Source organism: Oscillospiraceae bacterium (assembly GCA_035380125.1).
Classification (GTDB): Bacteria; Bacillota; Clostridia; order Oscillospirales; family JAKOTC01; genus DAOPZJ01.
In genome coordinates this window covers 1-82,369 of record DAOSWV010000014.1, presented here as the reverse complement: position 1 = coordinate 82,369, position 82,369 = coordinate 1, and the positions used below count along the sequence as shown (strand labels likewise).

General features: G+C 47.7%; 65 protein-coding genes and 1 other annotated feature. Of the genes, 37 read left to right on the top strand and 28 right to left on the bottom strand.

Going from position 1 to position 82,369, the window contains the following annotated elements:
• Nucleotides 1-73: 73 nt before the first annotated feature.
• Nucleotides 74-640, bottom strand: a complete 567-nt coding sequence (locus PK629_07315) for a TetR/AcrR family transcriptional regulator (protein ID HOP11283.1) — start codon at nt 638-640, stop codon at nt 74-76.
• Between the two features lie 169 nt (nt 641-809).
• On the opposite strand from PK629_07315, the gene PK629_07310 reads away from it, so the two are divergent.
• Together PK629_07310 and PK629_07305 are read left to right on the top strand one after the other, a co-directional pair.
• Nucleotides 810-1,958 carry a glycosyltransferase gene (locus PK629_07310; GenBank protein ID HOP11282.1) on the top strand — a complete coding sequence of 383 codons (1,149 nt, stop codon included), beginning with the start codon at nt 810-812 and terminating at the stop codon, nt 1,956-1,958.
• A gap of 130 nt (nt 1,959-2,088) precedes the next feature.
• Entirely contained in the window at nt 2,089-4,320 is a 2,232-nt protein-coding gene (locus PK629_07305; GenBank protein ID HOP11281.1) for a hypothetical protein, read from the top strand.
• A gap of 86 nt (nt 4,321-4,406) precedes the next feature.
• Here the strand turns inward: PK629_07305 and PK629_07300 are convergent, their stop codons facing one another.
• Entirely contained in the window at nt 4,407-5,204 is a 798-nt protein-coding gene (locus tag PK629_07300; protein HOP11280.1) for a helix-turn-helix transcriptional regulator, read from the bottom strand.
• Between the two features lie 208 nt (nt 5,205-5,412).
• Here PK629_07300 and PK629_07295 point away from each other — a divergent pair, with 208 nt between their 5' ends.
• From PK629_07295 to PK629_07280, 4 genes are all read left to right on the top strand, one after another.
• Nucleotides 5,413-7,767: a glycoside hydrolase family 95 protein gene (locus PK629_07295; protein HOP11279.1), complete on the top strand. Its 2,355-nt coding sequence runs from the start codon at nt 5,413-5,415 to the stop codon at nt 7,765-7,767.
• A 91-nt stretch (nt 7,768-7,858) separates the two neighbouring features.
• Complete coding sequence (locus tag PK629_07290; GenBank protein HOP11278.1) at nt 7,859-8,902, top strand: NAD-dependent epimerase/dehydratase family protein; 1,044 nt, start codon at nt 7,859-7,861, stop codon at nt 8,900-8,902.
• A 15-nt stretch (nt 8,903-8,917) separates the two neighbouring features.
• A complete protein-coding gene (locus PK629_07285; GenBank protein HOP11277.1) occupies nt 8,918-10,216 on the top strand; it encodes an alpha-L-fucosidase in 1,299 nt (432 codons plus the stop codon).
• Between the two features lie 25 nt (nt 10,217-10,241).
• Nucleotides 10,242-11,672, top strand: coding sequence for a sulfatase (locus PK629_07280; protein HOP11276.1), 1,431 nt, complete (start codon nt 10,242-10,244; stop codon nt 11,670-11,672).
• Nucleotides 11,673-11,678: 6 nt separating this feature from the next.
• Here PK629_07280 and PK629_07275 read toward each other — a convergent pair whose 3' ends face one another.
• The 6 genes from PK629_07275 to PK629_07250 are packed head-to-tail and all read right to left on the bottom strand — an operon-like array spanning nt 11,679 to nt 16,226.
• Nucleotides 11,679-12,326, bottom strand: a complete 648-nt coding sequence (locus PK629_07275; GenBank protein HOP11275.1) for a DUF2461 family protein — start codon at nt 12,324-12,326, stop codon at nt 11,679-11,681.
• Nucleotides 12,326-12,847 (bottom strand): NUDIX domain-containing protein, encoded by a 522-nt coding sequence (locus tag PK629_07270; GenBank protein ID HOP11274.1) that lies wholly within the window; start codon nt 12,845-12,847, stop codon nt 12,326-12,328. The genes PK629_07275 and PK629_07270 overlap by 1 nt, the downstream gene beginning before the upstream one ends.
• A 2-nt stretch (nt 12,848-12,849) precedes the next feature.
• Nucleotides 12,850-13,542 carry a hypothetical protein gene (locus tag PK629_07265; GenBank protein HOP11273.1) on the bottom strand — a complete coding sequence of 231 codons (693 nt, stop codon included), beginning with the start codon at nt 13,540-13,542 and terminating at the stop codon, nt 12,850-12,852.
• Between the two features lie 17 nt (nt 13,543-13,559).
• Entirely contained in the window at nt 13,560-14,402 is an 843-nt protein-coding gene (locus tag PK629_07260) for a 5'-3' exonuclease H3TH domain-containing protein (protein ID HOP11272.1), read from the bottom strand.
• A 17-nt stretch (nt 14,403-14,419) separates the two neighbouring features.
• Nucleotides 14,420-15,385, bottom strand: a complete 966-nt coding sequence (locus tag PK629_07255; protein ID HOP11271.1) for a class I SAM-dependent methyltransferase — start codon at nt 15,383-15,385, stop codon at nt 14,420-14,422.
• A gap of 10 nt (nt 15,386-15,395) precedes the next feature.
• Nucleotides 15,396-16,226, bottom strand: a complete 831-nt coding sequence (locus tag PK629_07250) for a sugar phosphate isomerase/epimerase (protein HOP11270.1) — start codon at nt 16,224-16,226, stop codon at nt 15,396-15,398.
• Nucleotides 16,227-16,375: 149 nt separating this feature from the next.
• On the opposite strand from PK629_07250, the gene PK629_07245 reads away from it, so the two are divergent.
• Nucleotides 16,376-18,856, top strand: coding sequence for a glycoside hydrolase family 38 C-terminal domain-containing protein (locus PK629_07245; GenBank protein HOP11269.1), 2,481 nt, complete (start codon nt 16,376-16,378; stop codon nt 18,854-18,856).
• Between the two features lie 227 nt (nt 18,857-19,083).
• Here PK629_07245 and nrdR read toward each other — a convergent pair whose 3' ends face one another.
• Nucleotides 19,084-19,542, bottom strand: a complete 459-nt coding sequence (nrdR, locus tag PK629_07240; protein ID HOP11268.1) for a transcriptional regulator NrdR — start codon at nt 19,540-19,542, stop codon at nt 19,084-19,086.
• 126 nt (nt 19,543-19,668) lie between these two features.
• Between nrdR and PK629_07235 the strand changes: the two genes are divergently transcribed.
• The 16 genes from PK629_07235 (at nt 19,669) to PK629_07160 (ending at nt 36,332) form a co-directional block, all read left to right on the top strand.
• Nucleotides 19,669-20,049 carry a hypothetical protein gene (locus PK629_07235; GenBank protein ID HOP11267.1) on the top strand — a complete coding sequence of 127 codons (381 nt, stop codon included), beginning with the start codon at nt 19,669-19,671 and terminating at the stop codon, nt 20,047-20,049.
• Nucleotides 20,050-20,104: 55 nt separating this feature from the next.
• A complete protein-coding gene (locus tag PK629_07230) occupies nt 20,105-20,305 on the top strand; it encodes a DUF1858 domain-containing protein (GenBank protein ID HOP11266.1) in 201 nt (66 codons plus the stop codon).
• Nucleotides 20,306-20,312: 7 nt separating this feature from the next.
• A complete protein-coding gene (locus tag PK629_07225; GenBank protein ID HOP11265.1) occupies nt 20,313-21,038 on the top strand; it encodes a class I SAM-dependent methyltransferase in 726 nt (241 codons plus the stop codon).
• Nucleotides 21,039-21,062: 24 nt separating this feature from the next.
• Nucleotides 21,063-21,836 (top strand): Nif3-like dinuclear metal center hexameric protein, encoded by a 774-nt coding sequence (locus PK629_07220; GenBank protein ID HOP11264.1) that lies wholly within the window; start codon nt 21,063-21,065, stop codon nt 21,834-21,836.
• A 17-nt stretch (nt 21,837-21,853) separates the two neighbouring features.
• Nucleotides 21,854-23,608 carry an NFACT RNA binding domain-containing protein gene (locus PK629_07215; GenBank protein ID HOP11263.1) on the top strand — a complete coding sequence of 585 codons (1,755 nt, stop codon included), beginning with the start codon at nt 21,854-21,856 and terminating at the stop codon, nt 23,606-23,608.
• Nucleotides 23,609-23,670: 62 nt separating this feature from the next.
• A complete protein-coding gene (recJ, locus tag PK629_07210) occupies nt 23,671-25,707 on the top strand; it encodes a single-stranded-DNA-specific exonuclease RecJ (GenBank protein HOP11262.1) in 2,037 nt (678 codons plus the stop codon).
• Nucleotides 25,708-25,721: 14 nt separating this feature from the next.
• On the top strand, nt 25,722-27,914 hold the full coding sequence (locus PK629_07205) for a bifunctional (p)ppGpp synthetase/guanosine-3',5'-bis(diphosphate) 3'-pyrophosphohydrolase (protein HOP11261.1): 2,193 nt from the start codon (nt 25,722-25,724) through the stop codon (nt 27,912-27,914).
• A 119-nt stretch (nt 27,915-28,033) separates the two neighbouring features.
• Nucleotides 28,034-29,029, top strand: coding sequence for an ABC transporter substrate-binding protein (locus PK629_07200; GenBank protein ID HOP11260.1), 996 nt, complete (start codon nt 28,034-28,036; stop codon nt 29,027-29,029).
• Between the two features lie 34 nt (nt 29,030-29,063).
• Nucleotides 29,064-29,765 carry an ABC transporter permease subunit gene (locus PK629_07195; protein HOP11259.1) on the top strand — a complete coding sequence of 234 codons (702 nt, stop codon included), beginning with the start codon at nt 29,064-29,066 and terminating at the stop codon, nt 29,763-29,765.
• 17 nt (nt 29,766-29,782) lie between these two features.
• Nucleotides 29,783-30,502, top strand: a complete 720-nt coding sequence (locus tag PK629_07190) for an ABC transporter ATP-binding protein (protein HOP11258.1) — start codon at nt 29,783-29,785, stop codon at nt 30,500-30,502.
• A gap of 56 nt (nt 30,503-30,558) precedes the next feature.
• The gene (locus tag PK629_07185) at nt 30,559-31,854 is read left to right on the top strand and encodes a M18 family aminopeptidase (protein ID HOP11257.1); all 1,296 of its coding nucleotides are present in this window, start codon (nt 30,559-30,561) and stop codon (nt 31,852-31,854) included.
• 17 nt (nt 31,855-31,871) lie between these two features.
• On the top strand, nt 31,872-32,861 hold the full coding sequence (locus PK629_07180; protein HOP11256.1) for a M20/M25/M40 family metallo-hydrolase: 990 nt from the start codon (nt 31,872-31,874) through the stop codon (nt 32,859-32,861).
• Entirely contained in the window at nt 32,858-33,484 is a 627-nt protein-coding gene (locus tag PK629_07175; GenBank protein HOP11255.1) for an MBL fold metallo-hydrolase, read from the top strand. The genes PK629_07180 and PK629_07175 overlap by 4 nt, the downstream gene beginning before the upstream one ends.
• Nucleotides 33,478-34,923, top strand: a complete 1,446-nt coding sequence (gene hemZ / locus PK629_07170; GenBank protein ID HOP11254.1) for a coproporphyrinogen dehydrogenase HemZ — start codon at nt 33,478-33,480, stop codon at nt 34,921-34,923. The genes PK629_07175 and hemZ overlap by 7 nt, the downstream gene beginning before the upstream one ends.
• Nucleotides 34,920-35,813 (top strand): hypothetical protein, encoded by an 894-nt coding sequence (locus PK629_07165; protein HOP11253.1) that lies wholly within the window; start codon nt 34,920-34,922, stop codon nt 35,811-35,813. The genes hemZ and PK629_07165 overlap by 4 nt, the downstream gene beginning before the upstream one ends.
• Nucleotides 35,814-35,825: 12 nt before the next feature.
• Entirely contained in the window at nt 35,826-36,332 is a 507-nt protein-coding gene (locus PK629_07160; GenBank protein ID HOP11252.1) for a hypothetical protein, read from the top strand.
• A gap of 65 nt (nt 36,333-36,397) precedes the next feature.
• Here the strand turns inward: PK629_07160 and PK629_07155 are convergent, their stop codons facing one another.
• The 9 genes from PK629_07155 to PK629_07115 form a co-directional block, all read right to left on the bottom strand.
• On the bottom strand, nt 36,398-43,630 hold the full coding sequence (locus tag PK629_07155) for a glucoamylase family protein (protein HOP11251.1): 7,233 nt from the start codon (nt 43,628-43,630) through the stop codon (nt 36,398-36,400).
• Between the two features lie 124 nt (nt 43,631-43,754).
• Nucleotides 43,755-45,140: an NADPH-dependent glutamate synthase gene (gene gltA / locus PK629_07150; protein HOP11250.1), complete on the bottom strand. Its 1,386-nt coding sequence runs from the start codon at nt 45,138-45,140 to the stop codon at nt 43,755-43,757.
• A 7-nt stretch (nt 45,141-45,147) separates the two neighbouring features.
• A complete protein-coding gene (locus tag PK629_07145) occupies nt 45,148-45,978 on the bottom strand; it encodes a sulfide/dihydroorotate dehydrogenase-like FAD/NAD-binding protein (protein HOP11249.1) in 831 nt (276 codons plus the stop codon).
• A 24-nt stretch (nt 45,979-46,002) separates the two neighbouring features.
• Nucleotides 46,003-47,238 (bottom strand): AraC family transcriptional regulator, encoded by a 1,236-nt coding sequence (locus PK629_07140; protein ID HOP11248.1) that lies wholly within the window; start codon nt 47,236-47,238, stop codon nt 46,003-46,005.
• 109 nt (nt 47,239-47,347) lie between these two features.
• Nucleotides 47,348-48,235: a class B sortase gene (locus tag PK629_07135; GenBank protein HOP11247.1), complete on the bottom strand. Its 888-nt coding sequence runs from the start codon at nt 48,233-48,235 to the stop codon at nt 47,348-47,350.
• Between the two features lie 12 nt (nt 48,236-48,247).
• A complete protein-coding gene (locus PK629_07130; GenBank protein HOP11246.1) occupies nt 48,248-49,303 on the bottom strand; it encodes an ATP-binding cassette domain-containing protein in 1,056 nt (351 codons plus the stop codon).
• Complete coding sequence (locus tag PK629_07125; GenBank protein HOP11245.1) at nt 49,284-49,979, bottom strand: ABC transporter ATP-binding protein; 696 nt, start codon at nt 49,977-49,979, stop codon at nt 49,284-49,286. The genes PK629_07130 and PK629_07125 overlap by 20 nt, the downstream gene beginning before the upstream one ends.
• A gap of 13 nt (nt 49,980-49,992) precedes the next feature.
• Nucleotides 49,993-52,872 carry an FtsX-like permease family protein gene (locus tag PK629_07120; GenBank protein ID HOP11244.1) on the bottom strand — a complete coding sequence of 960 codons (2,880 nt, stop codon included), beginning with the start codon at nt 52,870-52,872 and terminating at the stop codon, nt 49,993-49,995.
• A gap of 17 nt (nt 52,873-52,889) precedes the next feature.
• Nucleotides 52,890-54,065 (bottom strand): hypothetical protein, encoded by a 1,176-nt coding sequence (locus PK629_07115; GenBank protein HOP11243.1) that lies wholly within the window; start codon nt 54,063-54,065, stop codon nt 52,890-52,892.
• Between the two features lie 347 nt (nt 54,066-54,412).
• Between PK629_07115 and PK629_07110 the strand changes: the two genes are divergently transcribed.
• From PK629_07110 to plsY, 6 genes are all read left to right on the top strand, one after another.
• Nucleotides 54,413-56,578: a M28 family peptidase gene (locus PK629_07110; GenBank protein ID HOP11242.1), complete on the top strand. Its 2,166-nt coding sequence runs from the start codon at nt 54,413-54,415 to the stop codon at nt 56,576-56,578.
• Between the two features lie 79 nt (nt 56,579-56,657).
• Nucleotides 56,658-57,146 (top strand): DUF177 domain-containing protein, encoded by a 489-nt coding sequence (locus PK629_07105; GenBank protein ID HOP11241.1) that lies wholly within the window; start codon nt 56,658-56,660, stop codon nt 57,144-57,146.
• A gap of 30 nt (nt 57,147-57,176) precedes the next feature.
• The gene (gene rpmF / locus PK629_07100) at nt 57,177-57,368 is read left to right on the top strand and encodes a 50S ribosomal protein L32 (protein HOP11240.1); all 192 of its coding nucleotides are present in this window, start codon (nt 57,177-57,179) and stop codon (nt 57,366-57,368) included.
• A 285-nt stretch (nt 57,369-57,653) separates the two neighbouring features.
• Entirely contained in the window at nt 57,654-58,949 is a 1,296-nt protein-coding gene (locus tag PK629_07095; protein HOP11239.1) for a DUF512 domain-containing protein, read from the top strand.
• A 9-nt stretch (nt 58,950-58,958) separates the two neighbouring features.
• Entirely contained in the window at nt 58,959-60,284 is a 1,326-nt protein-coding gene (gene der / locus PK629_07090; protein ID HOP11238.1) for a ribosome biogenesis GTPase Der, read from the top strand.
• Between the two features lie 78 nt (nt 60,285-60,362).
• Nucleotides 60,363-61,025, top strand: a complete 663-nt coding sequence (plsY, locus tag PK629_07085; GenBank protein HOP11237.1) for a glycerol-3-phosphate 1-O-acyltransferase PlsY — start codon at nt 60,363-60,365, stop codon at nt 61,023-61,025.
• Nucleotides 61,026-61,229: 204 nt separating this feature from the next.
• Here the strand turns inward: plsY and PK629_07080 are convergent, their stop codons facing one another.
• On the bottom strand, nt 61,230-62,180 hold the full coding sequence (locus PK629_07080) for an RluA family pseudouridine synthase (GenBank protein ID HOP11236.1): 951 nt from the start codon (nt 62,178-62,180) through the stop codon (nt 61,230-61,232).
• Between the two features lie 176 nt (nt 62,181-62,356).
• Here PK629_07080 and PK629_07075 point away from each other — a divergent pair, with 176 nt between their 5' ends.
• The 5 genes from PK629_07075 to PK629_07055 all read left to right on the top strand — a co-directional run bounded on the left by PK629_07075 (nt 62,357) and on the right by PK629_07055 (nt 68,581).
• Nucleotides 62,357-63,505: a glycosyl hydrolase family 28-related protein gene (locus PK629_07075; GenBank protein HOP11235.1), complete on the top strand. Its 1,149-nt coding sequence runs from the start codon at nt 62,357-62,359 to the stop codon at nt 63,503-63,505.
• 108 nt (nt 63,506-63,613) lie between these two features.
• Nucleotides 63,614-65,026 carry a trigger factor gene (tig, locus tag PK629_07070; GenBank protein HOP11234.1) on the top strand — a complete coding sequence of 471 codons (1,413 nt, stop codon included), beginning with the start codon at nt 63,614-63,616 and terminating at the stop codon, nt 65,024-65,026.
• 53 nt (nt 65,027-65,079) lie between these two features.
• Nucleotides 65,080-65,661: an ATP-dependent Clp endopeptidase proteolytic subunit ClpP gene (gene clpP, locus PK629_07065; GenBank protein ID HOP11233.1), complete on the top strand. Its 582-nt coding sequence runs from the start codon at nt 65,080-65,082 to the stop codon at nt 65,659-65,661.
• An 18-nt stretch (nt 65,662-65,679) separates the two neighbouring features.
• Entirely contained in the window at nt 65,680-67,002 is a 1,323-nt protein-coding gene (gene clpX, locus PK629_07060; GenBank protein HOP11232.1) for an ATP-dependent Clp protease ATP-binding subunit ClpX, read from the top strand.
• 73 nt (nt 67,003-67,075) lie between these two features.
• Nucleotides 67,076-68,581, top strand: coding sequence for an alpha-amylase family glycosyl hydrolase (locus tag PK629_07055; GenBank protein HOP11231.1), 1,506 nt, complete (start codon nt 67,076-67,078; stop codon nt 68,579-68,581).
• Nucleotides 68,582-68,587: 6 nt separating this feature from the next.
• On the opposite strand, the gene PK629_07050 is transcribed toward PK629_07055, so the two are convergent.
• The 8 genes from PK629_07050 to PK629_07015 all read right to left on the bottom strand — a co-directional run bounded on the left by PK629_07050 (nt 68,588) and on the right by PK629_07015 (nt 78,325).
• The gene (locus PK629_07050; protein ID HOP11230.1) at nt 68,588-69,226 is read right to left on the bottom strand and encodes a VanW family protein; all 639 of its coding nucleotides are present in this window, start codon (nt 69,224-69,226) and stop codon (nt 68,588-68,590) included.
• Nucleotides 69,227-69,478: 252 nt separating this feature from the next.
• Entirely contained in the window at nt 69,479-69,769 is a 291-nt protein-coding gene (locus tag PK629_07045; GenBank protein HOP11229.1) for a hypothetical protein, read from the bottom strand.
• Between the two features lie 34 nt (nt 69,770-69,803).
• Nucleotides 69,804-71,192 (bottom strand): glucuronate isomerase, encoded by a 1,389-nt coding sequence (uxaC, locus tag PK629_07040; GenBank protein ID HOP11228.1) that lies wholly within the window; start codon nt 71,190-71,192, stop codon nt 69,804-69,806.
• Nucleotides 71,193-71,362: 170 nt separating this feature from the next.
• Complete coding sequence (gene dtd, locus PK629_07035) at nt 71,363-71,803, bottom strand: D-aminoacyl-tRNA deacylase (GenBank protein HOP11227.1); 441 nt, start codon at nt 71,801-71,803, stop codon at nt 71,363-71,365.
• A gap of 2 nt (nt 71,804-71,805) precedes the next feature.
• Nucleotides 71,806-72,957, bottom strand: coding sequence for a methionine adenosyltransferase (gene metK / locus PK629_07030; protein HOP11226.1), 1,152 nt, complete (start codon nt 72,955-72,957; stop codon nt 71,806-71,808).
• A gap of 63 nt (nt 72,958-73,020) precedes the next feature.
• Entirely contained in the window at nt 73,021-73,797 is a 777-nt protein-coding gene (locus PK629_07025) for an HAD-IIA family hydrolase (protein HOP11225.1), read from the bottom strand.
• Between the two features lies 1 nt (nt 73,798).
• A complete protein-coding gene (uvrC, locus tag PK629_07020) occupies nt 73,799-75,664 on the bottom strand; it encodes an excinuclease ABC subunit UvrC (GenBank protein HOP11224.1) in 1,866 nt (621 codons plus the stop codon).
• A gap of 3 nt (nt 75,665-75,667) precedes the next feature.
• Nucleotides 75,668-78,325: a family 78 glycoside hydrolase catalytic domain gene (locus PK629_07015; GenBank protein HOP11223.1), complete on the bottom strand. Its 2,658-nt coding sequence runs from the start codon at nt 78,323-78,325 to the stop codon at nt 75,668-75,670.
• A gap of 273 nt (nt 78,326-78,598) precedes the next feature.
• Between PK629_07015 and PK629_07010 the strand changes: the two genes are divergently transcribed.
• A complete protein-coding gene (locus PK629_07010; GenBank protein ID HOP11222.1) occupies nt 78,599-79,030 on the top strand; it encodes a hypothetical protein in 432 nt (143 codons plus the stop codon).
• 59 nt (nt 79,031-79,089) lie between these two features.
• The gene (locus tag PK629_07005) at nt 79,090-79,959 is read left to right on the top strand and encodes an aldose 1-epimerase family protein (GenBank protein HOP11221.1); all 870 of its coding nucleotides are present in this window, start codon (nt 79,090-79,092) and stop codon (nt 79,957-79,959) included.
• 122 nt (nt 79,960-80,081) lie between these two features.
• Here the strand turns inward: PK629_07005 and PK629_07000 are convergent, their stop codons facing one another.
• Nucleotides 80,082-81,467, bottom strand: a complete 1,386-nt coding sequence (locus PK629_07000; protein HOP11220.1) for a TrpB-like pyridoxal phosphate-dependent enzyme — start codon at nt 81,465-81,467, stop codon at nt 80,082-80,084.
• A 100-nt stretch (nt 81,468-81,567) separates the two neighbouring features.
• Nucleotides 81,568-81,807: a binding site (T-box leader), on the bottom strand.
• Between the two features lie 135 nt (nt 81,808-81,942).
• On the opposite strand from PK629_07000, the gene PK629_06995 reads away from it, so the two are divergent.
• Nucleotides 81,943-82,369 (top strand): Gfo/Idh/MocA family oxidoreductase (locus PK629_06995; protein ID HOP11219.1); only part of this gene is annotated, 427 nt, incomplete at its 3' end.

Below are 82,369 nucleotides of genomic sequence, written 5' to 3'. Positions count from 1 at the left end.
GTAATCCTTTTTTCTTTATCCTTTTTGTAACACATCATTGACAAACCTACAAAAAACGTTTAACAGGGCAGATCTAACGACGTTTTTCAAGTTCGTCGAATCGTGCCAGAAACTCGTTTTGAATCGCCTCACCGACGGTTCTGACCACTTCAACGGTGATCTCGTCATAATCGCATTGCTCAAGGATGCCAAATAACCCGGACACCAAGAATGCGATACCGCACCGATACAGCGGGTCTTTTTGCTGCTGAGGGCTTCCCAGTGCGCATGCCGCCAGTACGACCTGCCGTCTGATCCCATATACCACCGATGCATGTGAAGCCGATTTTAAAAACGGTTCATAAGTCGTTTTGTTTTCCGTGTAGATATCCATAGCACTTTTCAGGATCTCCGGCAGTTTATAACGCTGTTCCTCAGTGTTATATTGTTCCAGAAGCCCGGTCATTTTACTGATGATGCTGTTATACATGCGGGAAGCGCAGTCATAGATGTCATGATAGTGGAGATAAAAGGTGCTCTTGTTGATATCCGCTTTTGCGCACAGTTCCTTAACCGTAATGGAAGAAAGCGGTTTTTTCTGTAAAAGTGTTGCCATGGCAAGCTGTAAGCTTTCTTGGGTTTTTCTGATTCTCCTGTCCATAGTTATACTCCTTTCTGGACATTGACCGACGATTGTGTCCGTTAATGGACGAACCGCAAAAAATCGCCTGTTGACGGATATATAAATATCATTTATTATACAATAGACGTGTGTCTATTTAAAGACAATTGTAGATAAATGTTGCAATTTGTCAAGAGGGTGTTTGTTTGTGAAGATTTTATTCGCAATGGACGAATATTTTGCGGCAAATAATGGGGGAGGCATCTCGGCCCAGCGTTTTGCGGATGAACTTAAAAAACGCGGTCACGAAGTCAGGATATTGGCAAGCGACGTCAACGGACAGCCGGAATTTCCGCTCGGGGAATTCAAGTTGCCGCTTTTTGACCCGCTTGTAAAAAAGCAGGGCGTGACTTTTGCCAAAGCGGATCAAGCGGTAATTCGGGAAGCGGTGGAATGGGCAGATTTAGTTCATCTTGAGAATTGTTTTGTCGTGGCCTCAAAAACGGCAAAAACCGCCGCCGAAATGGGAAAACCCTGCACAGGCGTTTTTCACACATATCCGGAAAACATCACTTCATCCATTCATCTGGCCTGGATGAAACCGGTGAATAAAGCGCTGGCACGCGCATTTGAACGCAATGTTTTTCAATATTGCAGTGATATTCACTGTCCTTCCGAAAAGGTCATGCAAAATCTGATAAACTGGGGATATACAGCAGATCTTCATGTGATTTCCAACGGGGTAACGCCGGAATTTGAATATCACCGTATACCGAAACCCGAAGCGTTTCAAGATAAATTCGTGATTTTAATGACCGGGCGTTATTCACGGGAAAAGCGGCAGGATGTGTTGATAAAAGCCGTTAAAAAATCCAAATATGAAGATCGAATCCAATTGATTTTTGCGGGGCAGGGGCCTTTGGAAAAGCAGTATCAGCGGCTTTCGAAAAACCTCTCAAATAAACCCGTATTCGGCTTTTTACAGAAAACGGAATTAAAACAGGTGATGGCTTATTCGGATCTTTATATTCATACCGCGCAGGTTGAAATCGAAGGGATGTCCTGCCTTGAGGCAATTGCATCGGGCCTCGTTCCGATCATCGCCGACGGAAAAATGACGTCCACAGGAAAATTCGCTTTGGATTCGCGCAGTTTATTCAAGTCGGGCGATGCAAAGGAACTCTCGCAAAAAATTGACTATTGGCTGGAAAATGCGGAGGAACGAAGGCATATGGAACGGGTTTATCATGAACACGCAGAGGAATATGCGATACATAAATCCGCACAGGAACTAGAGAAGATGTTTCTCGGAGCATATAAAAAGATTTACGGAGCAAATTCGGCATTAACTGCCTGATTTCGGAAATATTTTAATTATTTATAAAATTTTTCGTTTTTCCCCTTTAGAAATTCTGATTTTTGTGGTATAAAGATAGTTAGGGAACAAAGTTACAACTATAAATATAGGAGTATAGGAGAGAAGACAAATGAAAAAGATATTGTCAATTTTTGTTTCCGCTTTAATACTGTTTGCCCTAAATGCTTGTAGTGTAAACGGCAAAGAAGCGAGCAGTGCTTCCGATGTTGCAAATCCGGAGGATAAAGAGTATATCGAAAACACACTGAATCTTGCAAACAACGCGGATCAGGAGTGGACTTATTATGCGGATTCCGACGCGTGGGTACTCTCCGTCGTATCGGCGGTCGCCTATCCGGAATTGCCCGATCAGCAGGGCGTATCCGTTTGTGTTCCCGGGGCTTATGTCACCGGAATTGATACAGACGGCGACGAAACCGCGGACATCACATCTGAAACCTATGCAAGTACTGTAAAAGGTGCGCTTGTAATCGATTATGACGCACAGATCACAAGCACCAACGGACAGGTGTATACGGCTGCGACGGCGCCGGTGATTCTGAATACAGGTGCTGCCGGTTATGCTTCCTCAACTAATTCTGCGGCGTCGGCAAGTTATGCCTTGGAAGGATATATCAATGTCGCATGCGGAAACCGCGGCAAACAGGATACCGCTACAGATGAAAGCGGTAATACTTATTATACGGGCGACGCTCCCTGCTGTCTGGTTGATCAAAAAGATGCGGCGCGGTATGTAAAGTATAATATTCTGCTTGGAAATCTGCCAGGCAGCGTGGACTATCTTGTCTCCACAGGAGGATCCGGCGGCGCTGCACACGCTGCGATGTTTGCAGCGACATCCAATAATTCGGATTTTTACAACTATGAGATTGAAAGCGGTGCTGTCGGCGTATATAAAAACACGGACGGAACCTATTCGACGACGGTAACCATTGACGGAACCGATTATGAAATTTCCGACGGAGCATGGGGCTGCGTCGCTTACAGCGCGATTACATCTCTTTATGAAGGCGATATAACGATGGCTTTTGAATATTATATGGATACGACCTATAGCTTCGGAAGCTCGTTCCAGATGCAGCTGGCGCAATACCTCTCCGCTTCCTATATGGATTATATCAACAGTCAGAACCTGTCGGTGAAAGAGACTTCGGTCGGTTTTGATCTGAACGATGACGGGGATACGGATGATATGATCGCATTAACGATTGAATATGATCCGGATTCATATCCGGAGACAAACGGATACCACGGTACTTATCTTGATCTTTATTTAGCCGAATTCACGCAAAATCTCCAATGGTATCTGGATAACCTGGACTATGCGGATGGCTGGACCTGGTTCGATGACGACGGTAATGCACTCAGTGATGAGGAAGTCGCCGCTATGACTTCTGCGGACAAGGCCGAGGCCTTTATCGAAGGTCGCTATGCAAAAGGAAGTTCCACGAATGAAATGGGCGGTCCCGGCGGCGATATGGAAGGCACCATCGGCGATTTTCCGAACGGAACTTTAGGTGTTTCGGGTGGTGATATGGGCGGCACAAACGGCGCTCCGGGTGGTTTTCCGGGCGGTGCCCCGAGTGATGTTACCGGTACAGGCGATAACAACGGCAACGCAACAGCAGTCGGAACTCCCGATGCAGGCACCACGCAGTCGGCAACCGGACAAAACGATTCCGCCAATTATGAGACATACAATGATATGGTAGAAGCATATAAAGCAGACATCGAAGAAATTGAAGCCGGAGATCAGTACGACAACAACATTGTATCTCTTTATAATCCGCTTAATTATATTAATGCGGACGATACTGAAAATCCGACATGGACAAGAATCGTCATGGGCGCAGCCGAGGGCGATATGTCGATGTTCGCTTCGCTCAATCTGCAGATCGCTTGGCTCAGCGGCGGTGTTGATGCGGTAATTGAATGGCAGTGGGACGGCGGTCATGTTCCCTCCGAAATATTCGGAAATTCTCTTTCCCTCTATGTCGACGAGATGTACGGAAAGCATGTCGAGGGCGCGGTGACGATTACAAAGGATGCTGCGACGCCGCAGACTCAGAATGGAACGGCGGAGACAGCAACCGGAACCGATATCAGCGGCTGGGTTAATTATGACGACGTTACGAATGTTTCATTCAGCCTCGCGGATGCCGCAGCATACAGAACCGCCGGTGCAAGCAAGGCAATCCCCGGCTTTGATGTCATTGATTACGGGCAGGAGGATTATGTGTTCGGTAATACAGAGAAAGACGCACGCCATTGGGACACTTATGTCCTTGATGCGTTGGAAAAATACGCAGATGTCCTCGAGCCTTTGTTTAACGCAGGTTAAATTTCCCCGCGATACAATAAAGTAAAACGTAAATCCCGCCGACCGAGAAATTGGTCAGCGGGATTGATTTTGTAATATATCTACGATTACGATAAAAACGATTTTTCTGATTTCTCAATGTGGATATCACCCTCACAGTGCGCATCGCCTTTGATTTCGCCGCAATAGATGTCGCCGTCACATTCGACATTGCCGTTGACATCGCCGCAATTCACCGAATCTCCGGCGCTGACATTACCACCCACAGGACCGCATCGAACGCTGTCTCCGGCCTCGACGCGGGTACCGACAGGGCCGCAGTTAACACAGTCTCCCGCTTGGACTCGAGCGCCGACAGAGCCGCAGTTAACACTATCTCCCGCTTCCACATAACCACCGACATTGCCGCAGTTGACGCCGTCTCCCGCTTTCACATAACCACCGATGTTGCCGCAGTTGACACTGTCTCTTGCTTCGACGTATCCGCCAATGTCCCCGTCGATTTTCGCGCTGCCCCAGATCTCGATCGAAACGGGCTCGTTTTTATAAATTTTATCAATGGCGAGCGGAATAAAGGATTCACGCAGATCCCGATTCTTTTCAAACACGTTTTTGGTTATCATCTTTCTTCCGATAAATTGCACCACACGCAGTATACCGTCATCCGTAAACGGCACATCGATTTCCGCAACGGATTCCCGAGGTCCAAAAAATAAGTAATCCACCGTCACGCCGAAAAACTCGGCGATACCCGGCAGCAGCGCCACGTCGGGCAGGGAATTGCCGGTCTCCCATTTGCTGACCGCCTGCACACTGACGCCGAGCGCTTCAGCCAGCGCGTCCTGACCGAGCCCCGTCTCCTTGCGCAGATTTTTTATGCTCTCGCAAATTTTGATCTCCATCATTCCTTACCTCCCGATTAAATTCATGATGCGCGCACATCAATGATCTGTAAAAACCTTAGCCCATAAATCCCCAAAAATCAATCGATTGTCAGTCGAATCCGATCAACTGTCAGTTGAATTTTATCATTGAACCGGTTGAAAAACAATGCTTGAATGTAAAGTATAGATCATGTATAATGAATCCATCAGATGAACGGAGGTTTTACCGGTGCCCGACAGCAATAACACGCTTTTTTATCATAAACCCGCGAGCGCTTTTACAAGCGCTCTTCCGCTCGGTAACGGACGGATCGGTGCGATGGTTTATGGAGAGACGATGCATGAAGTCGTTAATTTAAATGAAGATACACTTTGGACCGGATATCCCAATTGCGACAGCGCGCCCGACAGTTCGGAACATTATGCCGACATAAAAAAGGCGGCTCTTGAGGGTCGGTTTAAGGATGCCGAAGCAATCTTTGAGGAATACATCTCACGCGGCAACAGCCAAACCTATCTTCCGATGGGCGATTTGTTGCTTGATTTCGATCACTCTGACAATATCACTGAATATTGCCGCGCTTTGGAACTGGAACGTGCAGTTGCTACGGTTGATTATAAGGCGGATGGTATCGGTTATCATCGTGAATACATTGTCTCCTATCCGCACGATGCATTAGTCATAAAAATCAGCGCGGATAAAGCAAAATCGGTGAGCTTTAAAGTTCGTTTAAGAAGTCGTCTGCGCAGCAATATTTACACGGTAGATAAAAACAAACTGTTTATAGACGGCGAGGCACCGTCCAACTGTTATGCCCGCGATGCTGACGGTAAAGTAATTAACTACATGACCTACAGCAGTGTACCCGAAAAACGCGGCGTTCAATTTCGTGGCGGTGTCAGCGTGACACTCGAAGGCGGGGAATTAACCGCAGCAGAGGACAGCGACTTTCTTGAGGTGAAGAACGCCAATTCAGCGGTGATTTGGTTCAAGATCGCGACCAGTTTTAACGGCTATGACCGCTCGCCGTTCTTGGACGGAAAAGATTACTACGGCGTTGTAAAAAATGATCTTGACCATGTCGGCGAATACAATTATGACGCAGTTGTGAAGGAACATATTTATGATTTTTCCGAATATTATCTGCGTGTACGGCTTGACCTCGGCTCATCTGCCGAAAGCGATTTACCCACGGATGAGCGTTTAAAAAGCTTTTTTGGAACGCAGAATGATCCCTCGTTGTTTACGCTGGCTTTTAACTTCGGGCGTTATCTGATGATTTCCGGCTCCCGGCAGGGCAGCCAACCGTTGAATCTGCAGGGCATCTGGAACGATAAACTCTTTGCTCCGTGGCGTTCCAACTATACCACGAACATCAACACCGAAATGAACTACTGGCCCGCCGAGATGACAAATTTAGCTGAGATGCACCTGCCGCTGATTGAGATGGTAAAGGACATTGCACAAGCCGGTATCGCCACAGCAAGGGATCTATACGGCGGAAAAGGTTTTTGTTCCCATCACAACTGCGACCTTTGGCGCAAGACGACCCCTCCGGGCATGAAGGGCAAAAACATCTCGCTCTGGGCTTTCTGGCCGTTTTCCTCGGGTTGGCTGTGCCGCCATGTTTGGGAGCATTACGAATACGAACCCGATTTCTCCTATTTACGTGACACTGCTTATCCGATTTTAAAAGAATGCTCGAATTTTTACCTCTCCATGCTGACTGAGACCCAAGAAGGTCTGTGTTTCGCCGGCGGCACCTCACCCGAAAATCAATTTTATAATAAAGACGGCGTCCGCTGCATGGTCGGTAAATACGCCACGATGTCCAACGCCATCATGCGTGATGTGTTCACCAACACCGCCAAATGCTGTGATGTAATCGGGGATAATGATTTTGGCGATTTGCTGCGTAAAACGATTCAAAAAATTGTACCGTATAAACTCGGCTCAAAGGGCCAGATTCTTGAATATGATGACGATTATGAGGAGAACGAACCGGGTCATCGCCATATCTCCCATCTTTACGGTATGCACCCGGGTGAGGAGATCAACCTCGAACAGACGCCGGATTTGGCAATGGCGGTCAGAAAATCGCTTGAATTGCGCGGAGACGAAGGTACCGGCTGGAGTTTGGGTTGGAAGATCAACCAGTGGGCCCGTCAGCATGACGGTGACCACGCTTATCAGTTGATGTGTATGCAGCTGCGCTTGGTCGATCCCGATTCGCCGATGGATTACAGCAAGGGCGGCGGTACCTACCCCAATTTGTTCGATGCGCACCCGCCGTTCCAGATCGACGGCAATTTCGGTTTTGTCTCGGGGCTTTCCGAATTGTTGTTACAATCCCGCGGTAATTTGGTGACCTTGCTTCCGGCGCTGCCTTCGGAATTCAAAGAAGGCAGCATCAGCGGCCTGTGCGCCAAAGGAGGTCTCGAAGTCTCGCTGACCTGGGAAAACGGTAAATTGAAAAACGCTATTTTCATGCCGAAACAGAATTTTGACGCTGTCGTCCGTTATGACGGAAAACAGGTGAAAGTTCGCTTTATCGCCGGCCAGGAGGTCACTTTCGAGGGTTAAATATCCATAATTCCTTCACATTTCAGCCATCTGTCTTGGGTATCATATAAACGAATCCTGTAATAGGATCTTCCTAAAAGGAGGCAATATGATGCAAAAGTCAAAAATATATATTGTCACAGGTGCTTTCGGGCATCTTGGCAGTACCATTGTCAGCATTTTAAACGAACGCGGCTATGAGGTCAGAGGCCTTGCGCTTCCGGGTGATTCCTCACCGCTGACCAAAGCCACCGGAACAGCCAAAATCTATTACGGCGACGTTTGCGATATCGACTCGTTAAAAGAGATTTTCGATGTACCCCAAGACAGAGAGTTAATCGTAATCCACGCCGCCGGCATTGTCTCGATTGCGACAAAGTATAATCCCCTCGTCCAACGTGTAAACGTCATGGGCACCCGAAACATCATCAAAAAATGCTTTGAGACCAAGGCAAAACGACTGGTCTATGTCAGCTCCGTGCATGCGATCCCGGAACTCGGCAAGGGTAATCAGATTCGCGAAATCAAGAAATTTGATCCCGAAGAGGTCAGGGGACTTTACGCTAAAACCAAAGCAGAGGCCACCCAATGTGTGCTTGATGCGGCGGCAAACGGGCTGGATGCCGTGGTAGTTCATCCGTCGGGCATCATCGGTCCGAACGATTACGGCAGTTCACACACCGCACAGATGATCATTGATTATTTCAACGGAAAGCTCCAGACTTGTGTGCGCGGCGGATATGATTTCGTCGACGTACGCGATGTCGCGGAGGGTACGATCGCGGCTGCCGAAAAAGGAAAATCCGGCGAATGTTATATTCTGTCCAACCGTTATTGCTCGGTCGAGGAACTCTTCGACGAGATGCAAAAGATGAGCGGACGCAGAAAGGCTTCGGTATTACCCCTGTGGGTGGCCAAAATGTTTGCGCCGATAGCGGAACTCTATTACAAAGCCCGCAAACGCCCCCCGCTGTATACACCGTATTCGCTGTATACCCTCGAAGCCAACGCGGATTTCAGCCACAAAAAGGCCGACAGCGAACTCGGTTATAAAACCCGTACGCTCAAACAGACCTTAGCTGATACGGTCGCGTTTTTAAAGCAGACAGGACGTATCAAACCATTCAAGCGCCGTAGAGCGGGACAAACCAGATGAACAGGAGTGTTAAAAGTGAATCAAGAGGACAACATTGACGTCACTATCGAAAAACAGGCCGATCTTTGCAGCGGGAGAAATGATCCGGCGCTCACCGAGGAATTCCGCGATTTCGGCTTCGGGATGTTCATTCATTTCGGGCCCGACTGCACGCTCGGAACAGTCATCAGCCATTGGATGATCGGCGCTGACGACCGCTTGGTCAATGATTTCATCGACAACGGACCGAAGATGCTTTCGATTGACGATTTTAATCCGAAAAAGTGGGCTTATCTGGCGCGGCAGGCCGGTGCGAAATATGCGGTATTCACCGCAAAGCACCACAGCGGCTTCTGCATGTGGGACACCGAAACAACGCCTTTTAATATTATGAACACGCCGTTTTGCGGCGATTTGATGACCGAATATTTATCGGCTTTCAGAGAGATGGGGGTCAAACCGGGCCTGTACTTTTCACCGTTTGACTTTTACTATAACTACCGCATGAAAAAGCGGGTTTTGCAGTTTGCCACACCGGATATGCTCCAAGAAAACGACCCAGAGATGCTCGACTACAACAACAAGCAGGTCGAGGAACTGATGCAAAATTACGGCGATATCTACTGCATGTTTTTCGACGGACCGCCGGATACGCTTAAAGCGACCGTATGGGATAATCAGCCGAAGTGCCTGATTACCCGCGGCGAGATGGAAACGCCCGAAAACGTTCTCCCGAGCGAAGCCATCGATATGGCTTGGGAGGGTTGTTATACGATGGGCGAGAGCTGGGGTTATAAACCCATCGACATCGCCGATCACGGTGCCGAACGGCATATCAAATCGCTGATCAAAATCCGCGCAAGAGGCGGTAATATGCTGCTGAACGTCAGCCCCGATTCGCATGGAACAATCCCGCGCTGGCAGGAAGAAGTGCTGCAGACCATGGGTCTGTTCAATTTCTTTTACGGCGAGGCGATTTACGGTGTGCGTCCGTGCAAACACGTCAGCGAAGAGGATGAAAAGGTCTTTTACACACAAAGCAAAGACGGCAAGACCGTTTATGCATTCCTGATGGATGGCATTCCGCATTTCGGCTATTACGGCAGATACGAAATCGCACTGAAAAAAGTTCGGGCGACTGCGGACACTAAAGTGCGCATGGTCGGCTCGAACAATCAGATCATGGAACACCGTCCCGAAACGGACTGTGCGTCCCGCTATCGTCAAGAAGGAGATAACTTTATCATCGACACGATTCTCTCAATGCGCCCGAGCGAAAACCGCGCATGGAAGCTGCCGGTGGTCATGGCGCTCGAAAACATCGAATTTATTTAAATAAAATTATCGTTTGGAGATCACGATGGATAAAACCGAAAAAAAGACACAACCTAATTTGATCTATGTTTTTGCGGATCAGCTGCGCTATTTTTCGTGCGGGTATGCAGGCGATCAAAAAGCGCATACGCCAAACATCGATAAACTTTCCAAAGAAAGCGTCAGTTTCTGCAATGCGATATCGGGCCATCCGGTTTGTGCGCCTTACAGAGCGTCCTTGTTTACGGGCAAGTATACAACAAGCACCGGCATGGTGATCAACGAGATCAGGATGAACCCGAACCACGCGTGCATCGGGCATGTACTCACAGACGCGGGCTATGACACGGCCTATATCGGGAAGTGGCATTTGTGGGCCAATGAACTCGGGCATCATATGGATCCGAAGAATTCTTTTACGCCGGCGGGACCGGATCGGCTCGGGTTCGACGGTTTCTGGGCCGCATATAACTTTCATCACGAATATTACAACACCTATTACCATACGGACAGTCCGGAAAAGATCACTATGGAGGGTTACGAACCCGACGGACAGACCGATATGGCGATTAAAATTTTAAAGCAGCATTCCGAAACGGGCAACCCGTTCGCACTTTTCCTTTCAATCGGCACGCCGCATGATCCTTGGGTTAAAAGCAATGTGCCGGAGCAGTATTATGACATGTTCAAGGACGCAGAGTTTGAACTCCCGCCTAATTACAAGGATCAAAATGATCCTTATGCGGATAACTGGGCAAAACTGAATCCGGACGAAAGAACCGAATTGACTGAGTGGATGCGCGTTTATTATGCCATGACCGCAAATTTGGATTGGAACATCGGACGGCTTGTCAAAGCCATTGATGAGCTGGGCCTGCGTGACAACAGCATCCTTGTGTTCACTTCCGACCACGGCGAAATGTTCGGGGCGCAGGGCAGAAGAGCCAAAAATATTTTTTATGAAGAAGCCGTGCGTGTGCCGTTCTTGATGCGCAAACCCGGTTGGATCAACGATAACAGCACCACGGATGTCTGCCTGAATACACCCGACATCATGCCCACATTGCTTTCCATGATGGGACTGCCGGTTCCGAGCGAGGTCGAGGGCATGGATCTCAGTCATTGCGCATTGGGCAAACCCGGGCCGGAACCGGAAGCCGCGTTTTTGCAGGGAACCGGTGCGACGGCAGCTTGGGACGACGGACACGAGTGGAGAGCGATGAGAAGCAAGCAATATACCTATGCCGTTTATCACGCAGACGGCAAAGAACTTCTTTTTGACAACAAATCCGACCCTTATCAAATGAAAAATCTTGCAGATCTCCCGGAATATAAAACAGTCCTTGAACAGTTCAGAACTTTGATAAAAAATAAGATGGAGAATCTGAACGATACCTTTGAATCCTGTTCGTGGTACCGAGACCATTGGACGCAGGATCGGATCATTATGCGAACAGCCACGCTCCAATCAAAATAGCGAAATTCAACGGATCAACTCAAACAGCGGTTTTAATTTCATAAACCCATCAGACAGCTCGTCGGCCAGCGCATGTGAAAACACCGTCTCGCCGACGGGTACCGTTTTTTCCAAATAAAACGATTTCCGATTCAGAACCGATTTGACAGCGCCATCCGGCAGAGCGGGGAAGTGATCTTTTTTATACAATTTGTCAACTGCATGGAATCTGTGCTTTTCTGCATTGGAAAGCGATTTTTCGGCTTCTGAAAAACGAACGATCAATTTCTCCCGCAGCACCTGCATACCATCCGCAGTCGAATTGTAAACCCTCAGTCCGTAACCGTAATGGGACAAACCCATATCAAAATAAAAACCGACCGCATCGCTCTCCCGATTCATCAGCCGAAACCGCAGATAGACGTATTCTTTCAGCGGCATATCATGAGAAAACCGGCGGTCGGTGTAGGGCGAACTGATGCAGCGCGAGGGCTTGACCTCAAGTTCGGGTGAAATTTCGGAGATCACCGGCACCAGTGTTTCAAACAATTCCCGCAGCGGTTTTCCGACAATCTCATCATATCGCCGTTTGTTATCCGGCAGTGCCGCAATGGTGTTATTGAGCGGCAGTTCCAGCCAAAAAGGGATCAGTTCTTTCGAAAATCCGTGAAACATCACGAAACCCCGCAATATTCGAAAAGAGCATCCAGATAGGGATATATCTCTTTGGGAATAAATCTATTTTCATCTATCAACCGCATGATTTTCTTTTTACTTGCCCACATGGCATCGCAGGTTTCTCCGGGTTGTAAAACAACGGACGAAATATCCGCTTCTTGGCGGAAAAGCCAGACGTCTTTGATATAACCACCCGGGTCATTGGAACGAAGCGCGCTGTATCGTTTAAATAATAAGCCGTTTTTCGGATCAAGTTCAATGCCGATTTCTTCCCGGGTTTCTTTTAAAGCGGTTTTCAAACTGTCATCGCCGGCGACCGCACAGCCGCCCGTGGTCTGCCAAAGACCGTGCCAAGTACCGCCGGCCGATCTTTGAGAGATCAGAAATTCCCCTTTGGAATTCAAAATCCAGATTTCAACGACTAAGTGATATTCGCCTTTTTTCAGCGGCTTTCCGCGTTCGGCATATCGGCCTGTAAAGTTGCCGTTTTCATCTAAAATGTCCCAAAGTTCAGCCATTTTTATCTCCCTCTGATAAATTTCAAAGCATTATTCTTTTCGGCATCGGGATTGATATGGTAAATCTGTTCCAAAATCTTTTCCTCTGAAATCACCGGATCCATGTCCGCAAGCGTCATACCTCTTGCCGCCCAAAAATCCTCCGGCGTGCAAAAGACGGTAACAGGCCAGCCGTAGGGCTTGTTATTTTTGGTCTGCCGCTGCTTTTGTCCGCAGGCGGTGATAGCCATTTGCATCTGCAGCTCGATCAGAGCGCGTTCGAACGTTGATTTTTCATCCCGCCCGAAACCGCCGAACCGTTTGATCTCATGTACGGCCAGCAGCCCATAAGCGTTGATTGTGTCATAAATCCGTTTCGCGGCGTTGGTGACCGTGCCGCGCCGGTATTCCTCTCCGAACGAAAGACTACGCCGCATCGCGTAAAAATACGGATACCATTCCTTTGTGATAAATCCGCCGACGCCGAAGAACATTTTGGCATAGGCGACGTCATTCCGCTCGGCGAGTACCCGCATGCGCCATTCCCACGGGTCGGTATCGGGCTTTCCGGTGTGCCAGCGAATCGGGGAATCGGAAAACTGCTGGTTTTCCCAACCGACCGGGATCGCGGTAAAAATCCCGTGCGCATTTCCGCCGCTCATCGAAAATCCGCTCTCTGTCAACACTTCGCAGAAATCGCCGAAATTACAAACCATTTTTTTAAACCCATCCATTATCTTAGACCAATCCCGATCAGTACATCATTCGTAACAACGCCGTTGTATTGATATTCGAGTTCTGCTAATTCAAACGGAATATTCGCCCGACCATCCAGTTTGATCAGCTTGCGGTTTGTCAGTAAACGTTCGTTGTTCTGTATAATAGACGCTTGTATGGATGGTTTATTGATTTGATCAGCATTTTCAAGAATGCGGTCTAGCGTACCAAACCGATTGAGCAGGAATGCGGCGGTTTTCGGACCGATCTTATCCGCGCCTTTAATATTATCTGAGGCATCGCCAACTAATGACTTGAAGTCCGAATACTGATCCGGCGCAATGTCAAGCCGATCCCGTATATATTCGCAACCGCAGACAACGGATTTATCGCCGCGATAACGCAGTAAGAAAACATTATCGTTAATCAGTTGAAAAAAATCGCTGTCAAATGAAGAAATTACGATTTGCATATCTGTTCCATATGTAATGGCATAAGAGGCGATAACGTCGTCCGTTTCAAATTCGGCAATTTCCGTATGCTGAATGTTCATGTAATCGAGCGCATTATAGATATCCGAAAGCTGTGAAAAAGGGTTGTCCATTTCGTCGACAATGGAATAATCCTGCCGGTTAGCTTTATATTCCGCGTCCAACTCTGAGCGGAAATTCTCATGCTCACCATCGAATAACACGACCAAATGTGTCGGCTGAACCATTCGGATTATTTTAAGCAACGCGCCGACAAATCCGAGCGTTCCCTGAATGGTTTTTCCGTCTTTGTTGACAATTCTCGACGGCATACCGAAAAACATTTGAAACAGCAAGTTGTGTCCGTCAACGATGAGCAGTTTGTCCATTGTATCACCTACCAATATTATTTTTGATAAACAGTAATTAGTAAATTATTTTCAATGCCTTTAAAAACAATATCTAAAAAATCATCTCCGAATTTATTTTTTAAATCTATCATCAATTCCTGAATGATGTGGTTGTGTATTTCATCTGGTACACCTGCTTGATCCGAAAATCCGCGTCCTGCGAACCTCGGTAGAAAACCGTGTTTCAACGGAATTTCATAGGCGTTTCCTCTCTCAATCATCATTTCGTTTTTATCTTTGAATAGTTTATCACATACTTTGGCACGGTCAAACTTCCAACTGTATTTTATGGGCATGATATTCCGTTCTTTTAATTTCGCCCAATAAGCGGAGTACATAGCATTGACAATTTCATGACATTTTGAATTGTCGTAGCAACTGTCATTTTTCCTGCCGGGTTGGTCATCCTTACAGATAAACGCGCCACCTTTTTTCAATACGCGATGAATTTCCGAAAGAACTTTTTGGGGATTGGAGATTAAATGCAATACGCTGTTGCAGACGACGGTATCAACGCTTTCATCTTCAAGCGGGATATCTAACGCGTTCATACGGCAAAGAGTGACATTATTGAGAGAAACGTGGTTGCGTTTGGCTTTTTCTTGCAAAATAGAAAGCATGGCTTTTGATATATCTCCGGCGATAATCTTAGTACCGTATGATGCACATGGTACTGTAAAGCAGCCGTCGCCGCATCCCAAATCAAGAAAAACACCGTCTCCCGTTAGTTTCGCCACTTCTTTGGCAAACAAAGCGTCCCTTTCCTCAATCAGATATTTTCGGTTGCCGGAATAACTGTCACCGATATTTTCATATCCAATATATTTGTCTCCTTCGCCGTCGGTAATAATATCCGGCATATCTGATAATTGCCAGATGTTATTTATCTTTTTGATTTCATTTCCGCAAAACTCACAAGAGGGGAATTGCATTAATCGTTTGCATTTAGGGCATAAAAACATATAATTTGTTTCACCTCATCACCAATTGATCAAACGCCAGCACCCGATCTCGGATTTCAGCGCAGTTGTCGGGGTTGACGTATTCTAAAATGAACGGAACGCCCTCGCAGTGTTCGTGATAGAACTTTAAAAACAGCGGCCAGTCGATTTCTCCGTCGCCGACGACACGACCGGAAGCGTCGTTGACCTTGCGATCCTTGCCGTGGAAATAGGAGATATACGGCGTAAGGTATTTGAACATATCTTCCTCATCGGAGTTGGCGATCAGATTGGCGGGGTCGAGCAGTACTTTGAGTCGTTCGGAACCGCTCTGTAAAATCAAATCGCGGGCGCGTTTGGCACTCGGTGTAAGATCAAGCACACAGTTTTCGAGCGCAAGGTCGACGCCGTATTTTTCAGCCATTTCCAGTACTTTCATCAAGTTGCTTTTAAAGTAATCGAAATCCTTTTCGTAACTGTCAAACACGATGCCGCGCCTTCCGGGGATAAAACCGGCTTCGGTGGCGACTGCCGGAATCCCGTTTGCGGCGGCAATTTGAAAATAACGTTCGTAAGTGCGCAGATTTTGCGCTTGTTTTTCCTCATCCGGTTCAAACATGCTCGAAAATGCCCCTAAAGAAGCGATATAGATACCGTTATCCCGAAAGGTGTTGACGATTTCAGCGGCGAGTTTGTCGGTCAGCGGATTCATATCCGTACTGCCGTTGTAAGCCCAAACGTTGCACTCTTTGAAAGTAAAACACAATTCCGTTGAGACGAAACCGAGTTCCCGCATTTTTTTCGCAACGTCCGCAAATGCCCATTCACGAAAAGAACGGCTGACAACGCCTACCTGAATCATAAAAATTTACCCCCACAGCGTTTTTTTCAGTGTAACATTCCGGTCGGAAATTGTCAATTCCGAGCGATTGTAAATTCGGTATGGATATGATAAAATGACGCTGTGATTTTAACGCCGTAAATCGGCATAATCGGAACGGAGATTATTTTATGAAACATCTGCATTTGGTCTGCAACGCGCATCTCGACCCGGTTTGGCTCTGGCAGCTCGAAGAAGGCGTCGCCGAGACTCTTTCGACCTATCGCGTGGCGGCTGATTTCTGCGAAGATTACGAGGGCTTTATTTTCTGCCACAACGAAGCAATGCTGTATGAGTGGGTCGAGCGTTACGAACCGGCTCTGTTTGCGCGCATTCAAAAACTGGTCGCCGAGAAAAAGTGGCACATCATGGGTGGATGGTATCTCCAGCCCGACTGCAATATGCCCTCCGGCGAGAGCTTTGTGCGTCAGATTTTAGCGGGTAAAAACTATTTTATGGACAAATTCGGCGTCGAACCGACTTGCGCTATCAACTTAGACGCGTTCGGTCACAGCCGCGGACTGGTCGAGATTTTGAAAAAGGCCGGATATGATTCCTATCTGCTGTGCCGTCCCGAACCCGATATGCTCCCGCTGCCGGGAGAGGATTTTAATTGGGTCGGTTTCTCTGGCAGCAAAATTGCCTGCCATCGCGCCTATAATTCCTACGAATCCCATCGAGGCGAAGCCGACGAAAAGATCAAAGGTTGGATTAAGGAAAACGGAAATGCCGACGTCGGCATCGTGCTCTGGGGCATCGGCGACCACGGAGGCGGCCCGTCGCGGGTCGATTATGAAAAGATCAAAAAGCTGAATCAAGAAGAAAAGAATTTCGAGATCATCCACTCGATCCCCGAGGCCTATTTCGCCGAGTTGAACAAAGACAAGCTGCCCGACTATAACGGCATTCTCAATCCGCGTTACACCGGATGTTACACCACCCAAATCCGAATCAAACAGCTGCATCGGCAGCTTGAAAACATGCTCTATATGACCGAAAAGATGGTCGCGCACGCAGCCATGTCCGGCCTGATGGTATATCCCGAAAAGAACATCGCCGAAGCGACCAAAGACCTGCTGCTGATGGAGTTTCACGACATCCTGCCGGGTTCTTCCATTGAGCCGGTGGAGCAGTATGCCATCTCACTTGCCGGACACGGACTGGTCGAACTCGACCGCGTCCGCACACAGGCATTCCTTTCGCTTTCGAGCGGTCAGCGCAAAGCCGAGGACGGCGAAGTGCCGATTCTGGTCTATAATCCGCATCCGTTCGAAGTGGAACAAATCGTCGAATGCGAATTCCAGCTGCCCGATCAAAACAAAAACCGCGATCTGTTTGCCAATCCCATCGTATACAAAGACGACATAAAAGTAGATTGCCAAGCCGAACATGAACTGTCGAATTTCAATGTCGACTGGCGCAAACGCTGTGTGTTCAAAGCCAAACTCGCACCGGGTCAGATGAGCCGCTATGATGTGAAAATCGAATTAATCCCGACGCCGAAAAAACGCGAGTTCACTGTTAAAAACAATAAATTCATTTTCGAGACCAAAGACATCAAGGCTGTGATCAATACCCAAACCGGCACACTCGATCAATATGAGGTGTGCGGCGTCGATTACATCGCCGGCAGCGCATTTTTGCCGCTTGTCATCAAGGATGACGAGAACTCTTGGGCGCATAAAGAAAAATCGTTCCCGGATGTGATCGGTGAATTCACCCCGATGGACAGGGCGCGTGGCGCGGAATTTTCCGGCATTATCGACGGCTCTTTGCCCGAATCGGTACGGGTTATCGAGGACGGTGAGGTGCGCACAGTCGTCGAAGCGGTCATGGAATATGCTCACTCCCAGATTTGTATACGCTATTTCCTGCCGAAAAAGGGCACCGAGATCAAGGTGACCGCCAAGGTCTATTGGAACGAGAAGATGACCATGCTCAAACTGGCTGTACCGACCGTCTGCAAAGAGGGCTTTGTCGGTCAAACCGCATACGGAAGCGAGAAATTGCTCACGAACGGCGACGAAATGGTCAGCCATAAGTGGAATGTCGTAGCCGGAGCAGGGAAGGCCGTCAGCGTCATCAACACCGGCACCTACGGCAGCAGCTGTGAAAACGGCGAACTGCGCATCACCTGTTTGCGTTCGCCTGGTTATTCGGCGGGAAAATCGGACTTTTCGGTACGCAAGCCCTATATCATGGAGCAGGATCGTTTTTCGCCGTTCATTGATCAGGGAGAACGTGAGTTTGAATTTTATCTGAACGCCTCTTCTGATGCAGAGCGCCTTGAAAAGATTGAGCGCGAAGCCGCTGCGAAAAACGAAAAACCGATGGCATTGTCCTTCTTCCCGACAGGCTTCGGAAAAGAGGTCAAGCCGTTCGCACTACTCGACGACGAGGTGCTTTCACTTGCGGTTTTCAAACGCGCCGAAAAGAGCGAACAGTTCGTTCTGCGTTTATTTAACCCGACCGCAGAAAAGCGCACGACAACACTTGCCATTCCGTCGGTCAATGTGAAAAAGACGGTCTCTTTGGCAAAATATGAGTTCAAATCTTTTGCCTTTGACCCCGTTGCCAAAACCTTCTCCGAAGTTGACTTGATGGAGAGATAAATTTTATAAAGACCAATCATCATTACGAGGGGCTTTAGCCCCGCGGCAATCCAGATGCATGGGTTTCTGGATTGCTTCGTCATTTCACTCCTCGCAAAGACGGCATAAAGACATCTGTGATTCAATAACAGTTTAACAAAATAATCAGGTGAATCGCATTCACCTGCCGAAAACGCGCGGACAGCCACCCTGTCCGCGCGTTTGAATATCTATGAAATGCGATATCCCTATTTGTTTTGTTTTTTCATCATTTTAATCTCGCGGGAGAACGATTCGATGTCGGAAAAATCGCGATAGACAGAGGCAAAACGAATATAAGCGACCTCATCGAGATCGCGCAGTTTTTCAAGAATGTATTCACCGATTTCCACTGAGGCGATCTCGTGTTTCGGCGAGGAATAAATCATGGTTTCAAGTCCGCGGACAACATTTTCAAGCTCTTCAAGCGGAATGGTCTGCTTTTTACAGGCGCGCACCATGCTGGACAAAACTTTTTGGGGATCAAACGCTTCACGAGCGCCGCTTTTTTTGACGACCCAAACGGTGGAGCGTTCGGTTGTCTCAATCGTGGTAAAGCGCATACCGCATTTTTCGCAAAGCCGGCGGCGGCGAATTTTTTCACCGTCGTCCTGAGGGCGTGTATCGATGACTCTTGAATCCGGTGTTCCGCAAAACGGGCATTTCATTTCAACCACTCCTTCACAATTAATGATATCTTGTTTTCAAAGTTTTGTCAAGTAAAATCGCATTTATAAGCACTGTATATCCGCTCCTGTTTCGGGCGAAAATAACCGAAACGGAGGTGATCGCATTTGTCCGAAGAAAAGAAAAAACTGTTCACATTCGGCGCGCTTGCATATCCCGCGATTGAGCTTTTATGGCGAAAGAAAACGCATCCCTCGATGGCGTTGGCGGGCGGACTGGGGATGCTGATACTCGATGCGGTTGATTTAAAGCTGTGGCGAAAAGCCGTTAAATACACGGTTGGATGTGTCGGTATCACTGCGCTGGAGCTTGCGTTGGGTCTGATTTTTAATAAAAAGCATAAGATCTGGGATTACAGTAAGAAAAAAGGAAATTTGGCGGGGCAGATCTGTCCGGCGTTCTGTGCGGCGTGGCTTCTGCTGTGCTTGCCCGGATATGCGGTCTGCAGGCGGCTGCGTACGGAAAAGTCACTGCATGGTCCGCATTGACAGAAAGGGGTTTATTTTGGTATAATATCGACAAGTTCATATGGAGGTTTTAACCATGAAAGTGACAAAAGATTCTTTAATCGGTGATATTCTCGATTTCGACCGCACAACCGCTGCCTTTTTTCTTGAGATGGGCATGCATTGTCTCGGTTGTCCGTCCGCACGGGGTGAGTCCATCGAACAGGCTTGCCAGGTCCACGGCGTCGATGTTGATGAATTAGTGGCAAAGATCAACGAACATCTCGGCGAAAAATAAAAGGAATATGTTGAAACTGAGTCCCCGACTGGCGCTTGCTGCGCAGCAGGCCGGGGAATGCGGTCGCATTGCGGATATCGGGACGGACCATGCGCTTCTTTCGGCGTTCTTACTTTTGAACGCAAGCGCGCGGTCTGCACTTTTATGTGATGTTGTCGAAGGTCCGTTAACAAGAGCCGCCGAGACCGTTAAAAAGTATCATCTTGAAGATAAAACCGAACTACGGCTTTCGGACGGTTTTGAAAATGTCGCTTCCGATGCGTTTGATACCGCATTGATTTGCGGGATGGGCGGGCTGAACATCATTGAAATTCTTGCAAAATCCGATTGGTTCGGACGTGAGAAGAAGCGGTTGATTCTACAGCCACAAACCGATGCCTGCCATCTGCGGGCATTTCTTTTGGACAGTGGCTGTGATTTGATTTCGGAACGCGCCGTCATCGACGCAAAACGTGCTTATTCGGTCTTGTCCGTTGTGACCGAAGAGAGCGGGAGAAGTCTCCCGGATTGGAGACAATATATCGAATTTAATCCGGAGTGGGCTAAAAGGCATGAGATCATTTTGGGCAAACTCGGATCTGCCGAAGAAGCCGAACAGGTCTATTTTTCATCACTTTATAAACTGTTTAAAAATCGTGTCGAGGGTGCAAAACTGGAAAAAAACAAGCCGATGGTTCGGGCTTACTTACATATTTGCGAATTGATAACCGAAGCGACGGGGGCGGAAATTTAAATCCACGAAGGGGAGGTCATAAAGATGAGCACCGTAAAAGAGATTTATAATTTTCTGGACAGCATCTGGAAATTCAATAACATGCCGGAATACGACAATTCCGGATTTTTAATCGGTGATAAAAACACAGAAGTCACAAAGATCATGTGCTGCCTCGATGCAACCGCTGATGTAATCGGTCAGGCAAAAGCGTTCGGCGCGCAGTTGATCGTCAGCCACCACCCGATCATTTTTGATCCGCTCAAAAGGCTGGATTCAAACAATCCCGCCTATGCCGCCGCGTCTGCCGGAATCGCCGTGATCTCGGTGCATATACCGATTGATGAGCATATTGAAGGTGCAAACAAAGTGCTGTGTGAAAGGCTGGGGCTGATTTTAAAAGAGCCATTCGGGGAAAAGAAAAGTCCTTGCGGCGACCGTCTCTGCGAGGGATGGGTAGGAGAATTGCTGATGCCGCAAAGCCCCCGTGAATTTGCTGTCAAAGTTGGGCAGATTCTCTCCTCGCCGGTCATGTTCTGCGACGGCGGAAAGCCAATCAAAAACGCAGTCGTCTGCGGCGGAAGCGGCAGCTTTTTAATCGAGTTGGTCATCGAGGCGGGTTATGACTGCTTTATCACTTCTCAGTTAAAACATCAGGACGTTCTCATTGCCCGGGCGGCGGATATCACTCTGATCGATGCCACCCATTTCGGCACCGAAATTCATATCGCGGAAATTTTGAGGGAAAAGCTTGCGCAGGAATTTACCGGGATTGAGGTTGCCCTTGCCAAAGAGAGCAATCCGCTGCAGAGCGTTTAAATTTAAAGGAGAAAACAATGGCAGTTGACGGTGCGTTTTTGCATTTATTAATACGCGAGTTGGAGAGTGCGATCGGGGGTTTTGTAGATAAAATCTATCAGCCCTACCGCGACCAGCTTGTGTTTGCAATGCGTACCAGAGAAGGGCAAAAACGTCTTCTGTTGACCTCTAAATCCGACGCCGCGCGGGTGCATTTCACCCAACAGAATTATGAAAACCCTCCGCAGCCCCCGATGCTGTGCATGTTGCTGCGAAAACTCCTGATCGGCTCCAAATTGACGGCAATCCGCCAGGACGGCATGGAGCGTGTTTTGTATCTCGATTTTACGGGACGTAACGAACTCGGGGAGCTGCAGGTGATCACCGCTGTTGCCGAGATCATGGGCCGCCATTCTAACCTCATCTTTCTTAATTCCGACGGTGTTATTATAGATGCTGTTAAGCGCATTGATGAAAACGTCAGCGCGGTACGTCAAATCTTTCCGGGATTGAGGTATGAACTCCCGCCGAAGCAGGACAAGATACCGGTTGACGTCTTAAACCTCTCTGAATTTGTAGAAAAGATCATGCGAGACAACGCGGGTGTCCTTTTGGAAAAAGCACTTTTAGGCGGCATTCAAGGGCTTTCTCCGTTCAACTGCGCACAACTGTGTTATGAGGCTATTGGCGATCAAAGTATTGTCTGCGGAGAATTGAATGCAAAGCAAAAAGAAACACTCGTTTCATCCATTGAGCGATGTCAGCAAAGAATTAAAAATTACAACATCTGTCCTACGGCGGTTTTTGATCAGACCGGTGCGACCGTTGATTTCTCATTTATGCCGCTCAGCCGTTATGATGCAGAAAATCAAAAACAATTCGAGACGCTTTCACAACTGCTCGATACATTTTACTACGCCAAAGAACACCGCGACCGCCAGCGACAGAGCAGCCGTGACCTGTATAAGCTTGTCGAAAACGCCGCTGACAGGACACGCAGAAAAATGCTTAGCCGTACGCAGGAGCTCGAGGATACCAAAAACGCAGATAAATATCGGTTGTGCGGCGATCTGGTTATGGCCAGCCTCTATATGATTCATAAAGGCGATACCACATTGAACACGGTCGATTACACCGATCCGGAACAAAAGACCGTTACGATTGCGCTTCAGAATGATTTGACGCCGAATCAAAACGCGCAGCGATATTATAAACTCTACCGAAAAGCCGACAATGCGGCCAAGCAGTTAGTCGGTTTGATTGAGAAAGACCGTGAAGAATTAAGCTATCTCGATTCCGTGCTTTATGCACTCGAAAACACCGAAGACTCTGCGGATATTGCACAGATTCGTGAAGAACTTGCGGCGCAGGGATACCTCAAACGCCGTGCCGTATTCAAGAATAAACAAAGAGGTGAATCGCAGCCGCGTAAATTTATCAGCAGCGGCTTTGAAATCTTGATCGGCAGAAACAACCGTCAAAACGATCTGCTGACATTCAAAAAGTCGCAGGGCAATGATATCTGGATGCACGCGCGCGGCATTCCCGGCAGCCATGTGATCGTAGTAACCGGGGGAAAACAACCCGATGAACAAACCTTGACTGAGGCAGCTACACTTGCTGCTCTGTATTCCAAAAACGGCAAAGGGGTTCACATACCGGTTGATTACACCACAGTGAAACGAGTAAAAAAGCCCACAGGTTCACCGCCCGGCTTTGTAAATTATTTTGACTATCAGACAGTCTTTGTTAATCCGGATGCGGCGTTGGCGGATAAACTGAAAGCTGATTGACAAAAAAAGTCGTTTTGCTGTATACTTAGGACAAATTTCGACTTTTATCGGGGAGCGAGCTTGTGGTAGACAGAAAATGGACTTTTTGCGCCACCGACCGCAATGCGGTTGCGGAAATGGCGCAGGACAATTCAATAACCCGGCTGCAGGCGGCGCTTCTTTATAACCGAGGCATCACGGCACCCGAGGATATCGATGAGTTTTTCTCTTGCGATATCGAGACCGGTATCGAGGAACCTTTTTCGCTTGCCGATATGGATCGTGCCGTTGACCGCATTCGCACCGCGCTTGATAAGCATGAACGCATTTGCATCTTCGGCGACTATGACGCCGACGGTGTGACCTCGACCGTAATGATTTATGACTATCTGATTGAACACGGCGCAAATGTAATCTGGTGTCTGCCTTCCCGTGAAGAGGGCGGATATGGTATGCACGACGCCATCATCGAGGATCTTGCCAAGGACAATATCAATTTGATTATTACCGTCGATAACGGCGTAACCGCGTTTGACGAAATCAAGCGAGCCAAAGAACTGGGAATTGACGTGGTTGTCACGGACCATCATACCGTACCGCCGGAATTGCCCGACTGCATCGTCGTCGACCCGCATCGGCCCGATTGCCCCAGTCGGTTCAAGGGGCTTTGTGGCGCGGGTGTGGTGTTCAAACTCATTTGCGCGCTCGAAGAGGACATCGAATCGGTGCTTGACCGGTATGGCGATTTGCTTACTGTTGCCACAATTGCCGATATCGTACCGCTGACCGGTGAAAACCGCATCTTTGTCAAAAACGGCATTGATATTCTGAAAGACACCGAAAATTTGGGTCTCAGGGCTTTGATGAATACTTCCGGTATGAATACGCGTTTCAGTGTTCAATCGGTAGCTTATATGCTTGCACCGCGTATTAATTCCGCCGGCAGGATGGGAGACGCAGCTGATTCCGCCCGGCTGTTGTTGGCAAAAACGCAGCAAGAGGCCGAGCAATACGCTCAAATGCTCGAGGACTATAATGCGAGACGCCAACAGACCGAGCAGCGGATTTTTACTGAGGCAAACGAAAAATACGCCTCCGTGGATGAACTGCGCCATTCGCCGGTGGGCGTGGTCTGGGGTGAGGGCTGGGAGAGCGGCGTCGTCGGCATCGTGGCGGCAAAACTCGTTGAGAAATACGGGAAGCCGTTTATCGTGTTCGGCATCAAAGACGATGTTGCAACCGGATCGGGCCGTAGCGTCGAAAGCTTTTCAATATACGATGCGGTGAACAGTTGCAGCCAAGACCTCATAAAATACGGCGGGCATGCGCAGGCAGTCGGAATGACTCTTTCGGCGGAAAAACTGCAGGATTTTTCAAAGGCCATCAACGAATACGCCGAACCGCTCGGCCAGATTCCGCCCAACTTTTTTAAGATTGACGGTTATCTGCGTCCGCAGCAGCTCATTATGGACGTCATTTCACAGATTGATGAAATGGAACCGTTCGGCCGTGAAAACCCTATGCCGTTATTTTGTCTCGCGGGAGTAATGATTAAAAACATTCGGGCTATGCGAAACGGGAATCATTGTCTGGTAGAGGTTGAAAAAGACGCCGCTTCGGCCATGTTGCTGTTATTCGGGACATCACAGAATGAGATGTGTTTCCAAGTGGGTGATAAGGTCGATGTTTTAGTGACGTTAAGTTGCCGAGAATATAACGGCAACGTTGAACTCTCAATTGTGGCCAAAGATATTCGTTACACAAATTTCAATCAGGATAATTATTTCAACAGTAAATTTGAATTTGACCGTTGTATCCGAAGAGGTGAAAAACCGACCTGCACCATCACAAGAGAGGATACGGCAACGGTATTCCGGGCGATTAAAAGCAGCCATAAGGCATTGACAAACGGCGCGTGTCTTGCTCACATTTTGAGCGATCAGATGGATTTCTATAAAATCTCAATGTGTCTGGAAGTCCTGCGCGAAGTGGGATTGGTTAACATCGACAACGGAATCATCACATTGGTTGAAACGTCAAAGGAAAAGAAAAAAGATCTTTCGGATTCCCAATTGTTCCGGATTGCAAACGGACTGCCGAATCCGGACGAAAAATCGTAAAGAAGGAGATTTGTGTGAGCGACGAGAGCAGGACAGTTGAATATGAGACTTATTTTGCCCCGATAAAAGCGGAACTCGAGGCTGTATTCACGCCTGCCGAATGCAAGAAAGTCGAACAGGCTTTTGAGCTTGCCTCCGCGAGCCATGCAGGACAAAAACGTTCTTCGGGTGAGCCGTATATCTCCCATCCGGTTGCTGTTGCACGTATTCTGCTCGAGGATTTGGGCATGGACTGCGAAACCATCTGCGCAGCGCTTTTACACGATGTGATGGAAGACTGCGGCGTCAGCCGCAAGACGATCACCGAAAAATTCGGGAAAGTCGTAGCTGATCTGGTCGACGGCGTATCAAAACTGGGTAATATTAAATATACCTCAAAAGATGAATTGCAGTCGGAAAATATCCGAAAAATGCTGCTTGCGATGAGCCACGACATCCGTGTCATGCTCATCAAATTGGCCGACCGACTGCACAATATGCGTACGCTCAAATACCGTCCCGAGGAAAAGCAGCGCGACACCGCTCTCGAGACGATGGAAATCTATGCGCCGATTGCGCATCGCCTCGGCATGCATGCGTTGAAAAACGAATTGGAAGACCATGCAATCCGTTGTCTCGATCCGATCGGATGCGGTGAAATTGAGGCAAAAATCGCCATGGATACCCGTGAGCAGTCGGACTTTCTCGATTCCATCAAGCAGCAGATTAGCGAGAGCTTTAAAGACTGCGGATTCGATTACCGGGTTGACGGACGTGTCAAGAGCATGTGCGGAATTTATCGGAAAATATTCATCGAAAACCGCGATATCTACGATACCTTTGCGGTGCGCATCATCGTCAATGCCATCAACGAGTGCTATATGGCATTGGGTATCATTCACGATACATTTAAACCGATTCCCGATCGGTTCAAGGATTTTATCTCTTTGCCGAAAAATAACGGTTACCGCTCAATTCACACCACCGTTATCAGCAACCGAGGCATTCCGTTTGAAGTGCAGATTCGTACTTTCGAGATGCATCAGGAGGCCGAATACGGCATCGCCGCGCACTGGAAATATAAAGTCGGCATCGAAGATAAAGACGCCAAAAATGCCCGATTTGAGCAACGTGTCAAGTGGCTGCGCGAGATGCTTGAGGCTAAGGACGAGGCCGACGGCGAAGAAGATCTGCGCAATTCCATCAAGGCTGAGTTAACTGACGACGATGTGTTTGTTTTTACGCCGAAAGGTGAGGTCCGGGTACTGCCGTGGGGTGCAACGATTATTGATTTTGCTTATGCCATCCATTCCGCGGTCGGCAACCGTATGGTAGGTGCAAAGGTCAACGGTAAAATCACACCGATTGATTCACAACTCACTTCCGGCACGGTTATCGAAATCCTGACAACTTCGGCGCAGGGACACGGTCCCAGCCGTGACTGGCTCAAGGCTGCCAAGACCAGCGAAGCCCGCAACAAAATCCGCCAGTGGTTCAAGCGGGAGCGCCGCGACGAAAACATCACCGCAGGCCGTGATGATTTCGAACGCGAGGTACGCCGAATTAATCCGAGGCTGACTTCCGAACAATATCAGTCTATATTAGCCGATACCGCACGACGAAATCATTTTTTGCACGAAGAGGACTTTTTTGCCTCGATCGGTTACGGCGGTATTTTAATCTCAAAGCTGCTGCCGAAACTGCGTGAAGATTGTGCCAGGTACAACGCACCCGACGTCGACACAATCAAACCGGCAGCGCCTCCGGCAAAAGTCACTCATAGCAACGGTGGCGTCATTGTCGAGGGATTTGACAACTGTTTGGTCAAGTTCGCCAAGTGCTGCAATCCGGTTCCGGGCGACGACATCATCGGATTCGTCACAAGGGGCGGAGGCGTTGCCGTACATCGCCGCAACTGCAACAACGTAATTAAAAACATCGACAAGGAACCCGGCCGATGGCTCCATTCATCATGGGCGACCAAAGAAGGTGAAGTTTACAAGGCCGTACTCTCGCTGATGACAATGCCCAACGCCAACCTGTTTAACACGATTTCCCAATTGCTTGCTTCGGAAAATCTATTCACAGAGGGCATTTTATTGACGGGTAAAAGCGATAAGGGTGACGAGTACGAAGTTGTCGTACGAGTCGGTAGCAATCAACAGCTGAGAGGGCTTGTTTCAAAGCTTTCAACTATTCCGGGTGTGTTGTGGGCGAAGAGAATTTAAATCATACCATTTAAGTATATTATATTGACATTGGAACTTTCGCGGTGTAGAATAGAAACCGGCTAACCGAAGAGCAGGGAAGCCGAAGCATTTTATAAATAGGGAGTAAAAAAAGTAAAATGACAAGAAAAATTTTCTCATTGGTTTTTGCATTGGTTTTGTTGGTGACTGTGGGTTGTTCCGCTCAAGCCGCATCTTCTGTACCTTCGTCTGTGGCGTCGGATGTGACAGAAACAGTTAAAATCGCCGCACTGCAGGGCCCGACCGCATTGTCTTTTTTGAAAATGTGGGATGACGGCACAAAATTAGACAGCATGGAAGCCGAATATGAATTGCTCTCTGCGCCGGACGCAATGGTCGCGGAACTGGCAAAAGGAACATATGATATCGCTTGTCTGCCGTTGAACACCGCAGCGAACCTTTTTAATCAAGGCACGGATTACCGTTTGGTCGGTATTTGCACGTGGGGTAATATGTACATCATTAGCACCGATGATTCGATTCAGAGCATCGACGACCTGTCGGGCAAGACGATTGCTGTCTCTGCGCAGGGCGCAACTCCCGATGTAATTTTAAGATATGCGCTTGAGGAAGCCGGACTGACTAAAAAAGTTACGATTGACTATACACTGACATCGCATGCCGATCTTGCGGCTTCGGTTATCTCTGGTCAGACAACGCTTGCACTGATGCCCGAGCCGTTTGTTTCAAATATTCTGGATAAAAACAGTGCTGTAAAAGTGGTTGTCGACATGCAGCAGGTTTGGGCTGAAGTCACTGAAGGTGAACCCTACATCCCGATGAGCGCCATTGTTGTTAAGGGCTCTTTTGCTGACGCGAATCCTGAGGTCATGTCCGAATTTATCACAGCGCAACAGGCTTCGGCCCAATATACGACCAATGTCAACGAACTGGCCGTGTTGGCTGAAAAACATGGTGTGACCCTGCCTGCGGTAGCAATCATCAACGGCACACCGCGCTGCAATATCTTCTTCGAAACCACGACGGAAGCCAGAGCCGATATCGACAATTATTTCAATATCATCCTCGGTTTCTCGCCGGATGATATCGGAGGTGTGATGCCGTCTGAAGCGTTCTTTGCCACATTCGAATAAAAAAAGACTTGTACTTTGGCAAATTCTCGGCGGCGTGACTTTCATTGCCGTCTGGCAAATCGCTGCAACTTTATTGGACAACACCTATATACTGCCCCGTCCGGCCGCCGTGCTCTCGGCGCTGGCGGGGCTTTTTGCCGAAAATGACGCGGGGGTTTTGTCGGCAACACTGGGAAGATGGCTGCTCGGTTTGATTCCGGCGATCGTTTTAGGCATGCTGTTGGGGTCGCTCTCAGCGGCTTATGTCCGGTTTGGCGCATTCATGGCGCCGTTGTTTACGGTGATCAAGTCCATCCCAATTGTGGCGGTGATTCTGCTTGCATTGGTTTGGTTAAACGCGCCGTTGGTACCCTCATTTGCGGTATTTTTAGCAGCGTTTCCCTCGGTGTGTGAAAACAGTGCGGCAGGCGTGAAAGGAATAGACCGCCGTTTGATTGAGATGGGCAGGGTCTATAAATTTTCACTTTCAAAGCGTCTGTTCGGCATTTATCTGCCCTCAATTGCGCCTTATGTGGTCGCAGCTGTTAAAACCGCAGCGGGGATCGGATTAAAAGCCGTGGTAGTGACGGAATTGGTCGTTCAACCCGTGCTTTCGGTCGGTGCGCAGATGCAGACGGCGCGAGTTACGCTGTCAACCGATAAACTGCTGGCTTGGACGGTACTGGTGATCGCGATGGGGTATTTGATTGACCGGTTGTTAGGAATGGTTGAAAAAGCGCTTCGCAACAGATATTAAAGAAAGGGGGCAGCTTTTTGCACATCGAAAGATATACGAAAAAATTCGGAGACCTTGCGGTGTTTGACGATTTTTCAGTCGAGTTTTATGATGGGAAGATCAACTGTATCATGGGTCCGTCGGGCTGCGGCAAGACAACATTATTAAATGCGGTTGCAGGTCTTGACGGTGGAAAAATTCAATCGACAGCAAACATCAGTTATATTTTTCAAGAACCCCGGCTGCTGCCATGGAAACGGATTCGTCAGAATATTATGATTGCATTGCCCGATACGCTTTCGAAATCCGAAAAACGCGAACGGGCGGAAAAATATCTGACCGCCGTCGGGCTTGAGAAGTTTATGAATTATTTCCCTATACAGCTTTCCGGCGGGATGCGTCAGCGTGCGGCAATTGCGCGGGCGTTTGCCGTACCCTGCGATCTGTTGCTGATGGACGAGCCGTTTAACGGACAGGATATGAAGACTAAAGATGAATTGATCAGGTTATTTTTAAAACTCTGGAAAGACGAGCCCAAAACCGTCATTGCGGTCACGCACAGCTTTTCGGAGGCTTGGCTGCTCGGTGACAGAACAATTGTGCTCACAAAAGCACCCGCCCGGATTGCCGCCGATATCAACTGTTTCACCCCGCGTGAAATCCGCGCCGCAAACGTCGATTGCGGTGAAGCAAAGATTCTGCGGCAAAAAATTGAAGAAGCGTTTGACACTTCCCCCCCAAACCCTCGGATAGGTTGACAGAATATTGTGTAAATGGTATCATAAAACAAGTTTTTGAAAGGAAAGCAAACGAAATGGACAAGAAAAAATATGCCAAAAAACTGCTCGATTATCTCGATCATGCGCCGACGCCGTTTCAATCGGTTGACCTGTTGAAATCGATGCTCGATAAAGCCGGCGCGCAGCAGATCAAAGACGGTGAAGCATGGAATTTAGAACGCGGAAAAGCGTATTATATCATCAAGGACGGCACGCAGATCGCGGCCTTTAAAATCGGAACAAAACCGATTGAAGAGACGGGACTGCGAATTATCGCTGCTCATCACGATTCACCGGGTTTCCGGGTCAAACCGGGCGGCTCGACGCTTGACGGCGGATATGAACGCCTTTCTGTCGAGGGATACGGCGGCCTGATTGTTCACGGCTGGATGGACAGACCTCTGGGACTCGCCGGACGTGTCTGTATCAGGGACGGCGGCAGCGTTCGCTGCGTCAACGTCAATATTGACAAACCGATTCTGGTCATTCCAAGCGCGGCGATCCATGTCGTGCGCGAGGTCAACGACGGGGCAAAATTCAACCTCCAGACCGAGACCTGCCCGTTCTTGTGCAAGGCCGGGGAAAAGAAACGTTTTATTGGTTACATCGCAGAGCAGGCCGGCGTGAAAGAAGAGGACATCCTCAGTTTCGAGCTTGCACCGTATGATTGTACGCCCGGCTGCTTCACCGGCATCGACGGGGATTTTGTCTCGGCTTGCCGCACCGACGATGCTGAGATGGCTTTTACGGCGTTTACCGCATTCTGTGAAGCCATTGAAAGTGAAAACACCTGTCTCGCGTTTGCCTATGACCATGAGGAGATTGGCTCCGGTTCGACCCGCGGCGCAAGAAGCAACACCATGCAGATGATCATCGACCGCATCTGCGAGAAATTCGCAGTCAGTCAGGAAAATAAATATCGCGCAATGGCGCATACATTGGTGTTTTCCGCCGATATGGCGCATGCCACGCACCCGGCTTATGCGGGAAAATACGACCCGTCCTATCCGGTGGTTTTAAATAAAGGCCCGGTACTCAAATTGACCGAACGCCAGAGCTATGCGACTTCTCCGTCGGGTTCGGCGGTTTTCAAAATGCTGTGTGAGCGCAATAAAATCCCCTATCAGATTCAAGTCAATCGCAGTGACGCACGAGGCGGCGGCACCATCGGCCCGGGCATTGCGGCGGAATACGGCGTGGTCACAGTCGATATCGGAAATCCCTGTCTGTCAATGCACGCGGTGCGCGAATATGTCGGCGCGGAAGATGTCGGCCATATGGTCGACCTGATGAAAGCGCTCTATAACAGCGACTTGAACGGAATATTATAAAAACGGAGGATATTATCATGCTTTTAAAGGAACTCACTCAGCGGTTCGGTGTCAGCGGCAGCGAAACCGAAATTGCCGAATTTATCAAAAAGACCGCCGCACCCTATGTCGATGAATTTATCGAAGGCGGTCTGGGCAGCGTCATCGCGCTCAAAAAAGGCAGTTCAAAGACCCCGAAAAAGATCATGCCGAGTGCCCATATGGACGAGATCGGCTTCTGTGTGATGTCATTCACCGCCGGCGGTATGGTAAAACTGCGTGCGGTCGGCGGAATTCCGATCCCGCTGACTATCGGACAGCGAATCCGGTTTGCCAATGGCGTAGTCGGCGCGGTTTCAGCCGATTGCGCGTATGATGACGTTAAGGGCAACTTTACCAAGCTCTATGCCGATATCGGTGCAAACAACAAAGAGGACGCGGAAAAGCTACTCTCGGTCGGCGATTTTGCCTGCTATGACGCGCCGTATACCGAGATGGCAAACAATCGTATCTGCACCAAAGCGCTGGATAATCGTATCGGCTGTTATATCCTGCTTGAGTGCATGAAAAAATATCAAAACCCCGTCCACGATGTCTACTACGTCTTCAGCAGCCAGGAAGAAGTGGGCTTACGCGGTGCAAGAACGGCGGCGCAGCTGCTCGATCCCGACGAGGGCATCGCGGTCGACATCGGCGGCTGCTTCGACACGCCCGAATCTGCCGGAAAAGGCAATCCGGTACTCGGCGGCGGCGCGGCAATCAAGGTGATGGATATGTCGGTCATTTGCGATAAGGGCATCGTTAAAAAGATGAAAGATATCGCAGCCGAAAAGAACATCAAAGTCCAGATGGAAGTGCTGGCCGGCGGCGGCACCGACGCGGGTGCGATCAATCAGGTCGGTGAAGGTAAAAAGACCGGCGGCATCTCGATTCCGACGCGCTACGGTCACGGACCGATCTCAATGGTTGATCTCAATGATGTGCAGAACTGCATCGACCTTCTCGGAGAATACATCAGCGTAAAATGACGCCGAAGATTATTACGCTCGAACTCGGCGGGTTCGGAACCAACGCCTATATTTTTAATAACGGTACGCATACCGCTGTTGTCGATCCCGCGATTGCCTCCCGTAATATACGGGAGGCGGTCGCGCTTTACAAATGCGGATTAGATTATATCTTGCTGACCCACGCGCATTTTGACCACATCGGCGGAATTTCCGATCTCAAATCCGAATTTCCGAATGCAAAACTCGTCATCAATGTCGGCGATGAAGAGGCGCTTCGAACCCAGACGGGCAGAGATTACCCGTTCGGGTTTTTCGCCCATCCCGAACAGCACATTCCCGATCTGATTGTTTGCGACGGAGACGAACTGCCGTTCGGGGACGACAAAATCAAGGTTCTGCACACGCCCGGGCATTCGCCCGGCAGTTGCTGCTATCAACATGGGAAAACGGTTTTTTGCGGTGATACGATTTTTCAGGGTGGCGCAGGCAGAACCGACCTGCGCGGCGGCAGCTTGGACGAACTGATGCAGTCACTGTCGCGGCTCATGTTGCTGCCGGACGACACCGTTTTGCTGCCCGGACACGGTCCTTCGACGACGGTCGGAGATGAACGGAAGAATAATCCGTATTTGCCATGGTAAAAGTAATCGCTCCCGAGGAGCTTCTGTATGAGTCAATTAATCTGACAAAGGTATTTTTTATCGGGGAAAAAGTTGTCTTTGAAGACGAAGCGGATATTACTGTGACCGTTCAAAAATCAGATGAGATCATCACGGTTGAACTCAAAGACGGAATCCATATCGAGGCCGACAGCGAATCGGTCCGACAGTCGGAATACTTGTGCGCACCCGATCTTGATCTTGCACTCGGTAGGGCTTTTTACCGGGCGGGAATGCGCTTTACCGGACGCAAACCGCTATGGGGCATTCTGACCGGCGTCAGGCCGGCGAAACTGTTCATGGGTCTGACTTCTGAGAGTTCCCGGGAAAAAGCAGAACAAGTCTTTATTGACGACTATTACGTCAGTGAAAAAAAGACCCGGTTATGCGCTTTGGTCGGAGACAACAGGACTAAATCCGGTGCCGTTTCCAAAAATGATGAGTGCAGTTTATATATCTCAATCCCATATTGCCCAAGCCGCTGTGCCTATTGCTCGTTTGTCTCACAGGACAATGACCACTACGATCAAAAACAGATTGAGCAATATCTCAAACTGTTGCATCTTGAGATCAAACAAACTTGCGCATATATTAAAAACGCGGGGCAGAGAATAATCACAATCTATGTCGGCGGCGGCACCCCTGCGATTTTATCACCCGTGCAGCTCTCCGAACTCACCGAAACCCTTGTGCAAAACGCGCCCGGATATCATGAATTAACCGTGGAACTCGGCCGTCCGGATGCGATCACTGCGGAAAAGCTTAGCGCTCTGCACAACATCTGCAATGCCCGTATCTCAATCAATCCCCAGACGATGCACGATCCGGTACTTGAACGTATCGGAAGAAAACACACGGTTAAGCAGTTTTACCGCGCTTACGAAAACGCCGTAAAAGCGGGATTTACCGATATCAACGTCGACCTGATCGCCGGACTGCCGGGTGATACCGAAGACGGTTTTATCGAGAGCGTCATGGGGATTCAAGCGCTGTCCCCGGCCAATATTACTATCCACAGCTACGCCAAAAAACGCGGTTCAAAATTGGCACAAGAGGGCGGCGCTGACGAACTGATTCAAAGCGGGACTGTCGAACACGGGCTTGACCATTGTGCGCATATTCTTTTGAATAGGGATTATTCCCCGTATTATCTTTACCGTCAGCGTGACATCAGCGGGGGCGGCGAAAACGTCGGTTGGTGCAAAGAGGATTCTTTCGGACTTTACAACATATACATGATGGATGAACTGCACAGCATCTACGGCTGCGGAGCAGGCAGCGTGACAAAAGCTGTGCGTGCGCAAAACGATTTGATTCGGTTTTTTAATCAGCGGCTGCCGCTGGAATATATCAAGCACTTTGACGAAATGTGCGTTAAGAAAAAAGAATTCATCGAGAGGGAGGCTGTTCGAAAACAATGAGGTACTTTGTTGAGGATTTAAAAGAAATCTCCGCAAATAACATCGCTCCCGTTGAGGAGAAAATCAAAAAGCGGCTTACTGCGGCGGCTGATCTGATTGTCGACGGCGGATACAAAGTCATTTTGATCGCGGGTGGTTCCGCTTCCTGCAAAACCAGTTCGACACTGGCGATTGATGCGATATTGGAGAGCCGCGGTCTTTGCAGCACTGAACTCTCGATGGACGATTTTTACAAGAACCGCGATGAGTGCCCGATTTTACCCGACGGTACTTATGATATCGAGTCGCTTGCTGCGATCGACGTGAATTTAATGAATGAAGTAATCTATGATCTCTCAATCGGAAAGGCAGTAAATATCCCGATTTTCGATTTTATCACCGCAAGACGGACAAATTCCGTAAAAAGCGTGACACCGCGCGCAGATGGTGTTATAATATTGGAAGGAATCAACGCACTGAATCCTGCGGTGGCGGCTTCGGTGGAGTCGGGAAGGGTATTACGCGTTTTTGTTGAACCGTTGGCTGAGATTTATGACGACAATGAACGGTTAATGGGAATTCGGGACATCCGATTTTTGCGGCGAACGGTAAGAGACTACAATTATCGGGGAGCGAGTGTCGAGAAGACCATTAGTATGTGGGACAGTGTTCTGCACGGAGAAGATCAAAATGTCACCCCTTATATCAGCGGTGCGGATATTTGCATTGATACCTTTTTTGACTATGAATTATCGGTTTTCAAAGAGTGCGCAGAAAAAATTATACCCCGGGACTATCATATTCATAGTGATATGTTAAAAACCATCCGCGGTCTATTGAACCAAATTCCGAAATTGGATAAACAAATCATTCCCAAGGATTCACTTTTACAGGAATTTATTAAGATTTAAGGAGGCATAGTAATGGACATCGTGGTAAAAAAAGTGCTTGACGCCGCTGTTGAAGTGGGAGATAAAGCGGTCGGTAAATTGAAGAAAATTGCCGACGAAAGTCGTGTGACCAGCGATATCGTCAGAAAAGTGGTCGACTATTCCAAAAAACAATGTAAAAAAGCGACCTGCTGCGCGTCCAATGCCAAACAGGAATTTCAAAAACACACGCAGAACATGTCACAAAAAGCCGGAGGCACCATAAAGAAAGCAAAATCAGCCTCAGACGAATTCGGCGGGAAAATAAACGATGTCTCGCAGAAGGTGAGCAGAGAAATCCAGCATAGTTACGGTGAGTTGGAAAAGCAGAAGATGTATTATGACCTCGGCAAAATGGTCTATCGCCAGTCTATTGAACACGACACCGATAAATATTCCTATTTTATCGTCGATAAAATCAGTAAGATTGCAAAACAAAACAAAGAGGAAGACAAATTACGTCAGGACGGCGAACAAGCGTCGGACGACGATATTCTTTAAACCATTATTCCGATTGAAAATCAGCGGCAGATTTAATCTGCCGTTGATTTTTTATTAAAGCGAAATCAATACCAAACTTCGATTTGGGTATCGATATCACGAAACTGTACGGCTGTCGTCTCTGAACCGTCCTGTAAAACTTTTGATTCTCCTTTTCGAAGATAGGTTATAAACATTTTTCTGCCATTGTTGGTCAATGTGAGTTTACAGTCATTAATCGTAGTAGGAATGCAAGGTGAAAAAGTGATGTTTTTACCGCTGATTTTCACGCCAAGCATCTTTTCCAGGATTGTGCGATAATACCACCCTGCAGCACCGGTGTAGAGCGACCAGCCGCCGCGTCCGTAAGCGTTCGGATTCGTAGAGATGTCAGCCGGAATTGCATACGGCTCCAAATAAAAGTTGCTGTTGCAGACAAATTGATCCAGCGCAGGCACTAAACCTCGTAAAATTCGCCAGCCGTCATCCGCTCTGCCTGCGGAAAACAATGCATAGGCAAAAAAGCATGCACCATGAGTATATTGTCCGCCGTTTTCGCGTACGCCTTCCGGATAATCGGCGGTATATCCGATTGAATGGTCTTTTTCGCCGAGTGGCGGTGCAAACAATTTCAAGATACCGCAGGCGGGGTCATATAACAACTGCAAAGCAGTGTCAAGAGCGGTGTTTTGCTGCTTAGCGGTTCCGATTCCGGCCAATACGGCAAAAGCCTGCGGCAGCAGATCAATTTTCACACTGTCACTCTTTTCGTATCCGAAAGCTTTATTCTCAAGAAAACCGCGTATAAACCGATCATCGTTCCAACAGGTGTTTTCAATGGATTTTTTCATGCGCGAAGCAATTTCCGCAGCTTTTTGCGCTGTGTCAGCATGTCCGAGTTTGATACAAAGTGCGGTAAATTCATCCGCGACGAGTTTCAAAAACATACCCAGCCAAACACTCTCTGATTTGCCGTCGTTTCCGATCCTGTTAAAACCGTCATTCCAGTCGCCGCCCCCAAAGAGCGGGAGATCGTGTTCCCCAAAGGTCAGGCTTTGTCTGAAAGCTGTACAGCAATGCTCAAACAATGTGTCGCCGGCGCAGCTCTTTTCATATTTTGCGTAACGCTCATTTTCATACGATTCGAGCGGTAAACCATCCAGATAACAGATCGGATAATCAAATATCGCCAGGTCATCCGTAAATTCGGCATATCTGCAAGCCGCGAGAATCAACCAAAGAGGGTCGTCGCGATAACGGCTTCGGATACCGTGTTTTTCACCGTCGAGATTATGCCACCAGTGCAAGACGTCACCGGGTTGGAACTGACATGCCGCCGCGCGTAAAATCTGAGCTTTTGCCGCCTCAGGTGAGAAATATAATGCTGCCAACGAGTCCTGAAGCTGATCTCGAAACCCCCATGCACCGCCGTTTTGATAAAAACCGGTTCGGCCGTACATGCGGCACTGTAGAATTTGATTCGGTAGAAATTCGTTAAACAATATTGCATATGGCAAGTCATCAAACTTTACAGATGACGATATATTTTCTTTGGGAAGCTCATTAGAAATCTTGCAGGCTAAAGCCGCTGATTCAGCCGTTTCTCCGTATCCGAGAGCGAAATTCAATTCGAATTCTTTTCCACTGTAAAGTGAAAATGATTTACGGATACAGGCACAATTGTTCCCACAAGGCGCGAGTACCTTATCATTCCACCTGCCCGCAAAAAAGGAAGCGCGATCACAGGTAAAACCGTCACAGCCGGTTTGTTCATCGAGGCACATAAAGCCGCTAAAATTCTGGTCATTAAAATTTCCGATAATCAAACGGTTCTCTATCCAACGAGCCTTGAGCAAAAAGGAAAATTTGCTGTTTTCGCCCAACACAGGCTCACAATAAAAAGCGGTTTCGGCCTCATAGGTGGAAGCGGCGTTAAATTTGATATTTATTCGCTTTGCCATCCCGTTTTCAGGAACAGTTACGGTAGTCACTGCAGTGATATCTTCAATTTTTGAATGGTATTCGATGCCGTTACCGGAGAAAATAGCCGTAGAACCGTTGATCAAATCATATATTTTCCCATGGATACGCAGATAAAGCCGTTCACCTTGGTTATCGGAAACCGTATCATTTTCGAACGGCGTCAGTTTCATTAAATGAGAATTCAAAGCCCAAGTAAATCCCAGTGCGTTTTCAGAAACCAATGTGCCGAACGACGGATTCGCTAAAACCAAACAGCGCGGAAGCGGATTTCCGTTTTCGCAGATGAATCGGGTATCTTTAAAAAAGCCATAAGAAACATCAAAACAAGTGCTGTCCTTAGTGATTTCGACCGGAAGAGACGGAAACACTTTGGTGGGAATGAGTTTGCGAACAGTCTCTTTTCGCCCAAGGGCAAAATGTGGTGCAATATATCCGGCTGCGGCACGAAGCAGAATGATGGTCTCGTGCGGAAGAGAGGCCTCATTCAATAGGAATATACCGAATTTTTGATTTAAAAACGGTTCTGCGTGATTGGATTTTATAATTTCATTCAATGATTTTCGCAGTTTGCTTTCATATTCACCCGAATCATCAAAAACGATCACAAGATCAAAACCAAGACCGCGTTGCCTTAAAAATTGGTGCATCATCACATAAGAAGAAGCGCGTGAAGCATCTTCATCGCTGTGGATTTCAAGCAATAAAATCGAGCAGTCACCGGAGATGCCGACACTCCATAAATTTCGCGGACTGAGCTGATTTTCGCGGGCGGCGATAATCGATTCGACACTGTGTGAGGCGCCGAACAGCATGCTTCCGAAAGCGTTTCGGCAGATTAAACCTGTTGCACCGATCGGTTGATAGGAATGAAGCTTCGGGCTCTTTCGGGCTTGACGAAGATTATCGGCTGCTCCGGCTTTGTTCATACCTGCGGCAAAAATCACGGTCTGTTGAACGGTTGAATACGGTTCTACAGAAAGCGTAAAACGAAGAAAAACACCGCTGTCAGGGCGCCACCCGCCATTGTCCAGAGATTGATCAAATACCTCCGGAATGTGGTGAATTCCATCCGGCGTTGAGAGCAGTAATTGCCGATCCGTACCGAATTCAAATTCCGTTTCAGTGATCATGCCTACGGCAAGGGCAGCGTTTCTGTTCCAAAATATCAACGATCCGTTTTTGTCGTCATATTGATTGCGAGTAAACAGTTTCACAAAGGCAGGATGTGCCGCGATTTCGCGGTTATGAGCGAGAGCGGGTTCGGCATAAACCAGTACTTTTATTTCGGCCGGTTCGCCGGTGTGGTTTTCAAACTCGAGTTTTCGATATTCGGCCGGGACATTCCGGTGGACGGTCACTGTCATTTTTGCGGAAACAGACGGTTGGTCATTTTGATAAATCACGTTATCTCCGTTAAATATTGTACTCTTCCCGGCGGGATGCGTATAATCCGGTGCTGAAGTGATATAACGTCTTACACCGTCAAATTCATAACAGACGAAAACACCGGTTGGCTTTTTCAGCAAATCATCACTTCGGCGAAGAATATCGGTCTCGCCAAGTGAACAAAATCCGGTTCCGCTGTCAGTCAGAACCGTTACGAATGAACTGTTACATAAAATAGAGCAGCGCGGAGAGAGCGGCGAAATCTCCGTTAATTGTTCACGCGTAAAAATCGGCCTGCCGGGTTTCGGACGCCGTTCTTCGGCATTTATAGTGTTTTTATAGACCGGAGCACCGATCTCAATGCGTTCTCTCAGCAATTCGGCAGCCGCTTTTATATCCGGATCAGAGAAAAAACGGTTTTGCCAGATGTTGTTGTGAATCAGATTACCGAGTGACAAAATACTCATGCCGACATGGTGTGACATATAACTTCGAATGATAGCGGGCTGGCTGCCGACGCGTGCGGGCGTAAAATCCATGGCTTCAAAGAAACCGCAATTGCCCAACATTCCGAGCTCCTCAAGGGTTTTCAAGTTTTCCATCGCCTCCTTTGTGTCATAAGGAAGCGCAAGAAAAGATGAATAGGGAGAGATTACAAGTTCTTCGTCCATCCCGCGGCAGAGCGCCAATTTTTGAACTCCGTTGGCCTTGTATTGATAATTCATCTGCGGATCGAATACATAAAAACCGCTCTCTGAAATACCCCAAACACTGTTTCCGTCCATTTTTCCGCGGCGCATTTTTTGACAGTAGAGACAAAACCGTACCGATTCACCTTCCAGAGAACCTTCATACATGGGCAAAAACAGATGAGGCATCAAATATTCAAACATCGTGCCGCTCCAGGAAAGTACACCTGTATAACCGTGTTTTCCGACGAGTATCCGACAAAGGTTGCCCCAGTGTTTGCGTTCGGCGATACCCTTTGCAATCGCATAATATCCGGTCATACGTGCTTCACTCATCAGCATGTCATAATATGACGTATCCGGAGATTCGGTATCACATCGATAACCGACGTGAAAAAGCGAACGGCGGCGATTATATAAAAAGGTGAAATCTGTTTCGGAACGCAGCCTCTCAAGGCGCGCCAGAAGATCATATACCCGTTGATCCTCGCTGTTGCGTTCAATTAAAGCGCCTTTCAGCGCGGTCAGACAGCAGACGAAATTTCCGCTGTCCACCGTGGAGATATAACGGGGTGTAAGCGGACGCAGGGTTTTGGTGTCATACCAGTTATATAGATGCCCTTTGAATTTGTTCAGCTTTTCAACTGTTTTTAACGTTCTGTCGAGGAGTTCGAGCATTGTGTCAAAGGTGATTATTCCAAAATCACAGGCAGATACGATGCTGCACAGATAGAGCCCGATATTGGTTGGTGAAGTACGGTGTGCGATCGAAAAAACCGGTGTTTCCTGTACATTGTCGGGAGGAAGATAATTATCTTCTGCGCTGACATAGGTGGTGAAAAATTTCCAGCACAGGGAAGCATAAACATTGGCACGCTCGGTATCGGCCTCTTGTCGAAACGGCTTTTTCTGAGGACGCCCGAGTAACTTCAGGGTAGGCGTCGCACAAAGCGCGGTAAGCGAAAATGCTTTGAAAGCAGCGCCACCGCCGGCCAGAAACAAAAACAGCCAAAAAAGAAGGGCAGGGATATAGCGTCTGATGGATACGACCGAATTCTTTTCGTTTTCAGCGGCAGTCGTCCATTCAAGCAAATTTTTACCCGATACAAAGGAACGCCAGAGCGCTCGAATGATTGCGTCAAAACCGGTATATGCCGTTTGCGGCAGCATTAAAATTCCGACACCGGAAGCTGCAAGAAATCGCAGGAACACCGGCATGGAGTTTCCGAAAAATCGCCTTTGCAGCACGGAGAGGCCGCCTTGACGAATCTTCTGTATCAGTGCATTTAATTGCGGGAATACGGCATATCCCACACCCAGACAGAATTGTATTATCCGCAGCAGGCGCTTTTTTTCGGCAGCGGCGCAGACCAGGCAAATTGCAGACAGAATCGGTAAAAAAGCACGTGCTGTATTTTCGAGCAGTTTTTTTGACGACAGAGCGGAGAATGCAGGCGTCAAGGGCGCATATTTCGCTCTCAATTCGGGTATTGCGAAAATCAGATTTTGAATATCGCCGCGTATCCAGCGATGCAGGCGATCAAGCCATGCCTCCGGGGTCGACGGAAAATCATCGGAGAGTTGCGTATCGGAGAGATAACAAGTGCGCAGCAGACAACCCTCGAGAATGTCATGACTGAGAATACGTTCTTCCGGCAAACGATCTACGCAAGAATTTGCAAATGCGGATACGTCGATAAGACCTTTGCCCGAAAAAACAGAATCATTAAAAATGTCCTGATAATATTCTGAACAGTTGTTGTCATAGGCCACCGTTCCGCCGGTCTCGCACATCAATTTTGTGAAAGGCGTATTTCCCATGGAAGCGAGCTTGATCCCCAGTGACGGGGAAAAGATGCCGTATTTTCTGTTCAGTGGATGTGCGGCGGCACCGACGAATTTATAGACGCTGTCAAGCTGTAAAGCCGTATCACTGTCTAAAACGAGTAAATATTTCACATTACGCAGGTTTGTAATATTACCGCAAAACGCCAGTAGTCCATCGGTACTTTGACCCGTAATAATATTGACCAAAGTTCCGATCGCTCCGCGCTTACGTTCTTTTCCGGCAAATTTGCCTTGTGTTTTAATAAAACTTCTCGGCCTTACGGCAAGATAAAATTTGTCTGCCAGCGTGCGGTTGAGCAGATCGATTTTTTCCTTAAGAAGTTTTGCCGAATATTCTTCCTGCGGCGTACTCGGAAAATCGGATTCCTTCGGATCACAAAGCAGACAAAAACGAACCTCTCCTTTTTGAGAGATATGATAGATGTCTTTTAATCTTTGAATCGCGGAATCGATATTACCTGCTGATGGCAACAGAGAACTGACGACCACTAAAACGGAATTCTCGGGCGGAATGCGATCACCGAATTCTATACGCGGTAATACTGTGGGTTCGATCCCCCAAAGTGCGGCTTTTTCAAACAGAGGTTTTAAAACCGAACGCACAGGAAAATATAAAGCTGCACTGCAGATGAAGTCTTTTGTCCTTAAGAGATAGGCGGCACAAATAAAAAACGTGCAGATCGTTTGAAAACGGGAAAGAATCAACGCACGGATTTTTCGCGTGACCGGTTTTGCAAGCAAAATCGTTCCGATATGCCGTTCAACGTCGTCTTTGGCGTTTTTCGCATGGTCAAGCAGTTTTTGAGCATATTCGATCTCGGAAATTTTACTTTTTTGGGCTTGATCGGTTATCGCTTTTCGGTAGGCAAAACGGCTGGTCTCGTCCATCTTCGGATAGATCCCCGCAGGATCTTCCTGTAAAAGCTGATTGACGCCGTTGTGTTTTTCCAGCATCGGCGTAAAATCATACCCGGAGCAAAACCGTAGCAGTTTGATGGCACGCGCTATGCCCTTGGCATCCTTCGCTTCCGCCGATTTTCTGATCATTTCAAAACAGGAATATTCCAAAAACGCCGGCAGCATATCCAATTCCACATTTTGAAGGGGCATTTGCGAGGAGGCTTCTTCGATCATTTTGTCAAAGATTTCGATTTTCGATTCTGCGTCCTGTGTGATAAAGCTGCGGCATATTTCGAGAATTCGGATCTCTCCGTTTTCAAAAGGCAAATTCGGCATTTGCGCAAAAGAATCGAGCAAATGATGCGAACGGCGATAGATCAGATAATAGTTGTCAGCCAGCCATTCGCCGCTGCCGGTCGCGGAAGAGGAGCGACGTTTTTCGGAATAAAGGTCGCGTATAACCGCCGACAAGCGCATGTACATTTTAAAACCGCATAAGCTCTTTTTTTTCATGATAACCTCGTTCAAAAGAAGTCAAGAAGATATATCCTATTTTTCCTCGGTCATACATAAAAAATACCGAAAATTAAAACAGCGGTCAAAACCGCTGTTTTAATTATTGATCGGGCTAATTTAATTATTCACTCAGATACTCGTCGATCTCCGCCGCCGCCTGTTTGCCCGCCCCCATTGCCAGAATGACGGTCGCCGCACCGCTGACAAGATCACCCCCGGCAAATACGCCGGGTCTTGTGGTCATTAGGGAGTTCTCACCGACCACAGCGCAGCCGTGACGGTCAAATGTAATGTCTTTCGTGCTTTTTGCGATGATGGGGTTGGGGGAGGTGCCGATTGCGGCAATCACAGCGTCGGTCTCAAGGACAAAATCGCTGCCGGGAACTTCAACCGGCCTGGCTCTTCCGCTGGCGTCGGGTTCGCCGAGTGCCATCTTGCGGCATTTTAAACCGGTTACCATACCGTCTTTGTCGCCGACAACCTCAATCGGGGCGGTCAATGTCTGAAAGAGAATGCCCTCTTCTTTGGCGTGATGGCGTTCTTCGGCTCTGGCCGGCATTTCATTTTCGGTGCGCCGGTAGACCAGATAAACCTCACTGCCCATACGTCTTGCACAGCGTGCGGCATCCATTGCTACGTTTCCGCCACCTACCACGGCAACGCGGTCGAATTTTAAAACGGGGGTATCATATCCATCGGAAAAGGCCTTCATCAGGTTAATACGGGTCAGATATTCGTTGGCGCTGAAAACACCGATCAGATTTTCGCCGGGGATGCCCAAAAACTTCGGCAGACCTGCGCCGGTTCCGAGAAATACGGCTTTGTAACCCTCTTCGAATAAGTCGTCGATGGTCAAAGATTTTCCGATAATGGCGTTTGCCTGAAACTGTACACCGAGATCACGAAGTTTGTCCACTTCATCAGCGACAATGGATTTCGGCAGACGGAATTCCGGGATCCCGTAGGCCAAAACGCCTCCGAACTTGTGAAAGGCCTCGAAAACCGTTACACCGTAACCGCGTTTCACAAGTTCCGCTGCACACGCAAGACCTGCGGGGCCTGATCCGACGACCGCAACTTTTTTATCCTTGCTGTTTTCTTTTTTGATCGGTGCATTATGTCCTTGTTTGGCTGCGTAATCGGCGGCAAATCGCTCTAAACGGCCGATTCCCACCGGTTCGCCTTTGATTCCGCGAACGCAAAGTCCCTCACATTGGCTTTCCTGTGGGCAGACGCGACCGCAGACGGCGGGCAGGGAATTGGTGCCGTAAATCGTATCGTAAGCACCGAGAAAATTCTCGTCTTTGATCTGTTTAATAAATTGCGGAATTTGGACGTTCACCGGGCAGCCGGAGACACATTTCGGGTTTTTGCATTCGATGCAGCGTGCGGCTTCTTCGATGGCTTGTTGTTCATCATAGCCGAGTGCAACTTCCTTAAAATTGTTGATGCGCCGATCGGGCGCTTGTTCCGGGGAAGGGGTCTTTTTAGGATTCATATTAGGCATGGGAATATTACTCCTTTATTAAACGGCATTTGTGGGACGCTTCGGACTCATGTGTCTTATAAGCGGTATTGCGGCGCATCAGCTCGTCGAAATCGACTTGATATCCGTCGAATTCCGGACCGTCGACGCAGGCGAATTTGGTCTCGCCGCCCACAGTAACCCGACAGCCGCCGCACATACCGGTACCGTCGACCATAATCGGATTCAGGCTGACTGTGACGGGAATGCCGTAGGCCTTGGCGGTCAGCGTGACAAATTTCATCATGATAACAGGACCGATGGCAATAACCTCATCGTATTTTTCGCCGCTCTCGATCAAGGCTTTCAGTTTATCGGTTACCAAACCCTTCTCTCCGTAGCTTCCGTCGTCGGTCGTAATGAACAGGTGGGTGCTGTTCGCACGCATCTCATCTTCAAGCATAACGATATCTTTGCTGCGAAATCCTGCAATCAAATCCACTTTACACCCCATGCCGAAAAGCTTCTTGGCCTGAGGGTAAGCGATGGCGCAGCCGACGCCGCCGCCGATGATTGCGACGTTTTTGTGCCCCTCCAATTTGGAAGCGTTTCCGAGAGGCCCCGCGAAATCAGATATAAAATCACCTTGGTTTAGTTTTGACAATGCGATTGTGGAAGCGCCGATCGCCTGAAAAATAATCGTTACGCTGTCGCTTGCCCGGTCGTAATCAGCGATGGTCAGCGGGACACGCTCCCCTTGCTCATCGATGCGGAAAATAATAAACTGTCCCGGTTCGCAGCGTTTGGCAACCAGCGGGGCGTGAATGCGCATCAGCCAAGTGTTGGCGTTTAGGGCTCTTTTTTCGAGAATCTCATGCATGAATGGTTTGTTCTCCTTTTCGATTTATGGGTTTATATTGACAATACGTCCGCCGCTGTCGCGGTATTTTTTCGGTGAGATACCGACCTCGCTGCGAAAGACCTTAGTGAAATAGCTCTGATCCTCAAATCCGCAGAGTGCGGCGATATCGGCAAGCTTAATATGGTTGTCAAGCAGAAACAGTTTGCTTTTTTCAATTCGAGTGTGTTTGATATAATCGGTCACACTCATGCCGGTATCGTCCTTGAATACCGTGCTGAGATAAGAACGGCTCAAAAAGACGTGCTTTGCGATGTCGTCCAGCGTAATTTTTCCCGCATAATTGGCTTTGATGTAGTTCATCGCTTTGAAGACCACGTCTGAATGTTTCACTTGTGTAAAATCGAAAGTGTAGTTGATAAAGCGGTGTAGCATCACACTGAGCCAGACGTTTAATTGTTCGACCGAGGTAAATTGTTCGATCTCATGAATATAGCCGCTGTTGGATAAAAAGATCTCTTTTGCGTCAGCTCCGGCGTCAATAATGGATCGCGAAAGCAAAACCACAAGTTCCACCGAGCGCTCGCGAATGGTTTCCAGATCGTAGTTGCTGGAGAAATAGATAAAGCCGAGCAGTTCGTTTAACAACGCCTGCGCACCGCTCTTGTCATGTTCAATGATCAAGCGGTGCAGGGCTTTTTCGTATTCGATGGGGTAAGTGCATTCCTGTTCGCCCAAAATGTCGCTGTGGGCAGAAAAAATGGCGTTGAGCTGCTTTTCCTGTTCATAGACAAAACTGCCGGCCAAACCGTAGGCGACGCCAGAAGAAAGAACTGCACACGACAACAGGCATGAAGACAGCGCATTGACTTTCTGCGGGGTAAAAACCGGCAGTTTTTGAGCGGATTTACGGGTATTTGCATCTTTTATTTCAACGAGGGAATCTTTCTGCTCGCCCATGACGACAGGTCCCCCAACCATACCGGCCTGCATCTTTCCCGTATCATCGGTAACCGAAGAAGCGCAGAATAACAGACCAATGGGGCAGTAATAAATATATTTTCCATTCCAGCGATAAGCTTCGTTACAGCCGTAAAAATGGGTATTTTCGGGATTGCATTTTTTATATCCGCAAAAAGAACAAAAAAACTGTTTCTGATCTTCGGAATCTCGGTCGGCAAAAATACGGTCATAGGTATCGAAGATGCGGATGGGGACGTTGCAGAGCTCAAACAAGTGTCCGGCGTTTTCCGCACACCGTTCCAGAAGCTGTTCCTGCATGTCCGCACCTCCAATCACAGATATATAAATTATACAATATACTGCCGAAAATGACAAGCAGAAAAACGGCACACCCAAAGGTGCGCCGTTTTCAATTCATATGGATGAATCAATATGGTTCGGGATTTCCGATGATCTCTCCGGGTGTTGCCATTTCGGGATGTTCGGCTAAATATGCGGCTACTTCATCGGTGTGCATCAGTTTGGCCTGAAGGGTATAACGCCAGTTATCATAATCGTAGACGCAAGTGATCAAGGTAAGAACTTTGTCATAAAAACCGACTTCAAGATCGGGTGTCGTAAAATCCGAGCGTTCAAAAGCCGCTTGAATGAAACCGGAGAACTGTTGATATCGGCGCATATCGGTGAAGTGGAAGGTCTTGTCCTGCTCAAAGTCGAGCGTAACACAGAAATAGGGATCGCCGTTGGATGAGGGCGAAGTGTCATAACCGGAGAAGAGTTGAAAATAGTATGTATAGCCGTTATATGCGGTGAATTTAAAGATATTTGCCGTCAGATAAGTGTCGCCTTCGCGATATTTGACCAGTTTTCCGAACATCAGATCGCTGTATTTGCTCTTGCCGATATTGTGGCCGTAGAGGATGGTATTATAGCCGAAATATCCGTCAGTCAGACAGCGATAATCGAAAAACAAAATACCCTCGTGGCGATAATTGCCCTCGAGGTCCTTGCGCATATAATAGCTGTTATCAGGGGCATCAACGACCAGTTCTTTCAGATTGATTCCCGGAATTTCGAAAATTCCGATAAAATCAGCGTTAATCTCGTGATAACCTTCAAGTTCGTCCGTTGTATATTCGGTTTTGACATTGAGAGCAGGCGGATTTCCGGTTACAATGTTGCTCACTTGTTCCTCGGGAACGGAGATAGATATTCCGGAGGAGGCAGGCACGGGAGCCGCACATCCGAAGAGTGAGAACACAAGCATCGATACAATGAGATAAATCGGGAAAACGGCCTTTGTGAACTTTTTCATTCACATCCCCCTTTAAACGTTATCGGATCCGTCCTTATCCTGCGGCTTTGATTCTTCCGGTTTATCCTGCGGACGTTCCAATATTATTGTATCATCAGTCATGCTCATTTTCAACTTATTTCCACCTTTTAAATTCATTTGTTCCAAATATTCTTTCGGAATCTGCAGGCGGCCGGTTCGGTCAAGAACCACAAATTCTTCGTGGGATTCGATGTTGAAGTTGAGATTGGTGTTTTCAAGGCGTTTTGTATTGGCCGCGATCTCATCGGCATAGTTATAGCGGATGAATTCGCTGCTGGTTCGTCCGTCACGGATCGCAACGACACGGTTGACTTTACGAGAGAGCTGTCGGTCGTGGGTGACGATAACAATGGTCAGTCCGAGTTCACGGTTTAGTCGGTTAAAGATATCAAGGATCATGGCGACGGTTGCCGTATCAACAGCGCCGGTCGGTTCATCAGCCAGCAGCAGAGCGGGGTTATTGGCCAGTGCCAAGGCGATAGCGACACGCTGTTGTTCGCCGCCGGACAGTTGGCTGAGTTTGTTGCCCAGCCGGTGGGAAAGACCGACCATATCCAGCAGTTCTTTTGCTCGATCAACGCGTTTTTGACGCGGCATATGCGGATCTACAATCGACAGCGGGAGTTCGATATTCTGCTGTGCGGTAAGATAAGGGATCAGATTTCGCGCATTGTTTTGCCAAACAAAACCCACGGTACGGCGTTTATATTCCACCATCTGCTGTTCAGAAAACTTTAAAAGGTTTTGTCCGTTAACCCTCAAAATCCCCGCAGAAGGCCGGTCAAGGCCGCCCAGCAGGTTCAGCAGTGTGGATTTACCGGAACCGGAATTACCGATAATTGCTGTCAATTCACCCTTTTCGATGGTCAGGTCAAGCCCCTGCAGCGCGATAACTTCAATCTCACCGGTCTTAAAGATTTTGACCAGGTTTTCGCAGTAAACCATCGGTTCCGGTTTACCATCGGATGTCTCTATCGATTCAGCCATCGGTTCCGGTTTCACTTCGGCAACTGTGTTATTCAATTCTTCAGTTGTTGACTTTTTCATCGATAATAACACCGTCCTCCAAAGTATAAACCTTATCCGCGACCTCCATCATATTGGGATCGTGGGTTGTCATGATAATCGTAACGCCCTCACGTTCGATCAGAAGTTTAAACACACCCATAACCTGAAGGCCCATTTGTGTATCCAAAGCCGCAGTCGGTTCATCCGCAAAAATGACTTTGGGTCTGTGGGCGATTGCTCTTGCGATAGCAACACGCTGTTGTTCGCCGCCGGACATTTCGCCGGGCATGTGATTGGCGCGTTTTCCGAGGTCGACTAATCCAAGACAATGCATAGCACGTTCTTTGCGTTCAACGGGATCGGTCATACCGGACACACGCAGGGCAAACTCGACGTTTTCATAGGCTGTCATGATGCCGATCAAAGCTGTGGACTGGAAAACGAACCCGTAGTCGTGACGGCGTAGTTTATCCTGTTCCAACGAGGAAAGCGTCGTAATCTCTTTATCCTGAAACCAGATTTTGCCCGAAGTCGGGTAATCCAATGCACCCAGCATGTTGATGAGCGTAGTTTTGCCTGAACCCGAACGGCCGCGGAAAATCGTGAGCTTGTCATTTGGGATTTCAACAGAGATTCCCCGAAGAACATGTACGATTCCGCCTGAAGTGTCAAAGTCTCGGATGATATCGGTGGATTTTATAATCGTGTCGTTCATATGCTCACCTCCATCAATCTTCGCCCAGTTTAAGGGCCTGATCAATCTTAATCGAAGAAATCACACGGACTAAGACTCCGATGCCAATGGCAAGCATGATTGCGATAACGAGATATATTTTCAGATAATCGGACAATTGATGGAAAACCCGGAACGGGATGATGCGTTCTTCTGCGGTATTCACCATCTCGAACAAGCGAATGAAGAGTAAACTTGTCACGTCGCCGAGCAGTAATCCGAACAAAATGGACATGATGGACACAAGAACCTGTTCCACGCCGATCATTCCCATCACGCTGCGTTGGGACATACCGATTGCGCGGTAGATACCGAATTGAAGCGTTCGACTTCTGAGCGAGAGAATCCAGTAAATCAGGAAACCCACGGTAGTTATACCCATCGTGATCAAAAATACCAGCGAGAGCATGCCGTTAAAGCCCTGAATTGTCGGATCGTTTTTCACTTTAACGATTTCTTGTGAAGCGTATTGCAAATTCGTAACGGCAAGAGAACCGTAGTCAACATTAATATCTCCGGCATTGATCTTTGCCATCAAATCATTTGTAGCGGATTCGGTCGCAGCGGCAAAAGGAATCGATTTAGACATTGCAGAGATGAAATCATCCGTGGTGGAGCCGTCTTTACGTTTCATCCAAAGCTGAACGTAGTTATCATATGTATCAGCATAATGGAGTTTGAGGAAAGACGAATTAATGACGACCAACGATTTGTTTTCTGCGACGCCGTCGGTATAGACAGTTTTTTGATAACCGGGCCAGTAGTCGACGAAGCCATAGACGATGCAAGACATGGAAATTCCGTTCGGACCGTCAAGAGTGAGAACATCACCCACCGCAACGCTTTCGGCAAAATCGGAAGAGAGCAGCACAGCCGATTGAGCGCCGTTAATCAGATTTAAATACTCATTGATGTGATAGGGGAGCAGATCCGTCCGCAGTGTTGTAGTAGTGCCGAACGAATAAGGCTCAATACCCATCAGCGAGAAGGCATTCAATTTCTGGTTGCCGAGTTTGATTACGAAATCATCGGAATCCTGAGGTATATAGATGACTTCTGCGGCAGCTTCAATACAGTCATTATCGGCGGCAATAGCTTCCGTATCAAGCGCCGATTTTAACATTGAAGTATCAATAGTGGCTACAACATCGGCACCGCTGAGATATTCATAACGGTCTACGAGGTTGTTATTGATGGTTCTTGCCGAATTGGCGGAAAAGATACCGACTGAGATCGAATAGATAATAAACAGCATAACGAAAATTTCTTTGCTGCCCGATCTGCCGATGCGGATGAACGACGAGTAATACGGCGGTGACCATTTTTTCTTGCCCAAGAAGAATAGGAACTGTACGATATAGGGATATACTCTGAGGAACAACAAACCGACGCCCAGCATGAAAGCGGAGGTGATGATGAACATTAACGGATCGATGCCCATTGCCGCAACCGTTGCACCCTTGGTGGTCAAGCTGTCCAGAATGCTCTGGTAACGGACGAGACCGTAAATCGATGCGCCGCACAGGATAAAGTCAAGGCCGAGTTTTTGCCAAAGCGGAGTTTTAGCGGAACGTGCAGACAGTTGTTTGTGTTCCACGATGCTGAGCTTGGAAGCGGAAAAAGCCGGAATCAACATGGCGACCGCAAAGAGTACCATTGCAATCAGAGCGTAGAGATATGCCATCCAGTCGATAGAGACAGGGAGAGCCTTTCGGACAACGAAATCCAAAAATCCGTTGGAAGAACCAAGGATATAGCAGCTGCAATATCCCAGCAGCGGGCCGAATATCATGGACAGACCCGCAAGTATTCCCCATTCCATGATGTACCCGCCGAAGATTTGCATTCGGCTAGCCCCACGGCTTTTCAAGACGGCAATCTCGTTGGTCTCGCTTTCGAGTTTCATTTTAGAGACCATAAAGATATAAAAGCACATCAATACAAGCACCGGCAGAATCAGAACCCAAAGGGTGATCTGCAAGTTGGCTTCACGCTCGAGATAATTTTTCATAATGTCGATTGTGGGCATGGTAAATCTCGTACCGCTGCCCATTTCGATATATTGCTGCTTCTGCATATCCAGCGTGTTGATGATATCACGGATATCCGAAATCTTAATCTGTGTATAATCATATGCTTTGTACCAGATTGATTCGGTGATGTAATTATTATCGGAGAAGTCGGAGACAGCGGTATCAAAATCCATAAATATGTCCTGATTATAAGTGGACATATCCATAAACCAATAGGGATCATTGATATCGATAGGGGTTACGACACCGACGACACGGAATTTATAATAAGCGCCCGGGTCATCGGAAGCAAAGAGTTCGGCGGGTGAAAAGGGAACAGTGAACAGATATTCTTGGCCGAGCTGCAACATCATAGTTTTCATGGTATATTGGCTGACCGTGACCTCGTATGCGCCGTCGACAAGGCCGGGTTCGGCTAAGCGCCCTGTGATGACCTGAACTTTATTGTTGAAATCCTGCAGCGCGGTGACGTTGACGGTTTGAATGATTGATTCTGACGAATAGGGCGTTTTTGCATAGGAACGCCGACCCATTTCAACACGAGTGACATCGGCGACTGTCGGAACGCTAATTTGAGCAGACAACGTTGAAGTGATGTAGTCGTCGTAGACATTAAATGGCTGCGTACTGTAGTTGTAGGTTTGAGTGACCTGATAAGTTCCGGGATATTGAGTGTATTTTACCTGATATTCCTGAAGATCAAGAATTAAAACCCTCTGCAGAATCGCATTGGTATACATAGGGATACTGCTGACGACGGTCGCGATGATCAGAAAGCCGATGAAAAGGCAGACAAACATCCACCGATTATTCAGGAGTTTGCGAAATACCAAGAGAGACAAATCGATGTGCCTCCTATCTAACCGATGATGATCTGATCCCCGACGGAGAGCCCGCTGAGAATTTCGGTTTGTGTATCATTGGAAATACCGAGTGTGACTTCCGTAAGAATCGGAAGTCCGTCTACGAGCAGATTGAGGTAATATACGCCGTTGTCGTAGGAGAGCTGAGTTGTATCAACCACGAAAGTGTCCTCACGGCTGTCAAGGACTAAATTGATAGCGACGCTTTGACCGAGCAGATTAGCGTCGGCCATATCGATTCCTTTTACATTGAGGAAATACATATATTTCACATTATACATTGCACCCGCAGGCTGTGTTTGAGGTGTTTGGGTCACGGTGCCGACGTAGTCGGTTCCGTTAAACGTGACATTGAACTCAGTGCCGACTTCGACGAATTCAGAAATATCTTTGATACTGGAATAAGCCAGAACGATGGATTTAGCGGGTGTGAAAGTGGCGAAATCGGCGTTTGCGGCGATTGTTTTACCGGGTTGTACGCTGTTCGTCCAAGTGCAGATTCCGGTGATCGGCGCATATAAAAAGCAAGCATCGTATTTGGCCTGAATCGCAGCAAGTTCCTCCAAGGCCAGATCGTAATTTGCTTTTGAGACAACATAAGTGTTTTCAGCGGTAGCAATTGCGTTGTCATAGGTCTGTTGTGCGATTTGAACCTTTAGCTGTTGTCCTTCAAGCGTGGTGCCGTCGCTGAGGGTCCCTCCGCCTTGGATAACAGAAAGATTATATTCTTCCTGTTCCAGTGCGAGTTTAAGCAATGCAACTTCTCCGCCGCCCTGTGAATTTTCATAAGCGGTGTCCATTTCAATTTTTAACGAGTTGACTTCCCGCTGTTTCGTGGAGAGCTGAAGTTTATAATCTGCATTTTCGGCGAGCACGGCAATCAAGTCACCCTTGCTGACCTTTTGATTGATTTCAACGTCTCTGGAATAAACCGTACCGTCAACCGTAAAAGCTGCATTCACAGTATCATATGTTCTGAATACGGCGTCTCCGGCAATTTCGTTAATAATGGTTCCCTTTTCGACGGTGACGGTCGTATAATTGAGCGCAGCGGCGGAGACGAGTTTCGGAGGCAGAAGTTCTTCCTCTGTCGGTAACAGAGAACATCCGCTTCCGAAAGCGATGAAGAGTGCAAGAACCGTAGCAGAAAAAATGCCGATGTACCTTTTCACAATATAACCTCCGAATGGAAAAATAGCTTACGTAACTCTTCGTGACGCAAGCAATTATACAGTTTTTACACGGAAGAAGTCAAGAGTCAAACTCAAAATTTGGGTTTTCATCACAAATGAGGTTTTCGAAGTTAAAATATTACAATAAAGAGAGAATAATTTTACTATGACTTCACATAATCTTAACATATTAAAACGAATTGTTATAAATTTATTGATAAACTGTGTATTCTTGACATTTTATCGATTTTGAGGTAGCATTATTGGCGGCGTCAGATAAAAAGACGGCAAATAAAAAATTCAAATTTACGATGTTCATTATTATAATAGAAATGCGGTTAAAAGGGATGCATAAAAAAACACTGATATCAATTATATTAATCATCATATTGACGACTGGGGCGGCGTTTTCCGGCTGTGCAAGCGAGTATAAATCCGTTGAAATCTCAGAAGACAGGGCTTATGAGGCTCTAATTCAACAGATTCCCGACGATTTAAATATATCTTTTGCACAGACAATGTCTGCATATGTTGAAAGTGAACTTGGTTTTGCGCTTTCGGGATCACAGTCTGCAACTCAGACAGCAGATTTAATCAGCTCAAAAATGTCACAGCTTGGATTAAGCGGAGTCGCAAAAGAGGAATTTTCCTGTTCTTCGTTCTCCTTTCGTTCGGCTCAACTCAGTTATCGCACAGAACAGGGTGAGGTCGTAAGCTTTCGGCTTTCGGCATTACCATCCGATAGTTCCGGAGAACAACGTCTGACCCTGATCAGTGTCGGAAACGGTTCTGCTGATGAATATGAGGATGTAACTGTAAAAGGGAAAGCGGTTTTGGCAATTCTCGATAATCAGGACGATAACACAATCAAATATGTGATTGAACAAGCGCGAGCTCATGGTGCTGCCGCTTTAATCACAGCTTTTACAAATTCTGAGGAAGACGAACAACTGGCGACTGCTTATTTTTCGGATACGTATTCTGTGACGTCGTCCATGGCAGTTTTAAATATGACGGAAACAGACGCTCAGGTGCTGCTTGGCGCCTATGAAGATGCAGTTGAAAACGAGAGCGCGGTCGTAGTGACGCTTAATACCGATTTTGGGTTCACCGATAATTCGACCGGTTATAATGTTGTCGGGTATATTCCGGGGCTCGATGAAAATTCCAGAATCATCATTACAGCGGATTACGATCGGTTTTATTACGGTTATAATGAAAATTGCTGCAGTGTCGCATTGCTGCTCGGTCTTGCGCAAGCAGTCAAAAACAGCGGATATACCCCGCAAAAAACATTGGTGTTTGTCGCATACGGCGGTTCGGAATTTGCGAAACGCAACACCGATTATTCTACTTCTTACGGTGCTTATATTCAACTGACGCAAACACATGCCGAATGGACTTCAGGCAACACGGTGCATATCGATATCACTATGCCTGCCGCAGATCACGGTACGAGTTATCCGTTAGCGGTCAGCGTCGGATTGGAGACCTTTGTGAGCAATACGCTTTCGGATTTGACGGGAACGTTTGAAAACGGTGTTACGATCAGCAATAATATCATTGGCGGTGAGAGCGGGTACATCTTCGAATCGATCGGTATTCCCACAGTCGGCCTGGATCTTGATGTAAGTGAATTCGCCGTGAATTTTCGTCATACGAATTTGGATAATACAAACCGATATGATGCCGAGATCTTTCGGTACAGTTATGAACTCTATGCAAAACTGCTTCTTGCTTTCGATCAAACAGCTGTAATTCCATACAATTTCCTCCCGTTTTTCACCAATTTAAATCAAGATGTAGACGAAACAGCGCTCCTAGAGTTCGGAATTGATATTACAGAGATGGAAAACGCCGAATATGTCGCAACGGTACAGGCGCAGATTATGAATTATTATGTCCGGAACATCAATACGGCGTATGAAGATGCCGTCGCTGCGGGAGAATATAACAAAGCGGGACGTATTTATTCATCGGCTTTTGAGCTGAATGCGGAAATGCGTAAGTTCTTTATGAGAATTGATTCTACATTTTTTGTGTTAAACAGCCGGAACCGAAAACAGAGTTCCTATGAAATTCCATTAGATTATGCCTCAAAAATGGAAACAGCGCTCGTTCAGTTTGAGCAGGGGAAAGTATCGACCTGCATAGAAACCTGCCAAACGATCGGTGAATTGAAATATACCTTCCTGTTTGACGCGTCTGTCTGTAATTCAATTGCCGGAGTTATAAATAACGGCAGCAAGAAAACACTGTATTGGGCTGATGCACAGTTTTACACGATACCGGATATTTATGATACGCTGCGGGATTTGTATTTAAAACGAAACGCCAGTTTCACATCAACCGATTTTATCGAAGAATTAGATTCACTTGATGAGTTTTACGACACGCAAACCGAAAACGTAGTTTCGGCTTTTGAATCTCGCGCAGTTTCCTGCCGGTTGTTTGCGGGAGAGGTAAAAAAACTGACGCCCGCCTTTGAAAAATTCGAGGGATATTTCGATTAAATCTTGATTTTTCGGGGTTGACATTATTTTGACACGGTGATATAATTATCCACGCTTTTGCGTTCTTGGGGGGATTTCCATGTTTATTGACATCTCTGATTTGATTGATAATCCGGGCGCGAAGGTAAAACGCGAGGGGATCTGCGACTTTATTGAGTGGCAGAGCGAGATATCACCGATTGTAAATCATCCGGTCACGGTAAAAGCGACCGCATGTAATGACAGCGGCGACATCATGCTTGAACTCTCCGTGGATTTTATCCTGACCCTTGAATGTGACCGCTGCACCGAAGAATTCGAGCAGGCTCACAGCGAGATTTTTTCACACAAGCTTTTTGATTCCGAATCGGAACTCGGAGACATCATAAAGCCTGACGCAAACGGACGCCTCGAACTCAATCCCATTGTCTGGGACGATATGATGTTCTGTGTGCCGCAGCGGAGACTGTGTAAGGAAAACTGCAAGGGACTGTGTATCAACTGCGGAGGTAATCTCAACAACGGATCCTGCGGATGTGACAACCCGAAACCCGTATTGTTTGAAGATGAGGACATTTCGGGCGACTGATTTTTTCATAACATTTAGGAGGAAAAAGAAATGGCTGTACCTAAGAGGAGAGTTTCCAGCACACGCAGAGACAAGCGTCGTTCAAACGTTTGGAAGCTCGATGCGCCGACGCTGGTCAAATGCCCTCACTGCAAAGAGTTGACCGTTCCGCATAAGGTTTGCGGCAACTGCGGTTATTACGGCGATAAAGAAGTCGTATCCCACGAAGAGGAAAAGAAGTAATCTCAGGTAAAGCGACTGCGATAAGGGGAGGGTCAATATCCTCTCCTTTTTTGCGTAAAAAACTTAAAAACATATTTTTATTGAAATATGTTTTCAAGTAGAAAGTTTGTATCTTACGTTCCAAACTCCCCGTAGAGTGTTTAAAATTGATTTGTCATTCTGAACGCAGCGCACCCCGTGCGCAAAGTTGAAGAATCTCAGACTGATAATAGCCTTCATAAACCAAATTTCAACTTCGCCGCGGAGAAATCCCACTGCAAGCAGGGATTTAAGGATGGTAATCAGATGAGTATTGAAATTGTCGGCGTGACCGAAAACAGCATATGCGCCAATCACGGTGTGCGCGGCGGCGACATGCTCGTGAGCGTCAACGGCCATTCGATCCGCGACACGCTGGATTACGGGTTTTATACGACTGAGAGCAAAGTGGACTTGGTTTTTTCCCGAACCGGAAAATCTTATACGCTGCAGTTCGTCAAAGGGGAATATGAGTCCCTCGGCTTGGAATTCGGTACTTTTCTCGGTGACAAACACAAGGGCTGCAAGAACAAATGCATTTTTTGTTTTATCGATCAAAATCCCAAAGGTATGCGGGAATCCATATATTTCAAAGACGACGACGAGCGGCTTTCCTATCTTTTGGGGAATTACATCACGCTGACCAACCTGACCGATGAAGAGGCAGATAAAATCTGTCAAATGCACCTGTCTCCGGTGAATGTCTCAGTACACACCACCGATCTCGAATTGCGCGTCAAAATGATGAAAAACCCGCACGCCGGCGAGGTATTGGGTTATCTGGATCAATTCGATAAAGCCGGTATCGAGATGAATTTTCAACTCGTACTCTGCCCGGGTATCAATGACGGAAAAGCGCTTGAAAAGAGCGTGAACGACCTGCTTTCTTATCAGAACGTCTGTTCGATCGCAGTCATTCCGGTCGGCTTGACCGGACATCGCGAAGGTCTTTTCCCGCTCAGACCGTTTGAAAAATTCGAAGCGGAAGCGGTAGTTGACTTTACGGAATCTATTGCAAAAGAAACGCTTCAAAAACGCGGAAGCCGAATCATCGCGGCAGCGGACGAATTCTATCTGCTTGCGCAAAGACCGCTTCCTTCGCCCGAATTTTACGAGGATTATTACCAACTTGAAAACGGCGTCGGTATGTTGACCCTGCTAAAAGAGCAGTTTTATGAAGCATTGAAAGATGTGCAGAACGTAAAAAGCGCAGAGCGTTTTCTGATTGTAACCGGTGAAGCTGCTTTTCCGACCATGGCCGAATTGGTGACTGCTTATAATGAGAAATTTTTAACAAATCATGTCGTACGCATGGCGAAAAATCGTCTGTTTGGCGGATATGTCACAGTTACCGGTCTTCTCGGCGGAGAGGATGTGGCAAACGGAGCAGGGGATGTGCGCGAATTTTCGGCGTTACTGCTTTGCGAAAATATGTTCAAGCATAAAACCGATGTTTTTTTAGATGATATCAGCGTCAATGATTTAGAAAAGCGTTTAAATATAAAAATAAGAATTGTACAAAATGACGGAGCCGAGCTGGTGAAGCAGCTTGCATTCAAATGAGGTAAAGGTATGGCAAAAAAAACAGTGGCGATTGTCGGTCGCCCGAACGTTGGGAAATCCACGTTGTTCAATAAACTCGTCGGGAAACGGGTTTCTATTGTATTGGATACGCCGGGCGTAACCCGAGATCGCATCTATGCCGATTGCGAGTGGCGCGGACAGAAGTTTTTATTGGTCGATACGGGTGGGATCGAGATCACCGACACCGATGATATGTTCTTCCAAATGCGCACGCAAGCCGAAATCGCCATCGAACGTGCGGATCTGATCATTTTCTTAACCGATTTGTCTGCAGGTGTCACCGCAGCGGATAAGGATGTGGCTGCCAAATTGCGTATAAGCGGAAAGCCGATTCTGCTTGCTGTCAGCAAGTGTGATTATATCGGTGAAGCACCGCCTGAATTATATGAATTTTATAACCTCGGATTGGGTGATCCGTATCCGGTTTCGGGTATTCACGGGCATGGCACCGGAGACCTGTTGGATGCCGTCTATGAAGTTTTGGGCGAACTCGGTGACGATGAAGAAGACGAAGATTCGATTAAAGTTGCGATCATCGGGAAACCGAACTCGGGAAAATCTTCACTGCTTAATAAACTGGCGGGAGAAGAACGGGCGATTGTCAGCGATGTGGCAGGCACGACGCGGGACACACTGGATTCGGTTGTGGAAAACGCAGAGGGTAAATTCACATTCATTGACACCGCCGGATTACGCAGAAAATCCCGTGTTTATGACCAAATTGAAAAATACAGCGTCCTGCGATGCCAGATGGCGGTCGAACGGGCTGATGTCTGCGTCATCATGATTGACGCGACCGAAGGTGTGACCGAACAAGATACCAAGGTGGCGGGACTCGCACATGAATCGGGCAAGGGATGTATCATTGTCGTCAACAAATGGGATCTGATTGAAAAAGACACCCATACAATGGACAATTTTAAAAAGGATTTAGACGATACGTTTGCATTTATGACCTACGCACCATATCTGTTTATTTCCGCCAAAACGGGACAGCGCGTTGAACGTCTTTTTGAGTTGATCAAATATGTCAATGAACAAAACAGCATGCGTATCTCGACCGGTATTTTAAACGATTTATTGGCCGAGGCAACGGCACGGGTACAACCGCCCACGGATAAAGGCCGCCGTTTAAAAATCTATTATATGACACAGGCTTCGGTGAGACCGCCGACATTCGTATGCTTTTGCAACAATGCGCAGCTGTTTCATTATTCCTATCAGCGTTATATAGAAAATCAGATTCGTGCGACTTTCGGTTTGGAAGGTACGCCGGTAAAAATGATCATCCGCGAACGCGGAGACGAAAAATAAGGGATTAAGAGGTTCACTTATTCGCGGATTAATTCAAACGGACAAAGCATCTCGGAATATACGAAAGGTTGGCTCTATATGGTGAAGTATCTGATCGCAGGGGGACTTTCGGCGTTGGTCGGCTATCTGCTCGGCAGCATCTGTTTTGCGATTCCGGTCAGCAGAGCGTTTTTGAAAAAGGATATTCGCACGGTCGGCAGCAAAAACGCGGGTATGACAAATGTTTTGCGCTGTGTCGGCGTTCCGGCAGCGGTGCTGACTTCACTTGGCGATCTCGGAAAAGCGATTGTTTCGGTAATTGCGGCCAATCTGCTGTTTGTCTATTTCACGGGTGGCGAGGTCTATTACGCGGGTTATATCGGCGGCGTCTTTGCAGTACTCGGGCACCTGTTTCCGATATGGTTTAAATTTAAAGGCGGAAAAGGCGTTATGGCCGCAACCGGTATGATGCTTGCAATCAACCCGACGATCTGCTTGCTGGCGCTGGCAGTCTTTCTGTTGATATTTGCGTTCACGCATATCATTTCGATTTCTTCAATTTCGGCGGCTATTTCGCTGCCGATCATCAATTATGTATTTTTAACGCTGAGCGGCGACCCCAACTGGATTTTTTTCACCTCAGCGGCGGCTTTGGTTGCGATTGTCGTCGTAATCATGCACAAAGCAAATATTAAGCGGCTTCTCAAAGGTGAGGAGAAACCGCTTGTGATTAAAAAACCCGAAAAGTCAAAAGAATCGTAAAATCATGAAGCATCAATAAATTAATTTTTTAATCGTCATTGCTAGGGGCTTTTGCCCCGTGGCAATCCAGACCGTATGGCTTCTGGATTGCTTCGTCGTTGTACTCCTCGCAAAGACAGATTAGGATTTCTATAATTCATACACATGATTTATATATTTATATATAAGTGTCAGTAGGGCGCGATGCCCTTATATTCTATAAAGTCAAAACAGTAAAAGTTCAAATTCGGGCGGGGGCAGTTCGATGATTTTTTGATTGAGATATTGCAAAATCCCCGCGTCATTCGCAAAATCAAATTTAATCTTATATGCACATAATGCCTGCCAGTTGAAGCCATAAGGTTTGCTTCTGGCGGCGTTTCCGTATTTGGTATCCCCGAGCAGCGGATGGTTGGCATCGGCAAACTGCGCACGAATCTGGTGCGTTCTGCCCGTGACCAATTCGACCTCAAGCAACGAAAGTTCATCTGTTGTTTTCAACACTTTATATTTGCTCACCGCGCTTACCGCCCCGGGTTTTTGCTTATTCGAGACGCTGACCATATTATTATTCCCGTCTTTGGTCAGATAGGAGCGAATTTCTCCCGAAGGAACGGGAAATTTTCCGAAAACGACGCATTTATAAAACTTTTTCACTTCACGGAGCTTGATTTTTTCGCTCATAATCCGAAGTGCTTCGGCGTTTTTTGCCGCGATCACAAGGCCGGAGGTGTTGCGGTCAATGCGGTTGCAGAGCGCTGGTGTAAAGCTGTTTTCATTTTCCGGAAGATATGAATTTTGATGATATAAATAGAGTAAGATTTTATTAATCAGCGTATGGCGGCTCTCGTTTTCGTCACTGTGGCACAGCAGTCCGGCTGGTTTATCGGCAACAAGGATGTTCTCGTCCTCATAGACTACGCGGACATCGTCGGTGGTGTTCATAAAATCGAGCGGGGAATCATTTTGTTCAAAAAATTCGTCGTTCACATAGAGTTGTATCAGATCGCCCAAAATGAGTTTTTGACGTTCGTCAGCCCTTTTACCGTTGACTTTGATGCGTTTGATGCGAATATATTTATATAACAAAGAGGCCGGAAGCTTCGGCACGGCTTTGGTTATAAATTTATCCAGACGCTGCCCGGTGTCGTTTTGGTTGACAGTGAATTCCCTCATAGAAAATCCTCCGGCTCTTGATATCGTTATTCTATCACATTACGATTGAAAATCCAATCGGATTTTAACAGATGGGTTTCTTCAGCGTGTCTTTTTAAACAGGTACTGATGTTAGCTTGTACTTTTATAATCAAACATGATAAAATAGATACAAGAAAGAAGCGGGAGAAAAAACAATGAAAAACGAAAAAGTTTTAGGTATCAAAACTTTAGGCGCCAAGGGGGATGGACTTTCGGACGACACAGCGGCAATTCAACTTGCGCTTGACCGAGCGGAAGTGATAGAAATTCCCGATGGTAACTATCGTATCACGTCCACGCTGAAAGTGCCGTCTCATACCGCAATCAGGGCATCAGCAAAAGCACGGTTGTTTTTGTGCGGAGAAACACCTAAAAAGCGCGGCGATTTTCTGCTTTCCAACGACAACCCGGAAAGCGGAAACAATGAAATCAGTATTTCAGGAGGAATATGGGACGGCAATAACGCCGGTCGGTGTAATGTAAAAGCGGGTTTGTATGACCCAAACGGCTACAGCGGCACCGTGTTGAATTTTTCAAATATCAGAGGCCTTATTCTGAGAGATATGACCATAACTAATTCGGCCGCTTTTTATGTTCGTTTTAACAGGCTTGACGGATTCGATATTTCATCTATCCGGTTTTCAAGTGATGAACTTCGTCCAAATCAAGACGGACTCCATTTCGGCGGGAACGTGCGTAATGGCAGAATCAAAGACATAACTGCTCTCTCAAACGGTCAAACCAATGATGACATGATCGCTTTCAATGCAGATGACAGCATGGAGCGCGTTGAAAATTTAGATATGTCCCGAGGCCCGATCGAGAACATCACGGTGGAAAATGTCAGTGCTGAAAACTGCTACACTTTTTTTCGGTTATTAAGTATTACTTCGCCGATTCGCAATATAAGGATCAAAGACATATCCGGCGGATGCCGGGTATATGCAGTCAACATGGACGCCGCACGTTATTGCCTCACCCCTCTGTTCAAAGAAAATGACTATCCCGATGGCGTTGGTGAGATAGAGAATATCGAAATTGAGGATATGCGAATTTGGCATACCGGGAACAGCAAAGTGAACGCGTTACTGCTTTGCGAGAGTATGGTCAAAGATTTTAAAATCACCGGATTCTCACGAATAACGGAGTTTGATACAGACAGAGAAATTCCGACTTTATTGGTGCGAAATGTGACATCCTCAACAGTTGCCGTGCAAGGAAAAGAGCAGGTGTCGGTGTCTTTGAAAAACAAGTCGGAAGTTTTAAAATGGAATAAGGAATTCACAGAGTTAAAAATCAACTGATCATTTTCAATGAAGGCATGTTATCGGATAAAAATTGGGGTTTTCTATTGTATTTCATGGGTTGATATGATATAATCAACAGGATTTACCGCTTATAGGAGGGCGTTTATGTTAAAGACAAAAACCATGCTCGAAAACAACAAATACGAGCTGACCATTACAATCGATGCGCAGACATTTGCAGAGGCCACCGACAAGGCCTATCTCAAGGACCGCGTCAAGATGGCGATCCCGGGATTTCGCAAAGGTAAGGCCCCGAGAAAACTGCTTGAACAATATTACGGCGAAGGCGCTTTTTACGAGACCGCTTTCAACGCACTGTATCCGCAGGCGGTTGAAGATGCCGTCAAAGAGGCCGAATTAATTGCTGTTTCCCGTCCCGAACTGAACATCGAATCCATCGGCAAAGACGGCGTCGAATTCAAGGCCGTGATTTGGGTTAAACCGACCATCGAAGTCGGCGAATACAAAGGCATTGAGGTCGAAAAACCTTCGACCGAAGTCACAGAAGAAGAAATCAACGCCGAAGTTGATAAAGCGCGTGAGCGCGGTTCCCGTATTCTGACCATCGACGGCAAAGCCGAAAAGGGCCATATCACCTCGATTGACTTCGAGGGTTTTGTCGACGGCACGGCATTTGAAGGCGGAAAAGCGGAAAAATATGATCTTACCCTCGGCTCCGGCGCATTCATCCCGGGCTTTGAAGATCAGATCATCGGACATATCGCCGGCGATGAATTTGACGTGAATGTCGAATTCCCGAATGAATACGGCGCCGAACAGCTGGCTGGCAAAAAAGCCGTTTTTAAAACCAAGCTGCACGAAGTCAAAAAGAAGGAAATCCCCGAACTTGACGACGAGTTTGTCAAAGATGTCAGCGAATTCAACACCGTTGACGAATATAAAAATTCCATTCGCGAGCGTCTGCAGAAGGATAAGGAATCTAAAGCGGATGATGCGATCGGAATGGCTGTCACCGAAAAGCTCTGCGAACTGGTCAAGGGCGACATTCCCGAGGTTATGTTTGAATCCGCCGCCGACCGTGCGCTTCAGGATTTCGATTACCGTTCGCGTATGCAGGGCTTCTCGCTCGAGCAGTATATGCAGATGACCGGCATGGGTATCGACGAACTACGCGGCCAGTTCAGAAAACAAGGCGAATCCCGCGTAAAGAGCACATTGGCGCTTGAAAAAATCGCCGAACTCGAAAAGATCGAAGTCACCGACGAAGAGATCGAAGCCGAATTTGTCAAAGAAGCCGAGAAGTATGGCCGGAGTGCAGACGAGCTGAAAAAGGTCGTCTCCGCCGAGGATATGCGTGAGGACATGAAGACGCTGAAAGCTTACGAACTTGTTAAGAACGCGGCTTCCGTAAAACCTGCCGGCGAGAAAAAGACCGCAAAAGCGACAAAGAAAGCGGACGATACCGCGGAAGAAAAGCCCAAGAAAACCCCGGCAAAGAAACCCGCTGCCAAGAAAGACACCACAGAAAAAGAACCCGCTGCCGACAAGGCGGAATAACCCAAAGCGGGAACGTTAAAAATAGAGAGAATACAGACAATGGAGGTATTCGTATGAGTTTAGTTCCGATGGTCATTGAACAGACCTCGCGCGGCGAGCGCAGTTTTGACATCTATTCGCGCCTTCTCAACGACCGCATCGTTATGCTGGGTGAGGAAGTCAACGAAGTCACGGCAGGTCTCGTGGTCGCGCAGCTGCTGTATCTCGAGGGACAGGATCCCGAAAAAGACATTCAGCTTTATATCAACAGCCCGGGCGGCTCTGTTACCGCAGGTCTTGCGATCTACGATACCATGCAGTTCATCAAATGCGACGTCTCGACGATCTGTATCGGTATGGCGGCCAGCATGGGTGCGTTTTTGCTTGCGGCCGGCACGAAGGGCAAGCGTTTCGCGCTTCCCAACAGCGATATTTTGATCCATCAGCCGATGGGCGGCGCACAGGGTCAGGCCTCGGATATCAAAATCCACGCAGATCATATTCTGCGCACCCGTGAAAACCTGAACCGCATTCTCGCCGAGCGCACCGGTAAACCGATCGAAGTCATTTCCAAAGACACGGATCGTGATAACTTTATGACTGCCGAACAGGCGGTCGAATACGGCCTGATCGACAAGGTATTGACCAAGCGATAAAGGCCGGACGGAGGGAACATGCCAAAATTCGAAGATCCCAAACTTCCGCGCTGCTCATTTTGCAACCGAAGCACACAGGAAGTCGATCGAATCATTGCGGGACCCGGCGTCTATATCTGCAATGAGTGTATTACGCTCTGCCATAATCTCATCAATGGTGAGATCAGCGAGAGCGCAAAAAAACCGACCATCCGCGACGGCGGCGATCCGCTGCCCAAACCGATGGAAATTAAATCATACCTCGACGAATACGTGATTGGGCAGGAGAGCGCAAAACAAACCCTGTCGACCGCGGTGTATAACCACTATAAACGTATCTTTCTGCGCGGCGAAAGCGACATCGAACTGCAAAAGTCCAATATTCTCTTACTTGGACCGACCGGCGTCGGTAAGACCTTTTTGGCTCAGACATTGGCGCGAAAACTCAAAGTCCCGATCGCCATTGCAGACGCCACGACCCTGACCGAAGCCGGTTACGTCGGCGAAGATGTTGAAAATATTCTGCTGCGTCTGATTCAGGCGGCGGATTACGATGTGGAACTTGCCGAAAAAGGCATCATCTATATCGATGAGATTGATAAGATCAGCCGCAAGAGCGAAAACACTTCGATCACCCGAGATGTTTCGGGCGAGGGTGTTCAACAAGCATTGCTGAAGATTCTTGAGGGCACTGTTTCAAACGTACCCCCGACCGGCGGCAGAAAGCATCCTCAGCAGGAATTTATCCAAATTGACACGACCAATATTCTGTTCATCTGCGGCGGCGCGTTTGACGGCATCGAGAAAATCATCGAACGCCGCGTCGGAAGCACTTCAATGGGTTTCAACGCCAACCTGATGAGCAAAAAGAGCGAGGGTTACGACGCGCTTGTGGCACAGGTAATTCCGCAGGATCTGATCAAATACGGGTTAATTCCGGAATTGGTGGGGCGTATCCCGGTTCTCTCCACGCTTGAGGCACTCGACCGCGATGCCTTCATCCGTATTCTCACAGAGCCGAAAAACGCCATCGTCAAGCAGTTTATACAACTGTTCAAGTTGGATAACGTCGAGCTTGAATTTGAACCGGGAGCGTTGGAAGCGATCGCGGAGAAAGCGATTGAGCGCCGCACCGGAGCCCGCGGACTGCGTTCCATCGTCGAAAATGTCCTTGCATCGCCGATGTACGAAGTCCCATCCGATCACACGATCAGCAAAGTGATTGTGACGAAGGCTTGTGTTGAGGGAAAGAATCGCATTAAAGTTGAGCACGACACTTCCCGTACACCACAGGTCATTCGGATTCCCGCCTCGGAGAAAAAACGCAGCACCCGCACAAAACCCACAGATACCGCAATATAAACGAAGATGAAAAATCCCCGCTGTTCGCTGCGGGGATTTTTTGCATGAATCAGTATGGAGGGTGATGATTATAGTGAAAAAGATCGTTTCATTATTGCTTATATTTGTATTGATTTTACCCTCCGTTTTCGGCTGTACGGCAAAACCGACCGCCCTCGATGACGATTACCGCAATTGGTATGAAATCTTTGTCTATTCGTTTTATGATACCAACGAAGACGGTATCGGCGATCTGAACGGAGTGACCGAAAAGCTTGAATATGTTGCAGAGATGGGCTTTAACGGCATCTGGCTGATGCCAATCATGCAGTCGCCCTCCTATCATAAATACGACGTTGCCGATTATTATACCGTCGACAGTCAATACGGAACCAACGAGGACTTCCAATCGTTGATGACAAAGGCGCATGAACTCGGCATTCGGGTGATTATTGATCTGCCGGTCAATCACACGTCGAGTGAAAACCCGTGGTTTACCGCCGCCGCGGATGTCAATTCACCTTATCACGACTGGTATAACTGGAGCGATAAATCCACTGCAGGATACCATAAACTGAGCGATGGCTTGTATTACGAAGGACGGTTCCAGTCCGGCATGCCCGATCTGAATCTCGACAGCAACGAAGTGCGCGCGGAAATCGAAAAGATCATGAACTTCTGGCTGAATGATATGGGGGCAGACGGTTTTCGGCTGGACGCCTGCACAAGCTATTATACCGACGATCAACAAAAGAGCGTCGATTTTCTCAGCTGGCTCAATAATGAAGCAGAAATCTTGAAATCCGGCAGCTTTGTCGTCGGCGAGGTCTGGAGCGTACTTTCCACCATTGAGACCTATTATCAAAGCGGTGTCGATTCGTTGTTCTGCTTCCCGACCGCTAATCTGGACGGCTATCTCGCGGCTGCGGTCAATTCTTCAAAGCCGGAGAAAGCGGCCTCGATTTATTGCGGCGCTTTAACAACGCTGCAGGATACCCTCGGCGACGTCATCATCTCGCCGTTTCTCGATAACCACGATCTCTCCCGAAGCGCGGGCTTTTTGGGAACCGACAAGACTAAGATCAAATTTGCGGCGGGATTGCTTGCGATGATGCCGGGTTCGGTGTTCGTCTATTACGGTGATGAGATCGGCATGAAAGGGACGGGGAACGACCCAAACAAGCGCATCGGAATGTTGTGGACGACCGAAGACGAAACCACGACGCCCCCGCCGGGAACAACCACTGTAAAATATTCTTTTCCCTCGGTGAAAGAGCAGGAAAAAGATAAAAATTCAATTTTGAATTATTATAAAGCGGCAATGCGGCTGCGTGCCGAAATCTCCGAAATCGCCCGCGGTACCGTTGAAATCTTGGAAAGCCCTGTGGACTCGGTCGCGGTTTTAAAAAAGACCTGGAATGGCAGCAGTATTTATATCAGTATAAATTTCTCATCGGAAAGTCAGGCAGTAACCCTTGACGCGGGAATTGCTTCAAAAACCATCGGTCAGCTGTCTGTCGACGGCAAGTCCTCCGCCAAATTCAAAACTTCAGGCACGGAACTCACACTCGCGCCTTATGGAATTCTCGTACTCGGTTGAAACCGGTCATGCGGGCCTTAGGTCTTTTATCTCAAGATTCGCGGTGTCATACGCCACTTTCGCATGATTTTTACGCAAAATTTTTGTCTCAATATGATTTCCGGTCACGGGATCGACTTTGACGCGTAAAATCTCACCATTGCGGTAAACGCCGTCAGGCTCTTTGGAAAAAAACTCATTTTGACTCTTGATGTGATAGACATAGGGTTGATTTCGGTCGGCTTTGATTTCCCCGCACAGATATTCATCAGTCGTATAAATTATCAATTGATAAGTGATGTCGGTTTCATTTTTGACCTGATAATCGAGATAATTATAAAGGATAGAAGTTCCGGTTCCGAACGGCACCTGTCGGTTAAAATCGGGAAACAAATCGAACCGGTCATGGTGGTGCAATTCGGTGACGGTCAAATCGGTGTGCAAAACCATCCAGTGAATGAGATTGGTCAGCTGGCACATCCCGCCTCCGATACCTTTGGTGGCACGCCCGGCTGTGATCGTCAGCCCTTCTTTATATCCGCGTTTTGCCGAGGCGCTTCCGACCAGAAGCCAAAATGAAAAGGTCTGTCCGGGCTTGATTAAAATTCCGCTCAGTTTCGGTGCGGCGAGAGATAAATTGACCGCCTTGTTCTCCTGCAATTGCATATCCACATTTCCGAGCCGCCGCCGAATTAATGAATTATGTTTATAAACAGAAACGGGAAGCGGGGAATCGGAGCGTTGATGTGCGAATTTTTTAAACGACAAAATGTTCTTCAGATGCCGAAATCCTCTGCATCGAAGAACTGAAAGTCGGTATGTAAAAGGTGAAATTTGGCAAAATAATTTCCTGTTCGTACTAGTCACTCCAAAGTATTTAATGGGCGCTCATCAAATGATTGTGCAAGTTTTTAATATTTAAAGATTAAACACAAAAGTAAAAACAAACGCGGCGATGCCGACCAGAGACCCCAAAAGACTCTTGCTGCTTTTCGATTTCTTATCCATCAAATAATACAAAGCAAATCCGACACTGATCACAAAAGGAATCGCAAGCCCCACGAGTTTCGGTAGGGTCGTTCCGGCGGAACCGGACACTGTGATCTGCATCACCAGTGTATCGGGCAGAATCAAAAAGCCCACGATAACAAATGCCAGCGAAATGATGATAACCGCGATTGCAAAAATCTGCTTGCCCGTTATTTTCATGATGGAACCGCCTTTCCTTTATACGTTTTTGCCTTTATGCAAGTCCGAAAAATGAAAACGCGTTGTTAAAAGAGACGTCCTGCACTATTTTCCCGATGTATTCAATATCATCCGGAATCAGACCCTTTTCCATTTGTTCGCCGAGCATGCCGCATAAGATCCGTCTGAAATATTCATGGCGGGTGTAGGAGAGCAGGGAACGGGAATCGGTCAGCATGCCGATGAAACGGGGCAGTAAATAAAGCCCCGAGAGTGTTTTCAGCTGTTCGCGGTTGCCCTCGAGCGTATCGAGGAACCACCACGCCGCGCCGTATTGCACTTTCCCTGGTATGCCGTCGCCGCAGAAAGTTGCCGCGAGTGTTGCCAGTGCCTGCGTGTCTTTGGCGTTGAGATTATAAAGAATTGTCTTCGGCAGATGTCCTGCTTTTTGCAGTGCATCCAGATAAGTCGCCAGCGGGCGGATGTAGTTACAATCATCCACCGTGTCAAATCCCGTATTTGCTCCGAGGCGCGCCATCATGGTTGTGCTCACATTTCTCAGTGCGCCGATATGCAGCTGCATGACCCAGTTCTTTTTATGATACAACTCTCCAAGGAACAGATATAATTCTGAACGAAATTGCATGATCTGTTCAGCCGTCAATTTGCCGCCGGATAATGCGGTTTTAAATGCGCCGTCTGCTCCATTCGGGTCAAAATCGGGGATTTCCAGGGAAATATCACTGGCCCTACAGCCGTTTGAATCAAAGAAATCGGCGCGTTTTGCAAGCGCAACGCAGAGGTCTGTAAAGCTATTAATATTTACACAGGAAGCATCGGAAAGCGTTTCAATATATTCAATATAATCAGGTTTGTCGATCTGAACGGCACGGTCCGGTCGGAAGGTCGGAAGGACCTTTGTTGCAAAATCAGAGGCGGACAGTTCGATATGATAACGCAGATCGTCGGCGGGATCGTCGGTGGTGCAGATGGCGGTTACGTTCGAAAGGCTGACGATATTCCGGGGGAGCAGTTCGGGTGTGCTTAACCGTTCATTGCATTCCCGATAGACAAGCTCGCAGTTTGAAACCGTGAGTGGGTAATCAATATCGAAATAGCGGGACAGTTCCAGATGTGTCCAGTGGTACAGCGGGTTGCCGATCGCATGCTGGATTGTATCTGCCCATGCATGAAATTTTGTAAAGTCATCCGCCTTGCCGGTAATCATAGCTTCATCGACGCCGTTGATACGCATGGCACGCCATTTATAGTGATCGCCGCCAAGCCAGAGACGGGTGATGTTTTCATAGGGTTTGTTCTCCGCCAATTCTTTGGCTTCAATGTGACAATGAAAGTCGAAAATGGGCATTGCCGCAGCATAACAGTGGTATAAATCCTGCGCCTGCGGCGAAGATAAAAGAAAATTGTTGTTAAGAAATTCCATAATATTTCCTCCAACCATGGACATAATACGCCTGAGGTGATGACGATGCCGTCAAAAAAGACAAAATCAAAACAAACTCAAATGCAAAAAAATCAAAAGAATGATACGCAGGGATCTACCGGGAAGTCGGCAAAACAAAATGACAGACCGACTCAGGGAACTGACGAGTCTTAGGAATCCAAAATGATCGTCACGGGGCCGTCGTTTTCGATACCGACGTTCATGTCAGCGCCGAAGACGCCGGTCTGTACATTTTTTACGCCGTTCTCGCGTAGTTTATGAACAAATTGCTCATAGAGCGGTTCGGCAATTTCGGGACGTGCGGCTGCGATAAAAGACGGACGGTTCCCGTGCGAAGCATCAGCGCAAAGCGTAAAGTTGGAAACAACGATAATCGAACCGCCGATATCCTGCACTGACAAATTCATTTTATCGTCACTGTCGCAAAAAATTCGCATTGCGGCGATTTTTTTTGCCAAGAAGTCCGCATCGGATGATGTATCGCCGTCCGCAACTCCCAATAACACCAGCAGACCGCAATCGATTTTGGCGGCGGTTTTTTCTTCTATTTTAACATTTGCGCTGCTGACGCGCTGGATGATTGCCCGCATAATTACTTTTTAACAGCCGCTAAAAGTTGCTCGACGCGGTCTGTTCGTTCCCAGCGGACATCAAGATCAGTTCTGCCGAAGTGACCGTAAGAGGCGAGCTGCTTATAAATCGGTTTACGCAGATCAAGCTGCTCGATGATCGCAGCGGGCCGGAAATCAAATACGTTTTCGACAGCTTTAGCGATCACGTCGTCACTGTATTTTCCTGTGCCAAAGCAATCGACTGCAATCGACACGGGGTTAGCGATGCCGATGGCGTAGGCAATTTGAATCTCACAACGTTTGGCAAGACCTGCCGCAACAATGTTTTTAGCAGCCCAACGAGTGGCATATGCAGCGGAACGGTCGACTTTTGTCGGGTCCTTACCTGAGAAGGAACCACCGCCGTGGCGGGCATATCCGCCGTAGGTGTCGACGATGAGTTTTCTGCCGGTCAGACCGCTGTCCCCATGCGGACCGCCGATAACGAATCGTCCGGTCGGGTTAATTAAAAATTTCGTATTGTCATCCAAAAGATTGGCGGGGATGGTCTCTTTGATTACGTCGCGGATGATGTCTGCGCGAAGTTGTTCAAGCGAGACTTCTTCCGCATGCTGTGCCGAGACGACCACGGTGTCAATACGAATCGGTTTTCCATCCTCAAATTCGACTGTGACCTGTGTTTTTCCATCCGGTCTGAGATAGGGAAGAATTCCGTTCTTGCGTACAAAAGTAAGCCGTTTCGCAAGCTTGTGAGCCAGCATAATTGAAAGCGGCATCAGTTCCTCGGTCTCGTCGCAGGCATAGCCGAACATCATGCCCTGATCTCCTGCTCCGATCTCAACGCCGCGGCTGACGCCGAGTGCGATATCGGGGCTTTGCTCATCGATGGTGCTTAAAACAGCACAAGTGGTGCCGTCAAAACCGTATTTGGCACGGTCATAACCGATTTCGACTACGGTCTCACGGGCAATTTTGGGAATGTCCGCATAACAATCGGTAGAAATCTCGCCCATGATAAACAGTACGCCTGTGGTGCAGCAAGTCTCACAAGCGACTCTTGCGCCGGGATCAAGCGCGATGATTGCATCGAGCACGGAATCGGAAATTTTATCGCATATTTTATCGGGATGTCCTTCAGTGACTGATTCAGATGTAAAAAACGTTCTTGCCATATATATACCTCCCGCCTAACGGCATTGTAATATTATAACACATTTAGGGCTTTCGTCAAGATATTATAAAAGCATCGAAAGTTCCGCCAAATCCTGTACAACGATGTCCGGTTTAAATTCGGAAGCTTTTAAATCCGCCACATTCGTTTCGCCTGAAAGCACGAGAATTGAGGTCACATCGGTACCGCAGGCAATTGCAATATCGGTATAAAGACGGTCGCCGACCACAGCCAGTTCTGACGGTTTGCAGTCCATACGTCTCAGCATATATTCCAGCGCGTGATGCGACGGCTTTCCGAAAAATTCGGGAACAACGCCGGTGGAAGCCGTAATCAGCCGCGCCATGGAACCACAGTCGGGGATAAATCCGTTTTCGACCGGGCAGTTGAAGTCCGGATTGACTGCCAAAAACGGTTTTCCGGCACGGATCAGATCGCACCCGACCACCAGTTTGTGATAAACCAGTTCGGTGTCAAATCCCAATACGACCAAATCGGCGTCCTCGGTCAACTTGATCCCCGCGTGGATAAAATCATTTTTCAATAATTCTGTGCCGATCACATAGACGCTTTTTCCGGGGTATTCGCGCTGGATATATTCGATAATGACCTCATTGGAAATCAACATCTTGTCGGGCGTTATATCAATCCCCATCTTGTGCAGTTTTTCAATGTAAGCGGCGGCGTTTTTGGAAGAGTTGTTTGTAAAGAAAACAAAGTCGCGGTTGGTTTCTTTGACATTATTCAAAAAAGCTGGAGTAAAGTCAAACAGCTTGTCACCCAAATAGATTGTGCCGTCCATATCTAACACAAAATATTTGATTTTTTTTAAGTCTTTCATATCAATATTCCTCCTCGAAAAAGCGTTTTGTACGCTCTGCGGCCTGTTTGCTCATGCCTTTAACTGCTGTAAGATCTTCAATGCTTGCCGCCGCGATGGCCTCTATGGTCTTGAATTTATCCATCAGTGCAGTAATGCGCTTTTCGCCTACGCCGGGGATATTGGCGAGCACCGATGCGGTAGTACGGCGAGAACGGCGTTTGCGGTGACAGGTGATGACATAGCGGTGAACTTCCTCTTGAATCGTGCTGACCAGTGTAAAAGCGCCCCGGGCGGATTTGATCTCGATCTCGTTCCCGTGTTCGTCGACGAGTGCGCGGGTGGTGTGGCGGCTGTCTTTGACCATACCGAGCACGGGGATGTCGTCCAACTCAAGTTCCGCAAGTGCATCTTTGACCGCGCCGACTTGTCCCTGACCACCGTCTGCTAAGATCAGATCCGGCTTTGCAGAGAAAGCGGGATCGTTGGCAGGATGATTAATATATCGCGTGTATCTGCGTTTCACGGCCTCCCGAAGCGAGGCATAGTCATCCTGTCCGGTAAAACTCTTGATTAAAAACTGCCGGTAGTGGGATTTTTGCGGCTTACCGTCTATAAATACCACCATTCCCGCAATGTTGTCTGCGCCCGCAGTGTTGGAAATATCATAGGATTCGATGTAGCACAGCGTTTCAATACCGACCAGCTTTGAGAGTTCGCTTAACATTCCGCTCTCACGTTGTTTTCCGGTAATCTGCGTCAGCTGTTCAAAGGCGTTGTTGGCGGCCATCTGAATCAGCCGAACGCCTTCGCCTTTCTGCGGAACAGTGATCGCCACTTTTGAACCGCGTTTTTGAGAAAACAGTTCTTCCAGCAGGTGTTTGTCTTCACAGTCGCCGTCGATAAAGATCTTTTTGGGAATTTCCTGCTTGTTGGCGTAATACCCGAGTAAAAAGTCGGCGCGCAGTTGAGAAGCCTGTGTATTTTCCGAAGCGGTGTCATCGATAAAAAAGTTTTCTTTATTGGAAATTCGGCTCTTTCGAATCGACAATACGGCGAAACAACATTGGGTGCTGCCGCGTGTCAGTCCGAAAACGTCCGCCTCGGCGGTGGTCGTATCAATCACGCTCTGGGTTTTTCGGATATTTTTAATTGCATTCAAACGGTCGCGCAAAGTGGCTGCTTTTTCAAAGTCAAGCGTCTCCGAGGCCTGTTCCATCTCTTTGGTCAGATTTTTCACGATGTCCCGATCACCATCGCGCAGAAACTTTTTTACCTCTGAAATGATTTCGGCGTGGCGTTCGGGAGAAGCGTTCCCGCGTTTGCACGGTCCGTAGCATTGTTTAATGAAATAATTCAAACAAGGCCTTCCGGTGTCTTTTTCGCCGAATACGCGGTTGCAGGTCGGCAGTCCGAAAATTGCGATGGCCTGATCGACCATCAGATGTACGGTATAGCTAGACGGGAACGGCCCGATGTATTCGCTGCCGTCGTCCTCCTGTCGGTGAACGGCAAGGATTTTAGACCAGGGCGGGGGCGTAATCTTGATAAAACTGACGCCTTTGTCGTCCTTGAGCAGGATGTTATATTTCGGGCGGTATTGCTTGATCAGATTCAACTCCAGCAGAAGCGCTTCGAATTCGCTGGTGGTGACGATGTAGTCGAAATCGTCGATGTTGGAAACCAGTTTGATAGTCTTGGATGTCAGATTCCCGAAGCTGTGAAAATATTGATTGACCCGGTTTTTTAACAATTTTGCCTTGCCGATATAGATGATGTTCTTGCTTGAATTTTTCATGATATACACGCCCGGCTGCAGCGGCAGACGAGCGGCTTTGTCCCGCAGTGCGGGAATATTCTCATTCAGGTCAAGAAAAGGATCGATCATGTTTTACTTTTCGGCTGTCAGGTGGTACTCACCACTCGGCAGCGTTACTGCATATTCGGAATCGGCGGTTTTTGTCGTAAAGTTAATCAGCTTGCCGTTTTCGGACAGCTTTCCGATATAGGAGGCGGGCAGATAAAGCGTCGCTTCGCAGCAGACCGGGACGTTGATATCAAGCGTCTGTTTGCCGTCTTTGTTTGTCCAGCGGCAGGTGACCTTGCCGTACATGCTCTCGTATTCGGCGTTTGCGAATTCTAGTCCGCAGTCGATCGCGGGACGCAGAATCGTATGGCTGAATCCCGGTCTGGTCTCGTCCGGCGAGATACCGCCGACGTATTTATACATAAATGCCGAAAGATCGCTGAACATGTGGTGGTTGTGGGAACCGCCGCCGTTCCAGCATTCCCAGAGCGTGGTTGCGCCGAGATCAATCCACTGCTGACAGCCGGGGAAGGTGCGCTGCGCCAACATCTTGAAGCCGAGATTACCTTCACCCATCGCGCCGAGGGTATGCATCACATATTTACAGCCGAGCAGTCCGAAATCGACGTGGTCGTCGTCGCGGTGTATTTGTTCAACCAGTTTGGCTAATAACACGGGGCGATCTTCAGGTTCAGCGATTTCTTGGAACAGCATTGCAGCAGTTGAGGTTTGACAGTCGCCGGCTACCGTGTGTGTGGCTTCATCATAAAACTTCTTTCGGAATGCCGCCTTGATCTTACCGGCCAGTTCGGTGTAGTATTTTTCATCTTCGGGTTTACCGAGCAGTTTTGCCATCTTGGAGAGTTTCAGCGCGGCGTCATAGAAACATCCGGTATCTGAGACGGCGGTAGGACATTTGAACGAGGACATATTAATTGAAATCGCCGGGCCCTCGAACGGCGCGCACCAGTCGCCGAGACCGTAGTGTACGGTATAATCGTCGCTCATGCTTTCCATATAAGAGCAGTGCCGTTTGATGGCTTCATAATTCTTTTCAAGGATATGGCGGTCGTTGTTGTACGTATAAATCGTCCAAGGGATATCGGTCAGACCCATTGACCAGTCGGGGCCGTTCATGCTGTTATATCCCCATCCGGTAGACGGCACGACGCAGGGGATTTGTCCCGCAGGCCGCTGAGAGGTGCGCATGTCATCAAGCCATTTGGAATAAAACGCCTGCGCGCCGAAGTTGATCAGAATTTGTTCGGAAGAAGCCGCGCCGTCGCCCGTCCAGCCGTTTTTCTCGCGGTGCGGGCAGTCGGTCGGGATTGATTCACAGTTTGAGAGCGTCGACCACCGGCAAAGATGCTGAACCCGGTTCAACAGTTCGTCGGAGCAGTCGAAATGCCCGGTTTCGTTGAATGAGGTGTACATGGTCAATCCGACTACATCATCGAGTTTGGGTTCGTAATCGATACCGGAGATTTCGACGTATTGGAAACCGTGGTAGACGAAAATCGCCTGCCAGACTTCCTCGTTGTCGCTTTTCTTGATATATTTATCGGTTTGGAAACCATGGCTTCTGATGAATCCGCCGATGGCGGCCAGATTGATGGTTCTGTCCGGGTTGAGGATATCGGTGTATTTCATCGTAATCTCGGTGCCTGCGGGGCCGCGCAGTTTGAAGCGGGCGACACCGGCCTGATTCTGGCCGATATCGAACACCCAGCCGGTCTCGGTTTTCCAAAGCTTAACGGCAGGGAATTCGTGATGGATTTTAATGGGCTGAAGATTCATGCCGATCAGCTGTCCGCCGGGTCCGCGGATGATCTTGGAATTCTGCCAAGCCCCGTCATCATATCCGATCTCGGTCCAGTTACCGAGTTCTTTTCGGGCGTCGTAATGCTCGCCGTTACGGATACCGTTGAAATAAATTGGACCGTCGCTGGATTTCCAGTCAGTGCGCGAACAGATCGTTTCAGCCGTTCCGTCTTCATAAGTGACGTGCAGTTCTGCGATCATCTTCGGAAAGTGCCGCCAGGTGGCCTGTTTGGTGTTCCAAGGGTCGTCCGCGAAGCAGTTGTACCAGCCGTTGCCTAAAATCACACCGATGGCGTTCTCTTTCGAGAGCATGTCCTTGACATCGTAGGTGTTGTACATCACCGTCTCGTCAAAGCGGGTGAACGGCGTGGAAAGCACGTCGTCCCCGACTTTTTTACCGTTCAGATGCGCCTCGAAGTAACCGAGTCCGCAGATCAACAAAAACGCTTCTTTAACGGGCTTGGCAAGTTTGAATTCATGGCGCAGATAAGCGGCTTTGAGTGCGGAATTTTCGCGGTCAGCCGCTTTTTCACCCTTTCCCATAAAATCAGCGGTAATCCAGTTGGCATCCCACGCAGTGCCGAGTTTTCCGGTTACGAAGAACGTGGATTCGCTTGTGACGGTCTCGCTGTTTTCTTTTGTGACAGTCACGTTCCAAAAACAACGATGTACGGGCGGAAGCTTTTTACCCTGATATTCTATATGCAGTGTGTCATCCGTAACAATTTCGCCGCTGTCCCAGAGATTTCCGATGCCTTTTTGTAAAAGTGCGGCTTCGGAAGCAACCCGAATGCGGCAGGACTTTTGAACCGCACCGCGGCAGTCGGCGGCGAGTTTATAAGAAAATCTCGGGGTCTCGTCCAGCCCGAGCGGATTCTTGAGATAGTTGATCGTCAGATCATAAACTTTTGTGATACCCATAATAAAGATGTCCCTTTCAGAAAGTGATAAGTTTATTTTAACCGTTAATTTGTCCGGGGTCAATACCGCTTGACAGGTTTTATGGAAGAATATATAATGCAACTGAACATCCGTCTTTTGCCAACGCAACGAATTGGAGTGCCTTTTTTGACTTCATTATTGATTTTTATTGAGAGAGTTATTTGACTGATAAATACGGCGTTGTTAGGTGCATAGATTTTATAAATTTATTTAAAGTTAAAATATATAAATATTTTGCTTGGGGGTTTTGAATTGTATAAATCAGCCGTTGGAATTTTTCTTTCAAATATTTTTATGACTTGGCTGGTATTATTAAATAATGAAGGTCCGGGTTGGGAAGTGCCAGTGGACACAATGGGAAAAATAGTGCTAGCTTCTATTTTAATTATCTTAGGATATGTTTTTGCATTTATTACATTATTTATTAATCTAAAACATATAAAAATAAATTTTCCGGCATTTAATTTATTCTATTTCATTAACTTATCTTTATCATTAGCATTCTTTGTTTTTCTTACTATTAAAGAAGCATATTTAGGTCAGTTTTGGATACAAGATTTTAACAACATTATTTTCATTATTGTTACGTTAGTTATAAATATATTTTTAATAACAATTATTACTTTATCAAGATATAAGACACACACCACCACAACAAAACGACAAAAGATAATAATTTTGTAGATAAGGCTTTTTCTTAAAAAACGAAAATAGAAGAAATATTCAATATAAAGGAGTTTATTATGAATTACACCATCCAAAACGCAAATCTTAAAGTCGAAATTTCCTCGCTGGGCGCAGAGCTTCAGTCTATCAAAACCGCGGACGGTGCCGAATATCTCTATGACGGTTCCGGCCCGTGGAACGAACGCGCACCGATTCTGTTTCCGGTTGTCGGCCGTCTCAGAAACAACGAATATACCTATCGCGGAAAGACCTATACGATGGACATCCACGGATTCGCCCGCAAAAAAGAATTTACAGCAAAACAAGAAAGCGACACGAAAGTCATTTTCACGCTCTGCAATGATGAGGATACTTTGACAAATTATCCGTTCAAGTTTCGGTTTGACATCACATACGAACTGGAAGGTGGTACGCTTTCGGTCAAATTTGACGTGAAAAACACCGGAAAAGAGGAGATGTATTTCTCGGTGGGCGCCCACGAAGCCTACTGCTGTCCGCTTACAGATGATGAAAAATTTGAAGATTATCAAATTATCTTTGAGAAAAAAGAAACGGCAAACAGGCGGCTGGTTGAAAAGCAGCTGTTTACCGGCGACAGCAAGCCGATTTTAGTGAATTCCGAGGCGCTGCCTTTGAATTATGACGATTATGCGGTGGATGCAATCTTCATGTCTGATCACACGTCCAGAAAGGCCACGCTGATCGGAACGAAGAGCAAAAAGGGCGTCGAAGTCTGTTTCCCGGGCTTTCCGATGCTCGGAATATGGACAAAGCCAAAGGCTTATGCCAAATATATCTGTATCGAGCCGTGGTACGGCATCGGAGATTCGGTCAATCACAACGGCGATTTGACCGCCAAAGAGGGCATCATTAGCATGGAAGCAGGGAAGACTTTCACGCTTACACATACCATCCGTCCGTTTTAAACGAAGTGCCACTCTGAGGATATAAAGGTGTCATTCTGAGCACAGCAAACAATCTCGGACAAAAATAAAAAAAGCAAAAATCCCGCGGTTAATGGTAACCGCGGGATTTTTATTCGGACTAATTATTGATTCAATGACCCGACATCCGGCAGGGAATTAAAGCCCTTCTGGAGTTCTTCGTCGGACGGAATATAATCGACCATATTGCCTTTACGGAATTCGCTGTAGGCGTTCAGATCGAAATATCCGGTGCCGGACAGGTTGAAGACGATGGTCTTGGCTTCTCCGGTCTTTTTGCATTCAAGCGCTTCGTCGATGGCTGCGCGAATCGCATGGGAGGATTCCGGTGCCGGGAGAATCGTCTCAACCTTAGCAAAAAGCGTGGCCGCTTCAAAGACCTTGGTCTGGGTGACGGAGCGGGCCTCGTCGATGATACCGTCGTGATAGAGCTGGCTGATGATCGGGGACATGCCGTGATAACGCAAACCGCCGGCGTGGATGGACGAGGGGACAAAGCCGCTGCCGAGGGTATACATCTTTGCAAGGGGGGTGATCTTGCCGGTATCGCAGAAGTCATAAGCAAATTTACCACGGGTCAGCGAGGGGCAGGAAGCTGGTTCGACCGCAATAATTTTGTAATTCGTTCCTTTTTGAATCTTTTCGCCCGCAAACGGTGCAATAAAACCGCCGAGGTTGGAACCGCCGCCGGTACAGCCGATCAAAACGTCCGGTTTGATGTCGTATTTATCGAGTGCGATTTTGGTCTCGAGACCGATGACCGACTGGTGCAGAAGAACCTGGTCGAGCACCGAACCGAGGACATAACGCATATTATCGCCGGTCACGGCTTTTTCAATCGCTTCGGAAATCGCCATGCCCAGAGACCCGGTGGTGTTGGGATCATCGGCCAGCATCTTTTTGCCGATTTCGGTGGTGGTACTGGGGCTGGGATAAAGAGAAGCGCCATAAGTTTCGATAACAGCTTTGCGGAACGGTTTCTGTTCACTGCTGCATTTGACCATATATACGGTCAACGGCATTTTAAAGTATGCGCAGGCCATCGAAAGAGCAGTGCCCCACTGACCGGCGCCGGTCTCAGTGGTCAGGCCTTTAACGCCCTGTGCTTTCGCATAATAGACCTGTGCGGCGGCAGAGTTCAACTTGTGGCTTCCGGAGGTATTGTTGCCCTCAAATTTATAAAAGATTTTTGCCGGTGTGCCGAGTTCTTTTTCGAGGTTATAAGCCCGAATCAGCGGAGACGGACGATAAAGCTTATAATACTCATAGATCTCTTCGGGCAATTCGATGAAACGGTCGGTCGTGTTCAGTTCCTGTTTAGCCAGTTCTTCGCAGAAAATCGGCGAAAGCTGGGCAGGATCGGTGATGGGTTCAAGCGTTGCGGGATTGCGCAGAGGTGCATGTTGGGTTTTCATGTCTGCACGAAGGTTATACCATGCCTTGGGCAGTTCATTCTCACTCAGATAAATTTTGTTCGGGGTTTCAGACATTTCAATTTCCTCCTAAAATGATTTTTGAACCGCCCTGTGATTGTCATTTGATACAGGAAGAAATCAATTTGAAAACAATAAAAAAGACCTCTATCCCGTACTATGGGACAAAAGCCATGCTTCTGCGGTGCCACCCAATTTGACATTGTAACAATGTCCGCCTCTTTGATATGCAATCACATATCTTTGCAATAACGCTGCATCGCGTCAGCGCCTACTTTTTGCATTTCGGGCTGCCCTCGCAAGTCCATTCACTCGTGTGCCTCATGTCGTTTCGCATCAACCAACGACTCTCTGAATTTCGGCAACAGCGGCTACTTCTCTCGCTCAACGGTTTCGCGGCTGTTCAATTGCGATAATTGTAACATCGCAAAAAGAAAAAGTCAACACTTTTAAAAAAATTATTGCACTATGCGGTTATTAACGCTATAATGAGCTGAAATTCTTAAAAAATCCCCCTTGAAAGGAAAATAAAATGTTTACAGAATCAAAAACGAGGCAGCCCCTGACGGCAATCATCATCGGCGCGGGACATCGGTCTCTCACTTATGCGTCATATGCGCAGGAAGCTCCCGAAAAATTGAAAATAGTCGGTGTGGCTGATCCGAATCCTCTGCGCCGCGCACAGGTTCAAAAACTCTATAATCTGCCTAACGAAGCGCTTTTCGAATCGGCGGAAGCCCTTGCCACCGTGCCGCGTTTTGCCGATGCCGTGATCAACGGTACAATGGATCAACAGCATGTCGCCACTTCACTCCCGCTGTTAAGAGCAGGTTATCATATGCTGCTCGAAAAACCCTTTGCGATCGACGAGGCAGAGATGTGGAAATTGGTTCAAGCCGCACAGGAAAACAAGCGCCTTGTGATGATCTGTCATGTATTGCGCTATGCGCCGTTTTATG

Coding starts and splice junctions, on each gene's coding strand:
- PK629_07025 (HOP11225.1), bottom strand. CDS start 73,797: ATGAAAGACTTAAAAAAAATCAAATATTTTGTGTTAGATATGGACGGC.
- rpmF (HOP11240.1), top strand. CDS start 57,177: ATGGCTGTACCTAAGAGGAGAGTTTCCAGCACACGCAGAGACAAGCGT.
- PK629_07200 (HOP11260.1), top strand. CDS start 28,034: ATGACAAGAAAAATTTTCTCATTGGTTTTTGCATTGGTTTTGTTGGTG.
- PK629_07175 (HOP11255.1), top strand. CDS start 32,858: ATGACGCCGAAGATTATTACGCTCGAACTCGGCGGGTTCGGAACCAAC.
- PK629_07265 (HOP11273.1), bottom strand. CDS start 13,542: ATGGTTTGTAATTTCGGCGATTTCTGCGAAGTGTTGACAGAGAGCGGA.
- PK629_07005 (HOP11221.1), top strand. CDS start 79,090: ATGAATTACACCATCCAAAACGCAAATCTTAAAGTCGAAATTTCCTCG.
- PK629_07225 (HOP11265.1), top strand. CDS start 20,313: ATGTTGAAACTGAGTCCCCGACTGGCGCTTGCTGCGCAGCAGGCCGGG.
- PK629_07220 (HOP11264.1), top strand. CDS start 21,063: ATGAGCACCGTAAAAGAGATTTATAATTTTCTGGACAGCATCTGGAAA.
- PK629_07305 (HOP11281.1), top strand. CDS start 2,089: ATGAAAAAGATATTGTCAATTTTTGTTTCCGCTTTAATACTGTTTGCC.
- gltA (HOP11250.1), bottom strand. CDS start 45,140: ATGCCTAATATGAATCCTAAAAAGACCCCTTCCCCGGAACAAGCGCCC.
- clpP (HOP11233.1), top strand. CDS start 65,080: ATGAGTTTAGTTCCGATGGTCATTGAACAGACCTCGCGCGGCGAGCGC.
- PK629_07280 (HOP11276.1), top strand. CDS start 10,242: ATGGATAAAACCGAAAAAAAGACACAACCTAATTTGATCTATGTTTTT.
- PK629_07180 (HOP11256.1), top strand. CDS start 31,872: ATGCTTTTAAAGGAACTCACTCAGCGGTTCGGTGTCAGCGGCAGCGAA.
- PK629_07290 (HOP11278.1), top strand. CDS start 7,859: ATGCAAAAGTCAAAAATATATATTGTCACAGGTGCTTTCGGGCATCTT.
- tig (HOP11234.1), top strand. CDS start 63,614: ATGTTAAAGACAAAAACCATGCTCGAAAACAACAAATACGAGCTGACC.
- PK629_07160 (HOP11252.1), top strand. CDS start 35,826: ATGGACATCGTGGTAAAAAAAGTGCTTGACGCCGCTGTTGAAGTGGGA.
- PK629_07105 (HOP11241.1), top strand. CDS start 56,658: ATGTTTATTGACATCTCTGATTTGATTGATAATCCGGGCGCGAAGGTA.
- PK629_07095 (HOP11239.1), top strand. CDS start 57,654: ATGAGTATTGAAATTGTCGGCGTGACCGAAAACAGCATATGCGCCAAT.
- PK629_07045 (HOP11229.1), bottom strand. CDS start 69,769: ATGAAAATAACGGGCAAGCAGATTTTTGCAATCGCGGTTATCATCATT.
- der (HOP11238.1), top strand. CDS start 58,959: ATGGCAAAAAAAACAGTGGCGATTGTCGGTCGCCCGAACGTTGGGAAA.
- PK629_07255 (HOP11271.1), bottom strand. CDS start 15,385: ATGTTTTTATGCCCTAAATGCAAACGATTAATGCAATTCCCCTCTTGT.
- plsY (HOP11237.1), top strand. CDS start 60,363: ATGGTGAAGTATCTGATCGCAGGGGGACTTTCGGCGTTGGTCGGCTAT.
- metK (HOP11226.1), bottom strand. CDS start 72,957: ATGGCAAGAACGTTTTTTACATCTGAATCAGTCACTGAAGGACATCCC.
- PK629_07075 (HOP11235.1), top strand. CDS start 62,357: ATGAAAAACGAAAAAGTTTTAGGTATCAAAACTTTAGGCGCCAAGGGG.
- PK629_07140 (HOP11248.1), bottom strand. CDS start 47,238: ATGCAGGAACAGCTTCTGGAACGGTGTGCGGAAAACGCCGGACACTTG.
- PK629_07300 (HOP11280.1), bottom strand. CDS start 5,204: ATGATGGAGATCAAAATTTGCGAGAGCATAAAAAATCTGCGCAAGGAG.
- PK629_07250 (HOP11270.1), bottom strand. CDS start 16,226: ATGATTCAGGTAGGCGTTGTCAGCCGTTCTTTTCGTGAATGGGCATTT.
- PK629_07260 (HOP11272.1), bottom strand. CDS start 14,402: ATGGACAAACTGCTCATCGTTGACGGACACAACTTGCTGTTTCAAATG.
- uxaC (HOP11228.1), bottom strand. CDS start 71,192: ATGGAATTTCTTAACAACAATTTTCTTTTATCTTCGCCGCAGGCGCAG.
- hemZ (HOP11254.1), top strand. CDS start 33,478: ATGGTAAAAGTAATCGCTCCCGAGGAGCTTCTGTATGAGTCAATTAAT.
- PK629_07125 (HOP11245.1), bottom strand. CDS start 49,979: ATGAACGACACGATTATAAAATCCACCGATATCATCCGAGACTTTGAC.
- PK629_07275 (HOP11275.1), bottom strand. CDS start 12,326: ATGTTTCACGGATTTTCGAAAGAACTGATCCCTTTTTGGCTGGAACTG.
- PK629_07135 (HOP11247.1), bottom strand. CDS start 48,235: ATGAAAAAGTTCACAAAGGCCGTTTTCCCGATTTATCTCATTGTATCG.
- PK629_07215 (HOP11263.1), top strand. CDS start 21,854: ATGGCAGTTGACGGTGCGTTTTTGCATTTATTAATACGCGAGTTGGAG.
- PK629_07185 (HOP11257.1), top strand. CDS start 30,559: ATGGACAAGAAAAAATATGCCAAAAAACTGCTCGATTATCTCGATCAT.
- PK629_07155 (HOP11251.1), bottom strand. CDS start 43,630: ATGAAAAAAAAGAGCTTATGCGGTTTTAAAATGTACATGCGCTTGTCG.
- dtd (HOP11227.1), bottom strand. CDS start 71,803: ATGCGGGCAATCATCCAGCGCGTCAGCAGCGCAAATGTTAAAATAGAA.
- PK629_07165 (HOP11253.1), top strand. CDS start 34,920: ATGAGGTACTTTGTTGAGGATTTAAAAGAAATCTCCGCAAATAACATC.
- PK629_07000 (HOP11220.1), bottom strand. CDS start 81,467: ATGTCTGAAACCCCGAACAAAATTTATCTGAGTGAGAATGAACTGCCC.
- PK629_07245 (HOP11269.1), top strand. CDS start 16,376: ATGAAACATCTGCATTTGGTCTGCAACGCGCATCTCGACCCGGTTTGG.
- PK629_07130 (HOP11246.1), bottom strand. CDS start 49,303: ATGAAAAAGTCAACAACTGAAGAATTGAATAACACAGTTGCCGAAGTG.
- uvrC (HOP11224.1), bottom strand. CDS start 75,664: ATGATCGATCCTTTTCTTGACCTGAATGAGAATATTCCCGCACTGCGG.
- PK629_07145 (HOP11249.1), bottom strand. CDS start 45,978: ATGCATGAGATTCTCGAAAAAAGAGCCCTAAACGCCAACACTTGGCTG.
- PK629_07230 (HOP11266.1), top strand. CDS start 20,105: ATGAAAGTGACAAAAGATTCTTTAATCGGTGATATTCTCGATTTCGAC.
- PK629_07050 (HOP11230.1), bottom strand. CDS start 69,226: ATGCAATTGCAGGAGAACAAGGCGGTCAATTTATCTCTCGCCGCACCG.
- PK629_07315 (HOP11283.1), bottom strand. CDS start 640: ATGGACAGGAGAATCAGAAAAACCCAAGAAAGCTTACAGCTTGCCATG.
- PK629_07270 (HOP11274.1), bottom strand. CDS start 12,847: ATGGCTGAACTTTGGGACATTTTAGATGAAAACGGCAACTTTACAGGC.
- PK629_07110 (HOP11242.1), top strand. CDS start 54,413: ATGCATAAAAAAACACTGATATCAATTATATTAATCATCATATTGACG.
- PK629_07015 (HOP11223.1), bottom strand. CDS start 78,325: ATGGGTATCACAAAAGTTTATGATCTGACGATCAACTATCTCAAGAAT.
- nrdR (HOP11268.1), bottom strand. CDS start 19,542: ATGAAATGCCCGTTTTGCGGAACACCGGATTCAAGAGTCATCGATACA.
- PK629_07080 (HOP11236.1), bottom strand. CDS start 62,180: ATGAGGGAATTCACTGTCAACCAAAACGACACCGGGCAGCGTCTGGAT.
- clpX (HOP11232.1), top strand. CDS start 65,680: ATGCCAAAATTCGAAGATCCCAAACTTCCGCGCTGCTCATTTTGCAAC.